This is a genomic window from Arthrobacter sp. LFS091, assembly GCF_047977885.1.
Classification (GTDB): domain Bacteria; phylum Actinomycetota; class Actinomycetes; order Actinomycetales; family Micrococcaceae; genus Arthrobacter.
Map to the genome: position 1 here is coordinate 57,188 of NZ_JBFPFP010000009.1, position 115,343 is coordinate 172,530.

General features: G+C 63.7%; 101 protein-coding genes (2 of these 101 running past the window's edge). 68 read left to right on the top strand and 33 right to left on the bottom strand.

All coding sequences use genetic code 11. The features are described from left to right. The 5 genes from topA to proC form a co-directional block, all read left to right on the top strand. Positions 1-1,383 carry the 3' portion of a type I DNA topoisomerase gene (gene topA, locus ACNQOP_RS17335; protein ID WP_284986273.1) on the top strand. The gene continues 1,341 nt to the left of window position 1, outside the view, so the window shows 1,383 of its 2,724 coding nt (coding positions 1,342-2,724); its start codon lies off the left edge, out of view; it ends in the stop codon at positions 1,381-1,383. A 66-nt stretch (positions 1,384-1,449) separates the two neighbouring features. Further along, complete coding sequence (locus tag ACNQOP_RS17340) at positions 1,450-1,884, top strand: SseB family protein (protein WP_235517396.1); 435 nt, start codon at positions 1,450-1,452, stop codon at positions 1,882-1,884. A 77-nt stretch (positions 1,885-1,961) separates the two neighbouring features. Beyond that, positions 1,962-3,077, top strand: coding sequence for a Ppx/GppA phosphatase family protein (locus tag ACNQOP_RS17345; protein ID WP_416405256.1), 1,116 nt, complete (start codon positions 1,962-1,964; stop codon positions 3,075-3,077). 1 nt (position 3,078) lies between these two features. Next, the gene (locus ACNQOP_RS17350) at positions 3,079-3,912 is read left to right on the top strand and encodes a sugar phosphate isomerase/epimerase family protein (RefSeq protein ID WP_235517394.1); all 834 of its coding nucleotides are present in this window, start codon (positions 3,079-3,081) and stop codon (positions 3,910-3,912) included. Positions 3,913-4,219: 307 nt separating this feature from the next. Continuing rightward, entirely contained in the window at positions 4,220-5,050 is an 831-nt protein-coding gene (gene proC, locus ACNQOP_RS17355; protein ID WP_235517393.1) for a pyrroline-5-carboxylate reductase, read from the top strand. A gap of 3 nt (positions 5,051-5,053) precedes the next feature. Here the strand turns inward: proC and ACNQOP_RS17360 are convergent, their stop codons facing one another. Both ACNQOP_RS17360 and ACNQOP_RS17365 read right to left on the bottom strand, forming a co-directional pair. After that, the gene (locus ACNQOP_RS17360; RefSeq protein WP_011775951.1) at positions 5,054-5,692 is read right to left on the bottom strand and encodes a potassium channel family protein; all 639 of its coding nucleotides are present in this window, start codon (positions 5,690-5,692) and stop codon (positions 5,054-5,056) included. A gap of 40 nt (positions 5,693-5,732) precedes the next feature. Continuing rightward, the gene (locus tag ACNQOP_RS17365; protein WP_416405257.1) at positions 5,733-7,166 is read right to left on the bottom strand and encodes a TrkH family potassium uptake protein; all 1,434 of its coding nucleotides are present in this window, start codon (positions 7,164-7,166) and stop codon (positions 5,733-5,735) included. A gap of 103 nt (positions 7,167-7,269) precedes the next feature. Here ACNQOP_RS17365 and ACNQOP_RS17370 point away from each other — a divergent pair, with 103 nt between their 5' ends. The 3 genes from ACNQOP_RS17370 to gdhA all read left to right on the top strand — a co-directional run bounded on the left by ACNQOP_RS17370 (position 7,270) and on the right by gdhA (position 10,674). Further along, a complete protein-coding gene (locus tag ACNQOP_RS17370) occupies positions 7,270-8,496 on the top strand; it encodes an acetoin utilization protein AcuC (protein ID WP_257370914.1) in 1,227 nt (408 codons plus the stop codon). A gap of 99 nt (positions 8,497-8,595) precedes the next feature. Then, on the top strand, positions 8,596-9,129 hold the full coding sequence (locus tag ACNQOP_RS17375) for an ArsR/SmtB family transcription factor (RefSeq protein WP_257370912.1): 534 nt from the start codon (positions 8,596-8,598) through the stop codon (positions 9,127-9,129). 207 nt (positions 9,130-9,336) lie between these two features. Next, entirely contained in the window at positions 9,337-10,674 is a 1,338-nt protein-coding gene (gene gdhA / locus ACNQOP_RS17380) for an NADP-specific glutamate dehydrogenase (RefSeq protein ID WP_416405258.1), read from the top strand. Between the two features lie 21 nt (positions 10,675-10,695). Here gdhA and ACNQOP_RS17385 read toward each other — a convergent pair whose 3' ends face one another. After that, positions 10,696-12,027, bottom strand: coding sequence for an alpha-hydroxy acid oxidase (locus ACNQOP_RS17385; protein WP_306673122.1), 1,332 nt, complete (start codon positions 12,025-12,027; stop codon positions 10,696-10,698). Between the two features lie 78 nt (positions 12,028-12,105). On the opposite strand from ACNQOP_RS17385, the gene ACNQOP_RS17390 reads away from it, so the two are divergent. Continuing rightward, entirely contained in the window at positions 12,106-12,804 is a 699-nt protein-coding gene (locus tag ACNQOP_RS17390; RefSeq protein ID WP_416405259.1) for a FadR/GntR family transcriptional regulator, read from the top strand. 67 nt (positions 12,805-12,871) lie between these two features. On the opposite strand, the gene ACNQOP_RS17395 is transcribed toward ACNQOP_RS17390, so the two are convergent. Continuing rightward, a complete protein-coding gene (locus ACNQOP_RS17395; protein WP_257370909.1) occupies positions 12,872-13,903 on the bottom strand; it encodes a LacI family DNA-binding transcriptional regulator in 1,032 nt (343 codons plus the stop codon). A gap of 179 nt (positions 13,904-14,082) precedes the next feature. Between ACNQOP_RS17395 and ACNQOP_RS17400 the strand changes: the two genes are divergently transcribed. The 5 genes from ACNQOP_RS17400 to ACNQOP_RS17420 are packed head-to-tail and all read left to right on the top strand — an operon-like array spanning position 14,083 to position 19,997. Continuing rightward, entirely contained in the window at positions 14,083-15,495 is a 1,413-nt protein-coding gene (locus ACNQOP_RS17400; RefSeq protein WP_416405260.1) for a Gfo/Idh/MocA family protein, read from the top strand. A 30-nt stretch (positions 15,496-15,525) separates the two neighbouring features. Then, positions 15,526-16,524, top strand: coding sequence for an NAD-dependent epimerase/dehydratase family protein (locus ACNQOP_RS17405; RefSeq protein WP_416405261.1), 999 nt, complete (start codon positions 15,526-15,528; stop codon positions 16,522-16,524). Further along, positions 16,521-17,426 (top strand): 5-dehydro-4-deoxyglucarate dehydratase, encoded by a 906-nt coding sequence (locus tag ACNQOP_RS17410; protein ID WP_416405262.1) that lies wholly within the window; start codon positions 16,521-16,523, stop codon positions 17,424-17,426. Before ACNQOP_RS17405 ends, ACNQOP_RS17410 begins: the two co-directional genes overlap by 4 nt. Next, positions 17,426-18,562, top strand: coding sequence for a mandelate racemase/muconate lactonizing enzyme family protein (locus tag ACNQOP_RS17415; protein ID WP_416405263.1), 1,137 nt, complete (start codon positions 17,426-17,428; stop codon positions 18,560-18,562). Before ACNQOP_RS17410 ends, ACNQOP_RS17415 begins: the two co-directional genes overlap by 1 nt. Continuing rightward, entirely contained in the window at positions 18,543-19,997 is a 1,455-nt protein-coding gene (locus ACNQOP_RS17420) for an aldehyde dehydrogenase (NADP(+)) (protein ID WP_416405264.1), read from the top strand. The genes ACNQOP_RS17415 and ACNQOP_RS17420 overlap by 20 nt, the downstream gene beginning before the upstream one ends. A gap of 83 nt (positions 19,998-20,080) precedes the next feature. Here the strand turns inward: ACNQOP_RS17420 and ACNQOP_RS17425 are convergent, their stop codons facing one another. From ACNQOP_RS17425 to ACNQOP_RS17435, 3 genes are read right to left on the bottom strand one after another with little or no spacing between them, the layout of a single operon-like run. After that, positions 20,081-21,190, bottom strand: a complete 1,110-nt coding sequence (locus tag ACNQOP_RS17425) for a M24 family metallopeptidase (RefSeq protein WP_235517381.1) — start codon at positions 21,188-21,190, stop codon at positions 20,081-20,083. Continuing rightward, complete coding sequence (locus ACNQOP_RS17430) at positions 21,187-23,235, bottom strand: DUF6807 family protein (protein ID WP_416405265.1); 2,049 nt, start codon at positions 23,233-23,235, stop codon at positions 21,187-21,189. Before ACNQOP_RS17430 ends, ACNQOP_RS17425 begins: the two co-directional genes overlap by 4 nt. Beyond that, positions 23,232-24,446 carry an acetylxylan esterase gene (locus ACNQOP_RS17435; RefSeq protein WP_416405266.1) on the bottom strand — a complete coding sequence of 405 codons (1,215 nt, stop codon included), beginning with the start codon at positions 24,444-24,446 and terminating at the stop codon, positions 23,232-23,234. Before ACNQOP_RS17435 ends, ACNQOP_RS17430 begins: the two co-directional genes overlap by 4 nt. Before the next feature lie 369 nt (positions 24,447-24,815). Here ACNQOP_RS17435 and ACNQOP_RS17440 point away from each other — a divergent pair, with 369 nt between their 5' ends. The 3 genes from ACNQOP_RS17440 to ACNQOP_RS17450 all read left to right on the top strand — a co-directional run bounded on the left by ACNQOP_RS17440 (position 24,816) and on the right by ACNQOP_RS17450 (position 28,185). Continuing rightward, complete coding sequence (locus ACNQOP_RS17440) at positions 24,816-25,760, top strand: carbohydrate ABC transporter permease (protein ID WP_211713445.1); 945 nt, start codon at positions 24,816-24,818, stop codon at positions 25,758-25,760. Further along, positions 25,753-26,676 carry a carbohydrate ABC transporter permease gene (locus ACNQOP_RS17445; RefSeq protein ID WP_235517377.1) on the top strand — a complete coding sequence of 308 codons (924 nt, stop codon included), beginning with the start codon at positions 25,753-25,755 and terminating at the stop codon, positions 26,674-26,676. The genes ACNQOP_RS17440 and ACNQOP_RS17445 overlap by 8 nt, the downstream gene beginning before the upstream one ends. A 156-nt stretch (positions 26,677-26,832) precedes the next feature. Continuing rightward, positions 26,833-28,185, top strand: coding sequence for an ABC transporter substrate-binding protein (locus ACNQOP_RS17450; RefSeq protein ID WP_416405267.1), 1,353 nt, complete (start codon positions 26,833-26,835; stop codon positions 28,183-28,185). Positions 28,186-28,260: 75 nt separating this feature from the next. Here ACNQOP_RS17450 and ACNQOP_RS17455 read toward each other — a convergent pair whose 3' ends face one another. Continuing rightward, positions 28,261-30,279, bottom strand: coding sequence for a beta-galactosidase (locus tag ACNQOP_RS17455; RefSeq protein WP_257370901.1), 2,019 nt, complete (start codon positions 30,277-30,279; stop codon positions 28,261-28,263). 207 nt (positions 30,280-30,486) lie between these two features. On the opposite strand from ACNQOP_RS17455, the gene ACNQOP_RS17460 reads away from it, so the two are divergent. The 5 genes from ACNQOP_RS17460 to ACNQOP_RS17480 are packed head-to-tail and all read left to right on the top strand — an operon-like array spanning position 30,487 to position 35,644. Then, positions 30,487-31,773 (top strand): ABC transporter substrate-binding protein, encoded by a 1,287-nt coding sequence (locus tag ACNQOP_RS17460; RefSeq protein WP_235517374.1) that lies wholly within the window; start codon positions 30,487-30,489, stop codon positions 31,771-31,773. Positions 31,774-31,804: 31 nt separating this feature from the next. Beyond that, positions 31,805-32,755 carry a carbohydrate ABC transporter permease gene (locus ACNQOP_RS17465; RefSeq protein ID WP_257370900.1) on the top strand — a complete coding sequence of 317 codons (951 nt, stop codon included), beginning with the start codon at positions 31,805-31,807 and terminating at the stop codon, positions 32,753-32,755. After that, on the top strand, positions 32,752-33,672 hold the full coding sequence (locus tag ACNQOP_RS17470) for a carbohydrate ABC transporter permease (RefSeq protein WP_257370899.1): 921 nt from the start codon (positions 32,752-32,754) through the stop codon (positions 33,670-33,672). The genes ACNQOP_RS17465 and ACNQOP_RS17470 overlap by 4 nt, the downstream gene beginning before the upstream one ends. An 11-nt stretch (positions 33,673-33,683) precedes the next feature. After that, positions 33,684-34,343 carry a Poxvirus protein I5 gene (locus ACNQOP_RS17475; RefSeq protein ID WP_416405268.1) on the top strand — a complete coding sequence of 220 codons (660 nt, stop codon included), beginning with the start codon at positions 33,684-33,686 and terminating at the stop codon, positions 34,341-34,343. Between the two features lie 17 nt (positions 34,344-34,360). Beyond that, positions 34,361-35,644 (top strand): MFS transporter, encoded by a 1,284-nt coding sequence (locus ACNQOP_RS17480; protein WP_416405269.1) that lies wholly within the window; start codon positions 34,361-34,363, stop codon positions 35,642-35,644. A gap of 62 nt (positions 35,645-35,706) precedes the next feature. Here ACNQOP_RS17480 and ACNQOP_RS17485 read toward each other — a convergent pair whose 3' ends face one another. Further along, a complete protein-coding gene (locus tag ACNQOP_RS17485; protein WP_416405270.1) occupies positions 35,707-37,836 on the bottom strand; it encodes a DUF6807 family protein in 2,130 nt (709 codons plus the stop codon). Between the two features lie 338 nt (positions 37,837-38,174). Here ACNQOP_RS17485 and ACNQOP_RS17490 point away from each other — a divergent pair, with 338 nt between their 5' ends. From ACNQOP_RS17490 to ACNQOP_RS17540, 11 genes are all read left to right on the top strand, one after another. After that, positions 38,175-38,876, top strand: a complete 702-nt coding sequence (locus ACNQOP_RS17490) for a YesL family protein (protein ID WP_416405271.1) — start codon at positions 38,175-38,177, stop codon at positions 38,874-38,876. Continuing rightward, the gene (locus ACNQOP_RS17495) at positions 38,869-39,084 is read left to right on the top strand and encodes a hypothetical protein (protein ID WP_416405272.1); all 216 of its coding nucleotides are present in this window, start codon (positions 38,869-38,871) and stop codon (positions 39,082-39,084) included. Before ACNQOP_RS17490 ends, ACNQOP_RS17495 begins: the two co-directional genes overlap by 8 nt. Before the next feature lie 4 nt (positions 39,085-39,088). Next, on the top strand, positions 39,089-40,618 hold the full coding sequence (locus ACNQOP_RS17500) for an extracellular solute-binding protein (protein WP_416405273.1): 1,530 nt from the start codon (positions 39,089-39,091) through the stop codon (positions 40,616-40,618). Next, positions 40,597-41,586 (top strand): ABC transporter permease, encoded by a 990-nt coding sequence (locus ACNQOP_RS17505; RefSeq protein WP_284986291.1) that lies wholly within the window; start codon positions 40,597-40,599, stop codon positions 41,584-41,586. Before ACNQOP_RS17500 ends, ACNQOP_RS17505 begins: the two co-directional genes overlap by 22 nt. After that, positions 41,587-42,459: a carbohydrate ABC transporter permease gene (locus tag ACNQOP_RS17510; protein ID WP_416405274.1), complete on the top strand. Its 873-nt coding sequence runs from the start codon at positions 41,587-41,589 to the stop codon at positions 42,457-42,459. A 21-nt stretch (positions 42,460-42,480) separates the two neighbouring features. Beyond that, positions 42,481-43,131, top strand: coding sequence for a rhamnogalacturonan acetylesterase (locus tag ACNQOP_RS17515; RefSeq protein ID WP_257370889.1), 651 nt, complete (start codon positions 42,481-42,483; stop codon positions 43,129-43,131). Beyond that, the gene (locus ACNQOP_RS17520; protein ID WP_416405275.1) at positions 43,128-43,841 is read left to right on the top strand and encodes a DUF1961 family protein; all 714 of its coding nucleotides are present in this window, start codon (positions 43,128-43,130) and stop codon (positions 43,839-43,841) included. The genes ACNQOP_RS17515 and ACNQOP_RS17520 overlap by 4 nt, the downstream gene beginning before the upstream one ends. 14 nt (positions 43,842-43,855) lie before the next feature. Beyond that, the gene (locus ACNQOP_RS17525; protein ID WP_416405276.1) at positions 43,856-44,863 is read left to right on the top strand and encodes an acetylxylan esterase; all 1,008 of its coding nucleotides are present in this window, start codon (positions 43,856-43,858) and stop codon (positions 44,861-44,863) included. 219 nt (positions 44,864-45,082) lie between these two features. After that, a complete protein-coding gene (locus tag ACNQOP_RS17530) occupies positions 45,083-46,231 on the top strand; it encodes a 3-deoxy-7-phosphoheptulonate synthase (RefSeq protein ID WP_416405277.1) in 1,149 nt (382 codons plus the stop codon). Between the two features lie 139 nt (positions 46,232-46,370). After that, a complete protein-coding gene (locus tag ACNQOP_RS17535) occupies positions 46,371-46,583 on the top strand; it encodes a helix-turn-helix domain-containing protein (protein WP_211713427.1) in 213 nt (70 codons plus the stop codon). A gap of 163 nt (positions 46,584-46,746) precedes the next feature. Then, on the top strand, positions 46,747-46,845 hold the full coding sequence (locus ACNQOP_RS17540; protein ID WP_003792170.1) for a 30S ribosomal protein bS22: 99 nt from the start codon (positions 46,747-46,749) through the stop codon (positions 46,843-46,845). Positions 46,846-47,013: 168 nt separating this feature from the next. Here ACNQOP_RS17540 and ACNQOP_RS17545 read toward each other — a convergent pair whose 3' ends face one another. Together ACNQOP_RS17545 and ACNQOP_RS17550 are read right to left on the bottom strand one after the other, a co-directional pair. Then, positions 47,014-47,979: a DUF559 domain-containing protein gene (locus ACNQOP_RS17545; RefSeq protein WP_416405278.1), complete on the bottom strand. Its 966-nt coding sequence runs from the start codon at positions 47,977-47,979 to the stop codon at positions 47,014-47,016. Positions 47,980-48,191: 212 nt separating this feature from the next. Beyond that, positions 48,192-49,010 (bottom strand): HAD family hydrolase, encoded by an 819-nt coding sequence (locus tag ACNQOP_RS17550; RefSeq protein WP_257370873.1) that lies wholly within the window; start codon positions 49,008-49,010, stop codon positions 48,192-48,194. Positions 49,011-49,149: 139 nt separating this feature from the next. Between ACNQOP_RS17550 and ACNQOP_RS17555 the strand changes: the two genes are divergently transcribed. Together ACNQOP_RS17555 and ACNQOP_RS17560 are read left to right on the top strand one after the other, a co-directional pair. Next, positions 49,150-49,404, top strand: a complete 255-nt coding sequence (locus tag ACNQOP_RS17555; protein ID WP_257370872.1) for a glutaredoxin family protein — start codon at positions 49,150-49,152, stop codon at positions 49,402-49,404. A gap of 76 nt (positions 49,405-49,480) precedes the next feature. Next, positions 49,481-50,188, top strand: a complete 708-nt coding sequence (locus ACNQOP_RS17560) for a redox-sensing transcriptional repressor Rex (RefSeq protein WP_235517356.1) — start codon at positions 49,481-49,483, stop codon at positions 50,186-50,188. A 50-nt stretch (positions 50,189-50,238) separates the two neighbouring features. Here the strand turns inward: ACNQOP_RS17560 and ACNQOP_RS17565 are convergent, their stop codons facing one another. Next, complete coding sequence (locus ACNQOP_RS17565; RefSeq protein WP_416405279.1) at positions 50,239-51,036, bottom strand: hypothetical protein; 798 nt, start codon at positions 51,034-51,036, stop codon at positions 50,239-50,241. A 130-nt stretch (positions 51,037-51,166) separates the two neighbouring features. On the opposite strand from ACNQOP_RS17565, the gene ACNQOP_RS17570 reads away from it, so the two are divergent. Continuing rightward, on the top strand, positions 51,167-51,304 hold the full coding sequence (locus ACNQOP_RS17570) for a hypothetical protein (RefSeq protein ID WP_416405280.1): 138 nt from the start codon (positions 51,167-51,169) through the stop codon (positions 51,302-51,304). On the opposite strand, the gene ACNQOP_RS17575 is transcribed toward ACNQOP_RS17570, so the two are convergent. Beyond that, complete coding sequence (locus ACNQOP_RS17575) at positions 51,288-51,986, bottom strand: hypothetical protein (protein WP_257370963.1); 699 nt, start codon at positions 51,984-51,986, stop codon at positions 51,288-51,290. The two genes, ACNQOP_RS17570 and ACNQOP_RS17575, sit on opposite strands and share 17 nt — an antisense overlap. Positions 51,987-52,236: 250 nt before the next feature. After that, positions 52,237-52,788, bottom strand: coding sequence for a YceI family protein (locus tag ACNQOP_RS17580; protein ID WP_416405348.1), 552 nt, complete (start codon positions 52,786-52,788; stop codon positions 52,237-52,239). 207 nt (positions 52,789-52,995) lie between these two features. Between ACNQOP_RS17580 and ACNQOP_RS17585 the strand changes: the two genes are divergently transcribed. The 10 genes from ACNQOP_RS17585 to ACNQOP_RS17630 all read left to right on the top strand — a co-directional run bounded on the left by ACNQOP_RS17585 (position 52,996) and on the right by ACNQOP_RS17630 (position 67,234). Further along, the gene (locus ACNQOP_RS17585) at positions 52,996-53,661 is read left to right on the top strand and encodes a histidine phosphatase family protein (RefSeq protein ID WP_416405281.1); all 666 of its coding nucleotides are present in this window, start codon (positions 52,996-52,998) and stop codon (positions 53,659-53,661) included. A 5-nt stretch (positions 53,662-53,666) separates the two neighbouring features. Next, positions 53,667-54,272, top strand: a complete 606-nt coding sequence (locus ACNQOP_RS17590; RefSeq protein ID WP_235517352.1) for a TlpA family protein disulfide reductase — start codon at positions 53,667-53,669, stop codon at positions 54,270-54,272. A 4-nt stretch (positions 54,273-54,276) separates the two neighbouring features. Continuing rightward, positions 54,277-55,032: a cytochrome c biogenesis CcdA family protein gene (locus tag ACNQOP_RS17595; RefSeq protein WP_257370869.1), complete on the top strand. Its 756-nt coding sequence runs from the start codon at positions 54,277-54,279 to the stop codon at positions 55,030-55,032. Continuing rightward, positions 55,032-56,753: a cytochrome c biogenesis protein ResB gene (gene resB, locus ACNQOP_RS17600; RefSeq protein ID WP_416405282.1), complete on the top strand. Its 1,722-nt coding sequence runs from the start codon at positions 55,032-55,034 to the stop codon at positions 56,751-56,753. The genes ACNQOP_RS17595 and resB overlap by 1 nt, the downstream gene beginning before the upstream one ends. Then, positions 56,753-57,820: a c-type cytochrome biogenesis protein CcsB gene (gene ccsB / locus ACNQOP_RS17605; RefSeq protein WP_235517350.1), complete on the top strand. Its 1,068-nt coding sequence runs from the start codon at positions 56,753-56,755 to the stop codon at positions 57,818-57,820. Before resB ends, ccsB begins: the two co-directional genes overlap by 1 nt. Positions 57,821-57,994: 174 nt before the next feature. Then, positions 57,995-60,121 carry an Hsp70 family protein gene (locus ACNQOP_RS17610; RefSeq protein ID WP_416405283.1) on the top strand — a complete coding sequence of 709 codons (2,127 nt, stop codon included), beginning with the start codon at positions 57,995-57,997 and terminating at the stop codon, positions 60,119-60,121. A gap of 2 nt (positions 60,122-60,123) precedes the next feature. Further along, positions 60,124-62,175, top strand: a complete 2,052-nt coding sequence (locus ACNQOP_RS17615; protein ID WP_416405284.1) for a LuxR C-terminal-related transcriptional regulator — start codon at positions 60,124-60,126, stop codon at positions 62,173-62,175. Positions 62,176-62,350: 175 nt separating this feature from the next. Further along, a complete protein-coding gene (locus tag ACNQOP_RS17620; RefSeq protein ID WP_416405285.1) occupies positions 62,351-63,769 on the top strand; it encodes an IniB N-terminal domain-containing protein in 1,419 nt (472 codons plus the stop codon). A 127-nt stretch (positions 63,770-63,896) separates the two neighbouring features. Then, on the top strand, positions 63,897-65,762 hold the full coding sequence (locus tag ACNQOP_RS17625; protein ID WP_416405286.1) for a dynamin family protein: 1,866 nt from the start codon (positions 63,897-63,899) through the stop codon (positions 65,760-65,762). Continuing rightward, positions 65,759-67,234 (top strand): dynamin family protein, encoded by a 1,476-nt coding sequence (locus tag ACNQOP_RS17630; RefSeq protein ID WP_416405287.1) that lies wholly within the window; start codon positions 65,759-65,761, stop codon positions 67,232-67,234. The genes ACNQOP_RS17625 and ACNQOP_RS17630 overlap by 4 nt, the downstream gene beginning before the upstream one ends. Here the strand turns inward: ACNQOP_RS17630 and ACNQOP_RS17635 are convergent. After that, positions 67,215-67,817 (bottom strand): hypothetical protein, encoded by a 603-nt coding sequence (locus tag ACNQOP_RS17635; protein ID WP_416405288.1) that lies wholly within the window; start codon positions 67,815-67,817, stop codon positions 67,215-67,217. The genes ACNQOP_RS17630 and ACNQOP_RS17635 overlap by 20 nt on opposite strands. A gap of 6 nt (positions 67,818-67,823) precedes the next feature. Further along, the gene (locus ACNQOP_RS17640) at positions 67,824-68,264 is read right to left on the bottom strand and encodes a PLD nuclease N-terminal domain-containing protein (RefSeq protein WP_257370861.1); all 441 of its coding nucleotides are present in this window, start codon (positions 68,262-68,264) and stop codon (positions 67,824-67,826) included. Positions 68,265-68,351: 87 nt separating this feature from the next. On the opposite strand from ACNQOP_RS17640, the gene ACNQOP_RS17645 reads away from it, so the two are divergent. Beyond that, a complete protein-coding gene (locus ACNQOP_RS17645; RefSeq protein ID WP_235517342.1) occupies positions 68,352-68,663 on the top strand; it encodes a DUF4229 domain-containing protein in 312 nt (103 codons plus the stop codon). A gap of 61 nt (positions 68,664-68,724) precedes the next feature. Here ACNQOP_RS17645 and ACNQOP_RS17650 read toward each other — a convergent pair whose 3' ends face one another. From ACNQOP_RS17650 to ACNQOP_RS17670, 5 genes are all read right to left on the bottom strand, one after another. Then, positions 68,725-69,603 (bottom strand): 1,4-dihydroxy-2-naphthoate polyprenyltransferase, encoded by an 879-nt coding sequence (locus ACNQOP_RS17650; protein ID WP_416405289.1) that lies wholly within the window; start codon positions 69,601-69,603, stop codon positions 68,725-68,727. 61 nt (positions 69,604-69,664) lie between these two features. Further along, positions 69,665-70,804 (bottom strand): AMP-binding protein, encoded by a 1,140-nt coding sequence (locus ACNQOP_RS17655; protein WP_416405290.1) that lies wholly within the window; start codon positions 70,802-70,804, stop codon positions 69,665-69,667. 9 nt (positions 70,805-70,813) lie between these two features. Beyond that, entirely contained in the window at positions 70,814-71,764 is a 951-nt protein-coding gene (locus ACNQOP_RS17660) for a 1,4-dihydroxy-2-naphthoyl-CoA synthase (RefSeq protein ID WP_416405291.1), read from the bottom strand. A gap of 45 nt (positions 71,765-71,809) precedes the next feature. Then, positions 71,810-72,538 carry a CPBP family intramembrane glutamic endopeptidase gene (locus ACNQOP_RS17665; protein WP_416405292.1) on the bottom strand — a complete coding sequence of 243 codons (729 nt, stop codon included), beginning with the start codon at positions 72,536-72,538 and terminating at the stop codon, positions 71,810-71,812. A 58-nt stretch (positions 72,539-72,596) separates the two neighbouring features. Then, positions 72,597-73,847: an Nramp family divalent metal transporter gene (locus ACNQOP_RS17670; RefSeq protein ID WP_416405293.1), complete on the bottom strand. Its 1,251-nt coding sequence runs from the start codon at positions 73,845-73,847 to the stop codon at positions 72,597-72,599. Positions 73,848-74,081: 234 nt separating this feature from the next. Here ACNQOP_RS17670 and ACNQOP_RS17675 point away from each other — a divergent pair, with 234 nt between their 5' ends. Both ACNQOP_RS17675 and ACNQOP_RS17680 read left to right on the top strand, forming a co-directional pair. Continuing rightward, positions 74,082-75,743 carry an ABC-F family ATP-binding cassette domain-containing protein gene (locus ACNQOP_RS17675; protein WP_416405294.1) on the top strand — a complete coding sequence of 554 codons (1,662 nt, stop codon included), beginning with the start codon at positions 74,082-74,084 and terminating at the stop codon, positions 75,741-75,743. A 230-nt stretch (positions 75,744-75,973) separates the two neighbouring features. After that, entirely contained in the window at positions 75,974-77,437 is a 1,464-nt protein-coding gene (locus tag ACNQOP_RS17680) for an amino acid permease (protein WP_235517335.1), read from the top strand. A 93-nt stretch (positions 77,438-77,530) separates the two neighbouring features. Here the strand turns inward: ACNQOP_RS17680 and ACNQOP_RS17685 are convergent, their stop codons facing one another. Beyond that, positions 77,531-78,256, bottom strand: a complete 726-nt coding sequence (locus tag ACNQOP_RS17685) for a dienelactone hydrolase family protein (protein WP_284986312.1) — start codon at positions 78,254-78,256, stop codon at positions 77,531-77,533. A 238-nt stretch (positions 78,257-78,494) separates the two neighbouring features. Between ACNQOP_RS17685 and ACNQOP_RS17690 the strand changes: the two genes are divergently transcribed. From ACNQOP_RS17690 to paaZ, 10 genes are all read left to right on the top strand, one after another. Beyond that, positions 78,495-79,151, top strand: coding sequence for a pentapeptide repeat-containing protein (locus ACNQOP_RS17690; protein ID WP_416405295.1), 657 nt, complete (start codon positions 78,495-78,497; stop codon positions 79,149-79,151). 129 nt (positions 79,152-79,280) lie between these two features. Continuing rightward, entirely contained in the window at positions 79,281-80,507 is a 1,227-nt protein-coding gene (locus ACNQOP_RS17695) for a thiolase family protein (RefSeq protein ID WP_416405296.1), read from the top strand. Beyond that, positions 80,507-81,310, top strand: coding sequence for an enoyl-CoA hydratase/isomerase family protein (locus ACNQOP_RS17700; protein WP_416405297.1), 804 nt, complete (start codon positions 80,507-80,509; stop codon positions 81,308-81,310). The genes ACNQOP_RS17695 and ACNQOP_RS17700 overlap by 1 nt, the downstream gene beginning before the upstream one ends. Beyond that, positions 81,307-82,170 (top strand): 3-hydroxyacyl-CoA dehydrogenase family protein, encoded by an 864-nt coding sequence (locus ACNQOP_RS17705; protein ID WP_416405298.1) that lies wholly within the window; start codon positions 81,307-81,309, stop codon positions 82,168-82,170. The genes ACNQOP_RS17700 and ACNQOP_RS17705 overlap by 4 nt, the downstream gene beginning before the upstream one ends. 26 nt (positions 82,171-82,196) lie before the next feature. Beyond that, positions 82,197-82,799, top strand: a complete 603-nt coding sequence (locus ACNQOP_RS17710) for a GNAT family N-acetyltransferase (RefSeq protein ID WP_416405299.1) — start codon at positions 82,197-82,199, stop codon at positions 82,797-82,799. 159 nt (positions 82,800-82,958) lie between these two features. Then, complete coding sequence (locus ACNQOP_RS17715) at positions 82,959-83,876, top strand: SGNH/GDSL hydrolase family protein (RefSeq protein ID WP_416405300.1); 918 nt, start codon at positions 82,959-82,961, stop codon at positions 83,874-83,876. Between the two features lie 55 nt (positions 83,877-83,931). Further along, positions 83,932-84,657 (top strand): tyrosine-protein phosphatase, encoded by a 726-nt coding sequence (locus tag ACNQOP_RS17720; RefSeq protein WP_416405301.1) that lies wholly within the window; start codon positions 83,932-83,934, stop codon positions 84,655-84,657. 43 nt (positions 84,658-84,700) lie between these two features. Then, entirely contained in the window at positions 84,701-85,684 is a 984-nt protein-coding gene (locus tag ACNQOP_RS17725) for a glycosyltransferase family 2 protein (RefSeq protein ID WP_416405302.1), read from the top strand. A gap of 256 nt (positions 85,685-85,940) precedes the next feature. After that, entirely contained in the window at positions 85,941-88,139 is a 2,199-nt protein-coding gene (locus tag ACNQOP_RS17730) for an S-layer homology domain-containing protein (protein WP_416405303.1), read from the top strand. Positions 88,140-88,347: 208 nt separating this feature from the next. Continuing rightward, positions 88,348-90,447 carry a phenylacetic acid degradation bifunctional protein PaaZ gene (gene paaZ, locus ACNQOP_RS17735; RefSeq protein ID WP_416405304.1) on the top strand — a complete coding sequence of 700 codons (2,100 nt, stop codon included), beginning with the start codon at positions 88,348-88,350 and terminating at the stop codon, positions 90,445-90,447. 571 nt (positions 90,448-91,018) lie between these two features. Here the strand turns inward: paaZ and ACNQOP_RS17740 are convergent. The 3 genes from ACNQOP_RS17740 to ACNQOP_RS17750 are packed head-to-tail and all read right to left on the bottom strand — an operon-like array spanning position 91,019 to position 93,480. After that, positions 91,019-91,621 carry a TetR/AcrR family transcriptional regulator gene (locus ACNQOP_RS17740; RefSeq protein WP_416405305.1) on the bottom strand — a complete coding sequence of 201 codons (603 nt, stop codon included), beginning with the start codon at positions 91,619-91,621 and terminating at the stop codon, positions 91,019-91,021. Between the two features lie 37 nt (positions 91,622-91,658). Next, a complete protein-coding gene (gene paaK, locus ACNQOP_RS17745) occupies positions 91,659-93,008 on the bottom strand; it encodes a phenylacetate--CoA ligase PaaK (RefSeq protein ID WP_416405306.1) in 1,350 nt (449 codons plus the stop codon). 7 nt (positions 93,009-93,015) lie between these two features. Beyond that, positions 93,016-93,480 carry a hotdog fold thioesterase gene (locus ACNQOP_RS17750; protein ID WP_211711915.1) on the bottom strand — a complete coding sequence of 155 codons (465 nt, stop codon included), beginning with the start codon at positions 93,478-93,480 and terminating at the stop codon, positions 93,016-93,018. A 108-nt stretch (positions 93,481-93,588) separates the two neighbouring features. Here ACNQOP_RS17750 and ACNQOP_RS17755 point away from each other — a divergent pair, with 108 nt between their 5' ends. Continuing rightward, positions 93,589-94,200, top strand: a complete 612-nt coding sequence (locus tag ACNQOP_RS17755; RefSeq protein ID WP_416405307.1) for a GNAT family N-acetyltransferase — start codon at positions 93,589-93,591, stop codon at positions 94,198-94,200. Here ACNQOP_RS17755 and ACNQOP_RS17760 read toward each other — a convergent pair. Together ACNQOP_RS17760 and ACNQOP_RS17765 are read right to left on the bottom strand one after the other, a co-directional pair. After that, on the bottom strand, positions 94,197-95,753 hold the full coding sequence (locus tag ACNQOP_RS17760) for a putative bifunctional diguanylate cyclase/phosphodiesterase (RefSeq protein WP_416405308.1): 1,557 nt from the start codon (positions 95,751-95,753) through the stop codon (positions 94,197-94,199). The two genes, ACNQOP_RS17755 and ACNQOP_RS17760, sit on opposite strands and share 4 nt — an antisense overlap. A 2-nt stretch (positions 95,754-95,755) precedes the next feature. Next, positions 95,756-96,808 (bottom strand): CDC27 family protein, encoded by a 1,053-nt coding sequence (locus ACNQOP_RS17765; RefSeq protein WP_257371347.1) that lies wholly within the window; start codon positions 96,806-96,808, stop codon positions 95,756-95,758. Positions 96,809-96,915: 107 nt separating this feature from the next. On the opposite strand from ACNQOP_RS17765, the gene ACNQOP_RS17770 reads away from it, so the two are divergent. Beyond that, on the top strand, positions 96,916-97,086 hold the full coding sequence (locus ACNQOP_RS17770; protein WP_235517317.1) for a hypothetical protein: 171 nt from the start codon (positions 96,916-96,918) through the stop codon (positions 97,084-97,086). A 149-nt stretch (positions 97,087-97,235) separates the two neighbouring features. On the opposite strand, the gene ACNQOP_RS17775 is transcribed toward ACNQOP_RS17770, so the two are convergent. Further along, complete coding sequence (locus tag ACNQOP_RS17775; protein ID WP_416405309.1) at positions 97,236-98,876, bottom strand: ATP-binding protein; 1,641 nt, start codon at positions 98,874-98,876, stop codon at positions 97,236-97,238. A gap of 218 nt (positions 98,877-99,094) precedes the next feature. Between ACNQOP_RS17775 and ACNQOP_RS17780 the strand changes: the two genes are divergently transcribed. Next, entirely contained in the window at positions 99,095-99,478 is a 384-nt protein-coding gene (locus ACNQOP_RS17780) for an STAS/SEC14 domain-containing protein (RefSeq protein WP_257371349.1), read from the top strand. 19 nt (positions 99,479-99,497) lie between these two features. Further along, entirely contained in the window at positions 99,498-100,307 is an 810-nt protein-coding gene (locus ACNQOP_RS17785) for a class I SAM-dependent methyltransferase (RefSeq protein ID WP_416405310.1), read from the top strand. A 7-nt stretch (positions 100,308-100,314) separates the two neighbouring features. Here the strand turns inward: ACNQOP_RS17785 and ACNQOP_RS17790 are convergent, their stop codons facing one another. After that, entirely contained in the window at positions 100,315-102,564 is a 2,250-nt protein-coding gene (locus tag ACNQOP_RS17790; RefSeq protein WP_284986330.1) for a S9 family peptidase, read from the bottom strand. A 284-nt stretch (positions 102,565-102,848) separates the two neighbouring features. On the opposite strand from ACNQOP_RS17790, the gene ACNQOP_RS17795 reads away from it, so the two are divergent. From ACNQOP_RS17795 to ACNQOP_RS17815, 5 genes are read left to right on the top strand one after another with little or no spacing between them, the layout of a single operon-like run. Further along, entirely contained in the window at positions 102,849-103,556 is a 708-nt protein-coding gene (locus ACNQOP_RS17795) for a glycosyltransferase (protein ID WP_257371352.1), read from the top strand. Next, on the top strand, positions 103,553-104,995 hold the full coding sequence (locus tag ACNQOP_RS17800; RefSeq protein WP_416405311.1) for a glycosyltransferase family 4 protein: 1,443 nt from the start codon (positions 103,553-103,555) through the stop codon (positions 104,993-104,995). Before ACNQOP_RS17795 ends, ACNQOP_RS17800 begins: the two co-directional genes overlap by 4 nt. 47 nt (positions 104,996-105,042) lie before the next feature. Beyond that, on the top strand, positions 105,043-107,406 hold the full coding sequence (locus ACNQOP_RS17805; protein WP_416405312.1) for a lipopolysaccharide biosynthesis protein: 2,364 nt from the start codon (positions 105,043-105,045) through the stop codon (positions 107,404-107,406). Beyond that, positions 107,403-108,551, top strand: coding sequence for a glycosyltransferase family 4 protein (locus tag ACNQOP_RS17810; protein ID WP_416405313.1), 1,149 nt, complete (start codon positions 107,403-107,405; stop codon positions 108,549-108,551). The genes ACNQOP_RS17805 and ACNQOP_RS17810 overlap by 4 nt, the downstream gene beginning before the upstream one ends. Beyond that, positions 108,552-109,361 (top strand): PIG-L deacetylase family protein, encoded by an 810-nt coding sequence (locus ACNQOP_RS17815; protein ID WP_416405314.1) that lies wholly within the window; start codon positions 108,552-108,554, stop codon positions 109,359-109,361. Here the strand turns inward: ACNQOP_RS17815 and ACNQOP_RS17820 are convergent. The 4 genes from ACNQOP_RS17820 to ACNQOP_RS17835 form a co-directional block, all read right to left on the bottom strand. Continuing rightward, positions 109,345-110,271, bottom strand: coding sequence for a diguanylate cyclase (locus ACNQOP_RS17820; protein WP_349471594.1), 927 nt, complete (start codon positions 110,269-110,271; stop codon positions 109,345-109,347). The two genes, ACNQOP_RS17815 and ACNQOP_RS17820, sit on opposite strands and share 17 nt — an antisense overlap. Then, positions 110,268-113,012 (bottom strand): response regulator, encoded by a 2,745-nt coding sequence (locus tag ACNQOP_RS17825; RefSeq protein ID WP_416405315.1) that lies wholly within the window; start codon positions 113,010-113,012, stop codon positions 110,268-110,270. The genes ACNQOP_RS17820 and ACNQOP_RS17825 overlap by 4 nt, the downstream gene beginning before the upstream one ends. A gap of 99 nt (positions 113,013-113,111) precedes the next feature. After that, entirely contained in the window at positions 113,112-113,555 is a 444-nt protein-coding gene (locus ACNQOP_RS17830) for a hypothetical protein (protein WP_416405316.1), read from the bottom strand. Between the two features lie 255 nt (positions 113,556-113,810). Continuing rightward, a protein-coding gene (locus tag ACNQOP_RS17835; protein ID WP_416405317.1) for an alkaline phosphatase D family protein crosses the window boundary here: on the bottom strand, positions 113,811-115,343 show its 3' portion. It continues 120 nt past the right edge of the window; the window shows 1,533 of its 1,653 coding nt (coding positions 121-1,653); the start codon falls outside the window, past its right edge; its stop codon occupies positions 113,811-113,813.

Sequence of the window (115,343 nt, forward strand, 5' to 3'; positions counted from 1 at the left end):
CTGGCCGCCTACGAAGAGGGCAAGGACGAAAGCCGCGGAGACGACGAGTCCGATGAGGCCCGGCGCCTGCCGAACGTCGCCAAGGGTGACGCCCTGACCGCCTCGGACATCCTGGCCGTGGGCCACGAAACCTCACCGCCGCCGCGCTACACCGAAGCGTCACTGACTGCGGAGCTGGAAAAGCGGGGCATCGGACGGCCTTCTACCTACGCCTCCACCATCTCCACCATCCAGGACCGCGGCTATGTCCGGAAGCAGGGCTCCGCCTTGGTCCCGAGCTGGATTGCGTTCTCTGTGATCCGCTTGCTGGAGCAGCACTTCACCGATTATGTGGACTATGAGTTCACGGCGGACATGGAAGGCGACCTGGACAAGATCGCCAATGGCCAGGCCGCAGGAACCGCCTGGCTTAAGCACTTCTACTACGGCGAAGACGCTGATCCCGGCCTGTTGAGCATCGTGAACAACCTCGGTGAAATCGATGCCCGCGAGATCAACTCGGTGCCGATCGCAGAGGGCATTACGCTGCGGGTGGGCAAGTTCGGGCCGTACCTGGAAAGCTCCATTCCCACCGTGGATGAGAAGACCGGCGAAGTAGTGGAGTCCGCCAGGGCGAATGTTCCTGAGGAACTGGCTCCGGACGAGCTCACCGCAGCCAAAGCCAAAGAGCTCATGGAAACGGCAGCCCCGGAGGAACGCGTCCTGGGCACGGATCCGCACACCGGCCACACGATTGTGGCAAAGAACGGGCGCTACGGCGCGTACGTCACCGAGATCATCCCCGAGATGACCGAGGAACAACTGGCCAACCAGCCCGTGGAGTACTACAAGAACGGCAAGCCCAAGCCGCCGAAGAAGCCCGTAAAGGCCAAGCCCCGCACAGGTTCGCTGTTCAAGTCCATGACAGTGGACACTGTCACCCTGGACGAGGCCCTGCAGCTCATGAGCCTTCCCCGGGTCCTGGGCGAGGACGCCGACGGCAACCCCATCACCGTTCAGAACGGCCGTTTTGGTCCCTACCTGAAAAAGGGTACCGACTCACGTTCCATCGGATCGGAAGAGGAAATCTTCACGATCACCCTGGAACAGGCGCTGGAAATCTACTCGCAGCCCAAACAACGTGGCGCACGGGCAGCCGTGCCGCCTCTTGCCGAGTTCGGTCCTGACCCGGTGTCGGAGAAGAACATCGTGGTGAAGGAGGGCCGTTTCGGGCCCTACATCACCGACGGCGTCACGAACATTACGGTCCCCCGCTCAACGTCCCTTGAGGAACTGACCCGGGAGCGCGCCGTCGAGCTTTTGGCTGAAAAGCGGGCCAAGGGTCCGGTCAAGCGGACCACCACCCGGAAGGCGCCGGCACGTAAGGCCGCAGCCAAGAAGTAACAGCTGCGACGGCCGGGACAGCATGAGCGAATTGCGTCCCGGCCGGCATCGTGGTCGAGTAGAACCATGACTGAACAGACCGTTTCCCCGGACAACGAACCCTTGAACGACCTTGAGGCGAAGCTCGCCATGGCCGAACAACCGGACGCGAACCCGGTGGACGTCATCCTCGCCTTCCTGAACAACGAGGTTTACCTCGTCAGCTCGGAAGCCGTGGACGGCCCTGATTCCTCGGTGGAGCCACTGGTGCTGTCCAACGCTGATGGCCAGCCCGTCCTGGCGGTGTTCAGCCACCCCAGCCGCGTCGACGAACGCTTCCTTGAAGCAGCCCCGCACGTCCTGGGCACCATGGGTTCAGCCATTCTCGGCAACATCGGTGATGAGCTGGGCATGGTCATCAATCCTGGCAGCGAGTTTGGCTTCGAAATCGATCCGGAAGGCATCGCGAACATCCGCCGCGACTTCAAGCGCGCTGATGAAGCCGGCGAGCCCACCGAATAGCGGCCAACCAGATCCCCGAATGCGAAACGACGTCCACAAATTGCTTTGCGGCCTTCGAATCGGGGAATAATGGCAGAATGCGTCTTGGCGTTCTCGACATCGGGTCCAACACCGTCCATCTCCTGCTGGTGGATGCTCATCCCGGCGCGCGCCCGGTAGCTTTCGCTTCCCATAAGCGCCCCCTGTCATTGGTGCAATACCTCGACGGCGACGGAAACATCACCGATGCCGGACAGCATGAGCTCATTGAGTTCGTGTTGGAGGCCTGGGAGTTCGCCGCCACGCACAAGGCCGAGGACCTCCTGGCCTTCTGTACCTCCGCCATCCGCGAGGCCACGAACGGTCCGGAGGTCCTGGCAAGGGTCAAACACGAGACCACCGTGACCCTGCAGGAACTCACGGGCAGCGAGGAAGCGTCCATGACGTTCTTCGCTGTTCGCCGCTGGTACGGTTGGGGCGCTGGGCCCGTCCTGGACCTGGACATCGGCGGCGGTTCGTTTGAAATGGCATATGGAACAGACGAGCTCCCTGAATTCGCCACGTCCGTCCCGTTGGGCGCCAGCCGCCTGACGCGCGATTGGCTCCATGACGATCCCCCCACGGCCAAGAGCGTCAAGGAGCTGCGGCGCTATATCCGTTCCACGTTGAAACCGGTGGTCCGTCAATTCGACGACCTCGGGCGGGCCAACCTGGTTGCCGGCACGTCCAAGACGTTCCGTTCACTGGCACGGATCGCGGGGGCAGCGCCCAGCGCGGCAGGCCCCTATGTGAAACGCGAACTGCATGCGGCTGATCTGGGGCTGTGGGCACAACGCATTTCGGCCATGACAGTGGAGGACAGGCTGTACCTTCCCGGAGTATCGGACGCCCGGGCACCCCAGTTGTTGGCCGGCGCCCTGGTTGCCGAGGCGGCCTTGGAGCTCTTTGAGTTCCCCAGTATGGTGATCTGCCCCTGGGCCCTGCGCGAAGGCCTGATCCTTCGCCGCCTGGACCAGCTGGTGTTCGAGGACGCCCTGGATCCTGCGCCGCACGTGGGCAAGCGCAAGAAGGACAAATCCAAGAAGAAGTCCAAAGAAAGTGGCAAGACCACGGACATTGACGAGCCTCACCCGGTCAAGGAATTCCCGGTCCCGGTAAACACACCATCCCCATCACCCATCCCAGCCCCTGTGGCAGGCGGGCTGGCCTCCTGAGATGAGTAACGACGTCGAACCTGAAGTGAATGACCGCCAGATCCCGGTGGCGCTGTCCAGTGCGTCCGTTTATCCGCTGAGCGTCCACGACGCCTTTGCCGTGGCCCAGGACCTGGGGTACGAGGGCGTGGAGGTGATGGTTACCAACAACGCGGTGAGCCAAAACCCCGACGCCCTCATCCAGCTGAGCCACCGTTATCACCAGAAGATCGTTTCCATCCACGCACCCACCCTGTTGTTGACGCAGCAGGTCTGGGGTTCGGCGTGGAGCAAGATCGAGAAATCGTGCCAGATGGCAGCGGAGGTTGATTGCGACACCGTGGTGGTGCACCCGCCATTCCGCTGGCAGTCCAATTACGCGGAGAACTTCGTGGAGGGCGTCCGGGAAATGGCCGAAACGTACCAGGTGCGGATCGCCGTGGAGAACATGTACCCATGGCGGGTGCGCGGCCGTGAAGCTGTGGCGTACCTGCCGCACTGGGACCCGCTGGGCCAGGATTACGACGACGTCACGTGGGACTTCTCGCATGCTGCCACTGCCGGGGCCAACAGTCTGGAAGCCATCAAGGCACTGGGAAGCAAGCTGCGCCACGTGCACCTGACCGATGGGTCGGGCTCCGGGAAGGACGAACACCTGGTGCCGGGCATGGGCACGCAGCAGTGCGCGGATTCGCTGCAGTATTTGGCGGCTTCCGGATTCGACGGCGTGGTGGTGGCCGAGATTTCCACCCGTAAAGCAAAGGTAGCGGGGGAGCGCGAGGAAATGTTGGCGGAAACCCTGCGCTTCGCCCGGCAGCACCTCAGCGTTCCGCTGGTACGCAGCTCCGACCAGTAACGGCGTCGGGCTTTCCCGTTCTTGTTCGCCAGCCCCGCCGTACTACGGCCCGGCAGGCGGACGAGGGCGGGATTCTGCTGCTTAAAGGCGAAAGCACCGGCGGCCGAATCGGGAAATGGGGGAAAACCCGCCCGGCCACCGGTGCTTGTGGCGGACATCCCCATGCCCGCCTCATCACTCGCACCCTCAATGAGGTAATAACTACGTTAGGCACCGAGCATGAGTGCTGCCTGCAATAACCTTGGGAGCAAGCTGGGAATGTTCAACCCGTTAGACCCCGTCGGATGCCAACTGCAATGATGGAGCCATGAGCAACCGAATCGCATTCCTTGGCTGTGGATCCATGAACGAGGCAATCCTGGGCGGTCTCCTGGCCGCGGGGGCGGACCCGTCCGACATTGTTGCCACCGTCCGTCGTGCGGAACGCGCGGACGAGTTGGCCCAGCGCCATGGCGTTATGGCCATCGCCGGCGAAGAAGACCCGGATAACAACAAAGTGGCCACCAAAGGCGCCGGAATGGTCATCCTGGGCGTCAAACCGGTTGGCATCCTGGACCTGGCCCGCGAGATCAGCCCAGCACTGGCGAAGGACACCTTGGTGGTCAGCGTCGCTGCGGCTGTCTCCATTGCACAACTCGAAGCCGCTCTGCCTGAGGGGCAGCCGGTCATCCGCACGATGCCCAACACGCCTGCCAGGCTCGGCCGTGGCGTTGTCTCCGTATCGCCCGGGACGCATTGCACCCCGGAGCAACTGGAGCAGGCCAAGAAGGCCCTGGCCGGGGCCGGCACGGTGGTGGAAATCCCCGAAGAGCAGGTTGACGCGCTCTCGGCCATCAGCGGTTCCGGACCCGCCTACGCGTTCTACCTGGCTGAGGCCATGGCTGCAGCCGGCGTCGAGCTGGGCCTGGACCGGGAGCTGTCCGTCATGCTGGCCCGCGAAACAGTGGCCGGCGCCGGCTTCATGTTGGCTGAGCCAGGCGCGGACCCCACGCAGCTGAGGGTTGCTGTGACCAGCCCCAACGGAACCACCGAGCGGGCCATCATGGCTTTTGACGACGGCGGCATCCCCAAGATCATCGCCGACGGTGCCCGCGCCGCAGCAGCCCGGGCGGCAGAGATCACCAAGCAGCTCGGCTGATTCCTAGGGACGCGCGGCGAAGCGCTCCAGCAGGTCCACGTGTCCGGACACGATCAACATGTCGTGGCCGGACACTTTGGTTTCCGGCCGGGCATAGGTAAAGTCTTCGCCCGGGGTTTTGACGCCCACAATGGTCACGCCGTACTTGGAGCGGACCTTGGATTCCTCCAAGGTGAAGCCCACTGTTTCCTTGGGCGGGTACATCTTGACGATCGCATAGTCGTCGTCGAACTCGATGAAGTCCAGCATGCGGCCGGACACCAGGTGGGCGGCGCGTACTCCGGCGTCGGCTTCGGGGTAGATCACGTGGTTGGCGCCGATCCGGGTCAGGATCTTGCCGTGCGAGGGCGTGATGGCCTTGACCCACAGGTGCTGGATGCCCAGGTCCACCAGGTTCACGGTGATCAGCACCGAGGATTCAATGGACGTACCTACACCCACCACGGCAGAGCTGAACTCTTGTGCGCCGAGTTGGCGCAGGGCGTCGATGTTGGTGGCGTCGGCTTCGACCACGTGTGTCAGGACCGGTGCCCATTTCTGGACGAGGGTCCTGTCGCGCTCGATCGCAAGGACTTCGCGGCCCTGCTTGACCAGTTGCTCGGCCGTTGCTGAGCCGAACCGGCCCAGGCCGATGACCAGCACTGGGGCGTTGTGGGCGGGGCGGTTGGCGGCCCCAGTGGTACTAGCCAATGATTGGCCTCTCTTCCGGATAGTGGAACAACTGGCTGCGCTGGCGTAAGGCCAACCCGGCGGCAAGGGTAACGGTGCCGACGCGTCCGGCGAACATCAGCACTGTAAGGACGTAAACGCCCGACGGCGGCAGCTCGGCGCTGAGGTTGGTGCTCAGTCCCACGGTGGCAAAGGCTGAGATGGATTCGAAGAGCACCCTGTCCAGCGAGGCTCCGCTGATGGAGAGCAACAAAAATGCTGCCACGGATACCAGGGTGGCGCCAGCGACGATCACGGAGATGGCCACGCGCATGGTTCCTTGGGGAATGGTGCGGCCATAGACCTTCACGTCGGCGTCACCGCGGGCTTCGGCCATGATGGCGAGGAACATGACCGCAATGGTGGTCACCTTGATGCCGCCTGCGGTGGAAGCCGAGCCGCCGCCTGCGAACATGAGGGCATCGGTGAGGAGCATGGTGGTGGATTCCATGTGGTTTTGGTCCACCAGGTTGAAGCCGCCCGAACGGGTCATGACGGAGGCAAACAGCGAATGGGTGATCTTGTCGCCGAGGTTCATGTTGGCGATGGTCCGCACGTTGTCCCACTCCATGAGGCCCCAGAGAACTGTCCCGGCCGCCAGCAGGATGAAGGAGACCTGGATGGTCAGCTTGGTGTGGAGGTTCCACTTCTTCCAGTTGAGCCCGTTCTGCTGCAGAACCATCACCACGGGGAAGCCCAGGCTGCCAAGGAAAACGCCCAGCATGAGGGGGATGAGGATCCAGAGGTCGGTCTCGTAGGGAACAATGCCGTCGGAGTGTGGCGTGAAACCGGCGTTGTTGAAGGAAGAAATCGAATAGAAGACGCCGTGCCAGACGGCCTGCCAGAAATCCTCGCCGAGCATGATGAAGCGCGGGATCAAGGCCAACGCCAGGGCTCCCTCAATGACCACGGACGTCACAATGACGATCCGGAGGAGGGTACCCACTTCACCGAGGCGGCCCGCGTTGTTCATGGCTTCCTGGGCAATGAGTTTCCCGCGGACGCCCAGCCGCTTGCTGACCATCAGGGCCAGGAGCGAGGCGAGGGTCAGGGTGCCCAAGCCACCAACGAAGATGCCAACCAGGATGACCAGCTGCCCAAAGAACGTCCAGTGGGCTGCGGTGGAAACCACGGTCAGCCCGGTGACGCAAACGCTGGAGACCGCGGTGAACATGGCTTGGTGCAAGGGTGTGACGGTACCGCTGGTCGAAGCGGCGGGCAGGGACAGCAAACCCGTGAAGACAAGGATCACCACCGCGAACACGGTCAGCGCCAGTCGGGCCGGTGAGGTGTTGGCAATGTTGTCGATGAAGTCGCGCACCCGGGTGAAGATCCACAGACCTTCCCGCTCCGGCTGGTTGGGTTGCCAGTTGGTCGGGCTGGTGGACCGCGACTGGCTTTGAGACATGGCGCTCTTCCTCGGTTGAAACAAGCTTTCCTGAGTAGTAAACCACTATTCCTGCGGCGTAACCGGGCGCTGGGCCCCGCCAGCCTCAGGTAGCCTGTTCTGGATGAACTCCGGGCTTGGAACAACTGCTTCCAGCATTACGCGCTCCGCACTGCCAACGACGGTGGTGTGGGACCCAGCCATGACCGCCTACAACTTCGGCCCCGGCCATCCCATGGCGCCGCAGCGGCTCGAGCTGACGGCGCGGCTGGCGGGTTCCCTGGGGCTATTCGACCACCAGCACGTGGCCGTCGAGGCACCCGCGGTGGCCACCGACGTCGAGCTTTACAGTGTTCACAGCCGCGAGTATGTGGAAGCTGTGCGCCGCGTCTCCGCGGACCCCACCCGCCCCGAGGAGAGCCGCGGCCTTGGCACGGAGGATGATCCCGCCTTTGCCGGTATGCATGAAGCCAGCGCGCGCCTCGCCGGCGGTTCCCTGCTGGCGGCGGACACCATCCTGTCCGGTCGCGCCGTTCGGGCCGTGAACTTCAGCGGCGGCATGCACCATGCGGCCCGGGAGCGGGCCAGCGGATTCTGTGTCTACAACGACGTCGCCATGGCTATCCAAAGACTGCTCGACGGCGGTGTGCAGCGGATCGTCAGCATCGACGTGGATGCGCATCACGGCGACGGGACGCAGAGCATCTTCTGGAACGACCCCCGGGTCATGACCATCTCGCTCCACGAAACCGGCCTGACACTTTTCCCCGGGACAGGATTCGCCAACGAGACCGGCGGCCCGGAGGCACCCGGAACGGCAGTCAATGTTGCCCTTCCCACGTTCACCGGTGACGCTGCCTGGTTGCGGGCTTTCCACGCGGTGGTGCCCCAATTGGTGGGGGCTTTCAAACCCGAAGTGATCGTGAGCCAGCACGGCTGCGATTCGCACCGGGACGACCCCCTGACGCACCTGACCCTCAGCGTCGACGGACAGCGCGAGGCCGCGTCCGCCGTCGGGAGCCTCGCCGCCCGCTACTGCGACAACCGCTGGATCGCCACCGGTGGAGGCGGCTACGACGTTACGGGTGTGGTGCCGAGGGCGTGGAGCCACCTGATCGGCATGGTGACCCAACGGCCGGTCCCGCTGAGCACGCCCGTCCCCGAAGCATGGCGCACATACGTGAAGGAAACGTATGGAGTCTGGGCGCCGGAGAAGATGGGCGACGACGTCGACGTGTGGTGGCGCTCGTGGGAGGTCGGCTACGACCCGGCCGATGATGTTGATCGGACGGTCATCGCCACCCGCAAGGAGATTTTCCCGTTGTACGGACTGGACCCCTGGTTCGATTGATCCCCTGCGGGGCAGCGCCCGCGCGGCAACGCGTTTTGCAGGCCGCATCACAACGACATAGGGATGCCTTTTGGCGTATATGTCGCTAGTGTGGGAGGCATGGTGACTGACGACGTATTTGCCGTCATAGCTGAGGCAACCAGGCGCGACATCCTGGTCTCCCTCCGCTCTGGGGATAAAGCTGTAGGCGAACTGGTGGAAGAACTGGCTGCAAGCCAGCCCACTATCTCCAAGCATTTGAAAGTGCTCCGCGAGGCGGACCTCGTCAGCATGCGCGCCCAGGGCCAGAAGCGGTTTTACGCCCTGAATCCCAAGCCGCTCGCCGGTGTGGTGAGTTGGCTGGAAACGTTCGACGTCGGACCCGCGGCTCCGGCCGCCGTCGCGCCTTCCACCGAGGTGGCCGCCGCTGCGCCGGACGCCGCCCCTGAAGAGGCCCCTACCCGTACGGACGCAGTCGGCCAGGCCGTAAAAGTCCATGCCAGTGCGACTCCGGTTTCCTTGGACCTGACGTCCGACGACACTGTTCCCCAGCAGATTGGCCGTACTGTCGGGCGGGCTGCGACGAAAGCCGCCGACCTCCTCGCCAATCTCCCGAACCTCCCCAACCTGCCCAAATTCGGTCGCAAGCGGTAATAGAACTCACGCCAAAGTGATTCCGCTCACATTGTGAGCCTATGTTCACTTCCGGTTTCCTTGTGTTTTCAACGATTTTCTACAGTTGTGTTAACTCCCCACTGAGGGTCATATACGCCCCGGATGGAGATCCCACCTCCTCGGGTGCAACCATGGGCGGGACTGATCGTCCCGCCGCTGGCCGGCGTACTGAGGATAGGAAGACGCATGGATTCAAGGCTCGAGGCTGTCCGGGACACCGTGTTGGCGCGGAACCCGGGGGAGAAGGAATTCCACCAGGCCGTCATTGAGGTCTTTGAAAGCCTCGGTCCTGTGCACGACCGTCACCCTGAGTTCCTTGAGGGCGCTGTCCTGGAGCGCCTGTGTGAGCCTGAACGCCAGATCATCTTCCGCGTTCCGTGGACCGACGATGCCGGCCGCGTGCACGTGAACCGTGGCTTCCGGGTCGAGTTCAACTCCGCGCTGGGTCCCTACAAGGGCGGCCTCCGCTTCCACCCGTCCGTGTACTTGGGAATCGTCAAGTTCCTCGGCTTCGAGCAGATCTTCAAGAACGCGCTCACCGGCATGCCGATCGGCGGAGGCAAGGGCGGCTCGGATTTCGATCCCCGTGGGCGTTCCGACGCGGAAATCATGCGCTTCTGCCAGTCCTTCATGACCGAGTTGTACCGCCACATCGGTGAATACACCGACGTTCCCGCCGGCGATATTGGCGTGGGCGGCAGGGAAATCGGCTACCTCTTCGGGCAGTACAAGCGCATCACCAACCGGTACGAATCCGGCGTGCTCACGGGCAAGGGCATCTCCTGGGGTGGCTCCCTGGTCCGGCCCGAAGCCACCGGCTACGGCACAGTGATCTTCGCCCAGGAGATGCTCAAGACCCGGGGACAGTCCTTCGATGGCCAGCGCGTTGTGGTCTCCGGTTCGGGCAATGTGGCCATCCACGCGATCGCCAAGGCACAATCCCTCGGTGCCACTGTGGTGGCCTGTTCCGACTCCGCCGGTTACATCGTGGACGAAGCCGGGATCGACGTCGCGCTGTTGAGCCAGGTCAAGGAAGTCGAGCGCGGCCGCCTGACCGATTACGCCGCCCGCCGCCCCGGCTCCAACCACGTGGCCGGTGGTTCGGTGTGGGATGTCACCGGCACCGTTGCGTTGCCATGTGCCACGCAGAACGAGCTCGACGGCGATGCTGCCGCCAAGCTGGTCAGCAACGGACTCATCGCGGTGGCTGAAGGCGCCAACATGCCCTCCACCCGCTCGGCCGTGTCGGTCTTCCAGGAGGCCGGGATCCTCTTCGGCCCGGGTAAGGCTGCCAACGCTGGTGGCGTGGCAACCTCTGCACTGGAAATGCAGCAGAACGCCAGCCGCGACTCGTGGTCCTTTGAGTACACTGAACAGCGCCTGACCGAGATTATGGTGGGCATCCACGACCGCTGCGCGGCAACGGCCGACGAATATGGTGCGCCCGGAAACTACGTGGTGGGCGCCAACATCGGCGGCTTCGTCAAGGTAGCCGACGCGATGCTGGCGCAGGGCCTGATCTAGCGCCCCCCTGGTTGGGTGCGGCTAGCGCTGCAGCAGGCGGACGTGGTCCGGGTTCAGGTCGGCCACCTTGCTGACGCCCAGTAGTGCCATGGTGCGGGTCATGTCCTTTTCGAGGATCTGGATGGTGCGGTCCACGCCTTCGCGGCCCCCGGCCATGAGGCCGTAGAGGTAGGCGCGGCCAATCAGGGCGAAGTCCGCGCCCAACGCCAGGGCTGCCACGATGTCTGCGCCACTCATGATGCCCGTGTCCAGGATGACCGCGGCCTGGCTGTTGTCGGCCTTCAGCGCCGATGTCACCTCGGGCAGCAGGTGGAAGGGGATCGGGGCGCGGTCCAGTTGGCGGCCGCCATGGTTGGACAGGATGATGCCGTCGGCGCCATGGTCAACCACGCGGCGGGCGTCTTCGACCGTCTGGATGCCCTTGACCACCAGCTTGCCCTTCCAGGTTTCGCGCAGCCAGTCGAGGTCCTCGTAGGTGAGGGTGGGGTCAAACATGGAGTTGATCAGGTCCGCCACCGTGCCCGTGTAGCGGGAGAGCGAGGCAAACGTCAGGGGCTCGTGCGTGAGGAAGTTGAACCACCAGGCCGGACGGTAGGACGCGTCAAGAACGGTCTTGAGGGTCAATGCCGGCGGAATGGTCATGCCGTTGCGGACATCGCGCAGGCGGGCTCCGGCTACTGCGGTGTCCACGGTGACCATGAGGGTGTCGTTGCCGGCCTTCGCGGCCCGCTCAATGAGTTCCAGCGAGCGGTCGCGGTCCGTCCACAGGTACAACTGGAACCAGTTTCGGCCGTTCGGCGCGGCAGTGGCGACGTCCTCGATGGACGCTGTGCCCATGGTGGACAGGGTGTAGGGAATGCCTGCGGCTTCGGCTGCCTGTGAGCCGGCGTATTCGCCTTCGGACTGCATCATGCGGGTAAAGCCGGTGGGTGCGATGCCGAACGGGAGCCGCGATTCCTTGCCCAGGATGTCGGTGCGTAGATCGATCCTCGATACATCGCGCAGGATGCCCGGGCGGAACTCGATGTCCTGGAAGGCTTGGCGGGCCCGGCGCAGGGTGATTTCTTCTTCGGCTGCGCCATCGGTGTAGTCGAACGGTGCTTGAGGGGTGCGGCGCTTGGCAATGTCACGCAGCTCCCAGATGGTGCTGGCGCGCTTGAGGCGTGCGGTTTTGCTGAACTCCGGCTTCTTGAACTGCATCAGCGGCGCCAGGTCTGAGACCTTGGGTATGCGGCGCTTGAGGGCAGGGGGCTGCACGACGGCGGGTCGCGGCTGGGGTGGTCGGGTCACGTTTTCGTCGCTGCCGGCGTTGGCGGGGGCGGCCGTGAGCTTGGGATCCAGTGTCTCGGTCATGAGGTTCTCCCTTGAAAGTCTGTGGTCTAACCACACTGTAATCCATGTGGTTGGACCACATCAACTAGTATTTCGGATATGCGTACGCACGAGTTGGTCCTGCAGTGGATCGAGAAGCAGCTGTCTGACGGAGACCTCACCCTCGGAGGCCGGCTCCCTGGCGAGCGTGCCATGGCCGAGCAGCTCCAGGTTTCGCGGACATCCGTGCGGGAGGCCGTGAGGATCCTTGAGGCAATGGGGGTGGTCCGCGCTGGCGTGGGTTCGGGCAAGGATGCCGGGACGGTGGTGATCGCGGAGCCGGGGTCCGCCCTGGGCTCAACCCTCCGGCTGCATGTGGCCACCCGCCACCTTCCGGTGGCCGACATCGTGGAGACCCGCGTGCTGCTGGAATCCTGGGCGGCCGAACGGGCCCAGGTCGGCGTTCCCGCTTTGGAGGAAGCTGCCGCGCTGCTGGACCAAATGGATGAGGCCTCGGACATCGACACGTTCCTTGCACTCGACGCCCGGTTCCACGTGGCGCTAGCCCAGGCTGCGGGCAACTCGGTGGTCAGCGCCATGATGGCCTCGCTGAGGGGCGCAATCGAGAACTACGCAAGCACTTTGACGGAAAACCTGCCCGACTGGAACGCGACTTCCACCAGGCTTCGCGCCGAACATCGCGCCATCCTGAACGCCGTGAACAACAACGAAGGCGGCAAGGCGGCCCAGCTTGTGGCGGCCCACATCCAGGGCTTCTACACGGAGGCCGGAGTGGGCGCGGGAGTCCCCCGGATCTAGAGCAACGCGGGGTCACTTAGGGCCCATGATGACCCTCAGGATGGGCCGTAAGTGACCCCGCGTTGCTTTAAGAGGCGGGCTTGAGGGCGGGAGCCGCGGTACTCTTGCGGATCTCCATCCTGGGCGAGAACTCATCCTGCGCCTGGGTGGCAGCCTCCCCGGCTTGTTGGATCTGTTCGCGCATGCGCCGCCAAGCCAGGCTTCCGAGCTCGTTGATGGGCACCGCTGCCGTGGTCAGTGGGGGAGTGGTGTATTTCGCGAACGGGATGTCATCGAAGCCGGTCACGGAGATGTCTTCGGGCACGCGCACTCCGCGTTCGTGGAGGCCGCTGAGCAGCCCCATGGCAACGAGGTCGTTAAAGGCCAAAATTCCCGTGGCACCGCTGGCGATGATGGCTTCGGTGGATTCGTGGCCGGAATCGAAGTTGGAGCCGCCGTCGAGCATTTGCAGTTCTATGTCCGGGTGCCCGGTGCGGAACTGGTCAAGCCCTGCCAGGCGTTGGCGGTTTGAGGCGCTGTGCTCGGGGCCGGAGAGGAACGCCAGGCGTTGGTGGCCCAGGGAGACCAAATGCTGGGCCAATTCCTGGATCCCTTGGCCGTAGTCCACGCTCAAACTGGGCGTATTGGTGGCCACGGTGGTTCGGTTGATGAGTACCAGCGGATGCAGGGTGGGAGCGAGTTCCTCAAGTTCGGCATCCGACATTCGGGGTGCGCAGAGGACCACGCCGTCGCAGCGCCGCCGAGCCTCGCCGGCAAGGATCGCTTCCTCGCTGGTGACTTCGGAGGAGTCGGCGATGAGGACGCGATACCCGTCCTGCGCGGCTGCGATGCTGAGCCCGCGAAGGATGGCCTGGAATGTGGGGTTGGCCAGGTCCGGAACCACAATGCCGATGGTGTCTGTCTTGCCCAGCGCAAGGCTGCGGCCTACCGGGTTTGGTTGGTACTTCAGTTCGGCCGCGGCGGCCCGGACGCGCGCGGCGATTCCAGGGTCCACGGCAGCGTTACCGTTCATGACGCGTGACACGGTGGCGTGCGAGACGCCCGCCTTCTCCGCGACGTCGGCGATCCCGACGCGCCTGTTGGTGTTCCTGCGTGCCATGTGGCCCCTTCCCATTGGCCGCCTCCCGTTTGCTCCGTCGTTGGAGCAATGGTTGACGTGACCACCAGAGTCTTGATACAAAGCTTATAACGCTCTGAGAAAACGCTTTCTCATGATTCTTCCCATACGAAGCCGGGCCGTCAAGCGGTTCACTCCTGCTCTTTGAAAGGGGCATCCACATGGTCAACGTCGACTCAGCCGAGACCCAGACCGCACCTGGCGCAACTACAGCCCAGGACGAAAGCCCCCAGCGAACCCGGATTGCCCTCATCGGCACCGGAGGCCGCTCCGAGATGTACATCCGGGCCATCTACGGGCAGCACGCGGACGTCGCTGAACTTATTGCCCTATCCGACGTCAACCAGGGCCGCGTGCAGTTCTACCAGGACCTCATCAAGGAGCTCGGCGGCGCAGAGCCCGTGGCTTCCTTCGAGCCCGGACAGCTCACCAGCTTCATCCAAGCCAACGGCATCGAGCGCGTCATCGTCACCACGCCCGACTACACCCACGCGGACTACATTGTGGAGGCACTCGAGGCGGGCGCCGACGTCGTGGTTGAAAAGCCCCTGACCATCGACGTCGAGGGTTGCCGCCGTATTACGGAGGCCGTGGCCAAGACCGGCCGCAACGTGGTAGTCACGTTCAACTACCGCTACTCGCCGCGCAACAGTGCGCTGAAAGAAGTCATCCAGAACGGGGTCATCGGCAAAGTCACCTCCATCGACTTCAGCTGGGTCCTGGACACCGTGCACGGCGCTGACTACTTCCGCCGCTGGCACCGAGAAAAGAAGAACTCCGGCGGCCTGCTCATCCACAAGGCTTCGCACCACTTTGACCTGGTCAACTGGTGGATCAACGATGTTCCGGAGCGCGTTTTTGCCTCCGGTGGCCTGCGCTTTTACGGCGACGAGAACGCAGCAGAGCGTGGCTTGGGAGCCCGTCCGGAGCGCGGCACCGTTGATGGCCTTGAGCACGATCCCTTCCGCCTGGACATGCGCGAGGACGAGCGCCTGAAGGCTTTGTATTACGACAACGAGAAGTTCGACGGCTACCTCCGCGACCAGGACGTCTTCACCGAAGGAATCACCATTGAGGACAACCTCGCGCTGGTGGTGGACTACCAGGGTGGACCCACGCTGAGCTACTCGCTGAACGCCCACAGCCCGTGGGAAGGCTACCGCGTCACCGTCAACGGCACCGAGGGCCGGGCTGAGCTTGAGGTGGTGGAACGCGCCGCCGTCGAATCCAGTACCGACAAGAAGACCGTGGTGGACCCGAGCGCCACACCGATCGAGGAAGAGGACGCTGTGCGCCGCAACGGCGAACGCCTGGTGGTCCAGCGGCACTGGGAAGCGGCCTACGAAGTCCCGATCATCAACGGCGAAGGGGGCCACGGCGGCGGCGACAACCTCCTGCTCTCCGACCTCTTCAACGGCCCCGGCATTGACCCGCTGGGCCGCCCGTCCGGCTACATCGACGGACTCCGCTCCGTGTCGGTGGGCATCGCCGGCAACCAGTCCCTTGAGACCGACCTTCCCGTCCGCATCAGCGAACTTGGCCTCGGCGCCGACCTCAGCCGTAGCCAGGGCTGACCGGTTCACTACCCACGCAAGGAACACAGAATGAGCAGGATTTTCATCACCGGCGGCTCCGGCCGGCTTGGCCGCAGCGTTGTGGCCGGCCTCGCCGGGGCCGGCCACACGGTGATCTCAGTTGACCGGGACGCCGTCCCGGCGGAGCATCTGCCGGCTGGCGCTGAGCAATACACCGCAGACTTGCTGGCGCCGGGGGAGGCGGAACGCCTCATCCGCGAAACAGCGCCCGACGCCGTGATCCACCTCGCTGCTATTGCCGTACCTTTCAGCGCACCCGAGGACGTCATCTTCAGCACCAACACCCGGCTCGCGTACGCGGTCATCAGCGCAGCCACCGACGCAGGCGTTCCGAAGATCGTGACGGCGTCCAGCCCCACCGCCCTGGGCTACGGTTCACCGGCCGGATGGCTGCCGCCGTCGTTCCCTTTGGACGAGCAGACGCCGCCCAAGCCATGGAACGCCTATGCGCTGTCCAAGCTGATCGCCGAACAAACCGTACAGATGTTTGCGGCCGCCCAGGGCGAGAAGGTCAGGTATGCGGCCTTCCGTCCGTGCTACGTGATTTCCCCCGAAGAGTGGGAAGGTGCCCTGACGCAGCAGGGGCACACGGTCCGCGAACGCCTGGACAATCCCGCCCTCTCGGCGCCCGCGCAGTTCAACTACGTGGATGCCCGGGACGTGGCCGACTTCCTGGACGTGCTTCTGGACAAGATGGACTCGATCCCGAACGGCGAGGTGTTCTTTGTTGGCGCGAAGGATGCGTTGGCCACCGCGCCCCTCGCAGAGCTCTTCCCACGCTTCCTCCCCGGCAGCGGCCCGTTGACCGAAGACCTTACCGGGACCAGCCCGGCGTTCTCGATCGACAAGGCCCGCGAACTCCTCGGCTGGGAGCCCAAGCGCACGTGGCGGACCGAACTCACTCCGCCCTACGAGGGCCCGGACACCGCAGCATCCGAACAAGCAGCACTCAATGACGAGATCCACGCCGGCCTGGTCCCGGCGGGAGCAACCAAGGAGACACCATGAACTTCGACGGCGTACTGTTCTTCCCCGTCACTCCCTTCGCTGAAGACGGCACCGTAGACGTGGCCTTGCTGAAGGAGCACATCACCTCCCGCCTTCCCTTCGGCCCCGGTGGCGTTTTCCCGGCCTGCGGCACCGGCGAATTCCATGCGCTCTCCCTTGACGAGATCCGCACGGTGGTCACTGCCGCCGTCGAGGCCGTTGCAGGTGCCGTGCCGGTAGTTTCCGGTGCCGGTGGTCCGCTGGGCCACGCCATCGCGGCAGCCAAGGTGGCCGAGGAAGCCGGTGCGGATGCGCTCCTGGTGCTCCCGCCGTACCTGGTCACCGGGCCCACCGATGGCGTGGTGGCGTACGTCGAAGCCATCGCCGCGGCGAGCAGCCTTCCGGTGATCGTGTACCACCGCGGCACCGCCAAATTCACTGCCGAAGCCATCACCCGCCTGACCGCCAACCCGAAGGTGGTTGGCTTCAAGGACGGAATCGGCGACGTCGGCTTGGCCCAGGAAATCGTCTCGGCCATCAACGCGAGCGGACGCAAGGACTTCGCACTCTTCAACGGCCTGCTGACGGCCGAACTGACCCAGGGCGCCTACCGGGGTCTCGGCATTCCCCTGTACTCCTCGGCCGCTTTCGCCATGGCACCGGAGATCGCCAAGGCCTATTACGACGCCTACGTTTCCGGTGACGAAGAACGACGCCACGCGTTGCTCGAGGGCTTCTATGCGCCGCTGGTCCGTCTCCGTGACCAGACTCCGGGCTTCGGCGTCTCCCTCATCAAGGCCGGACTTCGCCTCGCCGGATTGCCGGTCGGCCGCGTCCGCCCGCCGCTGGTTGACCCCTCCGAGGAACAGCTCCTGGAGCTCAAATCCATCCTGGCCAAGGGCCACGAGCTGGCCGGCAGCTGATGGCGGCCCGCATCACGGGCCTGGCCACCCGGCTGATCACGGTCCCGCTGCTGCGCAGCTGGGGTGCAGAGGCGCCAGAGAACCACGTGATCGTCACCGAACTGACTACGGACGACGGCGGCACGGGCCATGGTTTCTCGTGGACACCTACCATCGGTCCCCAGGCGGTCAAGGCCCTCCTGGACCACGACATCGCACCGTTCATTGTTGGTTTGGAAGCGAACGCGGACATTGTCTGGGATCAGCTGTGGAAGCGGCTGCACGAAGCCGGCGGGGGAGGCCTGACCACCATCGCCATGGCCGGTGTGGACCTTGCCCTGTGGGACCTGAAAGCGCGGCAGGCAGGGACCTCTGTCACCGGTCTCCTGGGCCAGCGCCGGGAATCGGTGGAGGTTTATGGCTCCGGAGTGAACCTGCACTACACCGTGGAGCAACTCGTGGAGCAAGCGCACCGCTGGGTTGCCGCCGGGCACAACGCGGTGAAGATCAAGGTGGGCAAACCCGAACTGAGGGAAGACGCCGAGCGCGTCGCCGCCGTTCGGAAGGTCATTGGCCCGGACCGGTTGCTCATGGTCGACGCCAACCAGCGTTGGGACCTGGCCCATACCTTCCGTGCCTTGGATGTTTTGGGGGAGTACGGACTGGAATGGCTGGAAGAACCGATCCGCGCCGACGACCTCTGGGCCTACCGCCGCCTGCGCAAGCAGTCACCGGTGCCCATCGCCCTGGGCGAGAACGTCCACACCATCTACCGCTTCCGCGATTTCATCGAAGCCGAAGCGGTAGACATCATCCAGCCCAACATTGTCCGGGTGGGTGGCATTACACCGTTCCGCAGGATTGTCGAACTGGCCAGGGCCAACAGCATCAGGGTGGCGCCGCACCTGCTCCCGGAGCTTTCCGGACAGCTTGCCCTCACCCTGGCCGAAGCCGTGAGCGTGGAGGACGTGGAGGACGCCTCGTTCGGTCAACTCGGGATCCTCGCCGGGCCCTCCCCGGTACGTCTCCACAACAGCAGGCTCAGCAGTGCCGGCCGCATCGGGCTCGGCTTCGACTTCGCCGGGCAGCATTCGCAGCACCTAAAAGTGCCAGCCCCTGAAAGCAAAGGAAACCGCATTGAGTACAGCAACTCTTGACCTGACCGCCATCACGGACGCCGCAACCGCAGCGTTCAAGGTGACCTCAACGGCAAGTGACGCCGAACGCGCGGCCTGGCTGACCGCCGTCGCCGACGCTTTGGACGCCAACGTCACCGAGCTGGTGGCCATCGCCGATTCAGAGACAAGCCTGGGCACCGTCCGGCTCACCGGCGAGGTAGCGAGGACCAGCGGACAGCTCAGGTTGTTCGCCACAGTGATCACCGAGGGCTCCTACCTTGAGGCCGTCATCGATCACGCCGACCCGACGGCCACCCCGCCCAAGCCCGACCTTCGCCGCATCCTGCGTCCGATCGGACCGGTGGCGGTGTTCTCGGCGTCGAACTTTCCGTTCGCCTTCTCCGTGGCGGGAGGCGACACCGCGTCCGCACTGGCCGTCGGCTGCCCGGTGATCGTCAAGGCCCACTCAGGTCACTTGCGCCTGAGCGAGCGGACCGCGGAGATCGTCACGGAAGCCCTGGCCAAGGCCGGGGCCCCGGACGGCATCTTCGCACTGGTCAGTGGCCGCGAGGCCGGAACAGCCCTCGTCCAGGATCCGGCCATCAAAGCGGTGGGATTCACCGGCTCCATTCCCGGTGGCCGGGCACTGTTCGACCTCGCCACGTCCCGCCCGGAACCCATCCCGTTCTACGGTGAGCTGGGCAGCCTGAACCCGGTGGTCATCACCGCGGATGCCCTGGCCGAGCGTGGCCAGCAGCTCGCAGCGGGCTTGGCCGGTTCCTTCACCATGGGCGCGGGCCAGTTCTGCACCAAGCCCGGACTGGTCTTTATCCCTGCAGGCACCGATTTCGCGTCACAACTGGCCGAGGCGAGCAAGGACAAGCCCACGGCTGCCATGCTTACCGAGCGCATCGCCGAGGCTTACCCGGACGGGCTGCGCAGCGTCGCAGACCAACCGGGTGTCGCCGTCGTCAGTGGCACGGTCCAGCAGGACAGCCTGGCCGACGGTGCCGCGCCCGTGGTGTTCTCCACCAGTGCCGCCAACGTACTGGAACGCCCGGATGAACTGCTGGAAGAGTGCTTCGGCCCCACCACCCTGCTCATCGAATATGCGAACCAAGAGGAGCTGTCGGCAGCCCTCGCGAAGGTGCCGGGGAGCCTCACCGGCACGGTGCACGCCCAGCCCGGCGAGGATGTCTCCGGCTTGGTAGAGCAGCTCAGCACCCTGGCCGGCCGGGTCCTGTTCGATGGCTGGCCTACCGGTGTCGCCGTGAACTGGGCCCAACAGCACGGTGGCCCGTACCCGGCCACGACGTCGTTGTTCACCTCAGTGGGTGCCACCGCTGTGCGCCGTTTCCAGCGCCCGGTGGCCTACCAGGATGCGCCTGAGAGCGTGCTGCACCCAGCCCTGCACGACGCCAACCCGCTTGGTATCCCGCGTCGCGTGGACGGTGTGCTCACCCTGGTTGGCTAGGCACACGCAGAAGGGGCGGGTCACTGTGATGGTGACCCGCCCCTTTCGTATGGGCCCTGCAGGGCTTACGGACGCAACAGGGCTTAGGGACGCAACGTCAGCGGACGACGACGGCCGTCAACTTCCGCGGTCGGCCAACGGTCGTCAACGGTCAGGACACGCAGGCCGGAATCCGTGAGCAACACAGTGTCCTCGATCTTCACACCGGGCCCCGTAGGGTTCCACGTGAAAGGTTGGTTGAGCACGATGGTGTCCGTTACGTCTGCGGTGACCCGGGGATCGCGGCCCGCATAACCGGCGGGCCCACCCTGGTGGTGGAGCGTCCACTGATCGTCGCCAAAGCCGTGCCGCGCGTAGGCAGTCTTGATCTCGGCGAAGACCTCGTTGAGCTGTGCCCCGGGGACTGTGGCCCGGAAGATGTCGGCCTCAACGGCCGCGATGCGGGCCTCGGCGTCGAGCTCCTGCGCTGAGCCGGCGTCGAACGCTACCCAACGGGTGACGTTGGCAACCAAACCGTTCCGGCGTGCGCACACCACCGCCATGGCGCGCCTGCCGATGGGCGAGTGGGTGGCCAGGGGGTGGCGGAAATCGCTCCGATCGGCACCGTTGCAGAGCAGGACCAAGGGCTCAGCCCCAGCCGCGACGATCCTGGCGGCAAGCGCCGAGACCAGCTGGAATTCGGTGGTTTGGGGGGTTGCTGCGGTGAGGACTTCGGTCATGGCAGCCGCAGCATCCGCCGATAGTGCAGCGTAGCGGGCGGACTCGGCTGGCAAGAGCTGCTGGCGGGCCGCCCGCAGTTCGGTGGTCACGGCCGCTTCCACCAACGGGTTCCCGTCGATGGCCAGTCCCGCGGCCGCAGCATGCAGTTGGCCGTACCACGGAACGGTGGACAGGCTAACCCCTTCCGGCAATTCCTCACCGGCGATCCGCCCGGCCTCATTGTTGAATGTCACCAGGTGGTCGCCGGAGCGGTCCACCAGGAGGGCAGCAATGGGATCGCCGGCGAGGCTGATGTGCATCCGGCTGCCGTCCAGGTACCAGGTGAGCGCGGTGTTGGTGGTGAGCAGGAGCGAGTCCCGGCCCGCGGCGTCCAGGATGTCCAGCACGCGGCGGCGTTTCACGGCGCGGTCGGCTACGTTGCCGGGAGCGGTAAGTGCTGTGGTGGGCGTTGTGGACTGTATTGGCGTGGTCATGCCGATTCCCCCAAGGTAGTGATGAGCTGTTCAATGTCTTGTGTTGCCAGGAAGCCGTCCGTGATGAGCACCGTGACGGTCCTGTGGACAGGGTTCCCGGGTTCGGTGGGCACCGGGGCATCCCAGGCCAACGACAATCCGACTCCGGGATAGCCCGAATGCCGCACGAACCATGGGTCCGGCGCCTGTGGTGAGGCAAGGAAGACGAGTGTTGCCGGGTGGCCCAAACCGGGGTCTCCGGTGACGTGCGCGGCGCCGGAGGTTCCGGCGTCGAACGTTCCCGACCACGCCAACCACGGCGCCACGCTGCCGTGCACGGCGTCCTCGCCGCGGGCGTCCGGAGTCCAGATGGTCGCGTCGCTGACCTTGGGCAAGCGCCAAAAGAAGCCGCCGTAACCGCCCTGCGGCCGCCCGTTGGAACCGGGGCTGCCCAGGAGGACCGGATGACCGGTGGCTGACTCAAGCGTGAAATCGAGCGTCAGCTTCCACGTTGAATTCCCGACGGCGGCCCAGCGCCACTCGCGCTGTTCGCGGAGCAGCCGGGTGCCGTCGGGCCCTATCCAGCCCAGCTGTTCGCGCCGCTGCCCGTTACTGTGCTCCGCGGATTCGGTGACGATGCGGCCATGGTCCTTGCGCCAGACGTACGCGCCGGCGTCGCGGGTGTAGGTCCGGCCGCCCCAGAAGTTGACGCCATCCACGTCCTGGAGGGCAACACCTGCGCCAAGGTGCCACACGTGGTCTTCCGGGATGTGGTCGGTGACTACAGTGCCGGCAAGGGTCCGCACCGGGTGCAGATAGGGGCGGGGGGACGAGGTCGGCCGGATGCGGGTCCCGTCCTGGATGGTAGCGACGGGAGCGCCGTTGATCTCCAACGCCGGACCACCTGCTGCAGTCCACGGCGCTCCGAGCTCGGCGAAGGTGGCATGCCCCAAGGCAGCGCGACGGATCAGGGACTCGATGCCGTGCACCACGGGGTGAGCATCGTCGCCGTCGCCGTCCCACGTGATGAAGTCGGGGTGGATCGCTCGGGGCGAATCCGCTGTCCGGATGGCTTCGAGCACTGACACGTAGGCGCCAACCCCACCGAGAGGGCTGAGCAGGTCCTCGTGGGTGCGTGCGGCAAGCAGGTTCTCCAGGAGATCCTTCCGCCCAAACGTCTCAGTCCGGACACCCCCAGGCGTGGTGATCTCCAACCGATCCTCCGTGTAGAAGAGGGTCAGCTGGCCGTCGGTGCCGTACACGGTGACCGACGGTGCGGACTGCTCCGGCGCGCACAACGTCAGTGCACACGTCAATACCGTGCCGTGGGTGGTGCGTACCCGCACCACGGAGGTGTCGTCACTCTGGGTGGCGTTGGCACGGTAAAGATCGGTGTCCACGGATTCGATATCCGCCACGGTCCTTGCCCCGGCCAGCCACAACCCGGTGGCCACTGCGTGCGCCAAGGCGTTGGTGGCCACTCCGTCCACCACGTCCGTACCGTTCAGGCTGCGCTTGCCGGCCCACCGGGACCGTTTGAAATAAGCCTTGGTCCGGAGCCACAAGCCCGTGGCGCTGATGCCTCGCACCTCTCCGATGGCACCGGACCCCACCAGTGCTTCGATCGCGGGGAGGGCGTCCGAACCCAGGCTCTGGAACCCTACCTGGACCAGGCGGCCGGCGCTCGCGGCCGCCGCCATGACTTCCCGGTACTGCACCATGGAGGCCACCGGCGGTTTTTCGAGGTACACGTTGGCTCCGGCGTTGAGTGCAGCAATGGCCAACGGCGCGTGGGTCTGGATGGGCGTGGAGATAATGACGACGTCGGGGGCCGCTCCGGCGGCCAGGAGTTCGTCGAGCGAGGCGTGGATATCCACTCCCGGTTCGAGTGTGTCCTTGGCCGGTGGGTTCGGATCGGCGACTGCCACCAGCTCCAAGGCACCTGCAGCACTCAGCCGATCCAGGTTCTCCAGGTGCCGTTCGCCGAAGCCGTGCACACCCACCAGTGCGACGCGGGGGAGTCGTGTTGGGCCCTCCGCTGTTGTGGTGGCCAATTGTTGCGTCATGATGCTGTCCTAGCGGGGTCAGGTTCGTGGGTTGTTTTGGTGGCCGATAACCGCAGGGCCTTGGTGAGGAAAGCTGCTGCCTCGTCTTGCATGGCTCTGCTGAAGACGTGTGGTTCCTGCCAGAAAGTACCGGTGTACAGCTCCGGTAGTGCGCTGGAGAGGTGGGCGTGGGCGTCGCCCATTCCTTGTTCCGGGAAGAGCTGGTCATCGAGGGCGTATTGGACCAGCGCGCGTGCACTGGACCGGGCGGCAAGGTGCGGCCAGTCGCCCAGCTGGGCGAGGCCGGGGGAGTGCAGCAACCAGGAGTGCGCATCCAGGTACGACGGCAACAGCGAGGCGAACGTGGTCATCATGCACGTCACCACGTAGCTGCGAATTCTGGAATCGAGGGCCGCGAGCAGCATCGCCCGCCCGCCGCCGCCGGAAAAGCCGAGGCACCCGATCCTGTGTTGGTCCACTCCCGGGAGCGAGGAGAGGATGTCCAGCGCCGCGAGATCGTCATGGGCCACCGTCCCGGCGAGGCTGCTGCCCAGCAGCGTCGCAGCTTTGGCCACGGTTTCCTCGTGGGCGACGGCCGCGGCGTCGTAGAGCGCCGACGCGGAAGGTTTGACGCCGGCCTCCCGCCAGAGCGACTGCTGGCCGCTTACCGCTGTGGCAGAGCGGAAGGGCAGGGGGTCGAGCCCGAAACGACGACTGCCCCACATGAAGGCGTCATGGGCAAGGACCGCGAAGCCCTGTAGGGCCAACCAGGTGGCAAGAGCCCGGCCGCCGTAGAGCTTCGCCTGCAACCCTGGCGGCACGGGGCCGAAGCCACCCGGGAAAGGGCTATCGGCGTCGTGGTCTTCGACCCCGGCAGGAAGCTTCACGAGCCGTTCGGCGCCATACGACTTGATGCCGGCGTGGCAGTGCATCGCGAGGAGTCCCGGCAGCGGGCCGGTGCTCTGGGCTGGGCGCACGAGCCACGCGGACGTCCTCGGCCCGAAGCCCAACTGCCAGGAGAGGCGGGTGGTGATGACGTCGTCGTGCGCTGTTTCGGAGTGGATCGTGTATCCAAGGTCCGGGACGACAGCCGGTATGCCAAGCACGTCGCTGAGTTCCTGGGCGGTGGCCGACCCGGCCCGGTGAAAGTGTGGCGCGTAGCCTGGCCAGTCCTCATACCCGGCCAGCGCACTCGGACGAAAAGCAGTTCCGGCCATGTCAGCGGGGGTCATGGCAGGCGCTGGGGTTGGTTGACAATGGTGTCCTGCCTTATCGATGCGGGAGGGTGTGCGGAGGCGCACGCCGGGCTTCTTCAGCGTGGGAAATCGATGCTGGCGGCTTCGTAAGAAAACGCTTTCTCAAAAATTAGCAAAAGGCTGTACATGGGTCAAGAAAACGTTTACTTTGGTACGGAGCCGCTGAACATCGGGAGTCAATCCCGGTAACTCAGGGGAGTGCCGGAAGATCGACGGCATCCCGGAAGGCAAGCATCAACAGACTCGAACTCCGTGGATGGCCACGATGACCAAAGGAGACCACATGGCCGCTGTAGTACACACGGGGACGCCGCAGGGCGTTCGCGGTCCGGAGAGGGGGAATCCATGAGTGCCATTGGTGAACTCTCAACGATGACCCGCCGCAAGGGCCCCATGACCAAGGAAGAGAAGAAGGCCAACGGCCGCGACAACAAAGCGGCCTACATCTTCCTTCTTCCTTGGCTCGTTGGCTTGGTTGCCATCACGGTGGGCCCCATGCTGATGTCGTTGTACCTGTCCTTCACGGACTACAACCTCCTGCAGCCTCCGGAATGGGTGGGCCTGGACAACTTCGTCCGGATGTTCGGCGACGCACGCCTCCACAACTCATTGCGGGTCACGTTCACCTATGTTCTGGTGGGCGTCCCCCTGCAGTTGGCCGTGGCCCTGCTGATCGCGTTGGTCCTGGACAAAGGTCTTCGCGGCCTGCCGTTCTACCGCTCCATCTTCTACTTGCCGTCCCTCCTTGGTGGTTCCGTCGCCGTTGCCATCCTCTGGAAGCAGATCTTCGGCACCACGGGACTGGTTAACCAGGTCCTGGCCATGGTGGGCATCGAAGGACCCGGCTGGATTTCGGATCCCAGCACAGCTCTTGGCTCGATCATCCTCCTGCATGTATGGACGTTCGGCGCTCCGATGATCATCTTCCTGGCAGGCCTACGCCAGATCCCCAACATGTACTACGAAGCCGCGGAAGTTGACGGCGCCACCACCCTCCAGCGGTTCTGGCGGATCACCCTTCCGCTGCTGAGCCCCATCATCTTCTTCAACCTGGTGCTCCAGATCATCGGTTCGTTCCAGTCGTTCACGCAGGCGTTCATCGTCTCCGGCGGCAACGGCGGACCGTCCGACTCCACCATGTTCTTCACGCTGTACCTGTACCAGAAGGGCTTCGGCCAGTTCGACATGGGTTACGCCTCAGCGATGGCCTGGGTCCTGCTGGTCATCATCGGCGTCTTCACCGCCATCAACTTCATCGCTTCAAAGTATTGGGTGTTCTACGATGACTAAACTCCAGAGCCTTCCCGCAGCAAAAACCACCGAGCCGGGCAAGGCTCCGCGCCGCCGTGAATCTCCCGGAAACCTGGCCTTCAGCCGTAGTGCCCGCGTCAAAGGGTTGGTCAAGCACGCCATCCTGATCGTGGTGGGCCTGGTGATGATCTACCCGCTCCTGTGGATGGTGGTTTCTTCCCTGCGGCCCAATGACCTGATCTTCCGCGAACCGGGCCTCTGGCTGAACAGCCTGGACATGACAAATTACACCGACGGCTGGTCGGCCCTGACCCACCCGTTCGGTCACTACATGATCAACTCGGCGATTGTGGTGCTGGGCTCGATCGTAGGCAACCTGGTGTCCTGTTCCATGGCCGCCTACGCCTTCGCCCGCCTGCAGTTCACCGGCAAGAAGCTGTTCTTCGGCATCATGCTGCTGACCATCATGCTTCCGTTCCACGTGGTGATCGTGCCCCAGTACATCCTGTTCTCGCAGATCGGCTGGGTGAACACCTTCTGGCCCCTCATTGTTCCCAAGCTCCTGGCCACCGATGCGTTCTTCGTGTTCCTCATGGTCCAGTTCATCCGCGGCATTCCAAAGGAGCTTGACGAGGCGGCCCGCATCGACGGCGCTGGACACCCGCGGATCTTCCTCCGCGTGATCCTGCCCCTGATGGTGCCGGCCTTGGCCACCACCACCATCTTCACGTTCATCTGGACGTGGAACGACTTCTTCGGAGCCCTGATCTACCTGACGGACCCGGACATGTTCACAGTCCCCGTTGCACTGCGCGCCTTCGTTGATTCGCAGTCCGCAACCAGCTGGGGATCACTCTTCGCCATGTCCATCGTGTCGTTGTTCCCGGTGTTCCTGGTGTTCCTGTTCGGCCAGCGGTTCCTCATCAAGGGCATCGCCACCACCGGTATCAAGTAGGCCGGCCGTCGACGGCCCGGCCGGTGCGCCGTCGTAATACCCAGCAACTAATACAAGTCGTTATCTTGTAATACAAGAATGTGACTCGTATCATAAACACAACTAAGAAAACGCTTTCCCATATCGCATCAGGATCAATGAAGATCGGAGACAACAGTGCCCGCACAACCCAAGGGTGAAGCAGTCGCCCTCGCAACAACAGGAGCCCCCCGCCGAACCAAGCGCAGGCTCCGCGCCTCGGCCCTCGTCGCGGCAACGGCCGCCGCGGTCCTGGCGCTCACCGCCTGCGGTGGCGGCTCGGAAGCCAAGAGCGCCGACGGAAAAGTGGAGCTTCGCTTCGCCTGGTGGGGCGGCGACAAGCGGGCCCAGGTAACCCAGGCAGCCATCGCGGCCTTCGAAGCCGAAAACCCCAACATCAAGATCAAGCCCGAGTATGGAGACTGGAGCGGCTACTGGGACAAGCTGGCCACCCAGGTTGCCGCCAATGACGCCCCGGACATCATCCAGATGGACGAGAAGTACATCACCGAGTACTCCACTCGTGGCGCACTGCTGGACCTCTCCAAGTACAAGATTGATACATCCAAGCTGGACGCGGCGGCCTTGGATGCGGGTAAGAGCGAGAAGGGCCTGACCGGTATCGCGGCAGGCATCAACGCTGCGACCATCCTGGCCAATCCCGCCGTCTTCAAGGCAGCAGGCGTGGCACTGCCCGATGACAAAACCTGGACCTGGGAAGACTTCGAGCGGATCTCGGCCGAGGTCACCGCCAAGTCGCCCAAGGGCACCTATGGGGCCGCGGCGTATGGAACCGATGAGGCTTCCCTTGGAGTATGGCTCCGGCAGAACGGCAAGTCCCTCTACACTGATGACGGCAAACTGGGCTTCGACCCCTCCGATATTGCCCAGTGGTGGAGCTTCCTGAAGGAACTCAGCGAGAAGAAGGCGGTCCCGTCCGCCTCGGAGGTAGTTGAAGCCGAAGCTGCGCCGCTGGACCAGAGTGGCCTTGCAACCGGCAAGAACGGTCTCGCCTTCTGGTGGTCCAACCAGCTTCCGGCCCTCGAAAAGGCTGCCGGCGGTGAGCTGCAGATCCTGCGCTTCCCGTCCAAGACCGGCAAGGCTGCCGACGCCAAGCTTTGGTACAAGGCCTCCCAGTTCTGGTCCGCTTCCTCCCGCACCAAGCACCCTGAAGAAACAGCGAAGTTCATCGACTTCCTGACCAACAACGTCAAGGCCGGCGAAGCCCTCCTCGCGGACCGCGGCGTCTACCCGAACTCTGATGTGCGTGATGCCATTGCGCCCAAGCTCGCCAAGGCCGATGTCAAGGTAGTGACCTTCATCGACCAGATCAAGGGCGAACTCGGGGATGCTCCGGCCGCACCGCCGAAGGGTGCCGGCGCCATCCAGGAAATCGTGAAGCGCTACACCTCCGAAGTCCTGTTCAACAGGCTCTCCACCGACGAAGCGGGCAAGAAAGCCGTGGACGAAATGAAGTCCGCCATCAGCTAGTCCTTATCCGCGGGAACCGCCCCGGGCGATCATTCGTGATCCGCCCGGGGCGCTTCGTTTAACGCGGGGTTTGCGTCAGTCCTCCGCGATGACGGCGACCGCCCCGGCGGGAACCACGCCCGTGAAGCGGGCCCCGCTGAGCAGCTCGTCGCCGTCGGCCTTGACGGCCTGGTCCTCGCGGCTGTGATTGATGGCGAACAGGAAGCTGCGGCCGTTTTCGGCACGCCGCCTGGTCAGTTCGACGCCGGGTGAGGACTCGGTCACGGCTGTCACCCCTGCTTCTTCGATGAGTCGGGCTGCCAGTGCGTCGATGCCGTCGTTGTCCGGAAGCGTTGCGAGGTACCAGGCCGAACCACTGCCGACGGTGCGCCGGGTCAGTGCGGGCACACCATCGAGCGGGTAGTCGGTGAACGTTGCCAGGACGTCTGTGGAGGCGCCTGCAGATACGTGTTCGCTCCAGACCGTGCCAACAGTTCCATCGCTCAGCGTGACCGAAGCGCCTGGGAAAAGAGGATGGAATTCCTCGCTGCGGACGCCCAGCAAATCCCGAAAAGCGCCCGGGTAACCGCCGAGCCGAACATGGTCACGTTCGTCGACGATGCCACTGAAGTAGCTGATCAGGACGGTAGCGCCACCCTCGGCGGCCGCAGCGATCGAGGCCGCCGCGGCGTCCGTCACGCAGTAGAGCGTGCAGACCAGGATGAGGTCGTATCCGGACAGGTCACCGGAGGGGTGGACGAAGTCCGCAGTCACTCCACGGAGGTACAAAGAGCGGTGGAAAGCGCGCATCGTGTCGAGGTACTTCAGCGAGTTGTTCGGGTGCGAGTCCAGTTCGGAAGCCCACCAGGCCTCGTAATCGAAGACGATCGCAACGCGCGATTCCACCCGGGATCCCTTGACAGGTTCGAGCTTGTCCAGGGCATCGCCGAGTTCCACGACGTTCCGCCACACCTGGGTGTCGCGGCCGGCGTGGGGAACCATGGCCGAGTGGAATTTCTCGGAGCCCGCCTTGCTTTGGCGCCACTGGAAGAACATCACGGCGTCCGCCCCACGGGCCACATGCGCCAGCGAGTTCCGGAGCATTTCGCCGGGCATTTTCGGCTGGTTGTGGGGCTGCCAGTTGACCGCCGACGTCGAGTGTTCCATGAGTATCCACGGATCTCCGCCCGCCACGCCACGGGTGAGGTCGGCGCTGAAGGCGAGTTCGATGGCGCGCTCAGGATCTGCCGCCACCAGGTAGTGGTCGTTGGCGATGACGTCCATGTCCTTGGACCAGTCGAAGTAGTCCAGGGTTTTCGTGGCGCTGGAGACCATGAAATTGGTGGTTGCCGGCACGTTGGGAGTGACTTCGCGGATCACGGCCAATAGTTCCCTGTAGAAGTCGATGAAGGCCCACGAATTGAATCGGACGAAGTCCAGTTGCTGGCCCGGATTGAGCGTGGTGGGGGCCGCTCCGGGTGGGATGATCTCTTCGAATGAGGCGTAGTGCTGGGACCAGAATGCCGTTCCCCAAGCCTCGTTCAGGTCTTCGATGGTGCCGTAACGGCGTTCCAGCCAGGCACGGAAAGCGGCGGCGTCTTCTTCGCCGTGGAACTCCCCAACGTGGCAGCCGAGTTCGTTGTCCACGTGCCAGAGCGCCAGCGCGGGGTGGTCCTTATAGCGCTCGGCGATCACGCGCGTTATGCCGGTGGCATACCGGCGGTAAACAGCTGACGACGGCGTGTAGTGACGTCGCGATCCGCGCTCCAGTCGGATGCCTTCCGCCGTGACGGGAAGGATTTCCGGGTACTTGCGGACCAGCCAGGCCGGCGGTGAAGCGGTGGCCGTGGCGAGGGCTACCTTGATGCCGGCTCCGTGGAGGTTGTCCATGACCTCGTCCAACCACCCGAAGTCGTAATTGCCTTCGCTGGGTTCCAGGAGGCCCCAGGAGAAGATGCCAACGCTGAGGAAGTTGACGCCGGCTTCCTTCATGAGCTCAATGTCCTCGAGCCTGACATCCCGGGGCCACTGTTCGGGGTTGTAGTCGCCCCCGTAAGCGAGGCCGCCAATGCTGTTCCAGACCGAGGGGCTGCGGGGAATAGAGGGGGAGGTCAAGGGGACTCCTTCGTCAGGTTGGCCGAACTGGTGCGGGTGCTGCTGAACGTATGAATGCAGAATATCGGTCAAAACGCGTTCTTTGGAAAACGCTTGCCCAGTTTCCGTATTGCGGCTATTGTATCGATTCAGAACGAGTGTAAGCGAGATCACTGCCACGTTGTAGAGAACTCCACAAGCTTGCACCAACTGAGCAAGGAGGCTCTCATGATCGACAGAAGGAAATTCCTCACCACGGTGGCACTCGGCACCGCATCTGCCGCGTTCCTCTCGGCCTGTGGCCAGTCATCGTCCTCGGGCCAGACCGGTTCCGCGGACAAACCCGTCACCATCACCTACACCTGGTGGGGCAATGACGACCGTGCAGAACGGACCCGCAAGGCCATTGCGCTCTTCGAGACCAAGAACCCGGACATCAAAGTCAACGGCAACTTCTCCGACTTCGCAGGCTACTGGCAAAAGCGCGCCACCGAAGCCGCCGGCGGTGGCCTGCCGGATGTCATGCAGTGGGACCTGTCCTACCTCCGCGATTACGGTCAGCGGAACCAGCTCCTGGACCTCGGCACCGTCAAGATCAACACCGACGGATTCGACAAGTCCCTCCTTCCGTCCGGCCAGATCAAGGGCAAGACGTTCGGCATTCCCACCAGCACCAACGCCTTCGCTGTCTACTACGATCCCGCGAAGCTCGCTTCGCTGGGTATTGCCGAGCCGGACGGTTCCTGGAACTACAAGGAGTTCAATGCCTTCCTCGCCGAGGTTGGGCAGAAGGGCAATGGCACGCTCTTCGGCGGCACCGACTACACCAGTGTTTGGTGGAACTTCAACATCTGGCTGCGGCAGAACAACATCAAGGCCTTCACCGATGAGGGGAAGCTTGGTTTCTCCAAGGACGACCTGAAGAAGTGGTGGAACCTCAGCGCGGACCTGCGCGGCACCGGCGCAATCGTCGGCGAAGACAAGACCACCCAGTTGCTGCCAAAGTCCCCGTTCGGTTCCAACGTCACCGCAACGGAAGTCACCTGGGACAACTTCATGGCCGGTTACCTCGCGGACAGCGGTGCCAAGGAACTGAAGCTTGTTCCCGTGCCCTCCGACGATCCCGACAACTTGGGCCTCTTCCTGAAGCCCTCCATGCTCATGGTGGCCAGCGCCAAGACCAAGTACAAGGATGCTGCGGCCCGCTTCATCGACTTCATGGTCAACGATCCCGAGGTTGGCCAGATCTTCAAGACCTCCCGCGGCGTCCCGGCGTCGAAGACCCAGCGCGACGGCACCACGTTCGAAGGAACCGACAAGTTGGTGGTGGATTACGAGAAGTCCATTGAGAAGTACCTGAAGGACGCTCCCGAGCCCCCCATCGTGGGATTCGGCACCCTGGAGTCCACGTTCAAGCGGGTCAGTTCGGACCTGAACTACGGCAAGCTGACCATCGACGGCGCAGCTGATGCGTGGTTCAAGGAAGCCGAAGACCTCATCAAGCAGAACGCCTGATCCAGGCTTTCCCAACTGACGGACTGATCTTGTGACTCAAAGCCCAACCCTGAGCAGGCGTGCCTCGTCCGCAGCCCCGCAACCGCGTACGTCGCGGCGGCGGGGAGCGGACGCCCGCGCCGGATACACCTTCCTGTTGCCGTGGCTCCTGGGCTTCATCGCCCTGACCGTGGGCCCGATGATTTCCTCGTTGTACCTCTCCTTCACCAACTACAACCTGTTCGATGCCCCCAAATGGATCGGGCTGGACAACTACACCACCCTCTTGCAGGACGAGCGCTTCCTCCAATCAGTGGGAGTCACCCTGCAGTATGTAGTATTCGGAACGCCATTGAAGCTCGCCGCAGCCTTGGCGATCGCGATGCTCCTCAACAGCAAGCGCAAAGGCCAGGGCTTCTACCGGTCAGCGTTCTACGCGCCGTCCCTTATCGGGGCCAGTGTGTCCATCGCGATCGTGTGGAAAGCAATGTTTGGTGACTCCGGTCCCGTCGACCAGGGGTTGTCGTTCTTCGGCATCAACCTCGGGGGCTGGGTGGGCAATCCCAACATGACCATGGGCATGATGATCCTGCTGACCGTGTGGCAGTTCGGGGCACCGATGGTGATCTTCCTGGCCGGGCTCAAGCAGATTCCCGCAGACCTTTACGAGGCCGCGTCCATGGACGGTGCCGGGCCTGTCAGGAAGTTCATCAACATCACCTGGCCCATGCTCTCCCCGGTGATCTTCTTCAACCTGCTCATGGAAACCATCCACGCGTTCCAGATCTTCGCCTCGGCCTACATCATCTCCAACGGTGAAGGTGGCCCTGCGGGCTCGACACTCTTCTATACCCTCTACCTGTACTTGCGCGGTTTCAGCGATTTCCGGATGGGTTACGCCTCAGCGATGGCCTGGCTCCTGGTGATCGTGGTCGGCATCATCACGCTGATCTTCTTCAAGACCTCCAAGTCCTGGGTCCACTACAGCGGTGATTCAAAGTGACAACAATGGCAACCCCCACCCAGTCCACTCCGCCGGCCACGCAGGCTCCGGTGTACAACCCGAAGTCCGAGTCCGTCACGGCCAAGCGGATCAAGAGCGCCATCTTCCACATCGTTGCCTTGGCGCTGGTGGTAATGGTTCTCTACCCGGCTATCTGGATGATCGCTTCGTCCTTCAAGCCGAACTCCGAGATCGGCGGGGCCAACAACGCCCTCTGGTCAGCCAACTTCAGCTTCGACAACTTCGCCACCGCCATGGACGGCATCGGTGGTGTCTCCACGCTGACGTTCTTCACCAACTCTCTGATTCTGGCTGTTGGCGCTGTAGTGGGCACCGTACTGTCCGCCTCCATTTCCGCCTACGCCTTCGCCCGGATCAACTTCCCCGGCCGCGGGCTGTTCTTCGGCATGATGATCGCTACCTTGCTTCTGCCGTTCCACGTGGTGATCATCCCGCAGTACATCGTGTTCCAACAGCTCGGCCTTGTGGACACCTACGTGCCGCTGCTGATCGGTAAGTTCCTTGCCGCGGATGCCTTCTTTGTGTTCCTCATGGTCCAGTTCATGCGAGGCCTCCCGGCCGAATTGGACGAAGCGGCGCGCATTGATGGTGCCGGGCACGCCCGGATCTTCGGGTCCATCATGCTGCCGCTGATGAAGCCCGCGCTGATCTCCACCTCGATCTTCTCCTTCATCTGGAGCTGGAACGACTTCCTGGGCCCCCTGCTGTACCTGAACACTCCCGAGAAGTACCCATTGCCCCTGGCTCTGCGGCTCTTCGTGGACCAGACCCAGAGCTCCGACTATGGCGCCATGATCGCCATGTCCGTGCTGGCGCTCCTTCCCGTGCTGGTGTTCTTCCTGGTGTTTCAGCGCTACATCGTCGAGGGCGTTTCCACCCAAGGACTCAAGGGCTAGGGGAGCGGACAATGAGCACCATTGGCACGTCAACCGGAACACCAGGCATCCCGGTCAACCGTTTTGCGCTGTTCTCCGAAACCATCCTGGCCGGAGTCATTGTTCTCCTCCTCTCCGTTCCTCTGGTGACGGCGCCGGCTGCCTATGCGGCCGGCGTCGCCCATCTGGAAAGGCACCTCAGCGGCAGGGACGATTCCCTGCGCAGCTTGTGGGGGAACTTCCGTAAGGCGCTGCCCGGCAGTTGGAAGCTGGGAATCACGACGGCGACAGCCGCCGTCGTGATTGTCCTGAACCTGCTGCTCGCGCTGGTGGGGCAACTGCCGGGACGGGCTGCGATCCTGCCCGCCACAGTCATTCTGGCGGCCGCCGGTGCGGTGCTCCTGCTGCGCATCACGGCCAATTGGAGTGGCCAGCTGGCATGGAGCGGGGATGAGTACCAAGTGCCCACAGACGTTCCGGGCTCCCAGCGCTGGGCGGCGGCCTATGCCAGTGCGAAGAGCGATTCCCTGCGTGACTGGAGTGGCTCGCTGCTGCTTCTCGCCGCCGTGTTCATGGCAGTTGTCTTCGTCTGGATGCTGCAGGCGTTGTTCGTGATCGTGCCCGGAACCCTGGTGCTCGCGGCGGCCGCCATCAAGATCCGTTCCCACCGAAACTCCAGGCCAACCCGCTGAATCGAGCAGACCTCCCCGTGTCGCCGCGCCCGTTCCCACCGCGCCCCCAATCCACCAGGACCCGCACCGCGCGTGCCCGCTCCACGGAGTCCTGGCACTACCCGCTGCGGCACCACAATTACCGGATCTTCGTCACCCTCTCCTTGGTGGGAAGCGGTGGCGTCTGGATGCAGCGGCTCGCTCAGGACTGGTTGGTCCTCCAGCTCACTGGCAGCCCGGCTGCCGTAGGCCTGGCCGTTGCGCTTCAGTTCCTTCCCATGCTGGTGGTGGGCCCCGTCAGCGGGGTGCTGGTGGACATCTTCCCCAAACGTCGAATCCTGCTGCTATGCCAGTCCGTCGCCGTGGTGCTTGCTGCCGGCCTTGCGGTGTGGAATGCAGCGGGCGGCACGGACGTGTGGGTGGTCTACGCTTCCTGCGTCGCTCTGGGAATCACCAGTGCGATCGACGGGCCGGCCAGGCAGGTCTTCGTCAATGAAGTGGTAGGCGACGCCGGACTGCCGGCGGCCATCGGGCTGAACAGTGCCATCGGGCAACTGGGCGCCATGGCAGGTCCGGCGCTGGCGGGTGTGGTGATTGCCCATGCAGGACCGGCCGCTGCCTTCGCTGCCAACGCGGGACTTGGCGCAGTGGTCCTGGTGCTGATCGGATCCATCCGTCCGAGGGAGCTCCACCACTCCCCGGAACCGCACGGCCATAGGAAAGGCCGCGGCCAGGTCCTGGCCGGATTCCGCTTCGTCCGTGCCCGTCCACCACTTCTCCTCACCATGCTCCTGGCCGGTTTGCTGGGTGCCTTCGGCATGAACGGGCCCGTTGTCCTGGCGGCCTTCGCTGACCGGGTGTGGCACAGCGGTCCGGCCGGGTTTGGCCTCTTCAACACCGTCAGCGCGCTCGGAGCACTGGCTGGTGCCTTGATCGCCACCAGGATCAAACGATTCGGACGCAAGGGGATCGTTGCCAGCGCCGGGCTCTTTGGCCTGAGCCAGTTGGTGGCCGCCCTCATGCCGAGCCAGGAGTCCTTTGTGGTGATGCTGGTGGTGGTGGGCTTCATGACCCTGGTATTCCTCACCAGCGCAGCGACTGCCGTCCAGCTCGAAGCCGGGGCCAGTGTGCGCGGCCGGGTCCTGGCCCTCTACTTCCCCTTGCTCCTGGGTGGTCACGCCTTGGGTGGGTTGTTGGCCGGCTGGCTGACCGAGGATTTCGGTGTCCGTACGGGGCTGGTCATCACCGGTGCGCTGGGCATGGCGTCTGCCACGGTGATCGGGCTGCTGCTGTGGCGCTGTTCCCGTCGAGGTGGCATTTGATGACAGTTACAAGGGCCGGGACTGTCATCAAATGCCCGTTCGCGGGGACGTGGAGCGTGTAATCAGCGGCTGGCTACCAGCTCTTCGATCTGGTGCACGTCCAAGGACCCATCACTGATCCACACCGTGTTGGCGCGCGCCAGGGAGGTGCCCTGGGCCAGTTCCACCGCCGTGTCCCAGGCCAAGGCGGAACCCACTGCCGGGTAACCGTTGCACCGAACGAACCACGGGTCGGGGGACTCCAGGGGCGCGCCGAACACCAAGGTGGCCGGACCGCCGTCGAACTCTCCCGACCAAGCCAGCCACGGCGAAACGGAACCATGCACGGCCGGCTCACCCTCTGCTGTTGAGGAGAAGACGCGTGGCGAAGCATTGACAGGCAGCCGCCAAAAGAAGCCACCGTAGCCGCTGCCCGCGGCACCATGCGAACCCGGGCTCCCCAGCGTGACATCGACGACGCCGGTCAGCTGGGTCTGGATGTCCAGCCGCCACGTGGTGGGGCTGATGAGGCTGCGACTGAAGGTGCGATGCTCCTTGAGAAGCAGGCTGCCGTCGGCCCCGAACCACTCAAGCTCCAGTTCCGTGTAGTCGTGCCCGCGGGTTATGCCAGCGATGTCCACCCGGCCGTGATCGTCCAGGTCAACATACTTTCCGGCGGTCCTCCGATAGCTGCGACCACCCCAGAAGTTGCTGCCGTTCACATCCTGCAGCGCGAATCCGGCACCCAGATGCCAGGCGTGGTCCGACGCCAGGTGGTCGGTCACCACAATTCCGGCCCGGGTAGACACCGGGTGCAGGTAAGGCCGGGGGGAGAGGCTTGGCTGGAGGCCGCTTCCGCTGCGCAGGACGGTAGCCGGGATGGCGGGCTGGGCGGATTGCTGGTCGGCGGGGTCGGCGAACAGGGCCTCGGCGCCTGACGTGACCGGCCGCGCCCAGGACAGACCCAGCTCGGAGAAGGTGGCGTGCGCACGGGTGGCGCGGTCCAGGATGTCCTCGATGCCAGGGATCACGGCGTGTGCTTGATCGCCCGATCCCACCCAGACCACGTTTTCCGTCGGTATGAGGGCCGGCTGATCGGCCGTGCGGATGGCTTCCAGGACGCGCATGAACGCGCCACTGTGATCGAGCGGACTGAGCAGCGGCGTGCCTTCGGACAGGTGCTGCAAGAGGTTCTCGGTGAGGTCATCGCGACCAAAGGTATTCGAGGTTTCACCGTCTTCCGTGCGAACCGTCACGCGGTCCTCCGTGTAATGGAACACCGCCGTTCCTTCCGTGCCGTGAAGCGTCACGTACGGTTCCACAGACTCCGTGGCGCACAGCGTGAGGGCACACGTGATGGGCAATCCAGCGGTGGTACGCATCCGGATCACCGAGGTGTCGTCCGCCTCGATGTCGTTCGCGCGGTAGAGATCGGTGTCTACTACGGCAAGATCCTCAGCGTGCCGTGCACCGGCAATTCGCAGCGCCGTAGCGATGGCGTGGGCCAACGGATTCGTCGCTACGCCGTCCACCACATCAACGCCGTCCAGACTCCGCTTGCCCGCCCAACGGGAGCGCTTGTAATAGGCGCGATCCCGAACCCACCGGCCGGTGGCGGAGATGCCTTTGAGGGTCCCTATTCCGGGAAGTTCGGGTGAGAATTGGCCATTCGCCAGCTTGTCCAGTGCGGCCAGGGCGTGCGAGCCCAGGCTCTGAAAACCGATCTGAACACTTCGACCGGCCGCGCTCGCAGCTTCCTGGAGATGGAGGAAGTCCTTCATGGAGGCGACCGGGGGCTTCTCCAGGTAGAGGTCGGCCTGGGCGGCCAGCACGGACAGGGCCAAGGGTGCGTGGGTCTGGATGGGGGTGGCCACGATGACGACGTCCGGGGAGTGGTTGCCGGCCAGCAGGTCTCCCAGATTCGAATGCACGGCCGTTGTCGCGGGCAGCGTTCCCGGGGCCGGAGGGTTGGGATCGGCCACAGCGACCAAGTCCACCAGGCCCTCCGCCCGTAGCCTTTCGAGATTGTGCAGGTGATGGACGCCGAAGCCATGCACCCCTACCAAGGCGATCCGCGCCAGTGTCGTCCGCGGCGTCGGTGCTGACGGTGGCGTTGCTCCATGCGTTGCTCCATGCGCTGCTCCTTCGCTGCGCAACTGCGGAGCGTCACCGTGGTGTTGGCTGCTGGCGGACTCGACGGAGCGGGCTTCCATGGCTCTCCTCTGCTGGCGATGCGGCGAAGGCGAGTGACGCCGTCGTCCGGGTTGCATTTCATGTGGTCCGGCGGGTTCAGGCTATACCCAGCAAGCGCTTTCCCACTTTCGGTTCAGCCCAGTGTAACCCGCTCCAGGTAGAAATGTAACGATTCAAGAAGTCCCTTGACGCGGTCCATGTGCAGCGTCTAAGTTTTCGGGAAAGCGTTTACTCTGTGATGTGGCCCACCCGGGCCGCACCCACTCAGCCGGCCCACGCCGCCTTCCGGTGCCACTCGAAAGAACCAGTGCCACCGGAACCCTGGGCCTGTTCTGCAACGATGGAGAAAGGGGGAGCCATGGCGTCTGGTGGATTTAGTTTCAAGGCCTACTCACTGTTCGACACGCTCGTCTGGATAGCCTGCCTGAACGTTTTGTGGATCATCTTCACGGTCTTGGGTGGCGTTGTTTTCGGATTCGGTCCCAGTACTGCTGCAGCGCAGCTGCTGGTAAGGGACAAGGTACGGGGCGGTGCCGCACCACTGGTGCGGCGCTTCGCCAGGGAGTATGCCCGGAATTTCGGTAAGGGTAATGCCTTGGGGTTCCCCTTGGTGGCAGTCGGGGTGGCCCTAACGCTCAACTGGGACTACTTTTCGGCAGGATGGGACCTTGGCTCGCAGATCGCCTCGACAGGGTTGTTCATGATGGCGCTGTTCGGGGCGGGGGTAGCTTGCTACCTCTTCCCGATGTTTGCCCGCTACCACCTTTCCGTGCCCCAGTACTTCCTGATGTCGTCCCGCTTCGCCATGCGCCATCTGGCCGGAACCGTAATCCTCGTATTCGTCACGGCAGCCGCCCTGTTCGTATGCCGTTCCGTTCCAGGGCTGATTCCGTTCTTCGGGATCGGAGCGTGGCTGTATGTCACGGGTTGGCTATGCGACCGCTTCTTCACCGCCAACGATGAAGCCATGGCGGGTGCCCTGTCAGCAGATGCGCCCGCGGGGACACCCGCGGCCGGGGCAACGGCAGCTGTTGTGACGAGGGGAGCCGGCATTGCCTGACATCAACCCGGTGCGGCCCGGACCAGGCGGGAACCAGGTCCTCCACCGCCCCCTGGATGTCCAGGGGCATGCGGAGCTTGTTCGGAACGCCTCTGGCGAGGGCACTAATGAAACGTATCAAGGCATGAACGGCGAGCACCTGTGGACCATCAAAAGGTTTCCGGGAGCGTCGTCGGACCATAACAACCCCGAAGAAGTGGAGCAGTAGGAAAATGATCCGTAGAAAACACACGCTGGCCGCCGCCGTCGTCGTATCCGCTGCCTTGGCGCTGACCGCCTGCGGTGGCGAAGCGCCGGCGTCGGACCTTTCATCCGTCAAGATCATGGCACCGTTCCTGGAGGCGCAACCGCCAACAGCCGACGGCGCCGTCCAGAAAAAGCTCGAGGAGCTCACGGGCAAGGACGTCAACATCACGTGGACGCCCAACGCATCCTACGAAGACAAGATGAACATCACGCTGGCGTCCTCCGACATCCCGCATTTGCTGGTGGTCCAAGGCAAGACGCCCGGCTTCGTGAAGAACGCCGAAGCCGGTGCATTCTGGGACCTGACAGACAAACTCAAGGACTACGCGAACCTCAAAACCACCTTCCCGGAGGTCCAGCAAAACGCCAGCGTCAACGGCAAGGTCTACGGCGTCTACCGCGGCCGCAACCCGATCCGTGCTGCCGTGATGTTCCGCCAGGACTGGCTGGACAAACTCGGCCTCAAGGCACCAGAAACCACAGAGGACCTCTACAAAGTAGCCAAGGCGTTCACCGAGCAGGACCCGGACGGCAACGGCCAGAACGACACCTACGGAATCACCATCCCCAAGTGGGGCGGGCTGGGCACCAACAGCCCCTACGACCTCATCGAAACCTGGTACGGCGCCGGAAACCGTTGGGCCGAACGCGACGGAAAACTCGTTCCCAGCTTTGAAACCGAGGAATTCCTTGAGGCCAACCGCTTCATCAAGAAAATGGTGGATGAAAAGCTGATCAACCCCGATTTCGCCACCTTCGACAGCACCAAGTGGAACGAGCCGTTCTTCAACGGCAAGGGTGGAATCATCATCGACGTCGATTCCCGGGCGAGCGTGCTGATCAACCTGTTCAAGCAGGCCAACCCCAACGACTTCCAAAACAAGGTGGGCTTCGTGGGCAGCCTCAAGGGTCCCGACGGCGAACTGCACGCCCACCCCACCGATGGCTACTCCGGTTTCCTGGCCATCCCCAAGTCCAGCGTCAAAACCGAGGCAGACCTGAAGAACGTCCTGACCTTCCTGGACAAGCTGAACAGCAAAGAAGCAGCCGTCCTGATCAACAACGGGATCGAGGGCGTGAACTTCAACGTCGTGGACGGCCTGGCCGCCACCATCAAGCCTGAAACTCCTGAGGGCAAGGCCGTCAATACCGACATCAAGAGCTTCGCCCAGCTCGGAACCAACGTCACCGGCAACAACTTCTACCCCGTCAAGCAGGCCTCCGAGTACGAGCAGAAGGTGTTCGATGACCGTGTAGCCGTCATGGCCAAGGACCTCAAGAGCGCCGTCTACAACCCGGCAGCGGCGTTCGTGTCGCCCACCTATGTTGCCAAGGGTGCCCAACTGGACAACATCGTGGCCGATGCCCGGATCAAGTACTTGGCAGGCCAGACCGACGAACAGGGCCTGAAGGACGCCATCAAGCTGTGGAACACCAGCGGCGGTGACAAGGTCAAGGAAGAAATCAACAAGCTGTGGCAGGACAACAAGAAGTGACCGCGCCGGTTGTTGAAGCCAAGGCCCCGGAGCGGGTGGCCGCCAAGCCGCCCGCCCCGCGGCGGCGTGGGTTCGCCGTCCACTTTGCGCACTACAAGTGGCTGTATCTGCTGCTTCTGCCCGGAGTCCTCTACTTTGCGGTCTTCCGGTACGGGCCCATGTACGGCGTGTCCATTGCGTTCAAGGACTACGTTCCGTTCCTCGGCGTCAACGGCAGCCCGTGGGTGGGTGTCACCAACTTCACTGACTTCTTCGCGAACCCCGACTTCCCGCGGTTGCTCGGCAACACCCTGATCCTTGCGTTCCTGAACCTGGGGATCGCGTTTCCGCTGACGATCATCCTGGCACTGCTGCTCAACGAGGTCCGCCTGTCAGTGCTCAAGCGCACCGTCCAGACACTGGTGTACATCCCGCACTTCCTGTCGTGGACCATCGTGGCGTCCTTGAGCTTCCTGCTCTTTGCCCTGGACATCGGCCCGCTGTTCCAGTTCGTGAACGGGCTCTTGGGGACAAACGTGGATATCCTGTCCGATCCCAACTGGTTCCGGCCACTGATCGTGCTCCAGGAGATCTGGAAGAACACCGGCTGGGGAACCATCATCTTCCTGGCGGCGCTGGCCACAGTGGACCAGGACCAGTACGAGGCGGCCATCATTGACGGCGCAGGCAGGTTCCGGCGCGTCTGGCACATCACCCTGCCCGGCATCCGGTCCACGATCATCGTGATGCTGATCCTGGCCATCGGGCAGATGCTCAATACCGGCTTTGAGCAGATCTACCTCATGACCAACGCCCTCAACCGCAGCGTGGCCGACGTCTTCGATACCTACGTCTACTTCGTGGGCATCACCCAGGGCGCCTACAGCTACAGCACCGCCGTCGGACTCTTCAAATCCCTGGTAGGCATCGTGCTGATCTTTGGCACCAACTGGCTGTCCAAGCGGTTCAACCAGAGCGGACTGTTTTAAATGAAGATTCACAACACCCGCGGCGGCCGGGTTTTCGACGCCGCCAACTACGTTTTCCTCAGCCTGGTCGGCATCATCACGCTGCTGCCGTTCGTCTATGTGTTGGCCGGCTCCTTCGCCAACGAAGCCGAAATCACCCGGCGGGCGTTCTTCGTCTGGCCCGAACAGTTCACCCTCTCGGCTTACGAGTACATCTTCTCTACCCCGGCGTTCACCAAGGCACTGGTCACCACAGTGCTGGTAACACTGGTGGGTACCTTGATCCAGTTGATCCTGACCGTCACCATGGCCTACCCGCTGGCGAAGAAGAACCTGCGCGGCCGGAAGCTCATCATGTCCCTGGTGGTTTTCGCCATGGTGTTCTCCGGCGGCATGATTCCCACGTTCCTGCTGGTCAAGGACCTGGGCCTGCTGAACACCTACTGGGCCCTGATCCTGCCGGCGGCCATCAACCCGTTCAGCCTGATCATCATCAAGAACTTCTTCCAGGAACTCCCGGACGAGTTGGAAGAGTCGGCAAAGATGGACGGCGCCACGGAAATCGGGATCCTCTGGCGGATTCTGTTGCCGCTGTCCAAACCGGTGCTGGCCACGTTCGCCCTCTTCTACGCGGTGGGAATCTGGAACGACTTCATGTCTCCACTGCTCTACCTGAGCGACAACAACATGTGGACCCTGCAGATGTACCTCCGCCAGGTCACCGCAGCGTCCGACCTCCTGGGCGCCGGCAACGTGGACCCGAGCTACATACCGCCCGAGCAAGGCATCAAGTTCGCCGTGATCGTGGTGGCCACCCTCCCCATCCTGATCTTCTACCCCTTCCTGCAGAAGCACTTCGCCAAGGGCATGCTGATCGGCTCGGTCAAGGGCTGAGGCGCATTGAAAGGTACAACCATGAAAATCCTCCTCGCGGGCGACTCCACCGTGGCCGCCTGCCCCAGTTACGAATACCCGATGAGCGGCTGGGGCGCCCACCTCGCCCCCGAAACCTACTGGTGGGGTGCCGTCCACAATTTCGCCAAGGGCGGCGCCACCACGGAGTCGTTCCGTGAGGAGGGGCTCTGGACCCAGCTGCTGAACCAGACCGTGGTGGGCGACGTGGTGCTCATCCAGTTCGGGCACAACGACCAGAAGCGTGAACACCTCGCGGCGCGGACGGGCTACTTAGAGAACCTTCGTCGCATGGTGGCCGAGGTCCGCTCCAAGGGTGGCGTGCCCATCCTGTGCACGTCGGTGGAGCGTCGGTACTTCCTCGCCGGCACCCTGCACGAGACGCTGGGTGAGTATCCCGACGTCGTGCGTGAACTCGGAAGCGAGCTGGGCCTGGACGTCATCGACCTCAACCAGTGGACCCGGACACTGTACGAAGAGCTTGGGGAGGAGAAGTCCAAGGAGCTGTTCTCCCACTTTGCCCCCGGCGAGCATGCGCACTGGGCCGGCGGCCTGGAGGACAACACGCACTTCCACCAGAAGGGGGCCACTATGATTGCCGGATACGTGGCGGGACAGCTGGAAACCCTCGGCTTTGTTGGGGCGCGCGCTTGATCTACTCCAACCCCTTGCGGGGACCTGCTGACGTTCGGACCTGGATCGCGGAGGGTCCGGTCCAGTTCCAAACGTACGACGACGGCGGGCCGGCTTCCCGCGGCGACGGCACCAGCGCGCTGGTCCTCTCGGGCGCCCTTGACGCTGAAGTCCACGGCGACCACGCCCATTGGACCCTGTGGTGCCCGGAAGAAATCCCGGATTCCGTCCGGATCGCCTGGGAGTTCCGGCCGCTGGAGGAACCCGGCCTGGCCATGGTGTTTTTCGCGGCCAGGGGGCACGGCGGCGAGGACCTGTTCTCCACGACCCTTGCTCCGCGGACCGGCTATTACCCGCAATACCACTCGGGGGATATCGACGCCCTTCATGTCTCCTATTTCCGGCACAAGCACGCCTTGGAGCGAGCTTTCCGCACCTGCAATCTCCGCAAAAGTGTGGGGTTCGAACTCGTGGCCCAAGGCGCCGACCCCCTTCCTCCGGCCGGGGATGCCGACGGTTTCTACCAGCTGGAAGTGCTTAAGGACGGGCCACGTGTGGCCTTTTCGATCAATGGCCTGCCGTTGTTCGACTGGGTTGACCCCGGCCCGGAGCCGCTGGGCGGCGGCTACTTTGGGATCCGCCAGATGGCTCCGCTCAAAGCCGCGTACCGCAACCTCACCATCAGCCCGCTCCAGCCGCTACGCCCTGTGACGGCGGGCACTAAACTATGACGTAGGATCTCCTCATGCCTCTTTTTGACCTGCCCCTCGAACAGCTTCGCGACTACACCTCCACAGCTGTGGCGCCGGCTGACCTTGACGCTTTCTGGGACCGCACCATCACCGAAGCAAGGGCCCTGCCGCTGGACGCAGTGTTCGAGCCGGTGGACAACTACCTCACGGTGATCGATACCTTCGATGTCACCTTCTCCGGATTCGGGGGAGACCGCATCAAGGGTTGGCTCCACGTGCCGGCGGATCGTGAACCCGGCGCTCAGCTCCCGGTAGTGGTGGAGTACATCGGCTATTCAGGCGGCCGTGGACTGGTCAACCAAAACACGCGCTGGGCGCAGGCAGGCTACGCGCACTTCATCATGGACACCCGCGGCCAGGGCTACGGCGGTGTCTCCGGCGATACCCCGGATCCGCACCCCTCGGCGGGCGGGGTCAACTATGCCGGCCTCATGACCCGCGGCGCCGACCATCCGGACAACTACTACTTCCGACGGGTCTACGTGGACGCCTTCCGGGCGGTAGAAGCGGCGCAGAACCATCCCGCCGTCGACCCCTCCAAAGTGGTCCTGACCGGCGTGAGCCAAGGCGGCGGCATCACCGTCGCTACCGCCGGCCTTGTGGCCGGACGGCTCGACGGCGTCATTGCCGCGCTGCCCGATGTCCCGTTCCTGCAGGACTTCCCGCGCGCCATCGACATCACCCCGCGCGGGCCCTATCCCGAAATCGCCTCATTCCTCGGCCGGCACCGGGACCGCTACGACTCGATCCTGGCTGTCCTGAACTACTTCGACGGCGTCCACGTGGGCCGCGCGGCCACCGTCCCGGCGCTGTTCTCCGCAGCCCAGATGGACGATATTTGCCCGCCCTCTACGGTGTTCGCGAGCTACAACAACTACGGTCTTGATGCCGGAGCGCCGGAGAAGGACATAGAGGTCTACCGCTTCAACAACCACGAAGGCGGCCAGGAACACCACTGGGTCAGGCAGCTGCAGTACCTGCGCAAGCTGTTGTCATCATGACGGACACGATTTGCCGCGTGTGAAGAACCGTGGTTATGGTGTGGCTATGACAAACCGTTGGTATGCGTATTTTTCGTTGGCTCTGGAGGGGCCCGCGTCTAACTGACACGCATCCAACTTTCCTTCAGAGCCAACAGGGCAGAGATCATTCTCTGCCCTTCGCCATATCCGGCGGGTTCTGAAAAGGGGCCCGCTCCGCATCCCGGACAGGACCCAGACATGACCAGCATCGCCGCAGAATCCGCAGAATCGCTTTCAGCCCCCGACACCGCTGACGCCCCGCAGCCCTCAACCTCCAACTTGCGGGTAGCGCGCTTCGAGCCGCTGCCGGCTCCCCAGGACCTCATCGCTGAGTTGCCGCTGGACGCCCGCTCAGCTGCCGTCGTCGACCGTGGGCGTGACCAGGTCCGCGCCATTATGGACGGCGTGGATGATCGCCTGCTGGTCATTGTGGGTCCGTGCTCCATCCATGATCCCAAGGCTGGGCTTGAATACGCCCGCCGTTTGGTCAGCCAGGCCGAGAAGCACAAGGAAGACCTGCTGATCGTCATGCGGACCTACTTCGAGAAGCCGCGCACCACGGTGGGCTGGAAGGGCCTCATCAACGATCCCCACCTGGACGGCAGCCACGACATCGCTGCAGGACTGCGCGCCGCCCGCGGCTTCCTCAAGCAGGTCACAGCCCTGGGCCTGCCCACCGCCACCGAGTTCCTGGAGCCCATCAGCCCGCAGTACATGGCGGACCTTGTGTCCTGGGGCGCCATCGGTGCGCGCACCACCGAAAGCCAGATCCACCGCCAGTTGGCGTCCGGCCTGTCCATGCCCATTGGCTTCAAGAACGGGACCGACGGCGACCTCCAGGTAGCCATCGACGCGTGCGGTGCATCTGCCGCTGAGCAGGCTTTCCTGGGAATCGACGACGACGGCCGCGCGGCTTTGGTGGCTACGTCCGGTAACCCCGATACCCACGTGATCCTGCGCGGTGGACGCAAGGGCCCCAACTACTCTGCCGACGACGTCGCAGCGGCCTCGGCCAAGCTCGCCGCCAAGGGACTCAACCCGCGCCTCATCGTGGACGCTTCACACGCCAACAGCGGCAAGAGCCACCACCGGCAGGCTGAGGTTGCACTCGAAATCGGTGCGCAGCTGGAAACCGGGTCTTCTTCGCCTGTTGCGGGTGTGATGCTGGAGAGCTTCCTTGTCGGTGGGGCGCAGAACCTGGATACGGCCAAGCAGTTGGCCGGAGAGCAGGAACTCGTCTACGGCCAGAGTGTCACCGACGCCTGCATGGAGTGGGACGTTACTGCCTCGGTGTTGGAGCAGCTCGCAGCCTCGGCCCGGAAGCGCCGGGTGGCATCGGGGGAGTAGGGTCCCACTTTCCGGAAATGCTTTCACATTGGCCCCATCAGCCTCTAGAGTATCTAGCACATGGTTGTTGGATGGCTCAGCATCGGCACACCGTTCTACTGGGGGTGTCCTACTGTCTGAGAGCAAAGGAATATGGGAAATGTCCGCGGAGACTAACTTCTCGAATGCGCGTTTCATGACGGTGGCTGAAGTGGCCGACGTCTTGCGTGTTTCCAAAATGACCGTGTATCGCCTGGTTCACTCAGGCGAAATGCCCGCCGTCAGGTTCGGGCGTTCGTTCCGGGTTCCGGAAGAGGCCGTATCCCAGTACCTTAAGGGTGCTGTCGTGGACGGGCAATCCGAGACCGCCTGAGGCTGCCGCAGTCCGCCCCACGGACCGTGGTCACGGGGTGCCCCTTTGAAGCGGTACTCTGTTAAGGAACGTTTTACGTCAATGTAAGAATCTGTCAGTTGTACTGTCTGCTTCCGCGGATCCGTTCCAACAGACAGGACCTTCTAGTTTGTAAGGAACTTTCGTGGGTTCAGTTATTAAGAAGCGTCGCAAGCGTATGGCCAAGAAGAAGCACCGCAAGCTGCTTCGCAAGACCCGCCACCAGCGCCGCAATAAGAAGTAGAGATACTTCATCAAGCGTGAATGCCCGTTGCCTTTCGAGGTGGCGGGCATTTTTGCGCCCCGGACGCTCGCTCACGTCCCGCCTGTTTCCCCTAGACGCTCTCTCACGTTCCGGCTGTTTCCCCTGGACGCTCGCTCACGTCCCGCCTGTTTCCTCCCGGACCCTCTCTCACGCGTGAGGCCGCGCGAAGCCCGCCCGGACCGATGGGTCTACCCAGCCGTTTCTTAGGGCTCTTTTGATCTGGCGGGTGGCATTCGCGAAGTTGTCCGCGAGGTCCGACTTACCGAAGATGAGCACCGTCCACCCCGCTGCCTCGAATGCCTTGTCCCTTCGCCGATCACTGAGGATCTGTTCCTGCGCGAGGTGATGACCGCCGTCGTACTGGATAGCGACCCGACGCTCGCGGTAGCCGAGGTCGGCTGAAGGCGAGAAAGGATCGTTGACGTAGAGCCGCACCTGTAGTTCCGGGTCGGGAAGCCCAGCATCGAACATAGCCAGACGGAGCGCAGTCTCCGGCGCCGAGTCGGCACCGACCCGCATCAGATCCAGTGCTTCCCTCGCACGGACAACGCCCTGCAGGTTCTTGTGGCGATCCACCATGGTGCGTAGTTCGTGGATGGTCGTGAACGGCGCGTCCCTTTGCTCAAATTCGGGCCTGGGGATGCGAATGAGTTCGTCGCCAACGCTGACCAGTTCATTCAGCGGAAGCGTTCGGGCCAAGTCCAACCAGGTCCTGGAGCGTGTACTGATCCACATGCCGTGACTGAGCTCTATTTCGCCTTCCGAGACCACAACTGTGTGGCCGGTAACGCCTTTTCGCCGCACCGCAGGCAGATTCCGCGGCTTGCTCAGATGCAGCTCATTGGAATCTGACAGCCAAGGTGGGAGTGAAAATCCGTGGATCTTGGCGGCAGTGACATGTGAGATCCAAGCGCCAGGGCTCACGGCCGAGAGCGAGCGAGCAGCCGATTCCAGATCAAAGGCCCAGTCCTTCGGCCGGTATATGCCCTTGCTCACAGCCTCGATACTGACGCGTTTCCAGAGCTGTGGATGGGCGAGGCCGGCGGCCTTGGCCTCCGAAAGTGTAAACGGGGCGGATGCCAGCTTGGAGGGCACGGGTATGGGAATCTGCATACCGGCATTCTGACCCAGATCCCGCTGGAGCTGCAGAAGTTATCCACAGGGACGGGGACCACGTCCTGGGGATGTGAGCGAGGGTTAGTTTGAAGGGGGTGGGATGTGAGCGTGGGTTGGCCTGAAGGGGGTGGGATGTGAGCGAGGGTTGGTTTGAAGGGGGTGGGATGTGAGCGAGGGTTGGTTTGAAAGGGGTGGGATGTGAGCGAGGATCAGATGCGGGGGCCGCGGAACCTGGAGAAGCCCCGCCACAAACCATAGATCGCGCCGCCCACCGTAGCTGCTTTGAGCCCGAGAGTTGCGGCACGGCGGCCGGAGCGGAAGTCGTAGACGGGCCAATTGTTGTCGCGGGCGTGCCGACGCAGCTTCGCGTCGGGGTTAATGACGACGGGGTGCCCCACCATGGTCAGCAGCGGGATGTCGTTGGCAGAATCGCTGTACGCCCAGCAGTGGTCCAGGTCCAAACCCTCGCGGTCGGCGACCAGCTGGACCGCGACTGCTTTAGCGGGTCCGTGCAGGATGTCGCCCACGAGCTTCCCCGTGTACATGCCGTCGTGCACTTCGCCGACAGTACCCAGCGCGCCCGTCAAGCCCAAGCGGGTTGAGATTACGGTGGCCACCTCGATCGGCGTTGCCGTTACCAGCCAGACTTTGCGGCCCACTCTGAGGTGCTGTTCAGCCAGAGCCTTGGTTCCCGGCCAGATCCGCGACTCGATCATCTCGTCGTAGACCTCTTCGCCCAAGGCTTTAATGTCATCAACAGTGATGCCTGCCGCAAGAGTGAGTGCGGAATCCCTTACTGCGTGAACGTCTTCCATGTTCTCGCCGCGCAGCACGAACTTGAACTGCTTCCAAGCAAAACCAGCAGCCTGCGGCAAGGTGAACGCCTTGCGTTCATACATCTTTCGGGCCACATGGAAGAGGCTGGCACCCTTCATCAACGTGTTGTCGACGTCGAAGAAAGCAGCTTCGCCGGTGTGCTTCTGCGCTTTGGCAGCTGCGGCGACAGCGGCGTTCTTCTCCTCGGGCATGACTTGAGTCTAGTCAATCACTGGTACACCTCGCTGTTGGCGCACTGGCACACGCTCCGGTGGGGTGGGATGTGAGTGAGGGTTGGGTTGAAGGGGGTGGGATGTGAGTGAGGGTTGGTGGGGAGGTTACCGTTATCCCATGGCTACTCCCGACGTCGTCCTCCTCACCAAAGCTGACTGCCACCTCTGCACGGAGGCGCGTGCCGCCGTCGAGCGTGTCACCGCAAGCCTCGGCCTGGAGTGGAAAGAACAGAGTATCGACGGCGATCCGCAGCTGCGGGAGCGCTTCGCGGAGGAGATTCCCGTGGTCCTTGTTGACGGTGTGCAGCGGGATTTTTGGAAGATCGACGAGGAACGGCTGACCCGTACCTTGAAGAAAGCCCTGGAGGGCTGAGGGTGCCGTTACCCGTAAGTAATCGCTTTGGTTGAGCCCGCCCGGGGGTCATAGAGTGGAACAACAAAGCGATGCAATGGAGAATACCGTGACTGCGCTGGAACCGTCCGCGGAAGCAACTTCCGAGGACAACGAACCTGCCGCCAAGCAGATCCCACCCGCGGCTGTGGCCCGGATGACTCTCTATTTGCGTGCGCTCAACTCTTTGCTGGCAGAAGGCGTGGAGCGGGTTTCATCCGAAGCCCTCGCCGAAGCCTCCGGCGTGAGTTCATCCACTCTTCGCAAAGACCTCTCCTACGTCGGCTCGTATGGCACCCGCGGCGTGGGCTACGAGGTCCAATACTTGAGCCGTCACATCGCCGCGGCCTTGGGTTTGACCCATGACTGGAAGGTCGCGATCGTCGGTGCCGGTAACCTCGGCAAGGCGTTGGCCCGGTACGGCGGCTTCGAGTCCAGGGGTTTCGACGTTGTCGCTATCTTTGACGCCGACCCTATGGTGATCGGCAACGAGGTGGGCTGGTTGCGGGTCAGCGACTCAGCCGAGTTGGAGCGGGTGCTGGAGCGTACGCACACGAACATGGTGGTGCTCGCGTTGCCGGCCACAGTGGCGCAGGCAGTCTGCGACCGCGTGATCGCCGCTGGAATCCGAAGCATCCTCAGTTTCGCTCCGGTGCTGCTGCAGGTCCCGCCGCACGTCAACCTCCGCAAGGTGGACATGGCCACGGAGCTTCAAATCCTGGCTTACCACGCACAACGGGCGCAGACACCGGGCCAGGCTGTTTAGCCTTCGCCGGGTCTACGCCCGCTGGGTTGCCTTTTGAAGGGCCCGCCGGTTTAGCGGCCGTACGGAGTCTGGTACGGGTTGCCGAACGGCTGGGGCTTCCGGAAATAAGGAGCCGACGCCGGCAGGTACAGCATGACGATTGCTGCCACACCCAGCAGGATCACCACGAGCTGCAGCACGCCGTAGGTGGGGCCGAACTGGAAGAGGCTGGTCAGGCCGAGGACTGAGATGGCGGCGAATACGGTGCCCAGGATCCTTGCCCAGTTCTTGCCCTTACGGACGTTGAAGCCCACCAGCGCGTAGAGGCCCAGGGAGATGATGGCGCCAACGATGGCGCTCACGGAGATGACGCCCCGCATACCCTCCATGGAGCCTGCGGGAAGGTCGGTGCCCTGCTGCGCAGCCTGCTGGTTCATGGCGTTGATGAAGGCGTCAGCACCGGTGGTGGCAAGGAGCAGCGAGCTGATGGCTGAGAGGACGCCGGCTGCGATGATCATCCAGAAGGCGTAGTTGACCATCGGCGGAACCGTAGTGGGGCCGGGCTGCTGGCTCGGCCAGTTGGTGTCCTGGCCATACTGGGGCGCGGACGGGGCTTGGCCGTACGGGGAGGCCTGCTGGCCATACTGGGGCGACTGCTGCCCGTACTGCGGCGCGGCGGGCGGGGACTGCTGCCCGTACTGCGGTGCAGAAGGCGGGGACTGTTGGCCGTACTGCGGTGCCTGCTGCCCGTACTGCGGTGCAGAAGGCGGGGACTGCTGGCCGTACTGAGGTGCGGACGGCTGAGAGCTGGCCTGCTCAGGCTGGTTGGCGTCACCCGGGTTCGACGGCGGGTAGGGAGGGTTGCTCATGGCATTCCTTTGCTTGTTCGACTGCTGGTTCGGCCGCCGGGATCAGCAAAATGACCCTGCCCCCAGCGTGGTTCTGTTTCCACCGTACATCCCGGGTCTGACGCTATAGCCAAACACACGCAGGAATTCCATGGCTACGGCGAAAATCATCATGTGGGCTTACGCCTTCATGATGAAGGCCGCGGGAATCCGGAGGGATTACACCGCGGCCTTCACGTCGGTAGAGCCCGACGACGTAACTGGCGTGGACGCTAGACCTGGCCCTTGACTGCCTTGAACCAGAGCTGCGAGTTGGGCAGCCACATCAAGACGACGGCGACTGCGCTGACCAGGAAGCCGAACCAGTTACCGCCCAGGCCCATGCCGGAACCTCCACCGTTGGCCGCTCCGAAGATGGCGAGCAACAGTGAAACGGCGGCCACGATGGTCAAGGCGAGCCGCGCCCACTCCTTGCCTTCCTTCATCTTCATGGCAAGGATTACTTGGGCAGCTGCAACAGCGAGGGCCAGCAGGAGCAGGACCAGTGCGATCGCGGCGAACGCCGGTGCAAAAGCGAAAGCTGCGATGACGGCGAAGAATCCGATGAGTCCAAACAGCAGGCCCAGGAGTCCGGAGATCACCCAGATGAAGTAGGAAACCTTCAACTCCGTGGGAAGGCCCTGCGTCTTGAACATTCCCGAGAAGCCGCCCTGCGGCATGACGTCGTTGAAATTGCGTGGGCCGTCGGTGGGCATTTCGAAGTGGAACCCGGGCTGGGCGGCACCGGGCTGCGCCGGGCCAGGTTGGGACGCTCCGGGCTGGGAGTATTGCCCCGGTTGGGATGGGGGCTGGTAGCCCTGGGGTGGTTGGTAGGCCTGCGGTGGCTGGTAACCCGCAGGAGGAACATTGCCGGGCTGCGGAGGCTGTGAGCCGGGCTGCTGTGGCTGAGGTGCTTCGTCTGGGGTACTCATGGCATCACTTTAGACCGGTGGTTGAAGGATGCATAGGAAATTCGGAGCCAACTCGCAGCTAATCAGGGGGTATCTGCCGAATAATTGGCGGGTGATCTTCGAGACAGCCAAACGGCGCCCCCGCAGCGTGATGCTGAGGAGGCGCCATCGTGGGGGTCCCGCTATGAATCCCGCCCTTGAGAGTCACACCCGGCGTTGTGCCGCGGGGGTTACGGACAAGGGAAGGATCCGCGCAGGGTACAGGCTGGACTTAGGCGGCAGCCGGTGCGATGAACGCGAGTTCCAGGTTGATGACTACCTTGTCGCTGACCAGGACGCCACCGGCTTCGAGGACTGCGTTCCAGGTGAGGCCGAATTCCTTGCGGCTGATGGTGGTTTCGCCGGAAACGCCTGCGCGGGTGTTGCCGAACGGATCGACGGCCACACCGTTGAACTCGGTCTCGATGGAAACTTCCTTGGTCACGCCCTTGATTGTGAGATCGCCCACGAGGTCGAAGCTGTTTCCGTTGGCCTTGACGTGGCGGGAAACGAATGTGATTTCCGGGAACTTCTCGACATCGAAGAAGTCTTCGCCCTTGACGTGGCCATCGCGGTTGACGTCGCCGGAGTCGAAGCTGGCGGTCTGGATGGTGGCGTTGACCTTGGAGTCGGCCAGGGTTTCGCCAACTTCGAGAGTGGCGGAAGCATCCTTGAACTGGCCGCGGACCTTGCTGATGCCTGCGTGGCGGACGGTGAAGCCGATTTCGCTGTGCGAAGCGTCGAGGGTCCAGGTGCCGGTGGTGACGGAAGCGGGAAGGGTCATCATGGTGTTGCTCCTATGGGTAGTGGAAGGTACTGCGTGCTTGCCCGGCTGAACTCATTGCTTGAAGCGTCAACCGAGCTTCGTGTCTAGTATAAACATGCATATGCATCTTTTATTCCAACTCCACGGAACATTTCTGTAAAACTTTGAGTTCTACTAGCGGTAGAAGATTTCGGATCGCCCCGCTTCTTTGAGAAACTGGTAAACATGCCCCAAGCAACTGTCCATCTGCTTCGCCATGGCGAGGTCCACAATCCCGACGGCGTCCTGTACGGTCGCCTGCCGGAATTCCACCTCTCCGAACGCGGCCGTGAGATGGCCCGCATGCTGGCCGAGCACTTCTCGGCGCAGGTTGCCCAAGGTGCCAAGATCGTACACTTGGCGGCTTCTCCGCTGACCCGCGCGCAGGAAACGGCGCTGCCCACGGCTGAGGCACTGGGACTTGAGATCCACACGGAACCCCGGATCATCGAGGCAGAGAACCACTTCCAGGGACTGCACCCCACCAAGAGCGAGTTCCTCAAGCCCAAGCACTGGTTCTACTTCCGCAATCCCATGCGGCCGTCCTGGGGTGAGCCGTACAAGGAGCAGGCTGCCCGTGTCCTGGCTGCAGTTGAGGATGCCCGCGTCAAGGCCATCGAGTTGGGCGGCGATGGCGCCGAGGCCATCCTGGTGAGCCACCAACTGCCCATCTGGTCCACCCGTTTGACGGCCGAAGGCCGCCGGCTGGCGCACGACCCCCGCAAGCGTGAATGCACCCTCACCTCCCTGACTTCCCTCACCCTGGACCAGGAAGGCAAAATCGTCCGGGTCGAATACAGCGAGCCTGCCGCAGCGCTGCTCCCCGGCGCGGCAAGCACCCCCGGAGCCTAAGGACCATGGACAAGAATCTTTCACGCCGAGGAGTACTGACTGCAGGGGGTGTCCTGCTGGCCGGACTCACCATGGGCCTTTCAGCGTGCGCCCAAAAGGACTCCCTGGCCGAACAGGCCCGGAAGGGCGATAACAAGAACTATGTAGCCGGCGACGGCTCCGTGACCGAGTTCGCCAAGGCTGACCGCTCGGCTCCTGTGGCACTCAAAGGCACACTGTTCACCGGCGCGGAAGTAAAGCCGGAAGACCTGTTGGGCAAGGTCACGGTCCTGAACTTCTGGTTTGCCGCCTGCGCTCCCTGCCGCATCGAAGCTCCGCAGCTTGAAGCCCTGCACCAGGAATTCAAGGACCAGGGCGTCCAGTTCTTCGGCGTGAACCTGCGCGACGAGCAACCAACGGCCGAGGCATTCGACAAGACGTTTAACCTCACGTACCCGAGCTTCAACGACAAGGACGGGGCAGTGCTGCTCTCCGTGTCGGGAATCGTCCCACCAGGCGCGGTGCCCACAACCCTGGTCCTGGACAAGGAGGGCAAGGTTGCTTCCCGCGTGCTTGGCGAAATTGAAAAGAGCACCCTGAAGGCCCTCATCACCTCCGCAGTGGCCGAGTAGAACCGTGAACAGTCCCTTCGCCGAGACCATCCTCAACGGATCCCTGCTGCTGGCTGTGCCCGTGGCACTGCTCGCCGGGCTGGTCTCCTTCCTCTCGCCATGCGTGCTGCCCCTGGTGCCCGGGTACCTTGGCTACGTCACTGGACTGACCGGCGTCGACCTTGAAAAGCAGCGGCGTGGCCGCATGCTGGCCGGAATCGGCCTGTTCGTCCTTGGCTTCTCGGTGATTTTCGTCCTGCTCGGCGGTGCCTTCGGCCAGTTGGGTACCCTCCTGACCGGTCCGCAGAACGCCTGGATCACCCAGGTGCTTGGCCTCCTGGTGATTGTCATGGGCGTGGTGTTCATGGGCGGTTTCGGCTGGCTCCAGCGTGACGCCAAAATCCACGCCAAACCGCCTGCAGGCCTGTGGGGCGCACCTCTGCTGGGGCTCACGTTCGGCCTCGGCTGGGCACCCTGCATCGGCCCGACGTACTCCGCGGTACAGTTGCTGAGCCTGTCCGGCGGTTCGTCGGCGGCCAAGGGTGCACTCCTTGCCTTCATCTACAGCCTTGGCCTGGGCATTCCGTTCCTCCTGATCGCTTTGGCCGTTCGCCGCGGCATGGGCGTCATGTCCTTCTTCCGCAAGCACCGCCTGGCTATACAGCGGATCGGCGGAGGCATCCTGATTTTGCTCGGCATCCTGATGGCCACCGGAGTGTGGGGGACCTGGGTGACCGAGTTGCAGTACTGGTTCCAAAACGACGTGAAGTTGCCGATCTGATGAGTGAGTCCGTGAAAGCCAAGAAGAAGTCGCCTCCCGCTGACCGCGCCACCGCAGAAGGCACAGCAGGCGAAGGCAAACTCCAGCAGGCAAAGTCCGAGGCCGCGCTTCCCGCGCTTGGCTTCAGGGGCATGCTGCGTTGGGCCTGGACGCAACTCACCAGCATGCGGACGGCGCTTTTCCTGTTGCTCATGCTCGCGGTGGGGGCTGTTCCCGGGTCATTGTTCCCGCAACGGCCCGCCAACCCTGCCGTTGTCACCCAATACATTAAGGACAACCCGTCCTACGGCGAGTTCCTGGATGCATTGCAGCTCTACGATGTGTACTCGTCTGCCTGGTTCTCTGCGATCTACATCCTGCTGTTCATCTCGCTGATCGGCTGTGTCACTCCGCGCGCGATCGCCCACTACAAGGCCATGAAGTCGCAGCCCCCGCGCACTCCCAAGCGCCTTTCCCGCCTGCCGGAGTACGGCACCCTCGCATTGCCCGCCGACGCCGGGATCCCGGCGTCGAAGGCCATCAACGATGCCGCTGGACTGCTCAAGAAACGCGGCTACCGCGTCGAGGTCAGGAACGCCGACGGCGACCTTCCGTCCCTGGGTGCCGAGCGCGGCTTCCTGAAGGAGGTGGGCAACCTGGTGTTCCACACGTCCCTGATCGGGGTGTTGGTGTCCGTGGCAATTGGTGGCCTCTTCGGCTACAGCGGCCAGCGCATCCTGGTGGAGGGCGATACATTCGTGAACACCCTGGTGGGCTACGACCAATTCACGCCCGGCACGAACTTCCAGAGCAGTTCCCTGCAGCCTTACTCCATGCAGCTGGACAAGTTCAATGCCAAGTTCGACCGCGAATCACCGGGCAAGGCCGGCCAGCCCATCGACTACACCGCCGAAGTCACCACCAAGGAAACTCCTGATTCGCCGGCCAAGAAGGAAACCCTGAAGGTCAACGATCCCGTTTCCCTGGGCGGAACCAGCCTGTACCTCACGGGAAACGGCTACGCACCCATGGTGACCGTCCGCGACGGCGAGGGCAACGTGTCCTTCCAAGGCCCGGTCATCGCCAAGGTCCAGGGCGACAACTACTACTCCTCCGTGGTCATCAAGGTGCCGGACGCCAAGCCTGAACAGCTCGGATTCGTGGGCTTCTTCCTCCCCACGGCGTTGGTCACCAGTGACGGGATCTCCTTCAGCGGAGCCCCCGAACTGGTCAACCCGCAGCTGAGCCTCAACTCGTTCTACGGTGACCTTGGCCTGGACAAGGGCGTGCCCCAGAACGTTTTTGAACTGGACGTCGAGAAGCTCAAGCCGTTGAACAGCCGCAACCTCGCGGCAGGCGGCATCACCCTGACTCCCGGAGCAACCGTCAACCTGCCCGAAGGCAAGGGCAGCATCACGTTCGACGGCGTGAAAAAGTACATTGGCGTGGATATCCACCACAACCCCGGCCAGTTGTATGCCTTGATTTTCGGCCTCCTGGCAGTCGCAGGACTCATGACGTCCCTGTACGTCAACCGACGCCGCGTCTGGGTACGCACCGGAACCCACGCCGACGGCCGCACCATGGTGGAATACGGCCTCCTTGCCCGCGGTGAAGACCACAGGTTGGCCGGCGAGGCCGCGGCCCTCCGTGAACTCTTTGCCCGGGAATGGAACCTCCCGGAAACGCCTCAGGCACCCCCCACAACAGCAGTCTCTTCCTCAACCTCGAAGGACCAGTAATGCCAGCCATCAACGAAACCCTGGGCCAGTACAGCGAACTGTTCATGCTGTTGGCCGCCGGCACGTACACCGTGGCGTTCATTGCCTTCGCTTGGGACCTGGCGAAAAGCAGCAAGACGTTCCAAGCCGTGGACCTCAAGGCGGCGGCCAGCTCGGCCGGCGAAAAGGTGACGGTAGCAGCTGGTCGCGTAGGTGCAGCCCTGGGCGGCGCCGACGCCGGTGGGCCGGCAGGCCGCGCCGAGCGGCCGACGTCGAGCCTCACCTTTGAGGGCGGAACCGCGGCAGGCGACATGAAGTACGCCGCTGAACGGCGCGTACCCGCGCGCATTGCCGTGGCGCTGACGGTCCTGGGTGTGCTGATCCACGCCGCTGGCGTTATCACCCGCGCACTGGGCGCCGGGCGGGTGCCGTGGGGCAACATGTATGAGTTCCTCACCACGGGTGCTTTCGTGGCTGTCGCCGTCTTCCTTGTTACTTTGATCCGCCGCGACCTGCGGTTCCTGGGCACCTTCGTCCTTGGCCTGGCCATCATCATGCTGGTTGCCGCTTCCGTTTCATTCTGGACCCCGGTGGGCCACCTGGTTCCGGCCCTGCAGAGCTACTGGCTGATCATCCACGTCTCCATCGCGGTCCTGTCCTCGGCACTGTTCACCCTGACTTTCGCCATGTCCGTGCTGCAGTTGCTTCAGTCCTACAGGCAGAAGAACCTCGCGGCCGGTCGCAAGGACAACCTCTCGTTCATGCGGGTGGTGCCAAACGCGTTGAGCCTTGAGAACCTTTCCTACCGCATCAACGCCATTGCCTTCATCGGCTGGACCTTCACCTTGATGTTCGGTGCCATCTGGGCCGAGAAGGCCTGGGGCAGGTTCTGGGGCTGGGACCCGAAGGAAGTCTGGACGTTCGTGATCTGGGTTGTCTACGCAGGCTACTTGCACGCACGTGCCACCCGTGGCTGGACCGGAACCCGCGCTGCGTGGTTGTCGATCGTGGGTTACGCGTGTGTCATTATCAACTTCACGCTCGTCAACACTGTTTTCCAGGGCCTGCATTCCTACTCGGGACTTTAGGCCCATTTCCTGCCTGAGCAGGAAAGATGCCCAGGATGGCCGGTGTCGGCCTCGAAATCAACAAATCGCTGTAGCAACTGAGCCTTTTGCACGTGCTTAGCAGGTGCTAACTTGTTCAGGACCCGCTTGTGATGAAGACCGCAGCGCGGTGCCATGTGAACTTTCGAGGTAGCTATGAGCTATGTTCTCGCCATTGACGTCGGGACAAGTTTTACCGCAGCAGCACTGGCCAGGCCCCACCAGGGGCCGCTATCACCACCGGAAATCCTTCCCTTGGGATTGCACGGCAGCGCCGTGCCATCCGTGCTTTACTACGCCGACGACGGCCGGGTTTTGGTGGGAGAACCCGCCGAGCGGCGGGGGCTGGACGACCCCCAGCGGATGGTCCGGGAGTTCAAACGCAGGATCGGGGATTCCGTCCCCCTTTCCGTAGGGGACAACTGGTTGGCACCCGAGGACGTTTACGCCTCCATGGCGCGGTGGGTGGTGGACCGCGCCGAAGAGCGGGAGGGAAGTTCGCCGTCGTCGATCGTCATGACGTACCCGGCGGCGTGGGGTGCGCACCGCACGTCAGTGGTGCGCGCCGCGTTGAACGTCGCGGGCCTCGAAGCGGTGACGTTGCTCAGCGAGCCTGAAGCGGCCGCACTGCACTACGCCTCCCAGACGAGGGTGGAGGACGGAAGCGTCATCGCCGTGTACGACCTCGGTGGTGGCACTTTCGACACGGCCATCCTGCGCAAGGTGGGTGCGGGGAACTTCGAGCTCCTCGGGCGGCCGGATGGCATAGAAACCCTTGGCGGCGCCGATTTCGACGCCGCTGTCTTGCGTCACGTGATGGGCCACTTGGGCAACGCCGGAGAGGGTTTGGACCCCGCATCGCCGGAGACCTTGGCCGCTCTTTCGCGGCTGAGGCGGGAATGCCGCGAAGCCAAGGAAGCCCTCTCCATGGACAGCGAAGCGAGCGTTGCGGTGGCGCTCCCCGGGACACAGCAGTCGGTTAGGCTGGTCCGTTCCGAGTTCGAAGCAATGGTCGATCAGCCTCTCCGCGAGACCGTGGACGCCCTGGAGCGCAGCCTGCGGAGCAACCGTCTTGAGCCTCAGGACCTGAGCGCTGTGCTGCTGATCGGAGGGTCCTCGCGTATTCCGCTCGTGGCCGAGTTGATTTCCGTTGAACTGGGCCGCCCGATAGCTGTTGACGCCGATCCGAAGTCGTCCATCTGCCGCGGCGCCGCGCTTGCCGGTCTCAGCCAGGTGGCAGACGCTGTGGCGGCCGATGCACCGGCTGCGACACCTACGGAACCGGAGGCCACGCGGCCGCGCGTCGTCGCCCGTGTCCCCGTTGCGGGCGTCGTGAAGGCGGCCCCTGGACGTCCCGGCAGGCACGCGCCCCGGCCCCGCGTCCGGATGGCTGCGGCCGCTGCTACCGCCGCGACAGCCCTGGCCATCGCCACCGCCACTGCTGCGCAGAGCCCGGACGGCAACGGACTGCTCGCATCAATGTTCGGGGCTCAAGCCGCTGACGTAATGCGCGACGTCGGTGCCCAGGATTCCGGAACACGTGACGGTGCGTCCGGTGGCGGCCCAGCCGCGGCCGCTCCGTTGACCGGGGCGCCAGCGACGGGACTTGAAGCCAGTGCACGAACAGGTGCCGGCCCGGCCGGGGCGGGAGCAGGAGCCGGAAGAAGCCCGGTGCAGCGGGCGACCGGGACAGGACGTGGTTCGGTAGCGAACGGACCCGCTGGAACCGGCTCCGGTACCTCGGCTGGGGCTCAGGGGCAGGCTGGAGCAGCCGCTGGTGGGACCACTGGCACGACGCCGGGCACTGGGACGGGCACGACGCCGGGGACGGGAACGGGCACGACGCCGGGGACGGGAACGGGCACGCCGCCGGGTTCGGGCACGACGCCGGGGACGGGAACGGGCTCCACACCCACGGAACCCGGTGGCGCGGCGAGTGGCCCTACACCTCCGCCCGCAACGAACCCCGGGACCCCGCCACCGGCCACTGGTCCTGGCACCCCGCCACCGGCAACGGACCCCGGGACACCTGCGCCGCCAACCGGTCCTGGCACACCTCCACCGGCCACCAACCCGGGGACCAACCCGCCACCGGCCACGGACCCTGTGACTCCGCCACCTGCGCCTGCCCCTGCACAGCCGGCTCCCGAACCAACCGCGCCGCTGGGTGATCCGGCCCCGACGCAGGATCCCGCCCCGGTCACCGACCCGCCACCTGTCCCGCCGCCTGCCACCACGGATAACGGCCCGAGCCTGGATACCGCGTCGACCTCGGTGGTTTAGGCATGACGGGGCCAGACCATGCTTCCCAACCCACCACCAGCAAGGACGCAACTCCCGATCGGCCCGACGTGGTCCTTGCCGGACACAATGCGTTGCTCCGGGAGTTGCTCCTTGCGTTGTCAGTAGGCTTCACCCTGCCTGGGCCGCTGCCGGATGACCTGGAGACCCGGGACGGGCTTGAAGACGCAGTGGCAGCCGGTAAGGAAGCCGGGCTGCTTTCTCCGGATGGAACCGTGGTGGGGACCGTCCAATACGCGCTGTTGAACAATGCACCCAAGCCGCAAGTCCGTGCACTGCAGCGGGAACTGGTAGGGAAGATCCTGCAGGAAGAGACGGGCCTGGGTGATGTTGCCCGTGAGCTCGCACGGAGCGGATTGCAGGACCCCCGTGTGGCGGAGGAGCTGGAACGCTGGGCGGACCTGGTGCTGGATGCTGATCCACAGTTGGCCGCCGATCTCTTCGCCGAAGCACTCCTTGCCGGAGCTCCGGAGCTTCCCACCGCCGCGCGGCGGGCCCAAGCCGCTGCAGCTATCGGCGACTTGGACGCTGCGGGAAGAATCGTGGACAGGCTTCTGGCCATGCCCGATGCCCCTGGGCTTCGCCTGGGTGCGGACGTTGCCGCTGCCGTGTGGGCGCACCGCGGCATGCTGGCCCGTAGCGCGGACACTTACAGGTGGGTTGGCCCTGACAGGATCGACGATTCCGCGCCGCTGGCAGCAGTGGCAATGATCGGCGCCGGTGATGCAACCGGCGCCGGGCAAATCCTCGGCGCCACACCGTTGGCGGGTTCGCCTACGCTCTTGGCGGTGGCGCTGACATTGACCCAGCAGGGGCTCAGGCACACCCTGGGGCGGGAACCACAGCGGGCATTGCCGGAACTCATCCGGGCGTCAGACATGATGAACGCGGCTGGCGCATCGATTCCCCTGCCGGAGACCCCTGCGGCATTGGCGGCTCTCTGTGCGATCCACAGTGGGGAACCCGCGGTGGCGGACACGGTGCTCAGTGCTGCCCTCGCCGCCGGCCAGGGCGGAGATGCTTGCAGGCCCAGGCTGTTCCTGCTTCAGGCGTGGTGCTCAATGCAACAGGACAACCCCGAAGAAGCACGCTTGGCCATCAATGAGGCCGTCAAGGCCAACCACTGGCCCTTGGCTCCACGGGATACCTTCCTGTTGGCGGCACTGGAGGTGGCCTTGGCGCGGCGCGGCAGCGAGGTGCACGAACTGGTGCTCGCCTGGGACAGGGCCCGCGAGGCCATGATGCACGTATCCGTTGACCTCTTCAGCCTGCTGCCCTGGGGAGAACTGGCCATAGCCGCAGCGAGGCTACGGGAGACGCGACGAATCTCGCCGTCCATGGACAGTGCGTGGGAGTTGTTGGGCCGCTTGGGAAATCCGCCATTGTGGTCGGTTCCGCTGCACTGGGCGGGGGTGCAGGCCGCATTGCTGGGCGAAAGCCCCGCTGAACTTGCTCCGCATGCTGCGGCATTGGTGCGCGCGTCCGAACACAGCCATCTGGCCTCTGTCCTAGCCGCTGGCGGAAAGGCCTGGGTTTCCGTACTCGCCAGCAGGTTCGAAGCGTCCGACGTCGAAACAGCGGCCCGTGGGCTGGCTGCGGTAGGCATGCCATGGGAAGGTGCGCGGTTGGCCGGCCACGCCGCCGCGCACGCCGATGAACGGCGCGATATGGTACGGCTGCTGGCGTGTGCCAGGGATATCCATCCGCAGGGGGCAACCACCACCACGGGCACCACTGCGGGGTCTTCCGAGCGGGCCGAAGCTGCCGGGCGCCAGGACCCAGGCGCGCCGCTGCCGGATGCGGGAGAGGCCCCAGGCATACCTGACTCTTCAGGCCTGAGCGTCAGGGAACGGGAAGTGGGCCGACTGCTTCTGGAGGGCAAAACCTACCGCGAAATCGGCGAAGCCATCTACATCTCGCCCCGTACCGCAGAGCATCATGTAGCCCGGATGCGCCGCCGGCTGGGTGCCGAAAACCGTTCCGAACTGCTGGTCCGGCTCCGCCTGGCCTTGGGGGAGGGGTACCCACCTCCGTAGTCGGTCACCCCCTCCACCCCCTAACGGGAATGCACCGGATCCCCTAACGCCGGGGTGGCCGGTAGGGGGACCGCCCCCGATGCCCCGCCCCTGGCCCGGGCCATACGTTGAGTGGGAGCCCGGCAAAGGCGCCGGGCCATTTACCACCCACCACAGAATTTGAGGGAGCACTCCAATGCCTACACTCGCACAACAGCTCGTGCAGTTCCTGATGAGCCTGTTCAACGATCCTGACGCAGCCGAAGAGTTCGTACGTAACCCGGAAGCGGCCCTTTCCGCGGCCGGCCTGCGGCACGTCTCCTCGGCAGACGTCGACGCCGCACGGCCCGTGGTCCTGGACTTCGCACCCATCAACGCCCGCTCCTCGTTCGACCGCGAATACAACACTGGCGGCAACCACGCTTCCACCGGCGGCTGGGAAGGCGGTGGCCAAGGCGGCGGTCGCCCCCACAATTCCGGTGGCGGCGACCATGAGCACGACGGCGGTGGGCATGGCGGTGCCGGCGGTGGTTGGGACGGCCATGATGGTGGTGACGACCATGAGCACGACGGCGGCGGGCATGGCGGTGCCGGTGGCGGTTGGGACGGCCATGATGGCGGTGACGACCATGAGCACGACGGCGGCGGGCATGGCGGTGCCGGTGGCGGTTGGGACGGCCATGATGGTGGCGACGACCATGAGCACGACGGCGGCGGGCATGGCGGTGCCGGTGGTGGCGACTATGATGATCACGCCCACGCCGTCCAGCAGCTGATCCATGTGGTGAACAACTACTCGTACACCACCAACATCGACGACCGCGACACCATCACCGACCAGTCGGTCAACCAGAACATCTGGGCCGATGGCGACGTCACGCAGTTCTTCAACCAGGATGCCGTGACTGCTTCGGGGGATGGGGCCATCGCGGCCGGCGGAGACGTGAGGGATTCCGGGAACACGACAACCACCACGACGACGACCCACACCGATGACCACTCCACGGACAACTCGGTCAACATCACGGAGTCGGGCGACGGCGATGTTGAGGTGGGCAACACGGACATCGATGTCAGGGACTCTTTCAACGACGACCACTCGGTAACGAAGGATTCCTACAACACCGACACGGATGTCGACGTCGATATCAAGGATTCCTTCAACGAGGAGACCGACAACTCGGTCCACAACACCACGAACAACGTCTCGGACTCGTTCAACGACAATTCGCAGGACAACTCCGTGGATGTTGATGCGGACATCGATGTTGACATCGCGGACTCCTTCAACACGGACAACTCGTCCACCACGACGACTAACACAACCACGAACACGGATAACTCGAACAACTCCGTCAACGTGGCGGACTCCTTCAACTCCACCGACGTTGATGTGGACGTGGAGGACGTCCAGGTGATCAATGACTCGGTGGTGGCGCAGGACAACGAGTTGACCTATACGGAGGACAACTCCACCACAGTGGGCGATGTGGACGTGGACTACACCAACGTCGAGGACAACACGGTCATCGCCGACAACGACCTCGATGTCGAGTACAACGACATCGACGACTCGATCGTCGTCGCCAAGAACGACGTGGACATCGAGCAGTAACCAGTGCACCAAACGGCGCAGCGAAATGCTGCACCGCGAAGTCCCAGGCAGTGCCCGGCAGGTCGTACACACCTGCCGGGCACTTCGTGGCCTCCCGTCCAAGGGTGGCAGAGCAAAGGACGAATTTGTGGCGGAAACAGTACGTATGACCACACTGGTGGAGCAAGGCATTGCCGTCGTGGGGGAACGGAACGACCTCAGGCGACGCCTGGAAAATACACTGGAGCGGCTCCGGGACCCCAGTGTCCGTGTGATTGTTGTTGGCGAATTCAAGCAGGGTAAAAGCCAGCTGATCAACGCCATGGTCAACGCCCCGGTCTGTCCCGTGGACGACGACATTGCCACAACGGTCCCAACCGTCGTACGGCAGGGGGACCCGGCGTCGGCCGTCGTTCTTGTGCCCCGCCACGGCGGGAGCGCCACGGAAACCGACAGCGGACAAGAAGCCCCCGTGGAGCGGCAACCGATCGGGCTCGATGAGCTTGCAGACTATGTTTCCGAAAAGGGAAACCCGGGAAACGCCAGGAACATCGTGGCGGCCGAGGTCTCGCTTCCCCGCAAAATGCTCGCCTGGGGCCTCACCATGGTTGATTCCCCGGGTGTCGGCGGGCTGGGCTCCTCCCATACGCTCACCACCCTGACGGCACTTCCATCCGCCCACGCCATGGTGTTCGTGTCTGACGCTTCGCAGGAATACACGGAGCCGGAAATCCGGTTCCTCCATCAAGCAATGCGGATCAGCCCCAACGTGCTTTGCGTGCTCTCCAAAACGGACCTCTATCCCAGCTGGCGGCAAATCGCTGACCTGGACAAAGGCCACCTGGAAGCTGTAGCGCCCGGCATCCCGTTGTTCCCTGTCTCCTCCGAACTGCGGTTGCAGGCAGCCAGGCTCCAGGACACAGAACTCAACGAGGAATCAGGGTTCCCGGCGCTGATATCACACCTTCGCACCAACATTGTGGGCGAGGCTGCCAGGCTGCAACGCCGGTCCGTAGCCCACGACGTCCTTTCCGTCACCGAACACCTGAGGCTTGCCCTGCAATCAGAGCTGGGTGCCCTGGAGAATCCCGAAGGCACACCGCACATGATTGCCGGGCTGAAAGCGGCGAAGGAGGACGCCGACGCCCTCCGTAAACGATCGGCCCGGTGGCAGATCACCCTCAACGACGGGATCGGAGACCTCATCGCGGATATGGAGTACGACCTGAAAGACAGGCTCCGCAGGATCCAACGCGAAGCCGAAGCCGCCATCGACCAGGGGGACCCCGGACCGGCATGGGAGCAGTTCACCTCGTGGTTGGAACAAAGTACGGCCGCCGCAGTTTCGGACACTTTCGTGTGGACCAACGAAAGGGCACAATGGCTGGCCCGCCAGGTGGCCGGGCACTTCTCCGAAGACGAGGTGGTGCTGCCAACGTTGCAGGTCTCGGATACGGGAGGCGTGCTGGACCCGGTGGCGGACATCCAACAGATGGAAGACGGCCGCATGGGGGCGGTCCAGAAGATCCTGATCGGGATGCGGGGGTCCTATGGGGGAGTCCTGATGTTCGGGTTGCTGACAGGGCTGTTCGGCCTCGCGCTGATCAATCCGCTATCTGTGGGTGCGGGCCTCATGCTGGGCCGGAAGGCCTACCGCGAAGAACAGGAAGCCCGGCTGAAACGGCGCCAGGCCGAAGCCAAGATGCTTGTCCGCAAGCAGGTGGACGACGTCGTCTTCCAGGTGGGCAAGCAGCTGAAGGACAGGCTGCGGATGGTCCAGCGGGCCACGCGCGACCACTTCACTGACATCGCTGAAGAGCATCACCGTTCCCTCACTGAATCTGTTGCCGCCGCCCAAAAAGCCGCGGCCACCTACGCCGTAGAGCGTTACATGCGGATCAAGGAGATCAGGAACCAACTCAGGGTGGTCGATGCCCTCAGCTCAGGCGCCCGGCAGTTGCTGGACAGAAGCTCGGATCCACAGCAAACACCGTCCACGGTCCCCGCCGGATGATGCCGTCCGGTATTGCTGGAGCGACGGAGCTGCTGGGACTGGCCCGTAACGCTTTCCACGACGACGCCGAGGCACTCGCCGTGCTGGACGAGCTGGATGCCAGGCTTGCCGGGCCACTTCGCATTGCCGTGGCCGGGATGGTCAAAGCCGGCAAATCAACCCTCCTCAACGCAATCATCGGCGAAGAAATAGCGCCCACCGATGCGGGGGAGTGCACCCGCATTGTCACGTGGTACCGCTTCGGGCACACCCCACGGATCACCCTCTACCCCCTCACAGGTGAGCCGAAAGGACTCCCGGTCACGCGGGTGGACGGTCGGCTGGTCTTCACCCTGGGTGAGGTCCGGCCCGAGGAAGTGGAACGGCTGGTAGTGGACTGGCCGGCAGCCAGCCTGCGTGATCTCACCCTGATAGATACACCTGGGATTGCCTCCCTGTCCCAGGAGGTGTCCGCACGGTCCACGGCTTTTCTGCTGCCCGAGGATTCGCCGGCGGCCGCTGATGCCGTCATCTACCTCATGCGGCACCTGCACGCCTCCGATGTGAGGTTCCTTGAGTCATTCAAAGACACAGCCGCTGGCCAATCCGGGACGGTCAATGCCTTGGCCGTGCTCTCCCGGGCCGATGAAATCGGAGCAGGGAGGATCGATTCGTTGATCTCCGCGGCCGTGATTGCAGAAAGGTACAGCAAGGACCAAAACCTCAGGCCCTTGGCCTTGGGAGTGGTCCCAGTGGCAGGGCTGCTCGCACAAAGCTCCAGGACCATGCGTCAATCAGATGCCGAGGCCTTGCAATTGTTGGCACGCATGGACAGGAATTCACGGGAAAGGCTCATGCTGTCCGTGGACCGTTTTGTCCGCGGCGACGGCCCCGGGCAACTCGACCCGGAAACGAAGTCCTCGCTGGTGAACAGGTTCGGCTTGTTCGGCATCCGCCTCGGCGTGGCCCTCATCCGTGGCGGGACCAACAACCCCACCGACCTTGCCCATGAACTGGCACGCCGCAGCGGTCTTGGCCAACTCCTCGACACCGTCGAGCACCTGTTCCAAACGCGGGCCGACGCACTGAAGGCGCGTGCCGCCGTCGTGGGTGTGGAAGCCTTGGTGAGAGGGGCGCCGAAGGAACGCGCGGCACCAGTGGAAGCCGCGTTGGAGAGGCTTCAGGCCGGTGCCCACGAGTTCCGGGAGTTGAAGCTGCTGGCGGACTTAAGGACGGGCGGGGTGGGCCTGGGATCCGAAGCCTCGGCCGAAGCGGAACGGCTGGTGGGCGGGCGAGGCAGCAGCCCCGCGCTGCGGCTTGGCCTTGCCCGCGACGCGGATGACCGCCTTATCAGCGAAACTGCAAGGGATAGCCTTCAGCGCTGGCGGCTGGCTGCGGAGAACCCCTTGACCGAACCGCGCGCGGTGGAGGCTTGCCGCGTCGTAATGCGTAGCTGTGAGGCGATGATGGTTCCTACCGCCGCCGTTCGCTGAGCAGCCAGGATGTGGTGGACGGAAGGAACAGCAGGATCAGGCCAGCCGCCGCCAACACAAACTGCGCCGCCAGCAGCAATGTTGCCAGGACACCTTCAGAGCCTGGCGCCACTACGAAGTCGCGGGTAATGACTGTGACGATCGCGTGCAGGAGGACCACCGGAGCCAGTGCCCATCGCGCCCACAGCCGGCGTTTGAAGAGGACGGCCAGGAGCACTGCTTCCATGGCCATGACCAGCGCCAGCATGGCGAGGCTCCCAAGAAATACGACGGCGGTGGCACCGTCAACCGCTACAGCGTCACCGTCCGGAACCATGGTCCCTATGAGGCCCTTCAGGCGTTCAAAATGCGAATCCCGGGCCAGGAAGCCAGTCACCACAACGCCAAGTCCGGCCAGGAAGCTTGCCACCCACAGCGAGCGGGAGACCCGTGCAAACGTGGGTGGTTTGGTGGTTGCGGCCATCGGCGGCGCACTGGACAGGGTGATCCCGGGGCGGGGTGGCGGCGCGGGTACTGCTGTTGGCCCGCTGGCTGATGGTGTGGTGGAGGGTGACTGCCGTGAACCATCAGCTTGCTGGGCCATGTTTGCCTACTTCAGCTCGTCGGTATCATGCGGATCCGGCTCGCCGTGCTTGGCCTCGCCGGCGGTGAAACCTGGTTTCGCGCCCTTGTTCTTGCCGTCGGGGGGATTCTCTCCGGCTTTGCGCTCCCTGGCTTCCAGTTCAGCCTTGAGCTTTTTCAGGCGCTCATCTTCGGCCTGGTTCCGGCGGCGCGCTTCCAGGTTTCGGAGGAACTCGGGGTCGTCATCGGGGGCAGTGGGTTGGCGACGGACAGGCTGCGCGGCCGGCCTGCCGTAGGGGCGTCCGAAGATGAACCAGAGGATCGCGCCCAGCAGTGGCAGGAGGATCATCACAATGATCCACGCGGTTTTGGAAATCCCGCGGGTCTGGTGGCGGTCCGTGCGGATGACATCCACCAGGGCATAGACGAAGATGACCAGGACTACGACGACACCTATAACGCGGGGCATGCATCAAGTCTAGTCTCCGCAAGGCTTTCACCGGATGCCCACTTTTGGCCGTGATCAGAGTGCAACCATCCGGGCGGCTAAACTTGGATCGTGGCTTTCCTGAAGTATTCCCTCATCCGTCTGGCGCTGTTCGCGCCGTTGTTCGTGCTGTTCGTCTTTTTGGGGGTGGGCTGGTTCCTGGCGGTCATCTTTGCCGGACTGATTGCCTTCGCCATCAGCTACCTCTTCTTCCAGAAGCAGCGTGACGCTGCTACAGCGTCCATGCACGAACGTTTCTCCGGACGGGCCAAGCCCATCCGGACCGCCGGGGAGGTCGAGGATGCTGCGGCCGAGGACGGACTCGTGGAGCAGAACCCGGACATCGCCGTCAACAACGACAAGCGCCCCGGCACCAAATAGGCGTCTTTATACAGCTAACGCCCCTAAAACCGCGTTTTAGGGGCGTTAGCTGTATGAAAACTCAGATGCGGGTCAGGATCAGGCCCAACGAGAAGAGCAGGCTGTATCCCAGGTTGATCAGGCCGGTCTGCTTGAGCACCGGGATGAGGCTCTTACGCTTCTTGCCGTTGATCATCAGCCAGGCCGGCATGAGGCAGGCGGGGATCAGCAACAACACGATCAACATCCACGGCTTGGTGGGTGCGAGGACTACCACCAGGAGGATGGCGACACCCAGCATCAGGACGTAGCTCTCGCGTGCGTGCCTGTCTCCCAGCCGAACAGCCAGGGTCCTCTTGCCCGCTACCGTATCCGTAGGAATATCCCTGACGTTGTTGGCCATCAGGAGGGCGCAGGCGATCAGGCCGGTCCCTATCGCACCGATCACTGCAGCCAGGCTCACCTGCCCGGCCTGCGTGTACGTGGTGCCAAGGGTGGCGACCAGTCCGAAGAAGACGAACACGAACACGTCGCCCAGACCCATGTAGCCGTAGGGGTTCTTGCCGCCGGTGTAGCCCCACGCCGCCAGGACGCAGCCGATGCCTACCAGGATCAGCCACCAGGACTGCGTGATGATTACCAGGATCAGGCCACACACCATCGCCAAGCCGAAAAGGGCGAACGCGGCCCACTTCACTTGCTCGGGTTTGGCCGCGCCTGAACCAACCAGCCTCAGCGGGCCAACGCGGTCCTCGTCCGTGCCCCGGATGCCGTCGGAGTAGTCATTGGCGTAGTTGACGCCGACTTGAAGCAGCAGGGCAACGAGCGCCGCCAGGATCGCGTTCGGCAGCCGGAACGAATGGAGCTCGTACGCCGCTGCCGAACCGATGAGGACGGGCGCGATGGCCGCGGGCAGTGTGCGGAGCCGGGCTCCTTGAATCCATTGTGCAGCTGTCGCCACGTGTAGTACCTCGTGTATTTCGCGGTTGATCGTTCGTCAGGGGTGGGGGGTAAGAACGTGTCTATTGTCCCTGATGCAGGTTGGAAAGCAGTTCAATCATGGCCATGCGATCCGGTTTTCCGTTCGGAAGTATGGGCAAATCCTTGTCAGCAATCACCGTCTTGGGGGCCAGGACACCCAGTGCTTCCTCGCGACGGGCGGTGAATCCCTTCACACCCTCGGGCGAAGGATCAGCCACGGCAACGTACGCCGCCACGGCTTGCCCCCACTCGCGCGAGGGGACACCGGCCACAAAAGCCGCGTTCACGCCGTCGAGCGCTTCGAGCTTGCTTTGGATGTATGAAGCGGAGGCCTTGATCCCGCCGGTGATGATGACGTCGTCGGCGCGGCCCAGCACGGTGAGTTTGCCGTCGTCGGCCAGTTCTCCGAGATCGCCGGTGACATACCAGCGGACGCCGTCCTCCTCGAAGAACGCTGCCTTGGAGGCGCGCGCAGCGTCCAGGTAGCCCGCAGCCACAGTGGCGCCACCGAGGAGGATGCGGCCTTCCAGCTCGCCCTCGCCAATGCGGACCTCGACGCCGTCCAGCGGCTCGCCGTCGTAAACGCATCCCCCGCAGGTCTCGGCCGAGCCGTACGTGGTGACGACCGAGAGCCCCTTGTCCCGCGCAGCACTAAGCAGCTCAGCCGACGCCGGTGCGCCGCCCAAAAGAATCGCGTTGAAGCGGCGCAATAAGGCCAAGGTCTCCGGCGCGGGGGAGTCCAAAAGCCGCTGCAGCTGGGTAGGTACCAGGGACGTGAAGCGGATTTTGTCAGTGAGTTCCCCGGCTGCGGCGGTGAAGGCCTCGGGCGTGAAGCCTTTCGACTGGTCCATCACCCATGGACGCGTACCGGCGTAGAGGGAGCGCACCAGGACCTGGACGCCGGCCACGTACTGCAGGGGAAGGGCCAGCAGCCATTGACCTTCGCCGCGAAGCGCCATCGCCGTGGATACGGAGGACGCTGCGAGGGCGTCAACCGTAAGGACCGTTGCCTTTGGCGCGCCGGTGGACCCGGAAGTCCGGACAACCACGGCTGCGTCCTCGATGCCGGTCTCAACCGGGACTGCGGCTAAGCCGCCGTCTTCCTGGGTGACGATTTCGACGGCGGGACCCTCACCGTGCAGGGCAGCGGCGAGTGCTTTGAGTACGGGATCGATGTCCACGGGCCGGTCCTAGAAGTAGTAGGGGAAGTTGGACCAGTCCGGGTCGCGCTTCTGGAGGAAAGCTTCCTTGCCCTCAACGGCCTCGTCCGTCATATAGGCGAGCCGGGTAGCCTCGCCGGCGAAGACCTGCTGCCCGGCCAGGCCGTCGTCGGCCAGGTTGAACGCAAACTTGAGCATACGGATGGCCTGGGGGGACTGGCGCGCGATGTCGGCGGCGTATTCCAAGGCGACTTCCTCGAGGCGGTGGTGCTCAACAGCCTCATTAACAGCGCCCATGCGGACCATGTCGTCCGCGGAATATTCGCGGGCCAGGAAGAAGATCTCGCGCGCGGCTTTCTGCCCGATCTGGCGGGCCAGCAGCGCCGAACCGTATCCGGCGTCGAAACTTCCCACTGTGGCGTCGGTCTGCTTGAACTTGCCGTGCTCCCGGGAGGCGATGGTGAGGTCGCTGACAACGTGCAGGGAGTGGCCGCCGCCGGCTGCCCAACCGTTGACGACGGCGATAACCACCTTGGGCATGGTCCGCATCAGCCGCTGGACTTCCAGGATGTGGAGACGTCCGGCCCGCGCGGGGTCTATGGTTTCCTGCGTTTCACCGTCTGCGTATCGGTAGCCGTCGCGGCCCCGGATGCGCTGGTCGCCACCGGAACAGAACGAGTGTCCGCCGTCCTTTTCGGAAGGCCCGTTGCCCGTGAGCAGGACCGTGGCCACGTCAGGGGTCATGCGGGCGTGGTCCATGGCCCGATAGAGCTCGTCCACGGTGCCGGGACGGAACGCATTGCGGACTTCGGGGCGGTTGAAGGCGATCCGGACCGTGGGGAGGTCCTTGGACGTGCCGTCCGCCGAACGCTCAACCTGCCGGTGGTAAGTCATGTCTTTGAAGTCATCGAAGCCGGATACTGTGCGCCAGCGTGAGGGGTCAAAGACGTCGGAAACCTTGGCAGGGAGTTGGTTGTTCACAGTCCGAGTCTAGTAATGGCGTCAGCTGATGCAGAACTCGTGGACTTATGTTGGGAGCAATTCGGGTGGGATGGCGTAGATAAGGACCACGGCCATGAGGTTCTTGGCTGCATGGACAAAGTAGGAAAACATCAGGTTCTTTCCGGTCCACACATAAACCGCCACCAGCACCACCGCCATGCCCAGGTAGGGAGCGAGCGCGGAAAGCACCAGTCCTTCCCTGCCAATCACGTGGATGGAAGCGAACACCAGCACGGAGATGATGCAACAGACCCAGATGTTCACGTACCCGGACAACTTGCCGATCAGCAGGTGCCTGAACAGGTATTCCTCAACAAAGGGGCCAAGCAACACCAGCAGCGGAACCATGAGCCACGCCGGCACATGCTGCAGCAGGCCCTGGATACCCAGCTGGTTTTCCGAGGTCTCGGCGGTTCCGAACACTGCGACCAGAATCGCTGTCAGGATGAGCATCACCACGATGGCCAGCGGGACCATCCCCAACGTGAACCACGGCCGGGTGCCAAGAATCCTGAGGTCGCGTCCGGCTACCCGCCAAGCGGACGCTATCGCGAATATTCCGACGCCGGCATAAAAGATGGCGTTGACGGCATAGGATGCGGTGGCCGGGTCGTGGAACAACTGAAGCATCAGCCGTTCGACGGTCCCGCCGGCTACCGTGAAGTAGATGGTGAATCCCAGGTACGCGGCCACGGCCAAGGCATCGAGTGCGGTAAAGCGGTACAAACGTGCCTTGCTGGTGATGGTGCCCATATGACCAGACTAGCTTTGCCGTTTGGCGATTTTCATCCCGCGCTTGGTTGGAAGAACGTCACGACTGGCCGCCGAGGGTCAAAGCGATAAGTACGCAGTTCAGCCCCACAATCAGGGTTGCACTGGTCCAGCCGGCAATTTTCAGGGGGAGGGAGTCCGCGTGGATTCCCATCACCTCACGCTTGCCGGTCAAACGGATCAACGGGATCAACGCGAAGGGGATGCCAAAACTGAGCAGCACCTGGCTGAGGACCAATGCGAGTGTCGGTTCAACCCCGGCTCCCAGGATGACCAAGGCGGGAACCAGGGTAATGACCCGGCGGGTCAGCAGTGGGATCTTTACCTTCAGCAGCCCACCCATGATGGTTGCACCGGCATAGCAGCCCACGGATGTCGACGCCAGCCCCGAGGCCAGCAGCCCGACGGCGAACACGACTCCAATGGTGGGACCCAAGGCCGCTGTAACGGCGGCGTGGGCTCCGGCGATGGTGTCGGTTCCCTCGATCCCGCGAAGGCTGGAGGCCGCCAGCAGCAACATGGAGATGTTGACGATGCCGGCGAGCAGCAAAGCGCCAACGACGTCCACCCGGGTGGTCCGGATCAGTCGGGTGCGGACCAGGGGGTCCTCGGAGAAGCCATGCCGGTCCCGGGCAAGGGCGGAGTGGAGGTAGATCGCGTGGGGCATCACGGTGGCGCCCAACATGCTTGCAGCGAGGAGTACGGTGTCCGGGCCTTCGAACCGCGGAAGCAAGCCGCCCAACGCTTCGCCGGCATCGGGCGGATTCACGAACAACCCCGAGACGAATCCGACGGCAATGATTCCCAGGAGAACCAGGATGGCGTACTCAAAGGAGCGTTGTCCCCGCCTCGACTGCAGTGCCAGCAGCAGCATGGATGCGACGCCGACGATCACTCCACCCGCCAGCAGGGGCAGCCCGAACAGCAGGTTGAGGGCCACGGCGCCGCCGATCACCTCGGCCATGTCGGTAGCTCCGGCAACGATCTCGGCCTGGGCCCAGTAAAGGCGCCGGCGTTTTGTGCCAAGCCGTTGTCCCAGGATTTCGGGCAGGCTCAGTCCCGTGGCCAGGCCGAGCTTGGCGGACTGGTATTGCACCAGGACGGCCATGGCGTTGGCGGCCACCAGGACCCAGACCAGCAAGTATCCGTACTTGGCGCCCGCAGTGAGGTTCGCGGCCACATTTCCTGGGTCCACGTAAGCGATGGCAGCCACGAAAGCGGGGCCCAGCAGCAGCAGGCGGGACCAGACCTTGGCAGGCGTGACGCGTGTTTGCAGGGTTGGTGCAGCCATGGTGGTCCTCATCGTTGGGGGTGCTCTGATAACGAGGATAACCGAAAGTTAGGCATACCGAAAAGTATTATTTAGGCCACCCGTTGACGCCTCTCGGACCACCCGCGGCTTGACTCGACGCGGTACGCCCGGCAGGCTGGAGCGATGAAGTCTTGAGCGCAGCCCCCACTTTCGGCTGCATCCCAGTGCCCACATGGCTGTCTGCCAACCGCTGCGGACTTGCGAGGATCCCTCTTGACTGACCACCTTTACCTTTCCGGCGTTTCCCACAGCTATGGGGACCGCAAACTTTTCAACGATGCCCACCTCGTGATTCATCACGGAGAGCACGTCGCAATCGTGGGCGAGAACGGCGCAGGCAAGTCCACGCTCCTGCGCCTTCTCTCCGGCGTCGAGGCGCCCGACGACGGCTCTGCCGGTTTGGCAGGTGACTCCGGCTACCGCGTGGGTTACCTCGCGCAAACCCACGGCTTCCCCGAGTCCTTGACCGTGGGGGAGGTCATCGATGCTTCCCTTGGTGCCCTCCGCGACCTCGAAGATCGCATCGCGGAGCTTGAGCGCGACCTCGCCGACGCCGATCCCGATGCCTTGGAACTCTACGGAAGCCTGCAGACGGAGTACCAGCTCCGCGAAGGGTACGCGGCCGAGTCGCGGGTGGAAGCAGCGCTGGACAAGCTGGGGCTGGGAGGCTTGGACCGCCGTCGAACGCTTGGATCGTTGTCAGGAGGCGAGCAGGAGCGGGTTGCCCTGGCCTGCCTCCTGGCCGATCCGGCCGAGGCCCTGCTGCTGGATGAGCCCACCAACCACCTGGATGCGGAGGGAACCGCCTGGCTCGAATCGCGGCTGGCCGCACATCGCGGAACCGTGGTGGTGGTGTCCCACGACCGTGTCCTTCTGCGCAAAGTGGCCACCACCATTGTGGAAGTGGACGCTGAGCGCCGCTCTGTGAACCGCTACGGCAATGGGTACGACGGGTACCTCCGCGAAAAGGCGGCCGAACGCGCCCGTTGGGTTCAGCAGTATGAGGGCTGGCTCGACGCCATGGCAGCGGAGCGCCTTCAGGCTGCCACCGTGGCCGATGGCATGGGTTATGGCCGGAAGCGCGACAACGACAAGATGGCTTTCGGCTTCAAGACTGGAACCTGGCAGAGTGCTGCTGCCAGCAAGGTCCGAAACGCGCAGGAGCGGCTCCGCCGGCTGGAAGAGAATCCCGTGGACCGCCCGCCCGTGCCCCTGACCCTGGCGGCGCCCCTGATGACCTCCGGTCCAGCGGCCGTAGAGGCGTCCGAACCGGCCGTGAAAGCCAGCGGAGTCAGCGTCCCGGGGCGTCTGCAGCCCACTGATTTCTCCGTGGAGACGGGCCAAAAGGTGTTGATCACCGGCCCTAACGGCGCCGGGAAATCCACCCTGCTCTCAGTCCTGGTGGGTGACCTGGAGCCGGCCACGGGTGCTGTGGCCATCAATGGCTCCGTGGGGTACCTGCAGCAGGAAATCCATGTGCCGGCGAGGCCCGGCTTGCGGCTGCTGCCTGCGTTTGCCGAGGGTCTGGGCGGAAACATCGACGAACATGCCGAGGGCCTCCTCCGGTTGGGCCTGTTCCGTCCTGCGGAGTTCCACGTGCCTGTCGGCAGTTTGTCCGCGGGGCAACAACGGCGGCTCGCCCTCGCCCGGCTCCTGCTGGGCGGCTACGGGACCATGATCGTGGACGAGCCCACCAACCACCTGGCACCAGCGCTCGTGGAGCAACTCGAGGCCGCGCTCGCTTCGTTCGCGGGAACCGTGGTGATCGCCAGCCATGATCGCGCGCTGGGGGAGTGGTTCGACCGCTGCGCGCGTTCCGAGGCGGGCGCCGGAAGCTGGGTGCGTCGACGGATGGCCGACGGCTTCCTCCTGTAGCGAAGACCCCGCGCTGGCCATCCGCGACCGGGTGTTGTTGCCTGCGTCACGGGCATTCCGGTTAATCCCGTAAGATAGACGGGTTGCGCGAAGCTTCGGCGTTCTGCGTTCTTTGTCACACTTCGGGATCCCTAAAGCGGGAAACCCCGAATTATGTGTGCCAAACCCGCCTGTGTTCCGGCACTGGGCGAAAACACCTACAGCAACACCCCGACCCACAAGGAACAGCTGTGCCGCAAAGTACTCCCACAGATCTCAAGAACTCCCCGGCCTCATCCGGTGCCACGGGTTCGACCCTCAGCGCCGAGGGTTACCAGAAGAGCCTGAGCCGCCGCCACGTCACCATGATCGCCATGGGTGGCGCCATCGGCGTCGGCCTCTTCATGGGCGCCGGTGGCCGCCTGGCCTCCACGGGCCCGGCCCTGATTTTCTCCTACGCCATTGCAGGCGTCATCGCTTACCTGCTGATGCGCGCCCTTGGCGAACTCATCATGTACCGCCAGACCTCGGGCTCCTTCGTGAGCTACGCCGGTGAGATGTTCGGCAAGAAGGGCGCCTACCTTTCGGGGTGGATGTACTTCATCAACTGGGCCATGACAGGCATCGCCGAGCTCATCGCGATCGGCCTCTACTTCCAGTTCTTCTTCCCGAACGTACCCATCGAAATGTCCGCCATTGCAGCGCTGGTGCTGCTGGTGGCCGTGAACCTGTTCAGCGTCAAAGCCTTCGGTGAGTTCGAATTCTGGGCATCCTGCCTCAAGGTCGCGGCCATCGTGATCTTCCTGGCTGTGGGCACGTTCATGGTTGTCACCAACGCCAAGGTGGGCGAGGGGCACGCGTCTGTTGCAAACCTGTTCCATGCGGACGGCGGCATGTTCCCCAAGGGCGGCCTGGTGATGATCCTGGTCCTCAACGCCGTGATCTTCGCTTACAACGCCATCGAACTGGTGGGCATTACCGCCGGTGAGATGGAAAACCCGGAACGCGAAGTCCCCAAGGCGATCCGCGCCGTCGTGATCCGCATTGTGGTCTTCTACGTCGGTTCGGTGACGCTGCTCGCGATGCTGCTCCCGTCCGACCAGTACGTGGCCGGCACCTCGCCGTTCGTTACCGTATTCGGGCAGATGGGCCTGGGCTGGATGGGCGATGTCATGAACATGATCGTCATCACCGCTGCCCTGTCGTCCTGCAATTCGGGCCTGTACTCGATCGGCCGAATTTTCCGCACCATGGCAAACAACGGCCATGCACCGCAGTGGCTCACCCGGATGTCCGCGCGCCACGTGCCGTACGCAGCCATCCTGGCCATCGGCGCCGTTTACCTGGTGGGCATCCTGCTCAACATCTGGCTGGGTGGCTCCCACGCATTCGACCTCGCCCTGAACACCGCCTCCATTGGCGTGATCTTCACTTGGGGTTCAATCTTTGCCAGCCAGATCGCCCTGCGGAAGAAGCGCGGAAAGGTCTCCAGCCTGCCGATGCCCGGTTCGCCGTGGACCAGCTGGTTGGGCCTGGTCGCCCTGCTTGCCATCACTGTGCTCATCGGTTTCGATTCCATGACCAACAAGGAAACCGGCGAGGTCTTCCTGCTTGGCCTGTGGACCCTGGCAACCATCCCGTTCTTCGCCCTCATCCTTTGGCTGGGCTGGCAGAAGGTCAAGAACAACGAGCCCAAGAGCGAGCTCTTCAGCTAACGGTTCTACAGAACGCACGACGGCGGGTGCCGCCTTGGGTGACCAGTTCACCCCAGGCGGCACCCGCCGTCGTTTTTGCTTCCGTTGCTGGTTTCAGTCCGAAAGGTGCTTCGCGAAATGGTCCTCGATACGGCGCCACGCTTCCGGGGCGGAGGCAGGATCGGGTTTGATGCCCATGACCCGCATCAGTGGACGGAGCACCTTCGGGCCAATGGGGGCGTCGTTCATGAAGGCGTGGCCCGCCGTCGGAAATTCCTTGACGTCGTGCTCAATGCGCAGGCTGGTGAGGGCCGCCTCCAATTTCGCTGCCGCTCCGGGCAAGGTCCGATCCTTGCCGCCGTAATTCGCGACCATCGGGCAGGAGCCTTCGAGGGCACTGTGCAGGTCCCGGGGCAATTGGCCGTAGTTCACGGACGCGGCATCAAAACCGTCGTTGGCGGCCAGCAGCGCGAACGCACCGCCCATGCAAAAGCCAATGACGCCCACCTTCCCCGTGCACTTGCCATCCGCCCGCAACCAGGCTTTGGCGGTGGAGATGTCGGTGAAGGCCCGGCCTTCGCCCGCGAGCATGGCGCGCATGGTGGCCACCAGGCAGCGCCGGGGGCCGCCGTCGCTGTAAAGGTCCACTGCCAACGTCAGGTAGCCCGCCTCTGCGAGCCGGTCTGCGTTGCGACGCATCACATCATCCAGTCCGAAGGCCTCGTGGATCATCACCACTCCCGGGAACGGTCCAACGCCGTCGGGCTCAGCCAAGTAGCCCTGCAACGCGGAGGAACCTCCGGACGCCTGGCTCGTCGCGCTCAAATCGATAGTGACCATGGGGGCCTTTCGCTGTGCGTGCAGCGCCATGGAATGCGCCGACTCAGGCCAGTTTTCGCCATCGGAACCGTTCAGGCAAGGACCGGCCGTCGGTTTTTGTCGGCACCCGGGGATAGGCTCGAGGCATGGAACTACCCACCACACTGACGCAGCACATCACCGCCGGACCAACGAGGGTTTGGCCCGGTAAGGCGCACTCTCCGGAACTGCCCCTGACCACCACGCGGGAAACCCTCTGATGCCGGTGGCCAAGGTCGCGGCCCCCAAAATTTCCCCAGTGCGATTGGACGAACTTCGTGACGACGACGCCCCGGACTTCCAGCGGGGTGAAAGGTACGACGGCGTCCGGCTCACCCGCGTCTCTGCGGAGGGAGAGGAACTGAGCGGCGCAGATTTCATCGAGTGCGAGTTCAACAGCGTGTCCTTCAACGAGGCTCAACTGCGCGGCGCCACGTTCAGGGAATGCGTCCTGGCCGAACCCTACGCACCGGTTTTCATGGCTGCCCGGACATCGTGGCAGGACGTGGAGATCAGCAACCCCCGGTGGGGATCAGCCGAACTTTACGAAGGCAACTGGCGTTCGGTCCGCATCGACGGCGGCAAGCTTGATTACGTGAACCTCCGGGGCTCCAAACTTATGGATGTTCAGATCTCCGACTGCATCATTAACGAGCTTGACCTCGGTGGCTGCACCGGGACACGGCTGGCGTTGAAGAACTGCACCATCGGCACCTTGGATGTCACCGGTGCCAAGCTGAAGGACGTGGATTTGCGGACTTCCGAGTTCCGCGGAGTCAACGGCCTGGCCGGTCTGGCCGGCGTCGTGATTGATGACTACCAATTGAGCTTGCTGGCGCCGCTCCTGGCCGGGCACCTGGGGATCCGGGTGGTCTGACCTGTTACGGGATGGTCGGCAGGGGAGCTTCATCTGTTGACCGTCCAGCCGGTCCGTGTAATCTTTATAGAACGAACGGTCGGTAGATTATTCTCGACCGGTCCCTTTCACTTCGCGAAGGATGTTCTCATGGTCGAGGCTTTTCTTGTTGGTGGCGCCCGTACGCCTGTAGGTCGCTACGGTGGGGCGCTGTCCTCCGTCCGTCCCGACGACCTCGCAGCATTGGTGGTCCGGGAAGCAGTGGCGCGTGCCGGCGTCGATCCTGACTCCATTGACGAGGTCATTCTCGGTAACGCCAACGGTGCCGGCGAAGAAAACCGTAACGTCGCACGCATGGCCACTATCCTGGCCGGACTTCCCCTCCACATCCCGGGCATCACGGTGAACCGGCTGTGCGCTTCCGGGCTGAGCGCCATCATCATGGCCAGCCAGATGATCAAGTCAGGTGCCGCGGACATCGTGGTGGCCGGTGGCGTCGAGTCCATGAGCCGCGCACCGTGGGTCCAGGAGAAGCCCACCACGGCTTTCGCCAAGCCCGGGCAAATCTTCGATACCTCCATCGGCTGGCGCTTCGCCAACCCGCTCTTCACCAAGGGAGAGCTCTCCCGCGACGGCAAGATGACCTACTCCATGCCGGAAACGGCAGAGGAAGTGGCCCGCGTCGACAACATCTCCCGTGAGGACGCCGACGCTTTCGCGGTCCGCTCGCACGAACGTGCGTTGGCCGCCATTGCCGGAGGCCGGTTCAAGGACGAAATCGTTCCGGTCACCGTCAAGACGCGGAAATCCGAGACAGTCGTGGATACGGACGAAGGCCCCCGGCTGGGCACCACCATGGACGTCCTTGCCGGGCTTCGTCCCGTGGTCCCCGGCGGCTCCGTGGTCACGGCTGGTAACTCCTCCACCCTGAATGACGGCGCCTCGGCCATCATCGTCGCCTCTGAAGAAGCCATCAAAAAGTTCGGCCTGACGCCGCGTGCCCGCATCGTGGATGGCGCGTCGGCGGGCTGCGAACCGGAGATCATGGGAATTGGCCCGGTGCCGGCAACCCAAAAGATCCTGGCACGCACGGGCCTCACCGTGGACAAGCTCGGTGCCGTGGAACTCAACGAGGCTTTCGCTACGCAGTCCCTGGCCAGCATGCGCCGTCTCGGGTTGAACCCGGATATCGTGAACAACGACGGCGGTGCCATCAGTTTGGGACACCCGCTGGGTTCCAGCGGCTCGCGGATTGCCATCACCCTGTTGGGCCGGATGGAGCGCGAACTCGCTTCCGCAACCGGACCGAAGCTGGGCCTGGCGACCATGTGCATCGGCGTCGGGCAAGGAACTGCGATGCTGCTGGAAGGCGTGTAATGGCACTGAACCCGGAAGATTTCTCCACCCTCCTTATCGAGGAGCGCGAAGACCGGCTCACCGTCCTGTTGAACCGGCCCGAGGTCCGCAACGCCATCGACCAGCAGATGGTCGATGAGCTCCACCTCGTTTGCGCCGAGCTGGAACGGAGCCCGAAGGTCCTGATCATCGCCGGCACGGACGGCGTCTTCGCCTCGGGTGCTGACATCGGCCAGCTGCGCGAACGCCGCCGAGACGATGCCCTCCAAGGAATCAACTCCACGATTTTCGCCCGCATCGCCAAACTTCCCATGCCCGTCATCGCGGCATTGGACGGGTATTGCCTGGGCGGGGGCGCCGAACTCGCCTACGCCGCGGACTTCCGGATCGGCACTCCAAGCATCCGGATTGGAAACCCGGAGACGGGGCTGGGGATCCTGGCTGCGGCCGGTGCCACCTGGCGGCTCAAGGAACTCGTGGGTGAACCAAAGGCCAAAGAGATTCTCCTGGCCGGTGCGGTCCTGCGGGCAGAGGAAGCCCTGCGGATCAACCTCATCACCGCCATTTTCGAGGCACCTGAGCTCATGGACGCGGCCCACAGCCTTGCTGACAAGATCGGTCGTCAGGACCCCTTGGCCGTGCGGATCACCAAGTCCGTATTCCATGCCCCGGCTGAAGCCCACCCGTTGATCGACACCCTAGCCCAAGGCATCCTCTTCGAGTCCCAGGGCAAGTTCGACCGGATGCAGGCGTTCCTCGACAAGAAATCGGCCAAAGCTTCGCAAGACACAGACGCTCCCACGCAGGACAGGACCCAGAAATGACCGACGTTACCGCCCTACCGCACGTTGTTGGAGTCCTGGGCGGCGGCCGCATGGGTGCTGGAATCGCACACGCCTTCCTGACCAAGGGCGCCACAGTGATCGTCGTTGAGCGTGACCATGAAGCTGCCGCCGGAGCCCAGGGCCGGGTGGCGGAGGCCGTAGCCAAGTCCGCCGCCCGCGGCACCCTGGAGGGGACGCCCGAGGAAGCTCTGGCGCGCTTCAGCACCTCCACTGACTACGCCTCCTTCGTCCACTGTGGGCTGGTGGTGGAAGCAGTCCCGGAGGACTACGAACTCAAGGTCGGCGCCCTCAAGGCTGTGGAGGAGCACTTGTCCGCGGACGCATTCCTGGCCTCCAACACTTCCTCGCTGTCCGTCTCCGGCCTCGCAAACGAGCTTCGTCGGCCCACCCATTTTGTGGGGCTCCACTTCTTCAATCCCGTGCCCGCATCAACCCTGATTGAAGTGGTGCTGGGCGAAAAGACGTCTCCCGAACTGGCTGTTGCGGCGAAAAGCTGGACCGAGGCACTCGGCAAGACCGCCGTCGTCGTCAATGACGCTCCAGGCTTCGCATCCTCCCGCTTGGGTGTGGCGATTGCGCTGGAGGCGATGCGCATGGTGGAGGAGGGCGTGGCGTCGGCGGAGGACATCGATGCCGCCATGGTTCTTGGCTACAAACACCCCACGGGACCGCTGAAGACCACTGACATTGTGGGGCTGGATGTCCGCCTGGGCATTGCCGAGTACTTGCATTCAACGCTGGGCGATCGCTTCGCGCCGCCGCAGATCCTCCGTGACAAGGTGGCGCGTGGCGAGCTGGGGCGCAAGTCAGGCAAGGGCTTCTTCGACTGGAAAGACTAGTGCGCAGGGCCGGTTAGGCTAGCCGGGTGACTTCAATTGAACCCATCACCCTGACCGGAAACTTCGTGACGCTGGAACCTCTGGGCCAGGAACACCATGACGGGCTGGTGGATGCTGCCCGCGACGGCGAACTGTGGAAGCTCTGGTACACCTCGGTTCCGGCTCCGGAGGGTATGGCCGCCGAGATTGATCGGCGCCTGGACCTGCAGGCAAAGGGTTCCATGCTGCCGTTCGCCACGCGCTCAAACGCCACGGGCAAGCTCATCGGCATGACCACGTACATGAACATCGACGCCGTGACACCCCGTGTCGAGATCGGCTCCACGTGGAACGCGGTGTCGGCGCACGGCACAGGAACCAATCCGGATTCCAAGCTGCTGCTCCTGCGGCACGCCTTCGAAACGCTGGGTTGCCCGGCCGTGGAGTTCCGCACGCACTGGCTGAACCAGCAATCCCGCGAGGCGATCGCCCGGCTCGGCGCAAAGCAGGACGGCGTGCTCCGGAACCACTCGCGCAGCGCCGATGGAGCGCTCCGCGATACCGTGGTGTTCTCCATCCTGGAGCACGAGTGGCCCGCTGTGCGGAATGGCCTGGAGTTCCGCTTGGCCAAGTACGGCGCCGAGGGGTGAGCTTTCGGCACTATGCGCACGCAAGGTCTTTTCCCTCCGCAGCCGCAGGCGTAATCTAGCCAACACATTGCCCCGGTGCGCGGCCGACTGGTGGGCGAGCCGTGACTTCCGCGCATGCGGAACCGGAGCCCCAACGAGCGGTAAAAAAGGGGATTCACCATGGCAACTCATCAAGCACGACGGCGGCGCACGGCCTTTGCGGGCGGTCTCGCCATTCTGGCTCTTTGTCTGAGCTTCACGGCCAGCCCGGCCACGGCGGCCGCGCCGCCGCTGCCTGACTATGTGGCACTCGGAGATTCGTACACGGCCGGAACGGGTGCGGGGGATTTATACGCGCCGACCCCGCCGGGGTGCTGGCAAAGCAAGGGCGGCTACGTCGATCTGGTTGCAGCCACCGGACAGGTAACCTTGCTGGCCAATCTTGCGTGCCATGGAGCTTTGCTTGTCCCGGGCGGCCCTTTCTATAACGGCGCCCCGTCGGTGGTTCAACAGATTCTCAGCAGGACCGGCAGGTCCGCGCTGGCCAAGGCAGAATTGGTGAGCATCACTGCGGGTGCCGTCGACGCCGGGAGCCTGCTGGCACTACGTGACTGCGCCACCCCGGATACGGCCACATGTGCCGCCACTGTGGCGGGAATCCGCGCCAAGCTGCCCGCGATTACTGTCGGGCTCGCGGGAACATACGCGTTGCTCCGGGCTTCCGCACCGCAGGCAGCCATTGCAGTTATGGGGTATCCGAGGCTTTTCGATCCGACCCGAGGCCCCCTGGTTCTCCCTGGCGTCACTGTGGTCCCGGTGGAAAACCAGGTCCAGGTGAATTCCGCTGTTGATGCCCTGAATAAGGCGATCGCCGATGCCGTCAAGCTCAGCCGGACCAAGGCGGTTTTTATTGATGTGACCCAGCGGTTCCTTGGTCACGCAGTGAATTCGCCGGAACCGTGGATCGTGCTGGCGCCCCCGGTGCCTCCGTCGACCCTGCTTCCGGATGCCAACTTCCACCCGAACGCTGCCGGACACCAGGCTTACGCCGCCGCGCTGCTTTCATCGGTGGTCCCGGCGCAGCCCGTCTATCCGTAGCCTTGGGCTCGCCGGGGGCATCACCTCCGGCGAGCCAATGTGCTTAGCTGGCTCTATGGATTCAGCTCACGAAAGCGTGCACTGGGACGGAGCCGTCAACGCGTGGCGGATCGCCGGTGACGTGTACAGGATGGGCCGCCATGAGTGGGTTACCGAAGCAGGTTGGCAGCAGATGTTCGACGACGGCGTCCGCACCGTGATTGACCTGCGCGCCGATCGTGAACGGACCTCGCGCGACACCGATCCCCAGGTGCCCGAGGACGTGAAGGCGCGTATCGCCGTCGTCCATTGCCCCACGGAAGATCCGGCCCATAGCCGCTTCAGCGAGCTGTTCGGGCCGTATCTCAAGGATCCCGAACAGTACGCCGACTACCTCCAGCTCTTCGCCGAAAAGGTGGCCGCGGTGTTCAAAGCCATCGCGGCGTCGCCTGGCAAAGTGGTGGTCCATTGCTCGGCGGGACGCGACCGCAGCGGTGTGATCGCCCTGATGCTGCAGCGACTGGCCGGCTACACCGACGAGGAAATCATCAGCGGCTATGAGCTCGCGGCCCGCGGTATCAACGAGCGTCATCGCACCCACGGGGCCCCACACGCGCACGACCCCTACCTGCCCGACGACGAGCTGGAGGCCTTGTTGACCCAGCGCCGGACCAGCCTGCGGGCGTTTCTCGACGCGTTGGACCCTGAACGGTACCTGTCGGCACAGGGTGTTACCGGCCCGGAACTGGCAGCCATACGTTCCAAAGCAGGCGGCCGCGGCGCTGCTACCATGCAGAGTTGAACCACTGCCGAACCCCTCTTACCAAAACCCTGGATGGAACCGCATGAGCCATGGCGCCCGCGTCACCATTGTGACCCGTACCAAGAACCGCCCCATCTTCCTCGCCCGTGCGTTGGACGACATCTTCGGGCAGTCCTTCCAGGACTTCGAGCTGGTCATTGTCAACGACGGCGGCATCCCGGCCGACGTCGATCACCTCACCTCCCAGCGGAGCGAGGCTGAGCGGAACCGCATCACCACTTTGCACCACGCGGAATCAGTGGGCATGGAAGCGGCATCAAACGCCGGGGTTAAGGCCGGTTCGGGTGAATTCGTGGTGATCCACGATGACGACGACTTCTGGGCGCCCGACTTTCTCGCCCAAACAGTGGCCTACCTTGACGATCCCTCGCATGCCGCAGAAACCGGTGTGATGGTCCGGACGGAAATAGTCATCGAGGAGCTTGTAAACGGCAGGATTGAGCCCATCCGACGTGAGATTTTCTGGGCCAACATGCGCCAAATAACGCTCGCGGACATGCTCAAGATCAACCGCGCTGTCCCTATCTCGTTCCTGTACCGCCGCAGCCTGCACGACGCCGTCGGCTACTACAATGAGGCCCTGCCCGTGGTGGGTGACTGGGAGTTCCATTTGCGCGTCCTGAGCCACTCGCGGGTGGGATTCCTCGACGGTGAACCCCTCGCCTTCTGGTCACAGCGCCCCGAGTCCGCGGGCCATGATGGGAACAGCATTTTTCAGAAGGCCGCAGAGCACGCTCACTACGATGCCCTGGTCCGGGACCACCACCTCCGCGAAGGGGTAGCACAGAACGGCTTCGGCCCTCTGCTCTATCTCACCCAGGTACTGGCAGGCCAGGAGGAGCTGATCCTGGCGCAGCAGCGGAGGCTGGACGAGACCACAGCCAAGCTGGATCACATCCTTGACCGCCTCGACGCCCTGAACCAGACGGTGGTGACACGGACAAGCGTGGGGGAGTTCCTGAAGAAGCCCATGCTGCTTGCCAAGAAGCTCGGCGGCCGGGCCTAAACGCTCTCTCACGTTCCGGCCGTTTCGGGCCGACGCTCTCTCACGTTCCGGCCGTTTCGGGGTGACGCTCTCTCACGTTCCGGCCGTTTCGGGGTGACGCTCTCTCACGTTCCGGCCGTTTCGGGGTGACGCTCGGTCACGTTCCGGTGTCACATGTGCCCCCACTATCGACCCCTCCAGCGCAACCCCTTATGATCAGCGAAGGGCCGCTAATCGAAGCGGCCCTTCGCACGCTCAAAAGAATATTGGGGGACCCTTGAAGGGTAAATCGCGCGGCCGTTATCGGCTCGCTCTGACACTATTGGCGGCTCTGTTCCTCGGAGCCCTTCCTGCCGGACTCGCATCCCCGGCAGTTGCCGCAGCCACGGGAAGTATCTCGGGGACGGTCACGGTGCCCGCTGGGGTAGACGCGACCAGAATCATGGTCGCCACATTGGCCGGGCCCACCCAAAAGAACGTATGGGCCGATGCTGAGGGGAAGTTCCTGCTCCCCGCGCTGGAGGCAGGCCAGTACAACCTGCAATTTGTAGACACCGCCGCCCCGATGCAGTTGCTTCCCACTTTCTATGGGAACCGGGACAGAGAGCAGTCGACTGTCGTTACCGTGACCGCGGGTTCTGCTATCACCGGCATCAACCAGACGATGACCATGGGAGGAACGATAGCAGGGAAGGTGTCCGTCCCCGCCGGCGTAAACCCAGCGGGCGTCACCGTTATAGCTGAAGGGCCCGGCGGAACCAATTCAGGTGCCGTCAACAACGACGGAACATATGTGGTGAGGGGCCTGGGCACAGGCGGTCACAAGGTTTCCTTTTTCCACTACGGGCAGCCGTCACCTGTACTGAGCACCTACTACCCGGGTGCTTCACGCGACGGGGCCACCTTGGTTCCCGTTACCGAGGGTGCCGGCGTGACCGGCATCAACCAAGTAATGCAGCCAGCAGCCATGATTTCGGGGCAAGTCTCCGTTCCCATGGGGAGTTCCTATGACGGACAGGTCACGGTCGAAGCTGGTCCTGACTTCACCAAGAACAACTTTGTCAGCACAGCATTCATCGGTGCGGACGGAAGATATACCGTTGGCGGGCTTCCAGCTGGAAAGTACAAGCTCCATTTCCGCACCAACAACCAGAAATGGGCAAACATGTGGCACGGTGCGTTCGCCGTTGCCGACAAGTCTCCTTGGGTGTCGGTCGCGGCTGGGCAACAACTCACCGGCGTTACGGATTCCGCGGTCGCTGCTGCGAGCGTCTCAGGTTCCGTCTCGGGTCAGCCAGCTCCGGGACCGACCATGAGCGGCTCGGGCATGAGCATCACCGCAGTCATGCAGGACGGGACCGTGGCAGCGTCGACGGTGATGGAGACTTCCCAGACCACCTACTCCATTCGGAATCTGTTGCCGGGTTCATACAGGATCCAGTTCAACCGCGACCCTGACTTCGTTTCCTCATACGAGGCTCAGTCGTACAAGGACCTTCCTGAATCCAGCGGTACTGCGGGCGCCACATTGGTGACGGCGCAGGCCGGACAAGCCGTTTCAAACATCAACGCGACGGTACGTGCGGGCGGAACATTCACAGGCAAGGTACTGGACTCCCAAGGCCGTCCCTTGGCGAACGCGCGGATCAACGTTTACACCAAGGATGGCTCGTTGGTCACTCGTTTTGACTACTCAATGGCTGATGGGACGTTCAAGGTTACGGGTCTGACGACGGGTCTGTATTTTGTCTCTGCTGAGGAGGGTGCGGAGTCGGGCCCGATTTTCTCTGGCAATGTGACCAATGCGGCTAACGCGCGTTCGATTTCTACTGCGGTTGGGCAGAACACCGATATTGGCACTTTGAGTTATGCCACGGCAACGGAAGGGAAGCAGGGTTTCGACGACGTTCCGCTGGGCGCGCAGTTCCAGGACGAGATTCAGTGGTTGGCTGATAAAGGTATTTCCACGGGTTGGCAGGCGGGCGATGGGTCCAGGACGTATCAGCCTCTGACCCCGGTGAACCGTGACGCGATGGCTGCGTTCATGTACCGCTTGTCGGGGAAGCCTGCTTTCACGGCGCCTGCTGTGTCGCCGTTCAAGGACCTGCCAGTGGGTGCGCAGTTCTTCAAGGAGATCACGTGGCTCGCGGACAAGGGCATCTCCACGGGTTGGGAAGAGGCTGACAAGTCGAAGACATACAGGCCCTTGCAGCCGGTGAACCGCGACGCGATGGCGGCGTTCATGTATCGGTTGGCCGGGGAGCCGGAGTTCACGGCACCCAAGGTTTCACCGTTCGTCGACCTGCCTACCACGGCCCAGTTTTACAAGGAGATCACGTGGCTTGCGGCGCAGGGAATTTCCACAGGCTGGGCTGAGGCGGGAAACACCAAGTCGTTCCGTCCGTTGCAGCCGGTGAACAGGGATGCGATGGCGGCATTCATGTTCCGCTACAACACCAAGTTCGGCTCCATCTAGCCGCATAGGCATGACCAAGGAGGGCCGGTTCCGCGAGCAGTGGAGCCGGCCCTTCGCCGTACCCAGGCGTCGCTGAAAGAAAATTCCTGCTGTACTCTGCCGGGCATTCATGTACCCTGTATATATTACCGAACGGCCGGTCAGTAATGTTGGCACCAGTCCGCAATGACCGTGCCGCTTTCATGTGCCTTGGAAGGACCCGTCGACGATGACCACTACAGCAGTCGCCCCGGAAACCACAGCCGTTGCAACCGTCCCCAGCTACGTCCAGGATGCCTGGTGGACCCCGTCACCCGACGCAAAGAAAATCCCCGTCCGCGATGCCAGCACAGGTGAAGTCCTGGCCAACGTGAGCACCGACGGGCTGGACCTGTCCGCCGTCGTACATTTCGGCCGAACCACTGGCCAAACTGAACTCGGGAAGCTGACTTTCCACCAGCGCGCGCTCAAGCTCAAAGAGCTTGCCATGTACCTCAACGGGCGCCGCGAGGAACTGTACGCCTCGTCGCTGCAGTCCGGCGCCACCAAGATCGACAACATGATCGACATCGACGGCGGCATTGGCGTCCTCTTCACGTTCGGTTCCAAGGGCCGGCGCGAGCTGCCCAACTCGCAGGTGATCGTGGACGGCCCCATGGAGACGCTCTCCAAGGACGGTTCGTTCGTGGCCGAGCACATCTACACGCGCATTCCGGGCGTGGCTGTGCAGATCAACGCCTTTAACTTCCCGGTCTGGGGCATGTTGGAGAAGTTCGCGCCGTCGTTCCTGGCCGGCGTACCCACCATCGTCAAACCCGCCACGCCCACCGGATATGTGGCCGAGGCAGCCGTGCGGGCCATCATCGAATCCGGCATCCTGCCCGCCGGCGCACTCCAGTTGATTTCGGGTTCGGCGCGGACGCTCCTGGACGAGCTCGACTACCGTGACCTCGTCTCCTTCACGGGTTCTGCGTCCACAGCCAAGTCGCTCAAGTCCCACCCGAACGTGGTTCAGGGCGGCGTCCGTTTCACATCCGAAACCGACTCGCTCAACGCCGCCATTCTCGGCCCCGACGCTGTGCCCGGAACTCCGGAATTCGACGCTTTCATCAAAGCCGTCGTTACCGAGATGACCGTCAAGGCGGGTCAGAAGTGCACCGCGATCCGCCGCATCATCGTTCCGCAGGCCCTGACCGCTGACGTCGCTGCCGCCGTCGGCGCCCGCATCAACGAACGCGTAGTGGTCGGCGACCCTCGCGCGGAAGGCGTCACCATGGGCGCGCTGGCCTCACTCGATCAGCTCGCCGATGTTCGCGCTGCTGTTCAGTCAATGCTCGACGCCGGTGGGGAACTTGCGTACGGATCTCTCGATTCGCCGTCGGTCACTTCTGTTGGGGGAGCTGTGGGCGTTGTGGAAGACGGCGCGTTCATGTCTCCGGTGCTCCTGAGCTGGGCCGATGCCGAAGCTGAGGAAGTGCACTCGCTGGAGGCATTCGGGCCGGTCTCATCCGTAATTGGATACTCGGACCTGCCCGATGCGATCCGCCTGGCTGCCAAGGGATCGGGCTCGCTGGTGGCATCGGTATGCACCAATGATCCCGCTGTGGCGCAGGAACTTGTGCTGGGAATTGCTGCCCACCACGGCCGCGTCCACATGCTCAACCGCGAGGACGCCCGCTCGTCGACCGGCCACGGTTCGCCCGTGCCGCACCTCGTGCACGGAGGACCGGGCCGCGCCGGCGGTGGCGAGGAACTGGGTGGCATCCGCTCGGTCCTGCACCACATGCAGCGCACCGCCATCCAAGGATCGCCCAACATGCTGACGGCCGTCACGGGTGTTTGGCACACGGGAGCTGAGCGCAATTTCACTGTTGAAACTGAAGGTGAGCACCCGTTCCGGAAGTCGTTGGCGTCCCTCCGAATCGGAGATGCTGTGCGCTCGGAGCTCCGTGAGGTCAAACTGGAGGACATCACCGCCTTCGCGAACTCCACTGGCGACACCTTCTACGCCCACACCAACCAGGAAGCCGCCGAAGCCAACCCGTTCTTCCCGGGCATCGTGGCCCACGGCTACCTGCTCCTGAGCTGGGCTGCAGGGCTGTTCGTCGAGCCCGCGCCGGGTCCCGTCCTGGCCAACTACGGGCTGGAGAACCTGCGCTTCATCACGCCGGTTGCTGCCGGGGACTCGATCCGTGTGACCCTCACGGCCAAGAAGATCACCCCTCGCGAGACCGACGAGTACGGCGAGGTGGCCTGGGATGCCGTGCTGACCAACCAGAACGACGAAATAGTGGCGACCTACGACGTCCTCACCCTCGTGGAGAAGTAACCCACTCTCACGTTCCGCCGTGTTGAGGGCAAACGCTCCAGCACCCAACCAGAAACGCTTCCACGCCTTAGTGCGCGGAAGCGTTTTGGTTTTAAAGCGGTAGGGCACGACGACGTCACTCGGCTACCGCCGTCGGGCGCTTGAAGGGGGTGGGTTGTGAGTGAGGGTTGGCCGGAGGCCGTCCTGACCGCTGAGGGGAAGCAACGCTCTCTCACATTCCGCCGTGTTGAGGGCAAACGCTCCTGCACAACGACCGCAGCCAGCCGCCGTCGTCGGGCGCCGTGGGGGTGGGACGTGAGTGAGGGTTGGCCGGAAGGGGGTGGGATGTGAGTGAGGGTTGGCCGGAAGCCTTCCTGACCGCTGTGGAGAAGCAACGCTCTCTCACGTTCCGCCGGGTTGAGGGCAAACGCTCGTGCACTATGACGGCAGCCAGCCGCCATCGTCGGGCACCAAGGGGGTGGGTTGTGAGTGAGGGTTGGCCGGAAGGGGGTGGGTTGTGAGTGAGGGTTGGCCGGAAGGGGGTGGGTTGTGAGTGAGGGTTGGCCGGAAGTGGGTGGGATGTGAGGGAGGGTCAGGAGGCCGTGTGGAGGCCGTCGAAGGCCATGGTGATCAGGTCGTCCGCGAGCTTCTCCGGAGACAGCGAGCCGCCGGGCTTGTACCACTCAACGATCGAGTTGATGGTGCCGAACAAGAGCCTGGTCACAGTGCGGGGATCGATGTCCTGCCGAAGCGAGCCGTCCTCGCGGGCAGCGGAGATCAGGGCAGCCACTTTGTGGTCGAAGGCGCGCCGGCGTTCCAAAGCGTCCCGTTCGATCTCCGTGTTGCCCCGCAGGCGCAGCAGCAAAGTTACAAACGGCAGCCGGTCCACCAGCACGGCGATGGTCTGCCTGAGCACAAACTCCAGCCGAGCGTCGGCAGGCCCTGACGTGGCAGAAGGCTCCTCAAGGATCGCCTCCAGCCCGCCCAGTGCGTGGTCCAGGGCGAGCTTCAGCAGATCCCCTTTGGACGGCACGTGGTGGTAGATGGCGGACTTCGAAATCCCGAGGTTTTCAGCCAGGATGCCCATGGACGTTGCGTCGTAGCCGTGCCGGTTGAAGACGTCGACGGCGATGCGGAGCACCGACTGCTGGTCGTAGCCGGGCCGTCCGCGCTTGGTGGTGGTCTCAGTAGGCATGCTGGCATTTTCTCACGATCTCCGCCAACGAAGCGGATCAGCCCTTGGGTCGCAGGTCATAGATGCGGCGCAGCTTGCCATTGGATCGCTCCAGGGAACCGGGCTCCACAACGTCCACCACGCAAGACGAGCCGATGTGGATCTTGATCTGCTCGCGCAAGGTGTGGGCCGCCGTCGTACTGGCCTCGGCGCTGACGGACTCGCGGCGCTCAATGCGGACCGTGAGCGAGTCCATGCGCTTGCCTTCGGGCCGGGTGATTTCCAGCTGGAAGTGCGGGCTCAGCTCGGGGATGCGGAGGGCGATTTCCTCGATCTGCGACGGGAAGAGGTTCACGCCACGGAGGATGATCATGTCGTCGCTGCGGCCGGTGATGCGGCCCATGCGCCGGTGTGCGGGTCGGGCCGTGCCGGGGAGGAGGCGGGTGAGGTCCTTGGTGCGGTACCGAATGATCGGCAGGGCTTCCTTGGTGAGCGAGGTGAATACCAACTCGCCCGGTTCGCCATCCCCAAGCACGCGCGTGTGGTCGAACGGATCGATGATTTCGGGGCGGAAGTGGTCCTCCCAGATGTGGCAGCCGTCCTGTGTTTCGACGGCTTCGCCTGCGACGCCGGGGCCCATGACCTCGGAGAGGCCGTAGATGTCGGAGGCTTTAATGTTCATGGTGACTTCGAGCTCGTGGCGCATCTCTTCGGTCCACGGCTCGGCACCCAACACTGCGTACTTGAGCGAGGTGGAGGTGGGGTCGATGCCCTGGTGCGCCATGGCGTCGGCGATGGTCAGCAGGTAGGTGGGGGTGGCGAGGATCGCGTCCGGCTTGAAGTCCTGGATGAGCTGGATCTGGCGTTCGGTTTGGCCTCCGGACATGGGGATGACGGTGCAGCCGAGGGCTTCAGCGCCAGCGTGTGCGCCCAGGCCGCCGGTGAACAGGCCGTAGCCGTAGGCGTTGTGGACCTTCATGCCCGGGCGGACGCCGGAGGCGCGGAACGACCTTGCCACCAAAGTTGCCCAGTTGGCGAGGTCGTTTTTGGTGTAACCGACCACTGTGGGGCGCCCGGTGGTACCGGAGCTGGCGTGGATACGTGCGATCTGGTCCTGGGGGACCGCGAACATCCCGAAGGGGTATTCCAAGCGCAGGTCTTCCTTGGTGGTGTAGGGAAACTTGCCCAGGTCGCTTAGCTCGCGGAGGTCCGAGGGGTGCACCCCGGCTTCGTCGAACTTGCGCTTGTACAGCGGCACGCGATCGTAGGCGTACGCCACGGTGTGCTGGAGGCGGGTGAGCTGGAGGGCTTCGAGTTCGTCGCGGGAGATGGTTTCTTCACGGTCCAGCACGGGGGCGCTGGCTTTGGAGGCGGGAACGTCTGGAGCTGCCACGGTGTTCTGCGTCATGGTTTTCCTACTTCTTGGAGATGGTGCGGCTGCGGCCACGGAACTCTGCAATGAGTTCGCCGGGCTCGGCGTCAGGGGAGGGGGCGGGGGCCGGGTCGGCCGCGTAGATCTGGATGTCGTACAGGCCGCTTCTGCCGGTACTCGCGCGGCGGTTTGCGACGGCGGTGATTACCTGGCCTTGGAAGGCCGGCTTGATGAAGTTGATGTCGACGCCGGACGCCACCGTGATGTTTGCGGCTTCCTCGGGCGTGGGGTTGGCCGGGTTGCAGGCCAGTGCGAAGGCTGTGTCGGCGAAGGCGAAGATCATTCCGCCGTGGGCCATGCCGAAGCCGTTGAGCATTTCCTGGCGGAGGTGCATGCGGATGGTGGCGTGGCCGTCGTCGATCTTGAGCACCTGGATGCCCATCCACTCGGACGCGTAGTCGTTCGTCAGGATGTGGTGCGATGCACCGGAGAGGGTTGTTTCAACCATGCGTCATTGCCTCCAGCTTTATTTACCGAATGTTCATTAGGTAATCCCAGATCGCGCCAAGTGTCAAGACTGGACCACTATTCACGCGCGACTAGTAGCCTCATCTTCATGCCCGACATTGAGCTCCCCATAGTCACCGACCGACTCATCCTCCGACGCTTCGAAGCTGAAGACCTTGAGCGTTTCTACGGATATCAGTCCCTCCCTGAAACCGCACGCTTTCTCTTCCGCAACGAGTTGACCAAGACACGGGCCATGGAGGTCCTGGGACGGTATGCGAATTTCGAGTTCAAGCAGGAAGGCGACTGGGTTTGCCTGGCCATTGAACGCAAGGACCAGCCCGGGCTGATGGGCGAGATAGTGCTGAAATGGCTTGAGGGGACGGGGCAAGGTGAGCTGGGCTGGATCCTGCATCCGGAGGCCCGCGGCCAGGGAATCGCTACGGAAGCCGCCCAAGCCGTCATGGAACTGGCTTTTGGGACGTTGTCCTTCCATCGCCTCGACGCCAAGCTGGATGCGCTCAACACCGGTTCCGCGGCTATCTGCAAACGCCTGGGTATGCGGCTCGAAGCAACCCTTGTGGACAACTGGCACTACAAGGGCCAGTGGGCCACCGAGAACATCTACGCCATTCTGGACACCGAGTGGCGTGCCCGGAACGGGCAGGCCACCAGCGGTCAGACCGCAGCGCGCGGTGAGGCGCCGACGTCGGGCATTTAGTCCTCGGTGACGGGCCACGTCTTGTGGTGCTTCAGCTGCTCCGTTAGCTGCTCCCCGGGCAACGGCCGGCTGAAGTAGTAACCCTGGCCGCTGGTGCAGCCGATGCCCAGGAGGTACTGGGCTTGCTCGGCAGTCTCGATGCCTTCCCACACGGCATTCAGGCCACAGGCACGGATGAGTTGCAGGACGGCAGCGAGCAGGGCCGGTTGCGAGGGGTCGCTGCCCAGGGCGGAGAGCAGGGTCCGGTCCACTTTGACGGTATCGACGGGCAGCCGGCGCAGATAGCTGATGGACGAGTAGCCTGTGCCGAAGTCATCGATCTCCAGACCAACGCCGAGGCGTCGCAGGCTGTTGAGCGTGTAGCGGTCCAGGTCGTTGCCAAGGATGACGGCGCTTTCGGTCAGTTCCAGCACCAGCAGCGATGGGTCCAGGTCCGCGGATGCCAACGCTTCCCTGACGTCCTCGATGAACTCAAGCCGCTGCAGGTCGGCGGCCGAAACGTTGATGCGCATGCTGAAGTTGTGGCCCGCCGTCAGGGGGTCGCTGCGCCATTGCCTTAACTGCTCGACGGCGGTGCGGAGCACCCAACCGCCCAAATCGGAGATCATGCCCGTTTCCTCGGCAATCGGGATGAACTCGTCCGGCATGACCAACCCGCGGGTGGGGTGGTTCCAGCGGACCAAAGCCTCCACACCCTCGATTTCACGGGTGTCCAAACGGATAATCGGCTGGTAGTAGAGCACCAGTTGCGAACCGGCGATGGCCTCTTTGAGTTCGCCCACCAGCTGGTTCCGCATTTGCCGCGCAAGAAGCATGGCCGGTTCAAACACCTTGAGCTTGCCCCGTCCGTCCGCCTTGGACTCGTACATGGCGATGTCCGCTTCCATCATCAGCTCTTCGGCGCCGTGGCCGGGGTCAGCCATCCGCAGGCCCATGCTGGCCCCGCAACGCAAATGCTGGCCTTCGATTTCCATGGCCCCCACAACGGACGCGAGGATGCGGTTGCCGATTGACGCCGCTTCGGCAGGGGTGACCTCCGGGAGCATGACGGCAAATTCGTCGCCGCCCATACGGGCCACCATGTCCTGCTCGCGGACCGCCCCGCTGATCCTGGCGGCTACAGTTTCGAGGACTTTGTCCCCAATGGTGTGTCCCAAAGTGTCGTTGATCGACTTGAACCCGTCCATGTCCAGCAGGAGGATGGCTGGCCGCTTGCTGCCCTTATGCCCGGTCGCCTGAGCCTCGGCCAGCGCGTTAGCGAACGCTGAACGGTTATTCAAGCCTGTCAAGGGATCCGTCATGGCCATGTGGCGCATCGCCAGGTGTGCCTGGTTGAGCTGTTCCGTGCGGGCGTTGACCCGCTGCTCCAGTTCCTCGTAGATGATCTGGAGGTCCTCGGCCAGGAGGTTGGTACCCATGATCACAGCATCGATCTCATCGCGGGCGTCGGAGACCTTGATCCTGGTGTTCAGGTCGCCAGTTGCCAACCGCACGATACCGTCCAGCAGCAATCCCAAACGGGGATCCTCGTTGGAGATATTTCCTTCGGACATGCTCACCCCCCGTGCGGCTGGCCTCGTCGCTCATCGTCATGCCGCAGGTGTTCGCGAACGGCGACGCTTCGTTCAGGCAATGCGGCCTGTTCGAACAGTGTGGCTGCTTCGTCAAAATTCGCAAGCGCTTCATCTCGACGCCCCAATTCGAGCAGCGTTCGCGCGAGGAGGAAGTGGGCTTCTGCGGAGGTTTGGGTGGCCAAAATGGAGGACCGCGCGCAAAGCGGTTCAAGGATGGCCGCAGCCTGCTGCATATCTCCGCTGAGGAAATGCCAATGGGCCCGGACCAAGGACATTTCCAAGTGGTCCCTTTCAGAGCCACCCACAATGTCCGTGGCGAGCTCGGCCCTTTCAATGCAGCGGAGGGTAGCAGCGTCGCTGAGTTTGGCCTGAAGTCGCATTTCGGCGGAGGCCCTGTTGAAACGGGCCCAAAGATCAACGTCCTTTGAGGGCGACAGCAGCTCTGCCGCCAGGTCGTGATAGCGCCCTCCGTCATTGACGCGGTCTGCAAGGAAGGCAACGTTGCCTATCACCCAGTAGCCCTTGCCCGCGGTGTCCTCGTCCACATCGTCCGTCAGCAGGGTCTCCAAAGCCAGGCACTCCCGCCAGGCGTCATGGAGCAGGCGGCTTTCCGCCAAGGCGGCTATCAGGGCGCGCTGGGCAAGGATCTGGACGTAGAGCAGATCGGTGTCCTGGGCAGCAAGTTTCGCGGCGTCTGCCGCCATGGTCGCCGCCTCCGCCAACCGGCCCAGCCCTTGGAGGGCAACGGCAACCATGGTCCCGGCCTTCGAGCCAAGCTCTGCGGAGGTGGAGGTGAGGGTGTGGTCGTTGAGTTCGGAAGCCAAGGCAAGGAATTCCTCGATCCGACCCTGGTCGCGGAGGCACTCAGCCTGCAGGTAGCGCATGTTCCACCATGCTTCTTCGTCGCCGGCCAGCGTAGCCAACGCGGCGGCGTCACTTGCCAATCGAGCGGCTTCGTCGAAGTCCCGCTCCTTCCATCTGGCGCGTGCCGAAAGCCCGGCGACTACGTGGGCGGCGAGCTGCGGACTTTGCATATGCCCATTATCCATGTCATTACAGAGGAAAAGCTCGTATAGTTTGCCCCGTGACTTTATTCAAGTCACACACAACAAATTCGCATCAGTACGAAAGGGCATAGCGGATGAAAAAATTTGCGGCAACCCTGCTCATGGCGGCGGTTCTGGCAGTAACGGGATTCGCTGCTCCAGCCAATGCCGACTCTTCGCAGGACAGTTCGGCGATCGGATGGTGGCCCAACAGCGTCACCAGCACCAAGACGAACACCACCAGCATCGGTTGGTGGCCAAACTAAACATTGGGGGAGCGCCTCTCAAGGCCATATGACATAAATTGATGCCCTGGGCCGCTGCCCGGGGCATCAGTTTTGTTTCGCCGGATGTCGAGCATTAGTGACGGCGGGACAAATCTCCGCAGGCCCGCATGACAGCGATGTCATACGGATCAAGGCCCTCCAACGGGCAGCTCCACGGACACCGTCGTTCCGGAGCCCAGCGTCGAATCCAACAGGAGCCGGCCCATGTGGCGGCTGATGATGTCGTGGGCAATGGCCAGTCCCAGGCCGCTGCCAGGGACTGCGGCGGACGTTGCGTTGGACGCCCGGTAGAAGCGCGTGAAGATGTGCGGGAGGTCGTGCTCGGGGATGCCCAGGCCGGTGTCGGCGATCCGCACAGTGGCCGCCCTCGCGCCGTTATCGGAGGCCGATACCGAGCTGGTGATGCCCACCCGGCCGCCCTCGGGGGTGAACTTGATGGCGTTGGCAACGATGTTCGTGAAGACCTGCTCCAGCTTTGCTTCGTCGGCCGTCACTTCAATGTCTTCCCCTGCCTCAGTGAATGAGAGGGAAACATGCCGGGACTCGGCAAGTGGCCGCAGCGTTGCCACCACAACTTGGAGCAGCTTGGCGATGTCCACAGGCTTGAGGTCCAGGTTGCTGCCGTCCTGCATGGACACGGTCAGCATGTCCTCGATGAGCCGGCGGAGGCGGTCAGAGTTCCGGCCAATGACGTCCAGCATCTTGGAAATGCCTTCCGGAACCGGGCCGCCGGAACCGTCCTGGATCATGTCCAGATACGCGGTGATGGAGGTCAACGGTGTCCGCAGCTCATGGTTCACCGTGGCCAGGAAATCTGTTTTGGCTTTGTCCAGTTGCCGGAGCTGGTGCAGCACGCGCTGCTGGGCACTGATGAGGTGGCCTTGGATGAGGCCATGTGCCACGTTCCCGGCCACGTGCTGCATCAGCGCGATCTCGGCACGGGTCCAGCGGTGCTCCTCCTGCACGGTGCACAGCAGGATGATTCCCAGGGCCGTGGCGCCTTCGCCAACAGGCAGAAGCACGGTGGAGATCGGGTGGAGCTCGCCGGACCATTCCCGCAAGGCCTGCGCGATTGCTGATTCGGGATCTTTCCTGTGGTCCGAGACCGCAAGGACGTCCGCTTCGGCCCACAGCTTGTTGGCTGCTTCGGCGATGGTTTCTTCGCTGTCTCCCAGCCTCGCGGGAAGGGGGGCCACTCCCGAACCGTTCCATTGTGCGCGGATGTTGGGGACGCGTTCATCCCGGAACGTTGCGAACCAGACGTGGTCCACGCCCAGGGCTTCGCCAAAGCCTCGGACCACGTGGTCGGCGATCAGTTGCGGATCATTGGTTTCCCGGATCGCCGATGACACGTTGCGCAGGCTCTCGCGGAGCGCCTCGATCTCCCCCCGGGAGCGTTCGCGTTCCCTTGACCGGCCGATCAGGGTCCTGACGCGGTGCACCAGTTCCGCGCCCCGCACGGGAGCCAGAACGTAGTCCGCCATCCGCAGGGACTCGATGTCGGCGACGTCCACTGATTCTTCGGCGTCCAGGAGCAGCAGCACCGGTATCCCCGGACTCCGCAGGCCACGGGCCAGACAGCTCCCGACGACGATCACGGAGGGGCTATGGCGTTGGAGTTCGAGGGCCACTGAGGCGCTGTCCGAAGCAGTAGTGACTTCGAAGCCGGCCGTGGTGAGCGCCGACTGGGAAGCAGCCAGGCGCTCCTCATCCGAATCCGCCACAAGGGCAGACGGAGAATGCCCTGCATCGGCAACGGTCTCGCCCACGGAGCCCCTTCCGTTCCAACGTTCTACTCACGGTATTTCCCGATTTGGCAACACCCTACCAGCGGCATTGGGGCTCGCGGCTTCCCGGCGTGAAATGCTCCGGATGAGTCGTGGAAGACACTCTTTACATTGACCACGGGATTCGTCAGCCTTGAGGAAGCCAAACCGGGGTGACCATGTCAGTTCCGGCACGGGCGCCGGACCGCAAGAGGAGCACAGTGGATCAACACGCAACATCGAAAGACCACCAGCAGGTGTCGTTCAAACTTGAACTCGAAGAGCAGGGAATCCTCCGCCTGACGTGGCCGCGCGGTGCCAGGATCCAGGAATCGGATGCCCAACGGGCCATGGACAGGGTCAATGAACTGTGCGGCGAAGACCGGCACCCCATGATTGTTGACATGGCGACGACGGACGACGTCACCCGTGGCGCCAGATCAGTGTTCGCCAAGCCCTGCCAAGCCAATCGAATCGCCCTGTGGGGTGCGTCGCCGGTTGACAGGGTGATTGCAAATTTCTTTCTTGGAATCATGAAGCCTCCGTGCCCCACCAAGTTCTTCACTTCCGAAACAGAAGCCCTGGAGTGGCTGGTGGAGGCATAACGCCACCTATATTTGGAGAATGTTCTCCGCCCTCAGGAAGTACCTGCTGATTCCACGCCTCATCAGGCTCTCCTCCGGCGCACCCAAGGACCCGCTAACGGCGTGGGACCGGTACTGGGGCGACGTCCGCTCGACAGGTGCCGCTGGAGACGTCCTGTGGGACTCGGGCAGCGACCACGAACTCAACGGCTACCTGCCCAAGGTGACACAGATGGACCCGAACCTGCCTGTGGTGGACGTTGGTTGCGGCAATGGAAGCTTCACCCGTCGCCTTGCCCGCCACTTTCCCCTCGCTGTTGGACTCGATTACTCAGCGAACGCAGTTGACCGCGCCCGGCAGGAATCAACGGACATCACGACGGCGTCATTCGCAGTCTGCGACATGACGGCACCCGACGCGGCGGCTACTGTGGCGGCGGCCCTGGCCGAGGCAGGCTGGACGGGCGACGCCAACGTGTTCATCCGCGGTGTCCTGCACGTACTGGACAGCGACGGCCGTGCGGCACTGGCAGCGAACCTGCTGCCCGTCGTCGGGGCCCGGGGCGGGGTTTTCCTGGCAGAGACAAATTTTCCGGGCACTCCGGTGGACTACGTGAGCCACCTCGGAGCTACGAGGAAATCCATCCCCGGACCGCTCGAGTGGGCGATTCGTGGGCTGCCGATGCCCGGCCGCTTCGGTGCCAAGCAACGCGCAAAAGCCTTCCCGGCGGCGGACTGGAACCTGGTGGAGGAAGGCTCAGCAAGCATCGAGACGCGCCCGCTCAGCAACCCTTCCGCCCCTGATGTGATCCCGGGGTACTTCGCACTGCTGCGGGCCCGCCAACGATGAAGGCCCCCTACTTGAGTCCGGCCCCGGGGAGAAGTTCCGTGGCACCTACGGAATCTGCGACGAACGCGTAGTCCCATGCCCGTTCGCGCCACTGGACGTACCTGCCGGATGCTCCGCCGTGGCCGCCGTCCATCTCGATCTTCATGACGATGGGCTCGGACCCGGTGGAAACATGACGCAGTGCCTGCACCCACTTCGCTGGTTCGACGTAGAGCACCCGGGTGTCGTTGAAGGACGTCACGGCAGCGATCTTGGGGTAGGCCACGGCCGCCACATTCTCGTAGGGAGTGTAGGACTTCATGTAGGCGTAGGCCTCGGGGTCCGTGATCGGGTTACCCCATTCCTCCCATTCCAAGGCGGACAGCGGAAGATCAGGGTCGAGGATGGTGGTCAGGGCGTCCACGAAGGGCACCTGGGCCACTACCGCTGCGTACTTTTCGGGGGCCATATTGGCGATGGCGCCCATGAGGAGACCGCCGGCCGAGCCGCCCATGGCTGCTATGCGTGCGGGGTCAACCCAGCCTGAGCCGGCAAGCCAGTCAGTCGCGGCGATGAAGTCGGTGAACGTGTTCTTCTTGCTGAGCTTCTTGCCGTCCTCATACCAGAGGCGTCCCAGCTCGCCGCCGCCGCGGATGTGGGCGATGACCATGACGATGCCGCGATCCAGGAGTGACAAGCGGGCCACGCCGAAGCCAGGATCCATGCTCATCTCATAGGATCCGTAGCCGTACACCAGGCCGGCCGCGGTGCTGTCCTGCTGAACCGAAGAGTGACGCAGCACCGACAGCGGGACCCGGGTGCCGTCGTCGGCCGTTGCCCATTCGCGGGTGGCGACGTAATCGGCGGACGCGTAGCCACCGAGGACCGGGCTCTCCTTGCGGAGCAGCAATTGACCGGCGGGCAACCCGGGCGTGGGCAGGACGAAGTCGTACACACGCGAGGGCGTGAAGTAGGAGGTGTAGCCCATGCGAATCACGGGGGCTTCGTAGTCCGAGCCGGAAACGCCCGCGGTGTACAGCTCCTCATCGAAAGCAGGCTCCACGGGGTCGCCCTGCGCCGCCGTACCGAGCCCTGCAAGTGGCAGCACCTGTACCCTTTCGATGGTGTCCTTGCGAATGGACAGCACCAGGTGCGTGGACGTTACGCCGGCGCCGTTCACGCGCACCTGCTCGGAATGTTCGACGACGGTCCGCCAGTCCTGCTGCTCAAGCGGCTTGTCGAGCTCAGCAGGGTCCACCAGGCTCACCATGGAGTTGATGGCGTCCTTGTCGTGGGTTACCAGGAGGGTCTCGCGGCCATCGAGCAGGAAGGGCTCTGCTTCGTAAAGAATATGTTCGTCACGGGAAATGACGGTGCTGAGGCCGGCCTCGTAGTCGTCGAAGCGGAGCAGCCTTGTTTCGCTGAACTCGGAGCAGCCGATGCTGAGCACCAGGTGGCGACGGTCGGAGGCGAGGTCGAAACCGAGCCACATGGCGACGTCGTCCTCCTGGTACAGCACCTCATCCTCGGCTACCGGAGTGCCCAGGACGTGCGCTTTCACCTGGTAAGGACGCCAGGCGTCGTCCACCACTGTGTAGAAGAGGCGGGTGCCATCGGGGGAGAAAGCCACCCCGTAGAAGATGTTCTCGATGACGTCCGGAAGGAGCTCACCGGTGCGGAGATCCTTGATCCGGAGGGTGAAGCGTTCATCGCCGGCGTTGTCCACGGCATACGCGTAGAGATTTCCGTCCACGGTGACAGCGGCGCCACCGACGCTGAAGAACGGCTTGCCCTCGGCTTCAATGTTGCCGTCAAGGAGGATTTCCTCGCCCGGGAGCTCCACTCCGGCCTCCACTGCCGGCGGAGTCCAGTCCGCGATGGGGTCGCCCGAGTTGCTGGCCCGGACACGGCACTGAATGCTGTACTCCTTGCCCTCCACCGACCGGCTGTAATACCACCAGCCGTCCTTCCTGCTGGGCACGGACAGGTCCGTCTCCTGTGTACGGCCCTTGATCTCACCAAATATGGCTGCGCGCAACGGTTCCTGGTGCGCAGTGACGGCTTCCTGATAAGCATTTTCAGCCTTGAGGTGTTCCACCACCTCTGCCGATTCCTTGTCCCTGAGCCACTCGTAGTTGTCCACGAAGACATCGCCGTGATGCTCGCGGCGAGTGGGTACCCGCTTGGCAACAGGCGGCCCGGCAGTTGTTTCCGGGGCAAGGGTTTCCGGGACGGAGTTTTCCGGGGCGGCCGAAGGAACGGGAGATGCGTGGCTCATGTGGCAACTCTATAGACGGCCTCCGACAACCAACCAGCAATTTCGCTCAGAGCGCCCGGATGCGTTCGCAGCAACGCCAGGAGGTCCACCACGTGGACGGCAAACCGGGATTGGCGTCATGACTTGCAGGGTTCCGCCACTCCATATATTGCGGGCATGTCTTCGTGCCAGCTACCCGGATATTGGAGGCTCAGATGGTTCCGCTGCAATCCCACAGTGTGCACATCGGAAGGAGAGGAGGTCTCCAAGCGCGTCGACATTCAGAGACTTTGCGGCGCTCCCGTGTGGATCTCGAGGTTGTCATCCCGGCTTACAACGAGGCCGCCAGGATTCCAGGCACCCTCCGGCAGACGGCCGATTTCCTGGCTACCCAGCCTTGGTCATCGCGCATCGTTGTGGTGGACAACGGCAGCGTTGATGAAACGGCTGCGGTTGTTCGCAGGATCTCCCGTGAGAAAGGGGGCGTCGTACCCATCTCTGTGGTGGGTTGTTCGCGCCGCGGCAAGGGAGCGGCAGTCCGCCGCGGACTCCTCAGCGGAACGTCCAGGTTCACAGGCTTCTTTGACGCCGATCTGGCCACTCCCCTGGAAACGCTCACTGAAACCATGTCCTATCTGTCCAACGGGGCAGCGGCCGTCATCGCATCCCGCCATGCTCCTGGCTCCACCTTTGTGCGTCCCCAGCACATCGGTCGCCGGGTGGGCGGCACAGCATTCCGGGTCCTGACCCGGTCCAAGGTCAAGGGCATCCAGGACACCCAGTGCGGCTTCAAATTCTTTGAACGCGATGCCCTGACAGCTGCCATGGTGCAGTGCCGCAGCACCGGGTTCGCCTTTGATGTCGAGCTCCTTCTTCGGCTCCAGGACAACGACGCCAGCATTATCGAACTGCCGGTGGCGTGGACCGATGGTGCGGAGTCTACGTTCCGCCCGTTCCAGGACGGAGTTGCCAGCTTTGCCTCGGTGCTTCAACTCCAGAAAGCAACACCATGACCTTTGCTCTACCCGATCTGAACTCTCCCTCCCGGCTCGCGGGGAAGCATCTGCTGGTCCTCAACTGGCGCGACATCAAGCACTCACAGGCTGGTGGCGCGGAGCAATACATGCATGAAATCTCCAGGAGATGGGTGCAGCACGGAGTACAGGTCACCTGGTTCACGGGACGCGACGCCGGTCAGTCGGCGGAGGACCTCATTGACGGCATCCGGATTCTGCGCGGAGGCGGAACCCTCTCCATTTATGCGCATTCGGCGATGCGGCTTCTGCGGACCAGTGGGCAGTTTGATGCCGTAGTGGATTGCCAGAACGGGATTCCGTTCTTCTCTCCTTTGTTCCTCCGGCGGGATATTCCGATCATCCAGCTGATCCACCATGTCCATCAGGAACAGTTCCGTACCAAGTTCTCTCCACCCATGGCCGCGGTGGGCCGGTTCCTGGAAAGCTCAGGGGCCAAGTCCGTGTACGGGCAGCGCTCCATCGTGGCGGTCTCTGCCTCCACGCGGCTGGAACTTCGCAAGCTAGGGTTCACCGGACCGATCCACGTGGTGCCCAACGGCACCATTGATAGCCCGCACGAGGTTTCCGGCCGCGCGCTCAGGCCCACCATCGCCGTCGTCAGCCGCTTGGTTCCGCACAAACGGCTGGACCTGCTGCTGGGACAATTCGCAGTGGCCGCAAGGAGCATCCCCAAACTGCGGATGGACATCGTCGGCGACGGGCCGGAACGGGCACGCCTGCAGCAATTGGCCATGGACTTGGGGCTGGACCATGCGGTGACGTTCCACGGGTACCAGCCCAACGACGTCCGTGACGAACTGCTGGGCAGGGCCTGGCTTACTGCTTCCACCTCGGCCTCGGAAGGCTGGGGATGCTCAGTCATCGAGGCCGCAGCGTGGGGCGTGCCCTGCCTGGGCTTGCGCGTACCCGGTATTAGGGACTCCGTGCTGGACGGCAGGACCGGTTGGTTGGCCGATACCCCCAAAGAGTTTGGGGCGGCCCTGGTCGAGGCGTTGTCGGCCCTGGCCGAGCCTGACGCGGCCAGGGACGTTTCCGTGGAATGCAAGGAATGGGCGAGCTGCTTCACCTGGGACCGCAGCACCAGGCTCCTCACCGGTGTCCTGCTGGAGGAGGAAAAGGCACGACGCGAGGGCGGGGACCTGCGCTCCTTGCACTCGGATCTTTCCACGCTGGTTCGTTTCGAACTCCCTGCGGGGGCGGACCTCAGGGCTGTCCTGCGGGCAACAGACGAAGTAGCGCTGACGGACGACGGCCATATTTCGGTCATGATGAAAGGCCGTGACGAGTTCGAGGCCTTCGCTGCCCTGAAACAGATTGGCGTGGAGACCGTCGAACTCCGTCCGGCAGGACCCAACACCTTGCTTGCGGGTCCCGGGAGTTCCTTTGCTCCCGTCGATGCCGTAGATGGCCAGTAGCGGGCGGTCCCTACGTGGAGGTGTACCTGGAAAGACCACTCACTGGCGTGCCCATCAGGCCAAGGGCCGAACGCCGGGACAAAGCGCCCGCTGACGACGTAAAGATCGCGGAGAACAGCGGCTTCCTGGCGGTCTCGGCGGGGATTGTGGGCGTGGTGAGTTATGCCTGCACCCTTCTCATGGCGAACATGCTGGGGACGGCGGATTACACACTGTTCGCCGCGGCCGCGATGATTCTGGGGGTGGTGGGAATCGTCGCCAATGCGCTGGTCCCGCTGCCCTTGTCGCATGTGGTCGCGGTCCATCCCGAAGGTTCCCGGGAACGGCAGGACGGAGTAGCTTTCTCGGTCTTCGTCTCCTTCCTGGCAGGCCTGCTGGCGGCAACCGTCACCGGGACAGTGACCCTGGCGCTGGCAACGCCTGCGCTGGCGGCCGCAGTGGCTTTGGCTGCCTTGGCAATCTTCATTGTCAATGCGCCCGCCGGATGGTTGCAGGGCGAGCTCCGCTTCAGGTGGTACGCAGCGTCCACCATAGGTGAGGTAGTCCTCAGGCTGCTCTTCAGCCTTCTGGTGATCGTGATGGCGTGGGGTGCCGGGGGAGCAGTCCTGGGCTTCGTCGTGGCGTGTTTCGCGCCCTTGGTGGTGCCACGGTCGTTCTACCGGGACCTCCGTTGGAGGCCACGAGTGCTCCTCGACAAATGGCGATGGGCCGAAACCAGCGATATCGCTTCCGTACTGTGCGTCGTGTCGGTGCTGGTGGGAGTCGATGTCGTGGTGGTGGGGTTCCTGGACAACGGCTCTGCCGCGGCTGCGGGGTTCCAGGCGCTGGCCACCATCGCCAAGGGTCCTGTCTACGTGGCGGCTGGAACGGCTTTGGTGGCATTTCCCCTGTTGCGCACCCCCGGCGCCAGGACAGAGGAGGTGCTGCGTGCATCTTTTGCCTCCTTCGGGCAGCTCGTGGTTGTCGCTTTCGCCATCATCGCCACGGCACCGCCCGTCATGGCGGGCATCATAGTTCCACCGAAATACCACGGTTCCCTCCAGCTGCTGCCGTGGCTTGCCGCCTCGGGCCTTGGCTATGCAGTCCTGATGGTCCTGTCCACCATCCTCCTGGCCATGCGTGCCTATCGCCGTTGCCAGTTGGGATTGGCTTGTTCGTGCCTCCTGGTGGTGGGCGGACTATGGGCCGGATGGCAGTTGGATGCAGTCACCGGCCTGGCCGTGGGCTCAGCGGCGGGGGCGGTCCTGTCAGGGGTGGTCCTGGTGGTTTTGGCGTGGCCCGTGCTGACGGAAGCCCGCCCCGGGAAGGGTGCCGGACAGTTCATACTGCTGGCGGCCGGCCTGATCGTCGTCCTGGCAGTTGCTTCCTGGCTGCAGCCCCTGCTGTGGCTCGTCCTGGCCGGAATCAGCGGGGTCGCGGTCCTGGCACACCAACGAAACCTTTTGCCCCACAAGAACGACTTCAGGCTGGCCCGGCGTCGTCCGGCCGGTGACCATACCGGCACCTCCGGTCGCCGCTCCACGGTGAAAACACGGCCCACGTGGGCTGCCCGGGCGCTCGCAGGCAACCTGACCGCATTTATCGTGGTGGTTGCCGCAGCGTTCGGGCTCACGCTCAGGTTTGGCGAGGGCATGGAAGCGGCGTTCCAATTTCGCTGGCTGGACGCTGTGATGGGCGCTGTGGGGGTGGGGCTGTGTTTCCTCGTGGCCCGCAGGCTGTCGTCAACTGCTGCCGCGTGGCTGGCCGCCGTGGTGGTGATCGTCGAACCGTTGCTCTTGCGCATCGGAAACCCGACATTCCTTGAGGCGTCAGGGATGGTGGCGGCACTCGCGGCGCCTTTGCTCCTCACAGGTCCCGGGGCTGGTGTCCCGGCCGGGTGGCAGTCTTTCCTGAAGCCGGCGGGGGCCGGGGTCTTATTGGGCTATTGCGCCATCAGTCTGGACGTGTCCTTCATCTGGGTCGTGGCCCCCGTGATCGTAGCAACGGTGTGGAAGAGGACCCTTTCGTGGCGCCAGGCCGTGATGGTCACAGGTTTCGCGGTGGTGCTGTACGCGGATTACGTCATGGTGGCGGCCACCCACGGCTACGCCACAGGCCACGGGTTCCAAGGAGTGCCGCGGATTGCCAAAGAGGTGATCGGACTCAGCGGCACGGGGCACGCCCTGCTGGTGTGGTGCGCTTTGGCAGGCGTTGTTTTGTGTTTCAGCGGCCACGCTGGGCGGCGTCTCCTCGGATTGGGTGGCCTGGCGTTGGGGGCATCGGGCGCTTGGACCGCACTGCTGGGAACGCTCACTGAAGAGTTCGTGTACGCAGTTGCGGTGGCTGGTGCAATCTGCGGGGCCGTGATGGTGGTGGAGCTTGCTGCGCGGTTCTCCACGGCCAGCAAGGTCTACAGAACGGAAAGGCAATGATGAGGGTTCTGCATCTGGGTTTTGAGGACCCGCAAATGCCCGGCGCGGGTGGGGGTTCGGTCCGTACCCACGAGATCAACCGCCGCATTGCAGCGCAAGGTTTCCACGTCACGGTGTTGACTACCCGTTACCCGGGCTGGCAGGAACGGGTCCAGGACGGTGTGCACTATGTACCCATCGGGTTCGGTTCGGGAAGGAACAGGCTGAGCCGCCTGGTGGCGTATGTGGCGCGCTTGCCTTTCGAGGTTCGTCGGCGTCGTGACATGGCGGATTTGGTGGTGGAAGATTTCTTCGCCCCGTTCTCCACCATGGCCGCGCCGTTGTGGACGGGCCGCCCTACCGTGGGTGTGGTGCAGTGGTTGCATGCCGAGGATAAGGCGCGGCAGTACAAACTGCCTCTGCATTGGATGGAACGTCTGGGTGTCCGGAAGCACCGACGCCTGATCTCCGTTTCGCAAGGAATAGCGGACCGCCTGACAGGAATAAACCCGGACGTCCATGTGGACGTGATTGGTAATGGGGTTGACCCGGCCGCATGGATACCGGAGCCGCGCTTGGGCAAGGATGTCCTCTTCATCGGCCGCTTGGAGTATGGGCATAAGGGCCTGGACCTTCTCTTGGCAGCCTGGAGCCGGTGCTGCGACCGTGTCGATGGCGATTTGCTGATTGCGGGTTCAGGCCCGGACGAAGCGCGGCTTCGGGAGGCCATCCGTGATGCGGGGCTCACCCACAGGGTAAGGATGCTCGGCTGGCTTAGCGGCGAGGAGAAGTTCCAGGCGCTCAGCAATGCCCGGCTGGTGGTGGTGCCTTCACGCCATGAGACGTTCGGCCTGGTGGCTATCGATGCGTTGGCCACCGGCACCCCTGTCATCACTTTCAACATCCCTTGCCTCCGTGAAATCGTGCCGCCCGGCGCGGGGTGGCTCGTGGAAGCCTTCGATGTGGATGCCTTCGCGGAGGAAATCGCCCTCAGATACGCCCAGCCGGGATTGGAACAGGCGGCCGCGCTCGGGCGGGAGTTCGCGACCGGCTACAACTGGGACGCCCTTGCCGCGAAGCAGGCCCAGTCCTACAACGACTCCTTGGCCGCGCTCAGTGACGCCCACACGGATCAGCGCAGACCCACCACCCATGAAAGGGCTTGAATGCCGTACCGAACCAGGATCGAACGTTCGCTGGAAGGCGACGCGCCATGGTTGTTCCTTTCACCCCATCTGGATGACGCGGTGTTGTCCTGCGGTGCGCTCATGGAGGCGCAAGCCCGCGGCCGTCAGATCATCGTGGCAACGATTTTCACAGAGGCCGCGCATCGGCCCCATACCAGGGCAGCCCGTTCCTTCTTGCGCCAGTGCACCATCGACGACGCTGCCCAACTGTACGCGGCCCGGCAAGCGGAGGACAGGGCCGTCTTGAAAGGAATGGGCATCCAGTCCATCCACCTGGGGGAGGTCGACGCCCTTTTCCGGCGCCGCCGCAAGCCCGTACGGCTGGGAAGCAGCGCCTGGGAAAGGCTCCTCCCCGAGTTCACCCACCGCTACCCCACGTACCGGTTCGATATCGCCATGGGCCGGATAGCAAGGGGTGACAGCTCGCTTATCCGGAACCTTCGCTCCGACGTCGCAGAGCTCCTGGTCCACACCAAAGCCGAGCTGCTCTTTTGCCCTGCGGGAGTGGGCAAGCACGTGGACCACCTCATTACCCGTGAGCTCGGCGAAGGCCACGCGGACAACCTGGTCCTGTATTCGGATTTTCCGTACGACCTGACCCAGCAACCGGACGAACCCCATATGCAGGGATTGGGCTTCGTGCCGTGGTCGTGGGAGCAGGGGCTGTCCGCGAAGCCGCCTCGAATCAGGGAGTACGCCACGCAAGCTGACGCACTCTTCCCCGACGGCGAAATCCCCGTGAAACCGGAAACGTACTTTGTTCCCGGTGTGATCAACGCTCAGCGGTGAGGGCGCTCGCGAGCGTCACACGGTTCCGGCCGGACGCCTTGGCCGCATACAGGGCGAGGTCAGCCTCGCGCAGGAGCTGCTCAGCGCCGGCCCGATGCCCTTCGTCGAAGGCAGCCACCCCGGCGCTGATGGTCAGGACACCGTCGGGGTCGCCCGAGTGCTCGATCTGTAAACCGTGCACGGCGGATCGGACCCGTTCCAGGATCACGGCGGCGGTTTCCTCTGACTGTTCCCCCAGCACCAGCAGGAATTCTTCGCCGCCAAAGCGGTAGACGCCGTCGGATTCCCGGACTTCGCGGGCCAACGTGGCGGCGATGGCGACCAGGGCCGCATCGCCTGCCTGGTGCCCGTAGATGTCGTTGTAGCTCTTGAAGTTGTCCACGTCCACCATGGCGAGGCAGTAGTCCTTGGGCGTGTTGCCAGCCGGATTGTGCAGTTCACCGAGGTCTTCGGTCAGCTTGAGCCTGTTGTGCAGCTTGGTCAGGGGATCAGTCCGGGCCTGGTTGCTCAGGGCGGTCCGATACTTGGCCAGGTCGGAGTGCAAGGACGTGATCCGCTGGGCAGCAAGGAGCCGGATGTGCAGGTTGAAGGGGTCCAGGGGCTTGGTGACGTAATCGTCCGCCCCGGCTTCCATTCCCGCCAGCACGTCCTTCCGTGATCCATGCGAGGTCACCAGGATCACGTAGGTGTAGTTGTCATCCTCGGAGGAACGGATCGCCCTGCACAGATCAAGCCCGTTCATGCCGGGCATCATCAGGTCGGTGACTACCGCCTCCGGTGCGTGCGCCAGGTACAGCTCCCAGGCTGAGTCACCGTCCACGGCCACGAGGCATTCGTGGCCCGACTGTTCGACGGCGGCCTTGGTGATCATCCGGGAGATCTGGTCGTCGTCGGCGATCAGTACTTTCATGGGGCTCCCAAGAGTGTGCGCCCAAGGGCATCATTGACCCGGGCGAGTTCCGCCCTGAGTTCGAGCAGAAGCCCTGGTCCGGTAGCAGCGATGTCAGGGCCGCCTGCCCGCCCGAGCCGCTCCAGGTTCCTGCAAAGATCCGCTGCGCCAACCGCACCAATGTTTGCTGCTGCACCGGCGAGTTTGTGAGCGGCTGCCTCCACGGCAGCGGCTTGTCCGGCGTCCAGGCCGGATTGGAGCTTTTCCAGGGCGCCTAGCGCGTCCTCCCTGAATGCCTTGATCGCGTCGGGCAGCAGGCCCAGACCATCTTCGGGTCCGAGTTCGCGGAGGATCTGCAGCCGTTGCTCATCCAAAACAACAGCGTTCGACGGCGGTGCTGCCGCCGCCTGCAGCGGTTCGGCGTCCGGCACCCAGCGGCCGAGGACTTCCCGCAAGGTGTCCAGGTCTACGGGTTTGCTGACGTAGTCGTCCATGCCGGCGGCGAAGCAGCGTTCGCGGTCCTCATTCAGTGCCCCGGCGGTCATGGCGATGATGGGGATCCGGGAATCGTTTCCCATGCGAGAACGGATGGCCTTGGTTGCATCGAAGCCGTCCATGACGGGCATGTGGCAGTCCATGAGGACGGCGGCGTAGGCGCCGGTGAGCGCAGCTTCAACGGCTTGGGCGCCGTCTTCGACGATGTCCACGTCGTAGCCGAGCCTGTTGGCCATGCCGCGTGCCACGAGTTGGTTGACCTGGTTATCTTCTGCCACCAGGAGCCTGCCGGCCCGGTGTTCCTGGGACGGCGATGCCGCAGCTGCATTGGAGGGGGCGGCCGGGGAAGCTGTGCCCATTGTCCTGGTGGACATGACCCGCAGGATCCGGTTGTAGAACTCGGAGCTGCGCACGGGCTTGGTGAGGTATTCCCGGATCCCGGCCGCGACGAGGTCTTGCCTGTCCACCATCATGGTGGAGGTCAGCAGGATGATGCCGGGGCCGCCGGAACCGTTGCTTTCATGGTTGATTTGCCGCGCGAGTTCCAGTCCATCGGTGTCCGGCATGCACATGTCCACCACGGCAATGTCGTAGGGTTCGGAGGCTGAGATGGCCGAGCGGTATTCGCGGATGGCGCTGGCGGCATCGGGCACGGCGACGGGCATCATTCCCCAACTGGCCAGCTGGGTTTCGAGCACCAGGCGGTTGGTGGCATTGTCGTCGACCACCAGTACCTTGCGGCCTGAGAGGGAGGCGGGCAGGGCAGCGGTGTCCGACGTCGGGGGCCCGATGGGCAGGTCCAGCACGAACCAGAATTTGCTGCCGTTTCCGGGCTCGCTGTCGAGACCGATTTCCCCGCCCATGACTTCCGTGAGCCGGCGTGAGATGGCCAGGCCCAGGCCGGTACCACCGTAGCGTCGCGTGGTGGAGGCGTCCGCTTGGGCGAAGGATTGGAACAGTTTGTGGTGGTCTTCGGCGCTGATGCCTATTCCTGTATCCCGGACTTCGAAGCGGAGTGAGGCTTTGTCCTTGTCTTCGCTGAGGACCGAGACCTGGATTTCCACTTCACCGGCCGGGGTGAACTTCACCGCGTTGGAGGCGAGGTTTACCAGGATTTGCCGGATGCGTCCGGCGTCGCCCATGAGCCGTTCCGGAACGGCAGGGTGGCAGTAGGAGATGAGTTCCAGGTTCTTGGCCTGGGCGGCCTCGGCGACAAGTCCCGCCACTTCGTCCACCAAGGCCCGGGGGTCGAACGCATTGACGTCCAGGTCCACCTTCCCTGCCTCCAGTTTGGAGAAGTCCAGGATGTCGTTGATGAGGGTCAGGAGGACCTCGCCGGCGCTCTTCACGCCTTGGGCGTACTGCCGTTGTCCCTTGCTGAGGGGAGTGTCCATCATGAGGGAGGTCAGCCCGATCACGGCGTTGAGGGGTGTCCTGATTTCGTGGCTCATGGTGGCCAGGAACTCTGATTTGAGGCGGCTGGCTTCCAGGGCGGCTTCGCGCGCCGCCAGCAGTTCGGCTTCGGCGGCACGGCGTTCGGTGATGTCCCGTGAAATGGTTGCGACGCCCCGGATGCCGGACTCGCTGCGGATGGGGGACAGGGTTACCGAGACGGGGATGGTGGTGCCGTCGCCGCGGAGCCTGAGGGATTCGTAGTTATGCACTTCGCCGCTTTGCGCGGTGTTTTCGAAGGTCATGCGCTCTGTGTCCACCAGGTGCCGTGGAACAAAGAAGTCGCCTTTCCGGCCCAGTGCCTCCGAGGCCGGGTAGCCGAAGATACGTTCGGCGCCGGGGTTCCAGCTGGTGATTACTCCATCGGGGGTCTCGCCAATGATGGCATCGCCTGAGGAGTTGACGATCGCGCCGAGGCCTTCAAGTTCCGCCGTGCGCTGGGCTACCTTCGTTTCAAGGTCCCGGGTCAGGGTCACATTTTCGACGACGATCAGCACCTGCCGCACGATCACGAAGCCCACTACTACGAGGCCGGTGACCAACAGGATGGGGTCTTCGCCAATGGGGCGGCTGCGGGAGAAGAACACTGCGCTGAAGACGGGCAGGTAGGGGAGGAGTTCCAACGCCGCAGCGTAGATGCGGCCGTCCTTCCGCATGCTGGTGTTTTCGGGGAGCAGCGGGCTGAGTCCTACCAGAAGGAAGGCGAGCACCCACCCCAGGGCCAGGGGGGATCCGGTGACACCCGTGATGCCTTCCAGGGTGAAGCGCATGTACGCCAGGTCGGTAATGGCCAGGATCCAGAACCCGAGTCCCATGCTCAGCCAAGGCAGCCTCCGACCGCGGGCGGCCCTCACCCGGATGCCTTCGCCCGCGCGACTCAGATGGCCTACCCCATTGCCGACGTCCTGATGGTGTCAGTGGTAATCGTCCTGACCATCTTTGTCGGCCGCCAAAGGCCCCAGAACAGAACTCCATGCGATGAAGAAGGTGGAACTCGCTACGACGCCGGCGTCCAGGATGGTCCGGCGCAGGGGGAGCCGCAGCCCTTGGCCGCGGAGCAGCAGCACCAAGCCAACGGAAACGGGGAGCGCGTACCAAACAAAGCCGATGTCGGCGAGGGACGGGAAAGGATATTCGTGGTTGAGCGTGATGCCGTTGACGGTCCACACCGCCTGGCCGGCTGACCAGAGCGCCAGGCCGGCCACCACGAACCATTGGCCCAGGGTGTTGACGCGCTTTTTGAGTACGGCGCGGGTGTGGGTGGTCAGTGCGGTGAGTGCAGCGAGAAGGATGGCCAGATCGCCGGCGAGTTGCGCCGTCGTCGTTCCTGCTCCGCTGGCCAAACCGACAGCCAGCAATGTCAAACACAAAGCGACGGGCACCAGAAAGAGTGGCCATCCCTGCCGCCCGAACGAGCGCTCCTGAAGAACCCCATGCTTCACTCCTGCCACTGAACCCCTGCCTTCGAAAGTGGCCCCACCAAAAGCGAACAACGCGTCTTGCCTTTGCGCTGAGGAGAGCATACGCCGTACATGCCCAACCAGGCAGCAGGCGAGCGCATTTTGGACGCGCGGGCTGCTCCCTGGTTGGGCTGGCCGGCTCCTCGCAGGGAGTCAGCGCTGTGGCGTGAGGGCTTTCGAATACAGCACTGCGCCCAGGGCGTTGCGGAGGCTCACGGTGAAGACGCCGTCGGTGGCGATCTCGACGTGCCCGAAGTACTGGTTCTCGCCATCGCGCGGTGACTCGCCGGGGAATCGCCCGGCTTTGGAGAACACCACTTCGGGCCCGAACGTTCCGTCCATGTCGTTGGGACCGAACGAACCCGCGTTGATGGGGCCGGCAACGAACTCCCAGAAGGGGTCGAAGTCGGTGAAGGATGCGCGTTCGGGTGAGTAGTGGTGCGCGGCGCAGTAGTGGACGTCAGCGGTGAGCCACACTGTGTTCTTTACGCCGTGTTTCTTGAAGGCGCTGAGCACGCCGGCGATCTCCAGCTCGCGGCCCAGGGGCGCCCCGTTGTCGCGGTTGGACAGGCTTTCCTGGTTTACGGCGCCGTCAGGGACGATGATTCCCAGCGGCAGGTCGGCCGCGATGACTTTCCATGTTGCCTTGGATTTGCGGACCTCCTTGATCAGCCAGTCCACCTGCTCCTGGCCCAGGATGTTGGTGGTGTATGGTTCCTTGCCGTCGGTGTTGGGGGACTTGAAGGTGCGCATGTCCAGGCAGAAGATGTCCAGCTGCGGGCCGCGCGAAATCCTGCGGTAGATGCGCGCAGGCTGGTATTGGCCGGCGTCGACCTTCCCGGGACGCCAGAGTGCAGCGGCGTCGGCGATCGGCATGTTCTCCTGCCATGCCTGGCGGCCCCTGGCGGCAAGGGTGTTGACGTTCCGTTCTGTGTAGCGGGCATCGTCCAGGATTTGTCCGGGGTACCAGTTGTTGTGGGTTTCGTGGTCGTCCCATTGCGCGATGACCGGGACGTCGGCGAACATGGCGCGCATGTTGGCGTCCATTGAGTTGTAGCGGTGCCGGCCCCGGAATTCCTTGAGGGTTTCGGCTACTTTGGACACTTCTTCAGTGACGATGTTCCGCCACACCTGGCCGTCCTTTTCGGTGACGGTGGCTGTGATGGGACCGTCGGCGTAGATGGTGTCGCCGGAGTGGATGAAGAAGTCCGGTTTGGTGGCGTGCATGGCTTTGTAGCCGCGCATGCCGCCGAGGTCTTCGTTGATGCCCCAGCCTTGGCCGGCGGTATCGCCGGTCCATACGAACGTTTGGGGGTACGACGAGCCGCCGCCTCCGCGGGCTGCTTCAGCACCGCCGTCGTTCTTTCCGTTCGTTGCTCCGGGTGCCGTGCTGAACGTACCGCGTACCGCTTCGCCGGACCCGTTCTCGTCTTCGAAAGTGAGTTCCACCGCGAACCGCGTACCCGCGGGAAGGCCGGTGGCTTGGATTTTGGCGGTGAAGTCGCTGGCGTCAGTGGCCAGCGGGCCCCTCAGGGTGCGGGTGAAACCGTAGCGTCCGCGAAGTATTTCTCCTGCGCTGTCCACGGCCTTGAGGGTGGCTGTCATTCGGCCGGGGCCGGAGGCACGGGACCAGAGGACGGCGGAGTCGGTGGTGACGTCGCCGGTGGCAATGCCGGTGGGGAGTGT

Excerpts from the sequence above, each read along its gene's own strand:
- ACNQOP_RS17340 (WP_235517396.1), top strand. The coding sequence starts at position 1,450 with ATGACTGAACAGACCGTTTCCCCGGACAACGAACCCTTGAACGACCTT.
- ACNQOP_RS17345 (WP_416405256.1), top strand. The coding sequence starts at position 1,962 with ATGCGTCTTGGCGTTCTCGACATCGGGTCCAACACCGTCCATCTCCTG.
- ACNQOP_RS17350 (WP_235517394.1), top strand. The coding sequence starts at position 3,079 with ATGAGTAACGACGTCGAACCTGAAGTGAATGACCGCCAGATCCCGGTG.
- proC (WP_235517393.1), top strand. The coding sequence starts at position 4,220 with ATGAGCAACCGAATCGCATTCCTTGGCTGTGGATCCATGAACGAGGCA.
- ACNQOP_RS17365 (WP_416405257.1), bottom strand. The coding sequence starts at position 7,166 with ATGTCTCAAAGCCAGTCGCGGTCCACCAGCCCGACCAACTGGCAACCC.
- ACNQOP_RS17370 (WP_257370914.1), top strand. The coding sequence starts at position 7,270 with ATGAACTCCGGGCTTGGAACAACTGCTTCCAGCATTACGCGCTCCGCA.
- ACNQOP_RS17375 (WP_257370912.1), top strand. The coding sequence starts at position 8,596 with ATGGTGACTGACGACGTATTTGCCGTCATAGCTGAGGCAACCAGGCGC.
- gdhA (WP_416405258.1), top strand. The coding sequence starts at position 9,337 with ATGGATTCAAGGCTCGAGGCTGTCCGGGACACCGTGTTGGCGCGGAAC.
- ACNQOP_RS17385 (WP_306673122.1), bottom strand. The coding sequence starts at position 12,027 with ATGACCGAGACACTGGATCCCAAGCTCACGGCCGCCCCCGCCAACGCC.
- ACNQOP_RS17390 (WP_416405259.1), top strand. The coding sequence starts at position 12,106 with ATGCGTACGCACGAGTTGGTCCTGCAGTGGATCGAGAAGCAGCTGTCT.
- ACNQOP_RS17395 (WP_257370909.1), bottom strand. The coding sequence starts at position 13,903 with ATGGCACGCAGGAACACCAACAGGCGCGTCGGGATCGCCGACGTCGCG.
- ACNQOP_RS17400 (WP_416405260.1), top strand. The coding sequence starts at position 14,083 with ATGGTCAACGTCGACTCAGCCGAGACCCAGACCGCACCTGGCGCAACT.
- ACNQOP_RS17405 (WP_416405261.1), top strand. The coding sequence starts at position 15,526 with ATGAGCAGGATTTTCATCACCGGCGGCTCCGGCCGGCTTGGCCGCAGC.
- ACNQOP_RS17410 (WP_416405262.1), top strand. The coding sequence starts at position 16,521 with ATGAACTTCGACGGCGTACTGTTCTTCCCCGTCACTCCCTTCGCTGAA.
- ACNQOP_RS17415 (WP_416405263.1), top strand. The coding sequence starts at position 17,426 with ATGGCGGCCCGCATCACGGGCCTGGCCACCCGGCTGATCACGGTCCCG.
- ACNQOP_RS17425 (WP_235517381.1), bottom strand. The coding sequence starts at position 21,190 with ATGACCACGCCAATACAGTCCACAACGCCCACCACAGCACTTACCGCT.
- ACNQOP_RS17430 (WP_416405265.1), bottom strand. The coding sequence starts at position 23,235 with ATGACGCAACAATTGGCCACCACAACAGCGGAGGGCCCAACACGACTC.
- ACNQOP_RS17435 (WP_416405266.1), bottom strand. The coding sequence starts at position 24,446 with ATGACCCCCGCTGACATGGCCGGAACTGCTTTTCGTCCGAGTGCGCTG.
- ACNQOP_RS17440 (WP_211713445.1), top strand. The coding sequence starts at position 24,816 with ATGAGTGCCATTGGTGAACTCTCAACGATGACCCGCCGCAAGGGCCCC.
- ACNQOP_RS17445 (WP_235517377.1), top strand. The coding sequence starts at position 25,753 with ATGACTAAACTCCAGAGCCTTCCCGCAGCAAAAACCACCGAGCCGGGC.
- ACNQOP_RS17460 (WP_235517374.1), top strand. The coding sequence starts at position 30,487 with ATGATCGACAGAAGGAAATTCCTCACCACGGTGGCACTCGGCACCGCA.
- ACNQOP_RS17475 (WP_416405268.1), top strand. The coding sequence starts at position 33,684 with ATGAGCACCATTGGCACGTCAACCGGAACACCAGGCATCCCGGTCAAC.
- ACNQOP_RS17485 (WP_416405270.1), bottom strand. The coding sequence starts at position 37,836 with ATGGAAGCCCGCTCCGTCGAGTCCGCCAGCAGCCAACACCACGGTGAC.
- ACNQOP_RS17490 (WP_416405271.1), top strand. The coding sequence starts at position 38,175 with ATGGCGTCTGGTGGATTTAGTTTCAAGGCCTACTCACTGTTCGACACG.
- ACNQOP_RS17500 (WP_416405273.1), top strand. The coding sequence starts at position 39,089 with ATGATCCGTAGAAAACACACGCTGGCCGCCGCCGTCGTCGTATCCGCT.
- ACNQOP_RS17510 (WP_416405274.1), top strand. The coding sequence starts at position 41,587 with ATGAAGATTCACAACACCCGCGGCGGCCGGGTTTTCGACGCCGCCAAC.
- ACNQOP_RS17515 (WP_257370889.1), top strand. The coding sequence starts at position 42,481 with ATGAAAATCCTCCTCGCGGGCGACTCCACCGTGGCCGCCTGCCCCAGT.
- ACNQOP_RS17525 (WP_416405276.1), top strand. The coding sequence starts at position 43,856 with ATGCCTCTTTTTGACCTGCCCCTCGAACAGCTTCGCGACTACACCTCC.
- ACNQOP_RS17530 (WP_416405277.1), top strand. The coding sequence starts at position 45,083 with ATGACCAGCATCGCCGCAGAATCCGCAGAATCGCTTTCAGCCCCCGAC.
- ACNQOP_RS17535 (WP_211713427.1), top strand. The coding sequence starts at position 46,371 with ATGTCCGCGGAGACTAACTTCTCGAATGCGCGTTTCATGACGGTGGCT.
- ACNQOP_RS17545 (WP_416405278.1), bottom strand. The coding sequence starts at position 47,979 with ATGCAGATTCCCATACCCGTGCCCTCCAAGCTGGCATCCGCCCCGTTT.
- ACNQOP_RS17550 (WP_257370873.1), bottom strand. The coding sequence starts at position 49,010 with ATGCCCGAGGAGAAGAACGCCGCTGTCGCCGCAGCTGCCAAAGCGCAG.
- ACNQOP_RS17555 (WP_257370872.1), top strand. The coding sequence starts at position 49,150 with ATGGCTACTCCCGACGTCGTCCTCCTCACCAAAGCTGACTGCCACCTC.
- ACNQOP_RS17560 (WP_235517356.1), top strand. The coding sequence starts at position 49,481 with ATGGAGAATACCGTGACTGCGCTGGAACCGTCCGCGGAAGCAACTTCC.
- ACNQOP_RS17565 (WP_416405279.1), bottom strand. The coding sequence starts at position 51,036 with ATGAGCAACCCTCCCTACCCGCCGTCGAACCCGGGTGACGCCAACCAG.
- ACNQOP_RS17570 (WP_416405280.1), top strand. The coding sequence starts at position 51,167 with ATGGCTACGGCGAAAATCATCATGTGGGCTTACGCCTTCATGATGAAG.
- ACNQOP_RS17575 (WP_257370963.1), bottom strand. The coding sequence starts at position 51,986 with ATGAGTACCCCAGACGAAGCACCTCAGCCACAGCAGCCCGGCTCACAG.
- ACNQOP_RS17580 (WP_416405348.1), bottom strand. The coding sequence starts at position 52,788 with ATGACCCTTCCCGCTTCCGTCACCACCGGCACCTGGACCCTCGACGCT.
- ACNQOP_RS17585 (WP_416405281.1), top strand. The coding sequence starts at position 52,996 with ATGCCCCAAGCAACTGTCCATCTGCTTCGCCATGGCGAGGTCCACAAT.
- ACNQOP_RS17590 (WP_235517352.1), top strand. The coding sequence starts at position 53,667 with ATGGACAAGAATCTTTCACGCCGAGGAGTACTGACTGCAGGGGGTGTC.
- resB (WP_416405282.1), top strand. The coding sequence starts at position 55,032 with ATGAGTGAGTCCGTGAAAGCCAAGAAGAAGTCGCCTCCCGCTGACCGC.
- ccsB (WP_235517350.1), top strand. The coding sequence starts at position 56,753 with ATGCCAGCCATCAACGAAACCCTGGGCCAGTACAGCGAACTGTTCATG.
- ACNQOP_RS17610 (WP_416405283.1), top strand. The coding sequence starts at position 57,995 with ATGAGCTATGTTCTCGCCATTGACGTCGGGACAAGTTTTACCGCAGCA.
- ACNQOP_RS17615 (WP_416405284.1), top strand. The coding sequence starts at position 60,124 with ATGACGGGGCCAGACCATGCTTCCCAACCCACCACCAGCAAGGACGCA.
- ACNQOP_RS17620 (WP_416405285.1), top strand. The coding sequence starts at position 62,351 with ATGCCTACACTCGCACAACAGCTCGTGCAGTTCCTGATGAGCCTGTTC.
- ACNQOP_RS17630 (WP_416405287.1), top strand. The coding sequence starts at position 65,759 with ATGATGCCGTCCGGTATTGCTGGAGCGACGGAGCTGCTGGGACTGGCC.
- ACNQOP_RS17635 (WP_416405288.1), bottom strand. The coding sequence starts at position 67,817 with ATGGCCCAGCAAGCTGATGGTTCACGGCAGTCACCCTCCACCACACCA.
- ACNQOP_RS17640 (WP_257370861.1), bottom strand. The coding sequence starts at position 68,264 with ATGCCCCGCGTTATAGGTGTCGTCGTAGTCCTGGTCATCTTCGTCTAT.
- ACNQOP_RS17665 (WP_416405292.1), bottom strand. The coding sequence starts at position 72,538 with ATGGGCACCATCACCAGCAAGGCACGTTTGTACCGCTTTACCGCACTC.
- ACNQOP_RS17670 (WP_416405293.1), bottom strand. The coding sequence starts at position 73,847 with ATGGCTGCACCAACCCTGCAAACACGCGTCACGCCTGCCAAGGTCTGG.
- ACNQOP_RS17685 (WP_284986312.1), bottom strand. The coding sequence starts at position 78,256 with ATGGTCACTATCGATTTGAGCGCGACGAGCCAGGCGTCCGGAGGTTCC.
- ACNQOP_RS17690 (WP_416405295.1), top strand. The coding sequence starts at position 78,495 with ATGCCGGTGGCCAAGGTCGCGGCCCCCAAAATTTCCCCAGTGCGATTG.
- ACNQOP_RS17695 (WP_416405296.1), top strand. The coding sequence starts at position 79,281 with ATGGTCGAGGCTTTTCTTGTTGGTGGCGCCCGTACGCCTGTAGGTCGC.
- ACNQOP_RS17700 (WP_416405297.1), top strand. The coding sequence starts at position 80,507 with ATGGCACTGAACCCGGAAGATTTCTCCACCCTCCTTATCGAGGAGCGC.
- ACNQOP_RS17705 (WP_416405298.1), top strand. The coding sequence starts at position 81,307 with ATGACCGACGTTACCGCCCTACCGCACGTTGTTGGAGTCCTGGGCGGC.
- ACNQOP_RS17715 (WP_416405300.1), top strand. The coding sequence starts at position 82,959 with ATGGCAACTCATCAAGCACGACGGCGGCGCACGGCCTTTGCGGGCGGT.
- ACNQOP_RS17720 (WP_416405301.1), top strand. The coding sequence starts at position 83,932 with ATGGATTCAGCTCACGAAAGCGTGCACTGGGACGGAGCCGTCAACGCG.
- ACNQOP_RS17725 (WP_416405302.1), top strand. The coding sequence starts at position 84,701 with ATGAGCCATGGCGCCCGCGTCACCATTGTGACCCGTACCAAGAACCGC.
- paaZ (WP_416405304.1), top strand. The coding sequence starts at position 88,348 with ATGACCACTACAGCAGTCGCCCCGGAAACCACAGCCGTTGCAACCGTC.
- ACNQOP_RS17740 (WP_416405305.1), bottom strand. The coding sequence starts at position 91,621 with ATGCCTACTGAGACCACCACCAAGCGCGGACGGCCCGGCTACGACCAG.
- paaK (WP_416405306.1), bottom strand. The coding sequence starts at position 93,008 with ATGACGCAGAACACCGTGGCAGCTCCAGACGTTCCCGCCTCCAAAGCC.
- ACNQOP_RS17750 (WP_211711915.1), bottom strand. The coding sequence starts at position 93,480 with ATGGTTGAAACAACCCTCTCCGGTGCATCGCACCACATCCTGACGAAC.
- ACNQOP_RS17755 (WP_416405307.1), top strand. The coding sequence starts at position 93,589 with ATGCCCGACATTGAGCTCCCCATAGTCACCGACCGACTCATCCTCCGA.
- ACNQOP_RS17760 (WP_416405308.1), bottom strand. The coding sequence starts at position 95,753 with ATGTCCGAAGGAAATATCTCCAACGAGGATCCCCGTTTGGGATTGCTG.
- ACNQOP_RS17765 (WP_257371347.1), bottom strand. The coding sequence starts at position 96,808 with ATGCAAAGTCCGCAGCTCGCCGCCCACGTAGTCGCCGGGCTTTCGGCA.
- ACNQOP_RS17770 (WP_235517317.1), top strand. The coding sequence starts at position 96,916 with ATGAAAAAATTTGCGGCAACCCTGCTCATGGCGGCGGTTCTGGCAGTA.
- ACNQOP_RS17785 (WP_416405310.1), top strand. The coding sequence starts at position 99,498 with ATGTTCTCCGCCCTCAGGAAGTACCTGCTGATTCCACGCCTCATCAGG.
- ACNQOP_RS17790 (WP_284986330.1), bottom strand. The coding sequence starts at position 102,564 with ATGAGCCACGCATCTCCCGTTCCTTCGGCCGCCCCGGAAAACTCCGTC.
- ACNQOP_RS17800 (WP_416405311.1), top strand. The coding sequence starts at position 103,553 with ATGACCTTTGCTCTACCCGATCTGAACTCTCCCTCCCGGCTCGCGGGG.
- ACNQOP_RS17810 (WP_416405313.1), top strand. The coding sequence starts at position 107,403 with ATGATGAGGGTTCTGCATCTGGGTTTTGAGGACCCGCAAATGCCCGGC.
- ACNQOP_RS17815 (WP_416405314.1), top strand. The coding sequence starts at position 108,552 with ATGCCGTACCGAACCAGGATCGAACGTTCGCTGGAAGGCGACGCGCCA.
- ACNQOP_RS17820 (WP_349471594.1), bottom strand. The coding sequence starts at position 110,271 with ATGAAAGTACTGATCGCCGACGACGACCAGATCTCCCGGATGATCACC.
- ACNQOP_RS17825 (WP_416405315.1), bottom strand. The coding sequence starts at position 113,012 with ATGGGACTCGGGTTCTGGATCCTGGCCATTACCGACCTGGCGTACATG.